98 protein-coding genes, 3 pseudogenes, 3 CRISPR repeat arrays and 2 riboswitches (1 of these 106 running past the window's edge) are annotated in these 115,343 nt (G+C 49.3%); of the genes and pseudogenes, 66 read left to right on the top strand and 35 right to left on the bottom strand.

Features of this window, described 5'->3' with window-relative positions:
- Positions 1-355 precede the first annotated feature (355 nt).
- Positions 356-1,147, top strand: a complete 792-nt coding sequence (locus BZJ19_RS04270; RefSeq protein ID WP_077674713.1) for a DUF3800 domain-containing protein — start codon at positions 356-358, stop codon at positions 1,145-1,147.
- 481 nt (positions 1,148-1,628) lie between these two features.
- A complete protein-coding gene (locus BZJ19_RS04275; RefSeq protein WP_077674714.1) occupies positions 1,629-2,684 on the top strand; it encodes a lipase family protein in 1,056 nt (351 codons plus the stop codon).
- Between the two features lie 245 nt (positions 2,685-2,929).
- Here the strand turns inward: BZJ19_RS04275 and BZJ19_RS17245 are convergent.
- A pseudogene (locus BZJ19_RS17245) lies at positions 2,930-3,037 on the bottom strand (IS110 family transposase); the annotation flags it as partial.
- Positions 3,038-3,659: 622 nt separating this feature from the next.
- Between BZJ19_RS17245 and BZJ19_RS04285 the strand changes: the two are divergent.
- From BZJ19_RS04285 to BZJ19_RS04315, 6 genes are all read left to right on the top strand, one after another.
- Positions 3,660-4,151 carry a hypothetical protein gene (locus BZJ19_RS04285; RefSeq protein WP_077674716.1) on the top strand — a complete coding sequence of 164 codons (492 nt, stop codon included), beginning with the start codon at positions 3,660-3,662 and terminating at the stop codon, positions 4,149-4,151.
- A gap of 448 nt (positions 4,152-4,599) precedes the next feature.
- On the top strand, positions 4,600-5,064 hold the full coding sequence (locus BZJ19_RS04295; protein ID WP_077674717.1) for a GNAT family N-acetyltransferase: 465 nt from the start codon (positions 4,600-4,602) through the stop codon (positions 5,062-5,064).
- 27 nt (positions 5,065-5,091) lie between these two features.
- Complete coding sequence (locus BZJ19_RS04300) at positions 5,092-5,733, top strand: LysE family translocator (protein ID WP_077674718.1); 642 nt, start codon at positions 5,092-5,094, stop codon at positions 5,731-5,733.
- A 60-nt stretch (positions 5,734-5,793) separates the two neighbouring features.
- Positions 5,794-6,609 carry an arylamine N-acetyltransferase family protein gene (locus BZJ19_RS04305; protein ID WP_077674719.1) on the top strand — a complete coding sequence of 272 codons (816 nt, stop codon included), beginning with the start codon at positions 5,794-5,796 and terminating at the stop codon, positions 6,607-6,609.
- 247 nt (positions 6,610-6,856) lie between these two features.
- On the top strand, positions 6,857-7,471 hold the full coding sequence (locus BZJ19_RS04310) for a hypothetical protein (protein WP_131826381.1): 615 nt from the start codon (positions 6,857-6,859) through the stop codon (positions 7,469-7,471).
- 131 nt (positions 7,472-7,602) lie between these two features.
- Positions 7,603-8,130, top strand: coding sequence for a hypothetical protein (locus tag BZJ19_RS04315; RefSeq protein WP_077674721.1), 528 nt, complete (start codon positions 7,603-7,605; stop codon positions 8,128-8,130).
- Positions 8,131-8,272: 142 nt separating this feature from the next.
- On the opposite strand, the gene BZJ19_RS04320 is transcribed toward BZJ19_RS04315, so the two are convergent.
- Entirely contained in the window at positions 8,273-9,085 is an 813-nt protein-coding gene (locus tag BZJ19_RS04320) for a sulfite exporter TauE/SafE family protein (RefSeq protein ID WP_077674722.1), read from the bottom strand.
- Between the two features lie 253 nt (positions 9,086-9,338).
- On the opposite strand from BZJ19_RS04320, the gene BZJ19_RS04325 reads away from it, so the two are divergent.
- Both BZJ19_RS04325 and BZJ19_RS04330 read left to right on the top strand, forming a co-directional pair.
- Positions 9,339-10,001: an AraC family transcriptional regulator gene (locus tag BZJ19_RS04325; protein WP_235608140.1), complete on the top strand. Its 663-nt coding sequence runs from the start codon at positions 9,339-9,341 to the stop codon at positions 9,999-10,001.
- On the top strand, positions 9,998-11,020 hold the full coding sequence (locus tag BZJ19_RS04330) for an alpha/beta hydrolase family protein (protein ID WP_077674724.1): 1,023 nt from the start codon (positions 9,998-10,000) through the stop codon (positions 11,018-11,020). Before BZJ19_RS04325 ends, BZJ19_RS04330 begins: the two co-directional genes overlap by 4 nt.
- 96 nt (positions 11,021-11,116) lie before the next feature.
- On the opposite strand, the gene BZJ19_RS04335 is transcribed toward BZJ19_RS04330, so the two are convergent.
- Positions 11,117-11,383, bottom strand: a complete 267-nt coding sequence (locus BZJ19_RS04335; protein WP_077674725.1) for a GrxA family glutaredoxin — start codon at positions 11,381-11,383, stop codon at positions 11,117-11,119.
- 240 nt (positions 11,384-11,623) lie between these two features.
- On the opposite strand from BZJ19_RS04335, the gene nfsA reads away from it, so the two are divergent.
- Together nfsA and BZJ19_RS04345 are read left to right on the top strand one after the other, a co-directional pair.
- Positions 11,624-12,346 carry an oxygen-insensitive NADPH nitroreductase gene (nfsA, locus tag BZJ19_RS04340; RefSeq protein WP_077674726.1) on the top strand — a complete coding sequence of 241 codons (723 nt, stop codon included), beginning with the start codon at positions 11,624-11,626 and terminating at the stop codon, positions 12,344-12,346.
- A gap of 264 nt (positions 12,347-12,610) precedes the next feature.
- Positions 12,611-13,204, top strand: a complete 594-nt coding sequence (locus BZJ19_RS04345) for an acetate uptake transporter (RefSeq protein ID WP_069587264.1) — start codon at positions 12,611-12,613, stop codon at positions 13,202-13,204.
- 94 nt (positions 13,205-13,298) lie between these two features.
- Here the strand turns inward: BZJ19_RS04345 and BZJ19_RS04350 are convergent, their stop codons facing one another.
- The 4 genes from BZJ19_RS04350 to pabB all read right to left on the bottom strand — a co-directional run bounded on the left by BZJ19_RS04350 (position 13,299) and on the right by pabB (position 18,710).
- Complete coding sequence (locus BZJ19_RS04350; protein ID WP_077481776.1) at positions 13,299-14,660, bottom strand: L-serine ammonia-lyase; 1,362 nt, start codon at positions 14,658-14,660, stop codon at positions 13,299-13,301.
- A gap of 224 nt (positions 14,661-14,884) precedes the next feature.
- Positions 14,885-16,156, bottom strand: coding sequence for a serine/threonine transporter (locus tag BZJ19_RS04355; RefSeq protein WP_077674727.1), 1,272 nt, complete (start codon positions 16,154-16,156; stop codon positions 14,885-14,887).
- Between the two features lie 246 nt (positions 16,157-16,402).
- The gene (locus tag BZJ19_RS04360; protein ID WP_077674728.1) at positions 16,403-17,302 is read right to left on the bottom strand and encodes an NUDIX hydrolase; all 900 of its coding nucleotides are present in this window, start codon (positions 17,300-17,302) and stop codon (positions 16,403-16,405) included.
- A 25-nt stretch (positions 17,303-17,327) separates the two neighbouring features.
- Positions 17,328-18,710 carry an aminodeoxychorismate synthase component 1 gene (pabB, locus tag BZJ19_RS04365; RefSeq protein ID WP_077674729.1) on the bottom strand — a complete coding sequence of 461 codons (1,383 nt, stop codon included), beginning with the start codon at positions 18,708-18,710 and terminating at the stop codon, positions 17,328-17,330.
- A 238-nt stretch (positions 18,711-18,948) separates the two neighbouring features.
- On the opposite strand from pabB, the gene BZJ19_RS04370 reads away from it, so the two are divergent.
- Positions 18,949-20,466: a fumarate hydratase gene (locus BZJ19_RS04370; protein WP_077674906.1), complete on the top strand. Its 1,518-nt coding sequence runs from the start codon at positions 18,949-18,951 to the stop codon at positions 20,464-20,466.
- An 80-nt stretch (positions 20,467-20,546) separates the two neighbouring features.
- On the opposite strand, the gene BZJ19_RS04375 is transcribed toward BZJ19_RS04370, so the two are convergent.
- Together BZJ19_RS04375 and BZJ19_RS04380 are read right to left on the bottom strand one after the other, a co-directional pair.
- Positions 20,547-22,178 carry an ABC transporter ATP-binding protein gene (locus BZJ19_RS04375; protein WP_077674730.1) on the bottom strand — a complete coding sequence of 544 codons (1,632 nt, stop codon included), beginning with the start codon at positions 22,176-22,178 and terminating at the stop codon, positions 20,547-20,549.
- A 619-nt stretch (positions 22,179-22,797) separates the two neighbouring features.
- Entirely contained in the window at positions 22,798-24,153 is a 1,356-nt protein-coding gene (locus BZJ19_RS04380; RefSeq protein ID WP_077674731.1) for a dihydroorotase, read from the bottom strand.
- A gap of 204 nt (positions 24,154-24,357) precedes the next feature.
- Between BZJ19_RS04380 and hinT the strand changes: the two genes are divergently transcribed.
- From hinT to BZJ19_RS04425, 9 genes are all read left to right on the top strand, one after another.
- A complete protein-coding gene (gene hinT, locus BZJ19_RS04385) occupies positions 24,358-24,708 on the top strand; it encodes a purine nucleoside phosphoramidase (RefSeq protein WP_069587271.1) in 351 nt (116 codons plus the stop codon).
- A 26-nt stretch (positions 24,709-24,734) separates the two neighbouring features.
- Positions 24,735-25,133, top strand: coding sequence for a YcfL family putative periplasmic lipoprotein (locus BZJ19_RS04390; protein WP_077674732.1), 399 nt, complete (start codon positions 24,735-24,737; stop codon positions 25,131-25,133).
- A gap of 69 nt (positions 25,134-25,202) precedes the next feature.
- Positions 25,203-25,781 carry a hypothetical protein gene (locus BZJ19_RS04395; protein WP_077674733.1) on the top strand — a complete coding sequence of 193 codons (579 nt, stop codon included), beginning with the start codon at positions 25,203-25,205 and terminating at the stop codon, positions 25,779-25,781.
- Entirely contained in the window at positions 25,768-26,652 is an 885-nt protein-coding gene (locus tag BZJ19_RS04400; RefSeq protein ID WP_157891157.1) for a phosphotransferase, read from the top strand. Before BZJ19_RS04395 ends, BZJ19_RS04400 begins: the two co-directional genes overlap by 14 nt.
- Positions 26,645-27,490 carry a DUF6279 family lipoprotein gene (locus tag BZJ19_RS04405; RefSeq protein ID WP_069587278.1) on the top strand — a complete coding sequence of 282 codons (846 nt, stop codon included), beginning with the start codon at positions 26,645-26,647 and terminating at the stop codon, positions 27,488-27,490. The genes BZJ19_RS04400 and BZJ19_RS04405 overlap by 8 nt, the downstream gene beginning before the upstream one ends.
- Positions 27,491-27,670: 180 nt before the next feature.
- Complete coding sequence (gene ycfP / locus BZJ19_RS04410) at positions 27,671-28,225, top strand: alpha/beta hydrolase YcfP (RefSeq protein WP_077674735.1); 555 nt, start codon at positions 27,671-27,673, stop codon at positions 28,223-28,225.
- A 177-nt stretch (positions 28,226-28,402) separates the two neighbouring features.
- Positions 28,403-29,737, top strand: coding sequence for a heme anaerobic degradation radical SAM methyltransferase ChuW/HutW (gene hutW, locus BZJ19_RS04415; RefSeq protein WP_420876431.1), 1,335 nt, complete (start codon positions 28,403-28,405; stop codon positions 29,735-29,737).
- 323 nt (positions 29,738-30,060) lie between these two features.
- Positions 30,061-31,350 (top strand): NAD(P)/FAD-dependent oxidoreductase, encoded by a 1,290-nt coding sequence (locus BZJ19_RS04420; RefSeq protein ID WP_069587283.1) that lies wholly within the window; start codon positions 30,061-30,063, stop codon positions 31,348-31,350.
- A gap of 266 nt (positions 31,351-31,616) precedes the next feature.
- A complete protein-coding gene (locus tag BZJ19_RS04425; RefSeq protein WP_077674737.1) occupies positions 31,617-33,011 on the top strand; it encodes a DEAD/DEAH box helicase in 1,395 nt (464 codons plus the stop codon).
- Positions 33,012-33,064: 53 nt separating this feature from the next.
- Here the strand turns inward: BZJ19_RS04425 and BZJ19_RS04430 are convergent, their stop codons facing one another.
- The 5 genes from BZJ19_RS04430 to BZJ19_RS04450 all read right to left on the bottom strand — a co-directional run bounded on the left by BZJ19_RS04430 (position 33,065) and on the right by BZJ19_RS04450 (position 39,535).
- Positions 33,065-33,394 (bottom strand): hypothetical protein, encoded by a 330-nt coding sequence (locus tag BZJ19_RS04430; protein WP_077674738.1) that lies wholly within the window; start codon positions 33,392-33,394, stop codon positions 33,065-33,067.
- 3 nt (positions 33,395-33,397) lie between these two features.
- Entirely contained in the window at positions 33,398-34,333 is a 936-nt protein-coding gene (locus BZJ19_RS04435) for a hypothetical protein (RefSeq protein WP_131826382.1), read from the bottom strand.
- A 228-nt stretch (positions 34,334-34,561) separates the two neighbouring features.
- Positions 34,562-35,431: a peptidoglycan binding protein CsiV gene (locus BZJ19_RS04440; RefSeq protein WP_235608142.1), complete on the bottom strand. Its 870-nt coding sequence runs from the start codon at positions 35,429-35,431 to the stop codon at positions 34,562-34,564.
- Between the two features lie 41 nt (positions 35,432-35,472).
- Positions 35,473-38,937, bottom strand: a complete 3,465-nt coding sequence (gene mfd, locus BZJ19_RS04445; RefSeq protein ID WP_077674740.1) for a transcription-repair coupling factor — start codon at positions 38,935-38,937, stop codon at positions 35,473-35,475.
- A gap of 4 nt (positions 38,938-38,941) precedes the next feature.
- Positions 38,942-39,535 (bottom strand): hypothetical protein, encoded by a 594-nt coding sequence (locus BZJ19_RS04450; protein ID WP_069587294.1) that lies wholly within the window; start codon positions 39,533-39,535, stop codon positions 38,942-38,944.
- Positions 39,536-39,737: 202 nt separating this feature from the next.
- Here BZJ19_RS04450 and lolC point away from each other — a divergent pair, with 202 nt between their 5' ends.
- From lolC to lolE, 3 genes are read left to right on the top strand one after another with little or no spacing between them, the layout of a single operon-like run.
- Positions 39,738-40,925, top strand: a complete 1,188-nt coding sequence (gene lolC / locus BZJ19_RS04455) for a lipoprotein-releasing ABC transporter permease subunit LolC (protein WP_069587296.1) — start codon at positions 39,738-39,740, stop codon at positions 40,923-40,925.
- The gene (gene lolD, locus BZJ19_RS04460; protein WP_069587298.1) at positions 40,918-41,619 is read left to right on the top strand and encodes a lipoprotein-releasing ABC transporter ATP-binding protein LolD; all 702 of its coding nucleotides are present in this window, start codon (positions 40,918-40,920) and stop codon (positions 41,617-41,619) included. Before lolC ends, lolD begins: the two co-directional genes overlap by 8 nt.
- Positions 41,616-42,854: a lipoprotein-releasing ABC transporter permease subunit LolE gene (lolE, locus tag BZJ19_RS04465; protein WP_077674741.1), complete on the top strand. Its 1,239-nt coding sequence runs from the start codon at positions 41,616-41,618 to the stop codon at positions 42,852-42,854. The genes lolD and lolE overlap by 4 nt, the downstream gene beginning before the upstream one ends.
- 190 nt (positions 42,855-43,044) lie before the next feature.
- Here the strand turns inward: lolE and BZJ19_RS04470 are convergent, their stop codons facing one another.
- Positions 43,045-43,602: a DUF2062 domain-containing protein gene (locus BZJ19_RS04470; protein ID WP_069587302.1), complete on the bottom strand. Its 558-nt coding sequence runs from the start codon at positions 43,600-43,602 to the stop codon at positions 43,045-43,047.
- 29 nt (positions 43,603-43,631) lie between these two features.
- Here BZJ19_RS04470 and BZJ19_RS04475 point away from each other — a divergent pair, with 29 nt between their 5' ends.
- The 5 genes from BZJ19_RS04475 to kdsB are packed head-to-tail and all read left to right on the top strand — an operon-like array spanning position 43,632 to position 49,666.
- Complete coding sequence (locus tag BZJ19_RS04475) at positions 43,632-45,932, top strand: DNA internalization-related competence protein ComEC/Rec2 (RefSeq protein WP_157891158.1); 2,301 nt, start codon at positions 43,632-43,634, stop codon at positions 45,930-45,932.
- Positions 45,933-45,975: 43 nt separating this feature from the next.
- Positions 45,976-47,730, top strand: coding sequence for a lipid A ABC transporter ATP-binding protein/permease MsbA (gene msbA / locus BZJ19_RS04480; RefSeq protein WP_077674743.1), 1,755 nt, complete (start codon positions 45,976-45,978; stop codon positions 47,728-47,730).
- A gap of 2 nt (positions 47,731-47,732) precedes the next feature.
- On the top strand, positions 47,733-48,722 hold the full coding sequence (gene lpxK / locus BZJ19_RS04485; RefSeq protein WP_077674744.1) for a tetraacyldisaccharide 4'-kinase: 990 nt from the start codon (positions 47,733-47,735) through the stop codon (positions 48,720-48,722).
- 9 nt (positions 48,723-48,731) lie between these two features.
- Positions 48,732-48,914, top strand: a complete 183-nt coding sequence (locus tag BZJ19_RS04490) for a Trm112 family protein (RefSeq protein WP_069587307.1) — start codon at positions 48,732-48,734, stop codon at positions 48,912-48,914.
- A complete protein-coding gene (kdsB, locus tag BZJ19_RS04495) occupies positions 48,911-49,666 on the top strand; it encodes a 3-deoxy-manno-octulosonate cytidylyltransferase (protein ID WP_077674745.1) in 756 nt (251 codons plus the stop codon). The genes BZJ19_RS04490 and kdsB overlap by 4 nt, the downstream gene beginning before the upstream one ends.
- Positions 49,667-49,727: 61 nt before the next feature.
- On the opposite strand, the gene elyC is transcribed toward kdsB, so the two are convergent.
- Complete coding sequence (gene elyC / locus BZJ19_RS04500; RefSeq protein WP_069587311.1) at positions 49,728-50,501, bottom strand: envelope biogenesis factor ElyC; 774 nt, start codon at positions 50,499-50,501, stop codon at positions 49,728-49,730.
- Between the two features lie 116 nt (positions 50,502-50,617).
- On the opposite strand from elyC, the gene cmoM reads away from it, so the two are divergent.
- From cmoM to mukB, 4 genes are read left to right on the top strand one after another with little or no spacing between them, the layout of a single operon-like run.
- The gene (gene cmoM / locus BZJ19_RS04505; protein WP_077674908.1) at positions 50,618-51,397 is read left to right on the top strand and encodes a tRNA uridine 5-oxyacetic acid(34) methyltransferase CmoM; all 780 of its coding nucleotides are present in this window, start codon (positions 50,618-50,620) and stop codon (positions 51,395-51,397) included.
- A 33-nt stretch (positions 51,398-51,430) separates the two neighbouring features.
- A complete protein-coding gene (gene mukF / locus BZJ19_RS04510) occupies positions 51,431-52,795 on the top strand; it encodes a chromosome partition protein MukF (RefSeq protein WP_077674746.1) in 1,365 nt (454 codons plus the stop codon).
- The gene (gene mukE / locus BZJ19_RS04515) at positions 52,776-53,507 is read left to right on the top strand and encodes a chromosome partition protein MukE (protein WP_069587314.1); all 732 of its coding nucleotides are present in this window, start codon (positions 52,776-52,778) and stop codon (positions 53,505-53,507) included. The genes mukF and mukE overlap by 20 nt, the downstream gene beginning before the upstream one ends.
- A complete protein-coding gene (mukB, locus tag BZJ19_RS04520; protein ID WP_077674747.1) occupies positions 53,504-57,955 on the top strand; it encodes a chromosome partition protein MukB in 4,452 nt (1,483 codons plus the stop codon). Before mukE ends, mukB begins: the two co-directional genes overlap by 4 nt.
- Before the next feature lie 57 nt (positions 57,956-58,012).
- Here the strand turns inward: mukB and BZJ19_RS04525 are convergent, their stop codons facing one another.
- From BZJ19_RS04525 to BZJ19_RS04535, 4 genes are all read right to left on the bottom strand, one after another.
- Entirely contained in the window at positions 58,013-59,716 is a 1,704-nt protein-coding gene (locus BZJ19_RS04525; RefSeq protein ID WP_201249170.1) for a methyl-accepting chemotaxis protein, read from the bottom strand.
- Positions 59,717-60,009: 293 nt separating this feature from the next.
- Positions 60,010-60,327 carry a hypothetical protein gene (locus tag BZJ19_RS17205; protein ID WP_201249171.1) on the bottom strand — a complete coding sequence of 106 codons (318 nt, stop codon included), beginning with the start codon at positions 60,325-60,327 and terminating at the stop codon, positions 60,010-60,012.
- A 168-nt stretch (positions 60,328-60,495) separates the two neighbouring features.
- A complete protein-coding gene (locus BZJ19_RS04530; RefSeq protein WP_077674748.1) occupies positions 60,496-62,820 on the bottom strand; it encodes a methyl-accepting chemotaxis protein in 2,325 nt (774 codons plus the stop codon).
- A 91-nt stretch (positions 62,821-62,911) separates the two neighbouring features.
- The gene (locus tag BZJ19_RS04535) at positions 62,912-63,409 is read right to left on the bottom strand and encodes a GNAT family N-acetyltransferase (RefSeq protein WP_077674749.1); all 498 of its coding nucleotides are present in this window, start codon (positions 63,407-63,409) and stop codon (positions 62,912-62,914) included.
- A gap of 214 nt (positions 63,410-63,623) precedes the next feature.
- Between BZJ19_RS04535 and BZJ19_RS04540 the strand changes: the two genes are divergently transcribed.
- Positions 63,624-64,535: an aldo/keto reductase gene (locus BZJ19_RS04540; protein WP_077674750.1), complete on the top strand. Its 912-nt coding sequence runs from the start codon at positions 63,624-63,626 to the stop codon at positions 64,533-64,535.
- A gap of 195 nt (positions 64,536-64,730) precedes the next feature.
- Here BZJ19_RS04540 and BZJ19_RS04545 read toward each other — a convergent pair whose 3' ends face one another.
- Positions 64,731-65,228 carry a MarR family winged helix-turn-helix transcriptional regulator gene (locus BZJ19_RS04545; RefSeq protein ID WP_069587048.1) on the bottom strand — a complete coding sequence of 166 codons (498 nt, stop codon included), beginning with the start codon at positions 65,226-65,228 and terminating at the stop codon, positions 64,731-64,733.
- Between the two features lie 416 nt (positions 65,229-65,644).
- On the opposite strand from BZJ19_RS04545, the gene BZJ19_RS04550 reads away from it, so the two are divergent.
- The 5 genes from BZJ19_RS04550 (at position 65,645) to BZJ19_RS04570 (ending at position 72,385) form a co-directional block, all read left to right on the top strand.
- Positions 65,645-66,901 carry an imelysin family protein gene (locus BZJ19_RS04550; RefSeq protein WP_069587047.1) on the top strand — a complete coding sequence of 419 codons (1,257 nt, stop codon included), beginning with the start codon at positions 65,645-65,647 and terminating at the stop codon, positions 66,899-66,901.
- A 58-nt stretch (positions 66,902-66,959) separates the two neighbouring features.
- Positions 66,960-68,357 carry a di-heme oxidoreductase family protein gene (locus BZJ19_RS04555; protein ID WP_077674751.1) on the top strand — a complete coding sequence of 466 codons (1,398 nt, stop codon included), beginning with the start codon at positions 66,960-66,962 and terminating at the stop codon, positions 68,355-68,357.
- Positions 68,358-68,393: 36 nt separating this feature from the next.
- Complete coding sequence (locus tag BZJ19_RS04560) at positions 68,394-69,407, top strand: imelysin family protein (RefSeq protein ID WP_077674752.1); 1,014 nt, start codon at positions 68,394-68,396, stop codon at positions 69,405-69,407.
- Complete coding sequence (locus tag BZJ19_RS04565) at positions 69,397-70,494, top strand: DUF1513 domain-containing protein (protein ID WP_077674753.1); 1,098 nt, start codon at positions 69,397-69,399, stop codon at positions 70,492-70,494. Before BZJ19_RS04560 ends, BZJ19_RS04565 begins: the two co-directional genes overlap by 11 nt.
- 151 nt (positions 70,495-70,645) lie before the next feature.
- Positions 70,646-72,385 carry a L,D-transpeptidase family protein gene (locus BZJ19_RS04570; protein WP_077674754.1) on the top strand — a complete coding sequence of 580 codons (1,740 nt, stop codon included), beginning with the start codon at positions 70,646-70,648 and terminating at the stop codon, positions 72,383-72,385.
- Positions 72,386-72,467: 82 nt separating this feature from the next.
- Here the strand turns inward: BZJ19_RS04570 and olsF are convergent, their stop codons facing one another.
- Complete coding sequence (gene olsF, locus BZJ19_RS04575) at positions 72,468-74,201, bottom strand: bifunctional ornithine lipid synthase OlsF (protein ID WP_077674755.1); 1,734 nt, start codon at positions 74,199-74,201, stop codon at positions 72,468-72,470.
- Positions 74,202-74,514: 313 nt separating this feature from the next.
- On the opposite strand from olsF, the gene BZJ19_RS04580 reads away from it, so the two are divergent.
- Complete coding sequence (locus BZJ19_RS04580; protein ID WP_077674756.1) at positions 74,515-75,159, top strand: MBL fold metallo-hydrolase; 645 nt, start codon at positions 74,515-74,517, stop codon at positions 75,157-75,159.
- Between the two features lie 32 nt (positions 75,160-75,191).
- Here BZJ19_RS04580 and BZJ19_RS04585 read toward each other — a convergent pair whose 3' ends face one another.
- Complete coding sequence (locus BZJ19_RS04585) at positions 75,192-75,875, bottom strand: DUF2982 domain-containing protein (protein WP_077674757.1); 684 nt, start codon at positions 75,873-75,875, stop codon at positions 75,192-75,194.
- Between the two features lie 316 nt (positions 75,876-76,191).
- Between BZJ19_RS04585 and BZJ19_RS04590 the strand changes: the two genes are divergently transcribed.
- Positions 76,192-76,554 carry a MarR family transcriptional regulator gene (locus BZJ19_RS04590; protein WP_077480595.1) on the top strand — a complete coding sequence of 121 codons (363 nt, stop codon included), beginning with the start codon at positions 76,192-76,194 and terminating at the stop codon, positions 76,552-76,554.
- A 301-nt stretch (positions 76,555-76,855) separates the two neighbouring features.
- Positions 76,856-77,263, top strand: coding sequence for a hypothetical protein (locus BZJ19_RS04595; RefSeq protein WP_069587029.1), 408 nt, complete (start codon positions 76,856-76,858; stop codon positions 77,261-77,263).
- Positions 77,264-77,280: 17 nt separating this feature from the next.
- Here BZJ19_RS04595 and BZJ19_RS04600 read toward each other — a convergent pair whose 3' ends face one another.
- Positions 77,281-77,694, bottom strand: coding sequence for a hypothetical protein (locus BZJ19_RS04600; RefSeq protein ID WP_077674758.1), 414 nt, complete (start codon positions 77,692-77,694; stop codon positions 77,281-77,283).
- Between the two features lie 257 nt (positions 77,695-77,951).
- On the opposite strand from BZJ19_RS04600, the gene BZJ19_RS04605 reads away from it, so the two are divergent.
- The gene (locus BZJ19_RS04605) at positions 77,952-78,572 is read left to right on the top strand and encodes a thiopurine S-methyltransferase (protein ID WP_077674759.1); all 621 of its coding nucleotides are present in this window, start codon (positions 77,952-77,954) and stop codon (positions 78,570-78,572) included.
- Between the two features lie 41 nt (positions 78,573-78,613).
- On the opposite strand, the gene BZJ19_RS04610 is transcribed toward BZJ19_RS04605, so the two are convergent.
- The 6 genes from BZJ19_RS04610 to BZJ19_RS04635 form a co-directional block, all read right to left on the bottom strand.
- Positions 78,614-79,513, bottom strand: a complete 900-nt coding sequence (locus tag BZJ19_RS04610) for a DMT family transporter (protein WP_201249172.1) — start codon at positions 79,511-79,513, stop codon at positions 78,614-78,616.
- Positions 79,514-79,602: 89 nt separating this feature from the next.
- A complete protein-coding gene (gene cdd / locus BZJ19_RS04615; RefSeq protein ID WP_077674760.1) occupies positions 79,603-80,499 on the bottom strand; it encodes a cytidine deaminase in 897 nt (298 codons plus the stop codon).
- A 182-nt stretch (positions 80,500-80,681) separates the two neighbouring features.
- A complete protein-coding gene (locus BZJ19_RS04620; protein WP_077674761.1) occupies positions 80,682-81,440 on the bottom strand; it encodes a type 2 periplasmic-binding domain-containing protein in 759 nt (252 codons plus the stop codon).
- 73 nt (positions 81,441-81,513) lie between these two features.
- Positions 81,514-82,005: a response regulator transcription factor gene (locus tag BZJ19_RS04625; RefSeq protein ID WP_077674762.1), complete on the bottom strand. Its 492-nt coding sequence runs from the start codon at positions 82,003-82,005 to the stop codon at positions 81,514-81,516.
- A gap of 200 nt (positions 82,006-82,205) precedes the next feature.
- Positions 82,206-83,627 carry an exodeoxyribonuclease I gene (gene sbcB / locus BZJ19_RS04630; protein ID WP_077674910.1) on the bottom strand — a complete coding sequence of 474 codons (1,422 nt, stop codon included), beginning with the start codon at positions 83,625-83,627 and terminating at the stop codon, positions 82,206-82,208.
- Positions 83,628-83,789: 162 nt separating this feature from the next.
- Positions 83,790-84,374 carry an FMN-dependent NADH-azoreductase gene (locus BZJ19_RS04635; protein WP_069587020.1) on the bottom strand — a complete coding sequence of 195 codons (585 nt, stop codon included), beginning with the start codon at positions 84,372-84,374 and terminating at the stop codon, positions 83,790-83,792.
- Between the two features lie 306 nt (positions 84,375-84,680).
- Here BZJ19_RS04635 and BZJ19_RS04640 point away from each other — a divergent pair, with 306 nt between their 5' ends.
- Complete coding sequence (locus tag BZJ19_RS04640; protein ID WP_235608144.1) at positions 84,681-85,358, top strand: HAD family hydrolase; 678 nt, start codon at positions 84,681-84,683, stop codon at positions 85,356-85,358.
- A 126-nt stretch (positions 85,359-85,484) separates the two neighbouring features.
- Here BZJ19_RS04640 and BZJ19_RS04645 read toward each other — a convergent pair whose 3' ends face one another.
- Positions 85,485-86,888 (bottom strand): alanine/glycine:cation symporter family protein, encoded by a 1,404-nt coding sequence (locus tag BZJ19_RS04645; RefSeq protein WP_077674763.1) that lies wholly within the window; start codon positions 86,886-86,888, stop codon positions 85,485-85,487.
- Between the two features lie 79 nt (positions 86,889-86,967).
- Positions 86,968-87,047: riboswitch (glycine riboswitch) on the bottom strand.
- Between the two features lie 2 nt (positions 87,048-87,049).
- A riboswitch (glycine riboswitch) is annotated at positions 87,050-87,137 on the bottom strand.
- Positions 87,138-87,391: 254 nt separating this feature from the next.
- Here BZJ19_RS04645 and BZJ19_RS04650 point away from each other — a divergent pair.
- Together BZJ19_RS04650 and BZJ19_RS04655 are read left to right on the top strand one after the other, a co-directional pair.
- On the top strand, positions 87,392-88,558 hold the full coding sequence (locus BZJ19_RS04650) for a J domain-containing protein (protein ID WP_157891159.1): 1,167 nt from the start codon (positions 87,392-87,394) through the stop codon (positions 88,556-88,558).
- Positions 88,559-88,679: 121 nt separating this feature from the next.
- Positions 88,680-89,843 carry an amidase family protein gene (locus BZJ19_RS04655; protein ID WP_077674765.1) on the top strand — a complete coding sequence of 388 codons (1,164 nt, stop codon included), beginning with the start codon at positions 88,680-88,682 and terminating at the stop codon, positions 89,841-89,843.
- A 321-nt stretch (positions 89,844-90,164) separates the two neighbouring features.
- Here the strand turns inward: BZJ19_RS04655 and BZJ19_RS04660 are convergent, their stop codons facing one another.
- Complete coding sequence (locus BZJ19_RS04660; protein ID WP_077674766.1) at positions 90,165-90,446, bottom strand: TIGR03643 family protein; 282 nt, start codon at positions 90,444-90,446, stop codon at positions 90,165-90,167.
- Between the two features lie 215 nt (positions 90,447-90,661).
- Positions 90,662-91,350: direct repeats of the CRISPR family, unit length 28 nt; unit sequence GTTCACTGCCGCACAGGCAGCTTAGAAA.
- Between the two features lie 135 nt (positions 91,351-91,485).
- Here BZJ19_RS04660 and BZJ19_RS04665 point away from each other — a divergent pair.
- The 15 genes and pseudogenes from BZJ19_RS04665 (at position 91,486) to BZJ19_RS04735 (ending at position 108,353) form a co-directional block, all read left to right on the top strand.
- Positions 91,486-91,734 carry a type II toxin-antitoxin system ParD family antitoxin gene (locus tag BZJ19_RS04665; protein ID WP_077674767.1) on the top strand — a complete coding sequence of 83 codons (249 nt, stop codon included), beginning with the start codon at positions 91,486-91,488 and terminating at the stop codon, positions 91,732-91,734.
- Positions 91,731-91,940, top strand: a complete 210-nt coding sequence (locus BZJ19_RS17445; RefSeq protein ID WP_201249173.1) for a type II toxin-antitoxin system RelE/ParE family toxin — start codon at positions 91,731-91,733, stop codon at positions 91,938-91,940. The genes BZJ19_RS04665 and BZJ19_RS17445 overlap by 4 nt, the downstream gene beginning before the upstream one ends.
- Positions 91,941-92,211: 271 nt before the next feature.
- A complete protein-coding gene (gene cas1f, locus BZJ19_RS04675) occupies positions 92,212-93,183 on the top strand; it encodes a type I-F CRISPR-associated endonuclease Cas1f (RefSeq protein WP_077674768.1) in 972 nt (323 codons plus the stop codon).
- Positions 93,180-96,626, top strand: a complete 3,447-nt coding sequence (gene cas3f, locus BZJ19_RS04680; protein WP_077674769.1) for a type I-F CRISPR-associated helicase Cas3f — start codon at positions 93,180-93,182, stop codon at positions 96,624-96,626. Before cas1f ends, cas3f begins: the two co-directional genes overlap by 4 nt.
- Before the next feature lie 37 nt (positions 96,627-96,663).
- Positions 96,664-98,013, top strand: a complete 1,350-nt coding sequence (gene csy1, locus BZJ19_RS04685; RefSeq protein WP_077674770.1) for a type I-F CRISPR-associated protein Csy1 — start codon at positions 96,664-96,666, stop codon at positions 98,011-98,013.
- Complete coding sequence (csy2, locus tag BZJ19_RS04690; RefSeq protein ID WP_077674771.1) at positions 98,013-99,005, top strand: type I-F CRISPR-associated protein Csy2; 993 nt, start codon at positions 98,013-98,015, stop codon at positions 99,003-99,005. Before csy1 ends, csy2 begins: the two co-directional genes overlap by 1 nt.
- 88 nt (positions 99,006-99,093) lie before the next feature.
- A pseudogene (gene csy3 / locus BZJ19_RS04695) lies at positions 99,094-100,001 on the top strand (type I-F CRISPR-associated protein Csy3).
- Between the two features lie 9 nt (positions 100,002-100,010).
- Positions 100,011-100,658, top strand: coding sequence for a type I-F CRISPR-associated endoribonuclease Cas6/Csy4 (gene cas6f, locus BZJ19_RS04700; protein ID WP_077674772.1), 648 nt, complete (start codon positions 100,011-100,013; stop codon positions 100,656-100,658).
- Between the two features lie 150 nt (positions 100,659-100,808).
- Positions 100,809-101,196: a CRISPR direct-repeat array (repeat unit 28 nt; unit sequence GTTCACTGCCGCACAGGCAGCTTAGAAA).
- Positions 101,197-101,331: 135 nt separating this feature from the next.
- Positions 101,332-102,588, top strand: a complete 1,257-nt coding sequence (gene cmr1, locus BZJ19_RS04705) for a type III-B CRISPR module RAMP protein Cmr1 (RefSeq protein WP_077674773.1) — start codon at positions 101,332-101,334, stop codon at positions 102,586-102,588.
- Positions 102,589-102,591: 3 nt separating this feature from the next.
- Positions 102,592-104,439, top strand: a complete 1,848-nt coding sequence (cas10, locus tag BZJ19_RS04710; RefSeq protein ID WP_077674774.1) for a type III-B CRISPR-associated protein Cas10/Cmr2 — start codon at positions 102,592-102,594, stop codon at positions 104,437-104,439.
- A gap of 2 nt (positions 104,440-104,441) precedes the next feature.
- Complete coding sequence (locus BZJ19_RS04715; protein ID WP_077674775.1) at positions 104,442-105,584, top strand: type III-B CRISPR module-associated protein Cmr3; 1,143 nt, start codon at positions 104,442-104,444, stop codon at positions 105,582-105,584.
- Positions 105,585-105,607: 23 nt separating this feature from the next.
- A complete protein-coding gene (gene cmr4 / locus BZJ19_RS04720) occupies positions 105,608-106,477 on the top strand; it encodes a type III-B CRISPR module RAMP protein Cmr4 (protein WP_077674776.1) in 870 nt (289 codons plus the stop codon).
- The gene (gene cmr5, locus BZJ19_RS04725; RefSeq protein ID WP_102136105.1) at positions 106,478-106,900 is read left to right on the top strand and encodes a type III-B CRISPR module-associated protein Cmr5; all 423 of its coding nucleotides are present in this window, start codon (positions 106,478-106,480) and stop codon (positions 106,898-106,900) included.
- Positions 106,901-106,902: 2 nt separating this feature from the next.
- Complete coding sequence (gene cmr6 / locus BZJ19_RS04730; protein WP_077674777.1) at positions 106,903-107,892, top strand: type III-B CRISPR module RAMP protein Cmr6; 990 nt, start codon at positions 106,903-106,905, stop codon at positions 107,890-107,892.
- Between the two features lie 2 nt (positions 107,893-107,894).
- Positions 107,895-108,353, top strand: a complete 459-nt coding sequence (locus tag BZJ19_RS04735) for a hypothetical protein (protein WP_077674778.1) — start codon at positions 107,895-107,897, stop codon at positions 108,351-108,353.
- Between the two features lie 99 nt (positions 108,354-108,452).
- On the opposite strand, the gene BZJ19_RS04740 is transcribed toward BZJ19_RS04735, so the two are convergent.
- Together BZJ19_RS04740 and BZJ19_RS04745 are read right to left on the bottom strand one after the other, a co-directional pair.
- Entirely contained in the window at positions 108,453-108,800 is a 348-nt protein-coding gene (locus BZJ19_RS04740) for a type II toxin-antitoxin system RelE/ParE family toxin (protein ID WP_077674779.1), read from the bottom strand.
- Complete coding sequence (locus BZJ19_RS04745; protein ID WP_021023597.1) at positions 108,769-109,005, bottom strand: TA system antitoxin ParD family protein; 237 nt, start codon at positions 109,003-109,005, stop codon at positions 108,769-108,771. Before BZJ19_RS04745 ends, BZJ19_RS04740 begins: the two co-directional genes overlap by 32 nt.
- Positions 109,006-109,277: 272 nt before the next feature.
- Positions 109,278-110,025: a CRISPR direct-repeat array (repeat unit 28 nt; unit sequence GTTCACTGCCGCACAGGCAGCTTAGAAA).
- Positions 110,026-110,230: 205 nt separating this feature from the next.
- On the opposite strand from BZJ19_RS04745, the gene BZJ19_RS04750 reads away from it, so the two are divergent.
- From BZJ19_RS04750 to BZJ19_RS04765, 4 genes and pseudogenes are all read left to right on the top strand, one after another.
- Positions 110,231-110,539 (top strand): helix-turn-helix domain-containing protein, encoded by a 309-nt coding sequence (locus tag BZJ19_RS04750; protein WP_077455917.1) that lies wholly within the window; start codon positions 110,231-110,233, stop codon positions 110,537-110,539.
- Positions 110,523-111,782 (top strand): type II toxin-antitoxin system HipA family toxin, encoded by a 1,260-nt coding sequence (locus BZJ19_RS04755; RefSeq protein WP_077674780.1) that lies wholly within the window; start codon positions 110,523-110,525, stop codon positions 111,780-111,782. The genes BZJ19_RS04750 and BZJ19_RS04755 overlap by 17 nt, the downstream gene beginning before the upstream one ends.
- Positions 111,783-112,403: 621 nt before the next feature.
- Positions 112,404-113,863: pseudogene (locus tag BZJ19_RS04760) on the top strand (methyl-accepting chemotaxis protein).
- Positions 113,864-114,145: 282 nt separating this feature from the next.
- The gene (locus BZJ19_RS04765; RefSeq protein WP_157891160.1) at positions 114,146-115,015 is read left to right on the top strand and encodes a DUF535 family protein; all 870 of its coding nucleotides are present in this window, start codon (positions 114,146-114,148) and stop codon (positions 115,013-115,015) included.
- A gap of 81 nt (positions 115,016-115,096) precedes the next feature.
- Here the strand turns inward: BZJ19_RS04765 and BZJ19_RS04770 are convergent, their stop codons facing one another.
- Positions 115,097-115,343, bottom strand: the 3' end of a protein-coding gene (locus BZJ19_RS04770) for a DMT family transporter (RefSeq protein WP_077674781.1). 650 nt of this gene lie beyond the right edge of the window; 247 of the gene's 897 nt are visible here — the last part of the coding sequence; its start codon lies off the right edge, out of view; its stop codon occupies positions 115,097-115,099.

Genomic DNA, 115,343 nt, shown 5'->3' on the forward strand with positions numbered 1-115,343 from the left:
GTCATTTCCGCCATTAAGTCATTGCTTACGGCAAACACATATAGAAGGTCTCTTACTGCGGTCTCACCGCTGTCTGCCAATCATGCGACAGGGCCATTTCTCGTTCCCACGCTCCTGCGTGGGAACGAGTTAAAAATGCAGTTGAGTTTCAAAAGCCGGATAGAAGGGAAGATGTCGAACTACATTGGAAGAAATTTTTTGGAATAGAAAAATTTCGTTTAGCTGTGAGGGGCCCAATCGTTCATAAACACGATTACCAAAAAATCTAATAATTCAATATAGTTGAATGTTGTAGTGTTGACTTATTATTTGGATCTTTGAAAGCCTTTCGATTTAGTGTCGGATTGGAGGCGAAATGCAAAATGGTAAATTAATTTGGCACGTGGCGTGTGATGAATCAGGCGTAGACGGTCAAAAGTATTATGGTTTTGGTTCACTTTGGATGAAGTATCAAAGGCGCGGAGACTTTGCTAGGATTATTAGAGAGCTAAGGGAGAAACATAAGTATGTTGATGAAATTAAATGGCAAAAGGCTCATAAAAAACATTATGCTAAATTTTATGAAGATCTAGTAGAGACATTCTTTAAGCATCAATGGTTAGCTTTTCACTGTATTGTTATTCGAAAAGGCATGGTCGATAAAAATTATCATGACGGTGACTATGATCTAGCAATGCGTAAGCATTTCACAAAATTAATTCAGACTAAAATTAGTGCAATTCACAAAGCCCACCCCCAACGTAAATGTGAGTTTCGTATCGAAGTTGACCCGTTACCTTCACGTTACAAAAAGGCAGATGAAGCATTTCACAAAATCGCTAATAGCATGCTTAAAAAACAATTTGGTGGTGAAGTGCCAATTCGCTCGGTTGTAACTAAAGACTCTAAGGAGTCAGAGCAAATCCAAATTGCCGACTTTTTGTTAGGGGCAGTAATGAGTGCATTCCAAGGTAAGGCCAGCTCTCCGGCCAAACTGAAAGTTGCTGATAATATTGCGAGTTATCTAGGTTGGGATACTTTATTACATGATACCAAACCACATGAACGTAAATTTAATATCTGGTATTTCTATGACCCTACTAAAGGTCCTCGTGAGGTTGAAACAAAAGAAGTCACACTAAAATATCCTCTTCCACAACGCAGTTAACGATCGTTAAAAGTAGACTTTGGACTTGTCAATAACTTAAACTCTTTACCATCTCGACTTAATACACAGTCACTCAGCTTACACAAACAAGGGTGCGTTTTGATCACCATTAGAAAAGCTAACCAAAGTGATGCGCAGGATATTTTTTCTCGTTCCCACGCTCCTGCGTGGGAATGCATATCTAGCTCTTGCTATAATTCAAACACAAACAGCAACATAACCAGTGTTATATTATTCTACCTAGGGCATTGAACTGGCTGTTCGCTACAGATATTGACGCTGTCCGCTAGTGTTAGAACAACGTTCAATTGCAGTTCGGTGGTCTTGTGGCTAACCCTGCCTATGATTCAAATCCATATACATTCCCACGCAGGAGCGTGGGAACGAGTTTAAATAATTGCTTGGTGGGTGATAATTTTAAAATAGTGCGTGGTTGTTTGTAGGGGTATTTTTTAATTTTCAGTGCTGACAAGGATTAATTATGTCGAAATTAGTTATAGAAACAAGTGACGATGTTGAACAAGCAAAAGAATTATTGGGAAAAAGCATCCCAATGTATCGAGAGGCATATAGTGATAGAACGGCTTGGTTAATGGCATGTTTTGCTGAGCTTGCTTACTTTAAATTCAATCCTCCTGTTATTACAGAAGATGTCGGTAAAAGAATTGAGAGTATGCTTTTGGCGGGGAAAGGAAATAGCCATATGCTAAAAGCATCAATTCTATTAGCTGTACAGAAGTTTAGTTATGATCACGTAGAAGAAAAGCGGCTTCTTGAAAAGCAACTTCAGACACTTGATGCTAAACTTGTCGCTACTTTCAACGCAAATGGCAGCCAGGCAATACTGATTAAAACTAATGGTTTTCTCGTCTTATCATTTCGTGGTACTGAGCCACTCGAGTTAAAAGATATAAAGTCAGACGCTCGTGCCACTCTAACTAAATGTGTGACTGAGGGGAGAGTTCACTCTGGATTTCATGATGCATACAACTCAATAGAGATAGAAGTCAATCAGGCACTAGAACAGCATCGAGAACTACCATTATTTATCACAGGGCACTCTCTTGGAGGAGCACTGGCAACAATAGCTGCGAAGAGGATAACTCATAGCGGCGGTAATGCAGCATGTTATACATTTGGCGCACCTAGAGTGTCAGACGATCATTGGCTTATGACAATGAAAACACCAATTTACCGAGTAGTGAATTCGTCTGATGGCGTAACTATGGTACCACCACCCAATATGTTCATAGAGCCTCTTTCTTGGATTTTAGGTTTTATACCTGCAGTAGGAGATAAATTAAAGTCTTTTCTTCGAGACAAGCTCGGAGGCTATATTCACGGTGGTGATATGCGTTTTCTCACAAATGTTAAAACTGGTGAGTACGATAAGGCTAGATTACTCACTCATGTTGATATTTGGTATCGGCTTAAAGGATGGATGAGGAAGCAGTTTACCTGGAAAAAGTTTGGAACAGACCATAGCATGTCAGTCTACCGTTCGAAGCTAGCATTTATCGCTTTGCGCAGGAATTGAAACAGTAACAGCTTTGATTTCTCGTTCCCACGCTCCTGCGTGGGAATGCATATCTAGCTCTTGCTATCATTCAAACGCAAACAGCACCATACCCAGTATAACATTATGCTGCCTAGGGCATTGAACTGGCTGTTCGCTACAGATATTGACGCTGTCCGCTAGTGTAAGAACAGAGGTCAAGTACAGTTCGGTGATCTTTTGGCGAACTCTACCTATGATTCAAAATCCATATACATTCCCACGCAGGAACGTAGGATCGTGTTATGGAGAATGACTTTTCCGTGGTCATTCACCGCGTGAAGAGAAAAGTGGTACTTGGAGAGATCAACGCCACAAAAGAATTGAGTAGACATGGTTACCTCCGGTATTAAAGACCGCACCTAAGTGTGTGGCAGATCTTCATGAGGGGGAGTCCATGTCATTCGTTATGCACTACACCGTCGAATATGAGTAGTAAATGAGAGTCCATTTGAGTACAGCAACGGTGACGTCCTATGAAAACAGGCGTCAGTCGATGAATTTGCACTTTAATCCGGTGGTGCTATTCGAGGATAGCCGGCCCTTTCCTATAGATCATTTGAGAAATATAAGTTGGAGCATAGAAGCCGATCCGATAGGGAGGCATGATTTTGAATTAACCACCGGTTACGATTCACCGTTTGAATTGGAGAATGACCGGAATTACATAGAGTTCTTTCTGAGCAGGGAGGGCGTGCCATTTCAATATGACGATTACCCGTGTCAGATACTCTTTTCGGCCATATTGGACTCCCCTCATTCTGGTCCGATAGAGATAGATTGTCGGTTTTTTGGTGTAGTTAAAACAGTGTGGTCCAGAGGGCTACGGTAAAATATATAACCATGCTAGGCACAGCGACGGCTTTTCCGTTGCGGCTTCGGCTTCGGCTCCGGCTCCACTACAGAGTCGCGCGTGCTGGCGGCGTTATGCACCAATGAATACTTTTGGAGTAGGTAATGTCAGAGGTTGATCCAGACTGGGTTTCAGCAGGAGCGACAGTGTTCGCCGGACTGGCTACATTGGCGGCAGCAGTTGCATCATGTTTCGCGTACAAACTTCAACGTGCTATCACTAAAGGTAGGCAACAGCTGCTGAAAGGAGACGATCTACTAAAGAATATGCAGTTATTGATTGCTACCTTTGCGGACGTCCACGCAACAGCAAAACAAGATTGGTCGCCAGAGAGAACAGAAAAGCTCAGGTCCCTTGATGAGAGGCTTCGCTATACCGAAACGGTTATAAAATCGCTTAATCCCCAAATAGGCGAACAGGTCGAACAGTGGCGGATTTCGTCAGATGCCAAAGGTGATAGCGTTACTCGTGTTGTGAGCCTCATCCTTGGTGGGACTGGTGCCATCATTGGAGCTAAGTATGACGATTTTCTTTTTTCAAAGGCGGCACAACTAAGAGAAATTCAGGACAGTATTTTTAACGAGATGAGTACATAACCAGGTAATACACGCGACAAGCGCGTGATTGCGGCTTTATGTTCTCGGAGGTTTATGGAAAATTTCAAAATTAGCAGAATCCATACAAAGTCAGGTATTTTCAGGCTAACTGGAGTCATCAACGATGAAATTGATCTTAAAAGTATTAGATATATTTCTGCCGAATACATGGGAACTGACGGTTGGTGCGAACTCGATTTACAGTCAGAACATACTCAAAGCTTGTTACGAAGCATTCAAATTGAAGTGTTACAGCATCTAAGTTGAGGAAGTTTGTCTCATCTAGTAGACGTAGTTTTTAAACGGTCAGTAGCCTCAATTATCTACAAACATAGCAAAGGTATCAAGATGACACTAGACTTACTCCGCTTAGCCAGACAAGAATACAAACTCTTTATCTTCTTGACTTAATACATAGTCACTCGCCCCACTCAAACAAGGACGCGCTTTGATCACCATTAGAAAAGCTAACCAAAGCGATGCACAGGCTATTTTTGATTTAAAAAGCCGTGCTATTTTGGCTAAGTGTTCGGCACACTATACGGAAGAACAGCTTTCACTTTGGGCGCAGGGTAGCGTGTCTGAGCGTTTTATTGACGACGTGGTCGATACGTTTTACGTCTCTGAAATAGACGGGCAGGTTATCGGTAGCGGTAAGCTCAACACACAAACTGGTCTAGTCGATGCCATCTTCGTAGAGCCAGATTACAGTGGCAGGGGGGCGGCGAAAAAGATGCTCCAGTTTTTAGAGCACCTAGCGAAAGAGCAGGGCTTGCGATTGCTAACGCTCAAGTCCACGCTCAATGCAGCGCCCTTTTATCGCGCATGCGGCTTTGTGGGCGATGAGGTATCAACGTATCACTCCCCAAAAGGGATCCGTTTAGACTGCGTGCCGATGGAAAAACCACTGTAAACACAACATCGATAATAAGGAGCAAGGATGACTGACGCTTTATCACTCGTTTCAATAGGTTTCGCATTTTTTGTTGTCGCGGTCTCTCCGGGGCCGGCGAATATCTCCAATGCAACCATCGCCATGAGTAAGGGCCGAAAAGTCAGCCTTGTTTACGGCGCAGGGTTATCCATTGGGCTACTGTTTTGGGGCATTGTCGCCGCCAGTGGTTTGGGTGTGGTGCTACAAGGGTCGGTATATTTACTCATGCTGCTAAAAATCGCGGGTGGTATTTATCTTCTGTGGCTGGCTTACCTTTCTTTTAAATCTTCCTTTAATGCCGCCGCGACGGTCTCCACAAACGATAACCAAGAAGTGGGATACCAAAAATGGTTTGTTCGTGGAGTGGTTTTAAATTCCTCCAATCCTAAAACCGTGGTGGCATGGATGGCGGCTTTGTCGGTTGGGATGGGCTCAAGCAGTGATGGGCTGTTTCTTGTCGCTGCGGTGCTGACTTGTATGCTGGTCGGCTTTTTGGTGAATGGGATGTACTCCCTGTTGTTTTCAATCAACGGCGTGATGAACGTTTACCAAAAAGTGGCGCATTGGGTTGAGCGCGTCGTGGCTGGGATCTTTGCGCTGGCAGGATTAGGATTGCTGCGCTCCGCCTTTAGCCGCAATCCTGCGTGAGGCTTTACCTCAACCTAACTTGAGGGGTTAATCTGGTGCCATTCACATAAGGAGTCGACGATGACATCAGCACCCATGATTGAAGAGTATTTACACCGCCTCGCGTTGAGTGAGGCGAAGGGCGTGGCACTGGTCACTGAACTCATTGAAAAGCACTTGGCGCGGTATGCGTTTTCTAGCCTTAATGCCTTGGCAGGGCAGTCGCTTTCTTTACAGACGGATGCTTTGTTTGAACGGTTGGTGGTGAACCAACAAGGCGGCTATTGTTTTGAGCACAATAAAATTGCCTATCTTGCCCTGAAACATTTGGGATTTGAGGTGCGCAGTGTGCTGGCGCGGGTGATGCTTAATGGTAAACCCACCAATCCCCGCACCCACCGTATGAATGTGCTTGAGCTCGATGGCGAGACTTATCTAGTGGACGTTGGTTTTGGCAATAAAACCCCGCGCGGGTTACTCAATATCAATCAGCGCACCTGCACTATTGGGCACGATACCTATCAAATCACGCGTAATGGCGATGTGGTGACGGTGGTATTACACGAGCCCGATCAACCGCCACTAACACTGTACGAGGTTGAGCTTTACGACGTAGTAGAAGCCGACTTTGAAGTGGCGCATTTCTATTCTCATCAACACCTAGATGCCATTTTCGTCAATAACCTCGTGGTGTCGTTGATCACTGCTTCACACCGCTATTTGATTCGTAATCAGCAGTTTTTTGTCTGGGATGCGGCGGGGCAACTCATTACCGATAAAAGCATCGATAGTGTCGAGGCATTAACCCAGTTGGTTCACGAGGTGTTTTTATTGCAACCACCCAAAGCGGTGTTGGAAACCGCGTTTGCACAGGTGAAAGCCAACGCGGCGGTATGAAAATATTGCGTCAACTAATCTAGCACGCATTTCATGTACCAATCGTATGGTGATAAAAGTCGAATAGCAACTGCTTGATAAAACTGGTCAGGATATTGATATTTAACATGGTCAAAAGCTCAATGACTGATCAGTTAAATAGCACATTTTTTTAGATGAGAATCACATGTTTCTGCTGAGGGAAGTTGGGGTGTCATGTTTGGGCTGTATTCTATGCCAACGTCGCAAGTATACATTTAGGTATGAGATGACCTCTGAACGTTTAACAAAGCTATTCATTGCCACGATTTCTTACTTGGTTGGTGTAGGTGTATTAGGCCTAGTTTTGCAACAAACGGCTAACCGAAACACATTTATTGAAGTGATGGTTTTTGCTTGCATCGGATTCGTTTTTTTCTTTTTATGGTGTCAACAAAAACTCTTAAAATGGCCACCTGAGCCGGGCGTAGACCCGATAAGCCAAGAGTTAATGCGAGAAAAGCTCTATAGAATTAACGTATTTGATTTTCCATTTGAACTTATTGAGAAAAAAGATCATTATGTTTTGTTTCCTCAGTGTATAGACGCTCACTTCTTACAAGCTTTAGGTGGTCGCGGTATTAGTAATATCTATTTTATGAAAATATGGATAAATCAGCATACACACTCGGTATATTTTTTAGACTATGTAACCAGTACTAGGAAACTTTTCTCCGGCGGCACGATGAATTTTGAGCGTTATATGCAGTCAGGTGTTATGAGAAAGACTATGTATATTGCTGATAGTAAGGGAAATTTTCAGGTGATGGATAATTCTCACTTACATAATGCGCTTATCAATACAGTAACGCAATCAGGATGGACATTCGCAAAGAAACCGTAATTAAGCATTAGTTAACTTTAACTTTGCGCTTCAATTAACATATTTCTGACGTTTTGGATACACCAATTCTAGTAATGCATGTTGTTCTAAGCTCTTCACTTTTTAATCAAAAGTCTTGTTGGAATTTTTAAATGGATAGCAGAAGTGAGTTTTATCTTTCGTGCGCGAACTGTGGTGATACCATCCACTTGACTCATGATCACTTAGCGACATTGAAAAATGGTAGTGCTATTGCGTGTGAGTGCGGGGCCCTTTTACATTCTGATGATGAAAAATTTGGTCGAGCCAAAGCCATATTAAAAGAGCGACAAAAAGCTAAATACCTCATTTGGTCTGGGGCAGCTATCGCGACGTTTTTAGCATTTGCATATCGAGCACCTGCGACGACGATATTGATATCGCTGGGGACAGGCTTTTTGGTCCGAAACTTGGGACATGGTGAGGTCTTTGAGATGAAGACTAAGCTTGCACCACTGAATGAGGCACCTAGTGTAACGTTCTCGACCTTTGAGGAATTTAAAGCAAGTCACCCAAAACTAAAATATGGCTTTAATAAAGCTTTTAATAAATGTTGTATTTGTGAAAGTTTTACCAAGCAAACAATTAACGAGTTTCCTGTTTGTGGCGTTTGCAGTAGTCCCGTTCACGCTCGCTCGTAGCAATCAAAAGTTTCCGTTTTTTCAAAACACCTCCGGCGCTTCGCCAGAGGTGCCGAATTAATCACTAGCGTTTGTTGGATAGCCGATATTCGGGCTACGTCTCTACCAATAATATTATTGGTGAGGTTGTATATATCTTAAACTAGCCGCCCTGCAAAACATGCATGAGCATTTTGATGCTGAGCAAGAGGGATAGCACGCCCAGTGTCTTTTTCAGTTTGTCGGCGGGCAAACGTGCGGCACAGGCTACACCTAGTGGTGCCGAGAAGTAACTGGCGAGCGAGAACAGCACCACCGCGGGCAGATAGATATAGCCAAATGTCAGTTGCTCCGGTGTGGTGTTTTCCCAGCCGTTGAGCAAATACCCCAAGGTGCCTGTGATGGCGAGTGGAAACCCAATCGCTGCCGAGGTGCCAACCGCGTTTTTTACTGCTAAGTTTTGGCCAATTAAATACGGGACGATCATGCCGGCGCCGCTGACTGAGACGAGGGCAGAAATGGTACCAATCAGTGTACCGACCGCGACATTGCCTGCCGGTTTGTGTGGCGTTAAGTTGGCTTGTGGGCGTTTGGGTTGGAACATTTTGTAAGCCACATAAAGCATAAACAGACTAAAAAAGAGAGCGAGTGCCACACCGTTGACGGCCGCAGCTATGGTGGTGGCGATAAAGGTGCCGGCCATCACACCGATCGCCATGTTAGTGGCAAGTGATGTATGGACATGGCCTTTGGCATAATGGGCACGCATACTACTGAAGGTGGTGAACACCATCGCGGCCATTGAGCTCCCGAGCGCCATATGGACGACGTGTTGGTCGCCAATCCCTTGCGCCGCAAACAATAAGGTAAAGGCTGGCACCGTTAACCCACCTCCTCCCACACCCACTAAACCGGCAATAAAGCCAACTCCCATCCCTAATAACGCGTAATAAATGGCGAATGTTACGTCGATCATCGACCGTTCCTTTCTTTTGCTAACCACAGAGCTTCACTGTAGGGTGTTATAGCATTGGCATGTTAATGCGCTTTGGCCTAATAATAATGAAATATGGCCAAGTAGGGAGAGCGGTATGGGCGTTTGGGAGACAAGTGAAAGAGCGTCAGGTGCGGCGCTAATCACCTGTTCGTGGTCACGTGAGGCTGATACTGGTAAAAGAGACACAAAGCGGTATCACTGGCACACGCACCATAGAGGGCAGCTTTTATGTGTGCAATCGGGACTGGTGCAGATAAAAACGGCCGAGGGCACATGGGTGTTGCCACCGTCTCGCGCTGGCTGGATCCCGCCCAACGCGAAACATAGCGTGCTTTTTTGTAATGCGGTGAGCGGCTATTCGGTGTTACTTTTACCTGCCGTATGCCAGTCGTTGCCGAATCGCCCCCAAGTGGTCGGGTTGAATCAAATGCTAGAGTCGATGGTGGTACGAAGCGCGGGATGGGATCAAACGTATCTCACTGCGGAGAACCGACGCATTGCGGATGTGATCATTGATGAAATCCGCACCGCAGAGGCTGAAGCGCTTTATCTACCCATGCCAACTGATCCGCGATTAGTGCGTGTTGCCGAGGCGATTTTACGTCAGCCCGATAGTAAAAATACTGCGGAGCAGTGGGCTGAAGTGGGGGCATTATCAGCCCGAACACTGCGGCGTTTAATGCCGGCCGAAACCGGCCTGACTTTTGTGCAATGGCGAAACCAAGCGCAGTTGAATCACGCATTAGCACTATTGGCGCAAGGTGAACGGGTGGGCGATATAGCCTTTGCGTTAGGCTACGCGACCCCAAGCAATTTTATCGCCATGTTTAAAAAGGCAATGGGGCATCCCCCGGCCTATTATTTTTCTAGCTCACAGCGTAAGGACGTGCGATGAATATAAAACGATGGTTTACGGCAATGGTTGGGCTGGCATTGTCCTTCACTGTGAGTGCCAAGGAGTTTGCAACCAGTGGTTTGGCTTCACAGACGGTGTTTAACCCCGAGCGTGAATCGACGATCGAGGTGGATATTTGGTATCCCACCACATTGAATTCAACCGATTTTGAGTTCGGCAAAAACAAAGTATTTGTAGGGACGAAAACCAACCTAAATGCGCCAGTTGCGTCGGGCATACACCCTGTTGTCCTGTTGGCACATGGCGGCATGCGCGCATCGCCTTTCCACGCGGGGTGGGTGGCGTCCGGTTTGGCTAAAGCGGGATTTATCGTGGTGGTACCGCAGCAAGTTGGATTGTCTGCCGCGAATGTTACGTCGGCACCAAGTGAGTTGTGGTTGCGGCCGAGCGATTTGTCGATCAGCCTGACGCATCTTATGAATACCGCGCCGTTTAAGCAGGCTATCGACACTGACCATGTGTATGGGGTTGGGTTTTTCTTAGGCGGCACGTCCATGCTGTCACTGGCGGGTGCGAGATTTGAGCCGGCGCTTTACAAGCAATCTTGCGCACAGGAAGGGGTGAATATTGATTGCCAATGGCTAGAGAAAAACAAGGTGGATTTGAGCAAGGTGTCTGAGTCCATGCTTAGTCGTACCAATCACGATGATCGTGTTAAAGCCATTGTGGCGATTAATCCTGAACTAACCAAAACATTGAATGCACAGAGTCTTGGTGACATCAAGGTGCCCGTGAAAGTGATGGATATTCGTGGCCGTCAGGCTGCGCTGCCGGAATTGGAGGTGGCTGAATCTATTGCCGCGATTACAAATATGACGCTAATGAAAACGCCGCATACCACTATTTTCAGTGCGTTTAGTCGCTGTACGGAAAAAGGTGTGCAGGTATTAGCATTGGAAGGGGAAAGCCATCTTTGCCAAACATCAGAGCAGCAATCCCGAGAAGAGGCGCATAGGCTGATTATGAATGCGATTACCCGCTTTATTGATCACCAATGACGGGCTGACTGATGCATATGTGCAAGGTCGTTACGAACACAGAACACAAAAAAACCAGCCAATGAGCTGGTTTTTTTAAATCGGTCACTCGGCAGATTAGTCTTGGAAAAGGCCGAGGTTTTCTTTGGCGTAGGCTTCAAATTCGGTAAAGCCGCCAACGTGCTCTTGGTCAACAAAGATTTGTGGCACGGTTTCAACCGGTTTACCGACGGTTTTTTCTAGATCGGCTTTGCTAATACCCTCTGCGTGGATATCCACATAGCGGTAGTTGAAATCTTCGCGGCTTGTTTTCAATTCTTCAGCCAAATCTTTTGCGCGAACACAGAATGGGCAGCCAGGGCGGCCAAAAATTACGACGAACATAGTCATCTCCTTTAGCATCAATGGGTTTACTATGCCCGATCCCCGGGTAAGAAAAAAGACGAAATTACCTTTTGCATTGATAGAAAAAATCGATTGTTCTTTTTCACCGCACGTAAGGCCTTGTGTGACGCGGATGGCTAACAATATGGCGGAATATTAGGCAGAGCAATGGTTTGCGACACCGTAGAGAAAAGTGTATACCCGTATCACCTGATGTTATACCGATTGAAAGGACCCATCATGAATCCAACGATTGAGACACTGCTTTCTCACCGCTCTATTCGTAAATTCACCCAAGACGCGATTTCTCCCGAGCAACTGAACCAGATTATTGATGCGGCGCGTGCGGTATCCAGCTCAAGCTTCTTGCAATGCACCAGTATTATCCGTGTAACCGATAGCGACAAGCGACGCTTATTGGCGGAATACGCGGGCAACCAAGCGTATGTGGCCGACTGTGCGGAGTTTTTAGTGTGGTGTGCCGATTTCCATCGCCATGAGCAAATCAACCCAAATGCCCAACTAGGTTTTACCGAGCAAACCCTCATCGGTGCCATTGATGGTGCGCTGATGGCGCAAAATGCCATGGTCGCGGCTGAATCCATGGGGCTCGGGGGCGTGTATATTGGTGGCTTACGTAACCAGCCGAGCAAAGTGGCTGAGTTGTTGGCATTACCTAAACATGTGTTGCCTTTATTCGGAATGTGTTTGGGTGTGCCCGCTCAAGATCCGGAGCGCAAGCCTAAGTTGCCTGCATCTTTGTTAGTGCATGAGAACAGCTACCAAGCGATTGATGAAACAGCGCTTGGTGAGTACGATCAGCAAGTGCGCGAGTATTATCAAACCCGCACAGGGGGCAACAAAGATATGTCATGGAGCGAGCAAATCTCGGCAACATTGGAAAAAGAGTCGCGACCATTTATGAAGGATTTTGTGAATAAGCAGGGCTTTAGCACCCGCTAAACGCATCAAGTTTCCCTTTAGTGTTCACCGTGTAAAAAAGCAGCATTGCGCTGCTTTTTTTATGTTTTTGGGCGCAATATGCCTAAGTTTTCTCACTGTTTTGTTGGCTTAAAGTTGGATTTTTCCTTAATGCGCTAAAACCTATTTACATCCTTGGTATAACCCGTAATATTGCCGCGTTTTTGTGCTTTATGATCATTTTTCCTTAGGGTTGTGAGCACAGTTTTTGACTTTTGAATCATATTTTTTCGAAGTAGGGTAACTATGGAAAACAAATTGGCTAATCCAGCGCCTTTGGGGTTGATGGGTTTCGGTATGACAACCGTGCTGTTAAACATTCATAACGCAGGATTCTTTCCGATTGATAGCATGATTTTGGCGATGGGCCTGTTCTACGGAGGCCTCGCGCAAGTGATCGTGGGCATCATGGAATTTAAAAAGGGCAACACCTTTGGCACCACAGCGTTTACCTCATACGGCCTGTTTTGGCTGACGCTGGTTGGTTTGATTGTGATGCCAAAGCTTGGCATTGCTGAGGCCAGCCCGGCCGCATTTATGGGATGGTATTTGGTCATGTGGGGTCTGTTTACCGGCTTTATGTTTATCGGCTCACTGCGCTATTGCTTCGCCAAGCAGTTTGTTTTCGGTAGTTTGACGGTACTGTTCTTCCTGCTTGCCGCACGTGATTTCACCGGCAGTGCCTTTATTGGCACCATTGCAGGCTTTGAAGGGATTGTGTGTGGTTTAAGCGCGATCTATTTCGCGATGGCGCAAGTGCTAAACGAAGAATATGGTCGCACTATTTTGCCAGTGGGCGACAAACAGCCACAGGCAGCGGTGGCGCAACACGCCGCTTAATAGGTTAGCGAAAAGCCCAAACAAAAAGCCCGAGTTCATGACGAACTCGGGCTTTTTTATACTGTGTGAACGGTGCTTATCGCGTCAAAGACGGTTAGCACATCACCTTAACCGCAAGGCCACCTTGCGATGTTTCACGGTATTTTGCATTCATGTCTTTACCGGTTTCCATCATGGTTTCGATGACTTTATCCAAAGAAACACGTGGCTCGGAAGAGCGTTGAAGCGCCATACGAGAGGCGTTAATCGCTTTCACTGCGGCAATACCATTGCGCTCGATACAAGGTACTTGCACTTGGCCTGCAACTGGATCACAGGTTAAACCGAGGTTGTGCTCCATAGCGATTTCTGCCGCCATGCACACTTGGTGAGGGCTACCGCCCATCAGCTCTGCCAAGCCAGCTGCGGCCATAGAGCAGGCAACGCCTACTTCGCCTTGGCAGCCGACTTCTGCACCAGAAATCGAGGCGTTTTGCTTGTACAAGCCACCAATTGCACCGGAAGCGGCGAAATAGCGGGTGTAGGTTTGCTTGTCGACCGTTTCGATAAACTTATCGTAGTAGGCCAGCACGGCAGGGATAATGCCACACGCGCCATTGGTTGGTGCGGTTACGACACGGCCACCGGCGGCGTTTTCTTCGTTGACGGCAAAGGCGAACATGTTCACCCAATCCACCACGGCCATCGGATCAATGTTGTATTTTTCGCTGGTTTTTAACTGGTTACGCAGCGCAGCGGCACGGCGTGGCACACGCAGTGGTCCCGGAAGCACCCCTTCGTTTTCCATGCCGCGGTTCATACACGCCTGCATGGTTTTCCAAATGTCAGCAAAGTAGGTATCGATTTCTTCTTGGCTGTGCATGGCACGCATGTTGGCCATTACCAAACCACTGATGGAAAAACCGGTTTCTTGCGTGAGTGCCAACAAGCCGTCTGCGGTATTGAAGTCGTAAGGGACTTCCACCGTTTGCATGGCAGGCTGACCGAACTCGGCTTCTTCGACAATAAAACCGCCGCCGATCGAGTAGTAGGTTTTGCTCAGCACACACTCATCACCTTGCCACGCATGGATCTGCATACCGTTTTCGTGCAAGGAGAGGTTGGAGGTATGGAAGTTCATTCCACCTTCACGCGGGAAAGCGACCACATGCTGCTGTTCGCCCAGCGGCAATTGCTCGGTGTCTTCGACGCGTTTGACGAAGCCAGGAATAGAGTCAATATCAACGGTTTCAGGGCTGTTGCCTGCAAGGCCCATGATGATGGCGATATCGGTGTGGTGGCCTTTACCGGTGAGAGACAAAGAGCCGTAGACATCAACGCTAATCCGATCGACGTCGGTTAAACGTTGATTCGCGACGAGCTCATCAATAAAGCATTTACCGGCTTTCATTGGGCCAACGGTGTGAGAGCTGGAAGGACCTACACCAATCTTAAAAATGTCAAAAACACTGATCATGTGTCTTACCTCAGTCAATGCCCTAAGGGCAATGGATTTAGTGTGTACGCAATCCGTCCGTGGTATTGACTGTGATAACGAGCGATACCGCGCTCGTAATGAGAATCAGGAGCAGGGCAAACCCCACTCCTGATTTTTTGGGAATCACCGCAAACATCGATGGATGCGGTTGACTGAGTCATCCCGATAGCCACCTCTATGACTATCACGCATTTTATTGCGATTTAGAAGAACAAACCGTAAAGAATGGCTGAGATTGCAATCAAACCCATGACCAATACAAAGGCGTTGCTAATTGTACCTGAATACTTCTTCATTGCTGGCACATTTTTCACGGCGTACATTGGCATAATGAATAGGATGGTGGCAATGATTGGGCCGCCAAGTGATTCAATCATACCCAGAATGCTTGGGTTTAGGGTCGCAACCAGCCAAATGGTCAGGATCATGAAGACCACAGTGAACACGTCGATTTTCTTACGGTTGACTGGTTTGTTGTCGGCACCACGCATCACTTTGACGATCAAACCGTTCAGACCTTCACGGGCACCTAAGTAGTGACCGAAGAACGAAGACACGATAGCCACGAACGCGACGATAGGACCTAGGTACGAAATGAATGGGCTTTCGTGCTTGTTAGCGAGGTAAGAAAGAATCGCGATGTTTTCTGATTTCGCCGCTGCCAGATCGGCAGGGGTCAGTGACAGCACGCAAGAGAACACGAACAGCATCACGAAGCCAACTAGCATTCCCGCCGCACGCAGCAAGATTTGCGCAGATTTCTGCTCGGCATCTTTACCGTGGTCACGGCTTTGTGCCATTGAGAACGCTGAAATCGCAGGGCTGTGGTTAAACGCGAAGACCAACACTGGGATAGAAATCCAAAGAGTGATGGTAAAGTCACCAACGGAAGGGACTTGTGATAGCGCCGCCGTGTTCCACTCTGGGATCAGGTACAGCGACATAAACAGTAAGATACCGACCAGTGGGTAAACCAAGAACTGGGTCACGCGTAGCATGATTTTCTCACCCAGCAGCATGATAGCCATCATACCGAGGATCAGAACCAGTGACAGGATCACGCGCGGTGGTGATGCCATACCTAGCTGGTTGACTAAGAAAGAATCAACGGTGTTGGTGATACCGACGCCGTAGATCAACACGATAGGGTAAATGGCAAAAAAGTAGAGCAATGTGATGATCTTACCCGCGGTCGCGCCGAAGTGTTCTTCAACCACTTCGGTGATATCGCTGCCGGGCTTCTTTGAAGATAGGACGAAGCGAGATAGACCACGGTGGGCAAAAAAGGTCATCGGGCCAACAAGCAGAGTCATCACTACTAAAGGCCAGAATCCGTGCATACCGGCGTTAATCGGTAAGAACAGAATACCTGCGCCTACCGCGGTGCCGAAAAGAGAGAGCGCCCAAGTTGTATCTTGTTTGGTCCAGCGCAGGCGCGATGTCGCACTGGTACCTGTGGTTGAGGTCGTTTGCATAACAATACTACTCACGTTGTAGGGGAACAGAAATCAGGGATGGCGAATTCTGGCGATTTCCACGCAGAAAACCAAGAGCTGGATCGCTATATGAAAAAGAGAGACGAGACTATTGCACCAAAGTGTGACGATAATCACCTAACTTGTCAGTAATAGCCAACAATGTCGGCAAAAGTGTCAAGTTTTTTGTTGGATAAATAAGCACCAATATGCACTAAAAGCCATGCTTGTTGCATGGTTTTGCACTTAACGAGGATGGGTAGAGGGTAACGATAATTGCGTGACAAGCGCGCGTAAAAGCTGTGCCGTTGCGCCCCATATTAACCGGTTTTGATGATAAAACGCGGCAACTGGATGCCACTGTCCGTAGAGATAGAAGGATTGCTCGCGGATATGGCCGGGTTGGCAAAGGGTATCAAGAGGTACTTCAAAACATTCGGCTACTTCGTTGTCATCCAGTATGAGTTGGTACTGGGGATCCACCCAAGCCAGCACCGGATGAATGTAGTAACCGGTGACGGTGGGCAGAGGACAAAGCTCGCCAATAATGTGTTCGCGGCCAACCTGAATGCCCGTTTCTTCCCACATCTCGCGGGTAGCAGTAGCGATATTGTCGCAATCGATCGTTTCGCGCTTACCGCCGGGAAAGCTCACTTGGCCCGGATGATGTTTTAAATGATCGGCGCGGCGGGTCAAAATCAGCTGAATGCCGTTGGGGCGCTCGACTAAACCGATCAGTACCGCTGCTGGTTGAAAGTCTAATCCGCGCAGAATGCGGGGAGCGAGTCGAACGCGGTTAAGAATACGATTGTCGTGACGTGCCAGTGGGCTGAGGCTAAAGCGTTGGAGAATGTCATTTGGTTGCAGTGGCGTACGGGCTTTTTTCTCCCCACGCTCCCAATGTGGGGGCACTGTAGGCGACAAGCTCTCTTGGCTGGCGGCAAGATGGCGGCTGTTTATTGTATGATCGCTGAAGTAAGCAGGAGTTGCCGCCATGTGTTGTAAGGGATGGTCGATAAAGAGTGGGTTATGATCGAGCCCATATCGTGGCGCTGCGGTGGGCGCTCCCTCACCTTGGCTTGAGGCACGCATGGATGCCGCGAAGCGGTGTGATGTCCACATTTGTGGGGGAGCAATCTCTGTCATAACAACCTCTCTTTATTCCTGCCGCTTACCCATCATATTGAGCTAATACGGGCAGGATACGACTGATTTTATCGAGTGTTTCTTGGTATTCCGCGTCGGCTTCACTGTCGGCAACCAGCCCACCGCCTGCCCATACATGGAGTTGGCCTTGATGCCCCACCAAGGTGCGGATGGTGATGCTAGAGTCCATTCGGCCACAACGACTGAGGTAGGCGAAACTGCCGCAATACACATGACGTCGGTGCGGCTCAAGCTCTTCGATAATTTCCATGGCACGCACTTTGGGGGCGCCGGTTATCGATCCGCCCGGAAAGGCGGCGCGTAGCAGTTCAAGCGCACTTTTGTCCTCGGGCAGGGTGCCGGTGACCGTGCTGACCAAGTGGTGTACCGCAGGAAAACTCTCTATATCAAAGAGTTTAGGCACAGAAACGCTACCTGGCGAGGCGACACGACCGATATCGTTACGTAACAAGTCAACAATCATCAAGTTTTCCGCCCGATCTTTGCTGGCTGATTTCAACGCGTGGGCACTTTCGGCATCTTGTTCGGGGTCGCTAAAGCGTGGTCGGGTGCCCTTAATGGGCTTGGTTTCGATGTGTTTGTCGTGTACGGATAAAAAGCGCTCCGGCGAGACCGAGAGTACTGCACTGTCTGCTAAGCGGATAAATCCAGAAAACGGCGCGCCATTGCTGGTGGCGAGTTTGCGGTAGGCTTGCCACTCGTCGCCTTGATAGCGTGCGCTAAAGCGTTGGGCCAAGTTGATTTGATAGCAATCGCCAGCATGCAGGTAGTCTTTGACCTTGGCGAACTTGGCGGTGTACTCCGCTTCGCTCATGTTTGCTTGCCAGGTTTCTGTGAGCTCGAATGGCGTGGTTTGCGGCGCCTGCTGGCCGCTAAGCCATGCCCAACGTGTGTCACTATCCGGTGCAATCACCACTGCCGTTTGCTGATGATGGTCCACAATCAGCGCCCAATCATAAATCCCCACGGCCATGTCGGGCACATCGAGCTCATCACGGGCAATGACGGGCAAGGTTTCCACACATCGGCCTAAATCATAGCCGAAATAGCCCAGCGCCCCGCCAATAAAAGGCCAAGGCTCGATAGCGTCGATATTGGGTAGGAGCTGCGCTTGAAGCGAACTTACCCATGTAAATGGATCGTCGATGTGCGTTTGGGTGTCGCCACTGGCGGTGTAATGGGTGGTAACCTGACCGTTTCGTGCCGTTATGGTGGCAAGAGGATCGGCGACCACAATATCAAAACGACTGTCTGGATGAGTACGGGTTGCCGAGTGCAACAGCATGGCCCAAGGCTGGTGGGCAATGTTATTAAACAGGGTGAGGGCCAAGTCTGTTGCGTAAGGAATCGGTGTAGTGGTCAGCATAGTGGCGTTTTGTGGCTGCATTCTTCTTTTTTGTGATCACGATTGATGCGCTGTATGGCGCGAGAATAGCGCTAAGCGTATCATAGCAAGGCCTTTTCCGGCAGACGCACACCGAATAAAGCCGTTGAGGTGATGTAAACCCGCGGCTTCTATAATCACACAGTGTGCGTGCTCAATAGACGTAACGATAATAACGAGGGGAAGGCTCCCCCACACTGGATACCCGCTTTGGGTCCTGCAAATGACACCAGAGGCAATGATGACCACAATTAAACAGCAAGACGTGATCGAAAGTGTTGCAGATGCCCTGCAATATATCTCTTACTACCATCCTCTTGATTTTGTTCAAGCCCTAGAAAAAGCCTACCACAAGGAGCAAAGCCAAGCGGCGAAAGACGCCATTGCACAAATTTTGATTAACTCGCGCATGTCGGCGGAAGGGCAACGTCCGATTTGCCAAGATACCGGCATTGTGACCTGCTTTGTCAAGGTGGGTATGGCGGTGCAGTGGGATCGCCATGATATGACCGTTCAGCAGATGGTCGATGAAGGGGTGCGACGCGCCTACACCAACCCTGATAATCCGCTACGTGCCTCTGTGGTCGCTGATCCTGCCGGTAAGCGCCAAAATACCCGCGATAACAGCCCAGCGGTGGTTCACATTGATATGGTGCCGGGCAATACGGTCGATATTCAAATCGCTGCCAAAGGGGGCGGGTCAGAGAACAAAACCAAGATGGTAATGCTCAATCCGTCGGACGATGTGGCCGAGTGGGTGGAAAAAACCTTGCCTGCAATGGGCGCGGGCTGGTGTCCACCGGGGATGTTAGGCATTGGAATCGGCGGTACGGCGGAAAAAGCGGCGGTGTTGGCGAAAGAGTCGCTGATGGAACACATTGATATCCAAGAGCTTATCGACCGTGGTCCAAGCAATGCCGAAGAAGCGCTACGTCTCGATATTTTCAATCGTGTGAACAAGTTAGGTATCGGTGCACAAGGGCTTGGCGGTTTAACGACTGTGGTTGACGTGAAAGTGAAAACGGCTCCCACSCATGCAGCSTCWAAACCTGTGTGTTTGATCCCTAACTGTGCCGCGACTCGCCATGTGCACTTTACGCTTGATGGGACTGGGCCTGCGAACTTGACCCCACCGAAATTGGAAGAGTGGCCGCAAGTGACTTGGGAAGTGGGCGACAACGTCCGCCGCGTCAATCTTGATACGGTCAGCAAAGAAGATGTGCAGAGCTGGAAAACCGGCGAGACTGTCTTACTCTCGGGCAAAATTCTGACCGGGCGCGATGCGGCGCATAAACGTATTCAAGAAATGCTACGCAATGGCGAAGGGTTGCCTGATGGGGTCGATTTTAACGGCCGCTTTATTTACTACGTTGGGCCTGTGGATGCGGTTCGTGATGAAGTTGTCGGTCCAGCTGGGCCAACCACCTCAACACGTATGGATAAATTTACCGATATGATGCTCGCCGAAACTGGTTTGATGGGCATGATTGGTAAAGCCGAGCGTGGTCCAGCGGCGGTTGAATCGATCAAAAACCACAAAGCCGTTTACTTGATGGCTGTTGGCGGTGCTGCTTATCTGGTATCGAAGGCGATCAAGAAAGCGCGTGTGGTGGCGTTTGAAGATCTGGGTATGGAAGCGATTTATGAGTTTGAAGTCGAAGACATGCCGGTGACCGTCGCGGTTGACTCGCAAGGGCAGAACGCGCACCAAATTGGTCCGGATACATGGAAAGTGAAAATTGCGGAAATGGACAGCTAGTCGCTAGTCTGTCATGAGCAGCAATAAAAAATGCGCCAATTTTGGCGCATTTTTTTTAACCGTATCACCATGCGTATGCGTTAGGCGACTTCCTCTTCGTCGAGATCGAATGAGGCAGCAATCAGGTTACGCGTGTATTCGTGTTGCGGGTTATGGAAGATTTCTTCTGGCGTACCCGCTTCCATCACTTTCCCTTTTTGCATCACCATCACGCGATCAGACAGGGCTCGAACCACACTCAAATCATGGCTGATAAACAGATAGCCGATGTTGTGGCGTTTCTGAATATCTTTCAGCAAGTCGATGACGGTCAACTGGACGGAGCGGTCCAATGCTGACGTTGGTTCATCAAGCAGAATGAATGCTGGGTTGAGGATTAGGGCGCGCGCAATCGCGATACGTTGACGCTGGCCGCCTGAAAACTCATGCGGATAACGGTTAATTGCAGAGCTATCAAGGCGTACTTCATAAAGCGCATCTTTAACGCGATCGAGGCGCTCTTTTTTACTCAGTTCAGGGAAGTGAGTACGAAGGCCTTCGGCGACAATTTCACCCACCGTCATGCGTGGCGATAGCGACCCAAATGGGTCTTGGAACACCATCTGCATATCACGGCACAGCGCTTTGTTTTCGCTGTTTTTAATGTCGTGAATGTCTTGGCCTTTAAAACGCACACTGCCTTCCGCGACGGGGAGCAGACGCATGATGGCACGGCCGAGTGTGGATTTACCGGAGCCAGATTCACCCACGATACCGAGGGTTTCGCCGCGGCGTAGTGACAAACTGATGTTGCTCACCGCTTCAAAATAGCGCTTATTGCCGCCAAAGAAGTCAGCGCCCAAGAAATATTTGATGGTGACGTTATCCACCGACAAGAGATTTTCTGCGTCCTCTTGGGGCGCTTCTTTGCGCCCGCGAGGCACTGCATCAATCAGCATCTTGGTGTAGTCTTCTTGCGGGTCTGCAAACAGTGCTTGGGTTTCGTTAGTCTCTACCACTTCACCTTTACACATCACCACAACACGGTCAGCTAAGTGTTTCACCACGCCTAAATCGTGTGAGATGAACATGATCGCCATGCCCATTTTCTTTTGCAGATCGCCGATCAGGTTCAATACCTCGGCTTGCACGGTGACGTCCAATGCGGTGGTCGGTTCGTCGGCGATCAGCAAATCGGGCTCGTTGACCAGCGCCATTGCGATCATGATCCGCTGTAACTGGCCGCCTGAGAATTCGTGCGGATACTTTTCAAGTGCGCCAGTTGGGTTAGGCAGCTGCACTAATTTCAGCAACTCGATAATGCGCTCTTTGGCTTTCGCAGGTGTGGTGCGGTGGTGGCACTGAATCGCCTCGGTCAGCTGTTCACCGACACGCATGTAGGGGTTCAGTGAGGTCATCGGCTCTTGGAAAATCATGGCAACACGGTTGCCGCGCATCGCTTGCATCTGCTTGGTGGAAAGGCGTAACACATCGGTGTCGTTAAACGAGATTTGCGAGTCTGGTTTGACGATGGCGTTGTTGGGGAGCAAGCCCATTACGGCACTGCTGGATACGGATTTCCCCGAGCCTGACTCACCGACAATGGCGAGTGTTTCGCCGGGCATGATGTCAAAGCTGACGTTTTTTACAGCATCAACGATGCCATCGTTCGTGGTAAATGACACGCTTAGATTATTGACACTAAGCAGTGGCTTAGAAGCAGATGAAGACATCATCACCTCACTGGTTGATTATTCGACGTCACTCGCCAGCCCAAGGTTATTGTGCAAAGCGTTAATGCATTGCACGTATTACTCGATAAAGGGCTAGCGCTCGATTGTTAGAGATTAAGCGAGTGGGGATGCCACTTGCTCTGGTTCAATCATGTTGGGTTGATATTTGCGAGCCAAGCTCAACAACATATCCCCTAGATGCGGATATCAGCCAGCTGGAGCGACTCATTACCCATTCAGGGAAACGAACAGCTTGCGCCAGTGGAAGAGGTAGGATACGAGTGCCGCGATAACCGAAATGCGCTTCAGGTTACCTCTCCTTGCGAACACAGCTTTTCAACATAATCAGATGTTGATACCAAGCAGCGTGAATATCCATATATCACCCACACAATATACGATTCGGATATAAAAGCAAACTGTTATTAACTGCAAGATTTACCATGTCAGACTTTGAACTCACAGACAAAATCACGGCTTTTAGCGTTCGCGATAGTCAATAATCAGGAGGATAAGCAAGGTTTGGGTTGTTTGTTTTGTGGGTAACGTTGGGCAGGTAGGCTCAGACATCGGGCGTATAAAAGGCGTGCGAATCGTGCAATTCGCACGCCATGTCAGCTTAGCTGCGATCGAACTCTAAACGTGTCGCGTAGCGCTCGTCACTATGCTGGCCGTGCTCGAATGCCACTTGACCGTTCACAATCGTCATGTCGATGCTTGAGCCAAAGGTATGGCCTTCGAACGGTGACCACTGGCATTGGTAGAAGAGGTTGCCTTTACCGACCGTTTGCGTCTGGTTGAGGTCTACCAGCACCAAGTCGGCCCAATATCCTTCACGGATAAAGCCACGCTCTTTCACCTGATAACGCACCGCTGGCGCGTGTGAGACTTTTTGCACCACCAAAGGCAAATCGAAAATACCACGATGATAAAACTCAAGTGCCACTTGAAGTGCGTGTTGAACAAGTGGTAAGCCTGCTGGCGCTTTAAAGTAACTGTTTTGCTTTTCTTCAAAGGTGTGAGGGGCGTGGTCGGTGGCAATCACGTCGATCACACCGTCTTTCACCGCTTTGATCAGTGCTTGTTGGTGATAGGCTTCTTTGACGGCTGGGTTACATTTGATCAAGGTGCCCTTGGTCGCATAGTCATCACGGTTAAAGAATAAGTGATGCACACAGGCCTCAGCGGTGATTTGCTTTTGCTGAAGCGCTTCGAGCGTTTTCGCGGGCTCAAACTGATACAGCTCATCTTCGGTGGTCAAGTGCAGCACATGTAGGCGTGTACCGTGTTTTTTAGCGAGATTGACCGCCAACTGGGATGATTTTAGACACGCTTCTTTGGAGCGAATATGCGCGTGGGCATCAATCGGCACGTCCTCACCGTACTTCTCGCGATAAATGTTCTCGAGTTCGGTGATCATCGGGGTGTCTTCGCAATGGGTTGCGATCAAGGTCGGGCAATCGGCGAAGATAGCGTCAAGGGTGTCAGGATCATTGACCAACATATTGCCGGTGGAAGCCCCCATAAAGACTTTAACACCACAGGCACTGTTCGGATCGAGGCGACGAATTTCATCAATGTTGTCGTTGGTCGCGCCCAAAYAGAAGGCATAGTTAGCGTGGCTGGATTGAGACGCACGTTGATACTTTTCTTCTAAAGCGTCGAGTGTGGTGGTAGGGGGGTTAACGTTGGGCATCTCCATATACGTGGTGATACCGCCTGCGACGGCCGCTTTGGACTCGGTCGCGATGGTTCCCTTTTTCGGGAATCCCGGCTCACGGAAATGCACTTGGTCGTCAATCATACCGGGCAACAAATGTTTGCCTGATGCATCAATCACACGGCAGTCCGCCGCGGCAGGGGCACTAATATCGCGGGCAATCTGAGAGATTCGGCCGTTTTCGACCAGCACATCGGTCTCAACAATTTGTCCTTCGTTGACGACAGAAGCGTTTTTAAATAGCAGGGTGGTCATGTTGTCATCCTTACATGTAAAGGCGTCGGCGCTATAGTAGCGCAAACGATTACCTGATTCAGCCCTTGATTTTACAAGGTGATATAAACATCAATTAACACAAGTTTGACTAAATTGTCGCATGCAACTGCGCTGTACATATTGCCCTTGGCAAAGGGGTACCGCATACTTGGCGGGGTTTATATTTATAAAAGGGAGCACACCATGGCGGAAGAAACCATCTTCAGCAAAATTATTCGCAAAGAAATCCCCGCAGATGTTTTGTATCAGGACGATTTAGTCACTGCTTTCCGTGATATTAACCCGCGTGCGCCTGTGCATATTTTGGTGGTGCCAAACAAGCTGATCCCCACCACCAATGATGTCAATATTGAAGATGAATTAGCGCTAGGCCGTATGGTAACGGTGGCGAAAAAACTGGCGGCTGACGAAGGGATCGCTGAAGACGGCTATCGTTTGATCATGAATTGCAACCAACACGGTGGCCAAGAGGTGTACCATATTCACATGCACCTCGTGGGCGGTCGTGCGCTTGGTCCCATGGTAGTGAGTTAACCACGGCTAAGGCGACGATGGTGTGAATGATGTGTAAAAATCAAATCCAAACTTTGATGATTGCACTTGCCTTGGTGTTGGCGGGCTGCGCAGGGAGTCAGTCGACCGACTTGCGCATTGCGCCACACCAAACCGTGGTTTTTGCCGATCCAGAGCTGGCGATGTCGCTATGGGTCAAAGAGACGATGGTTCGTCGTACCCCGAGTGGAAATCAAGCGTGTGTATGGTTAGAAAATACGTCTAATCATCCGCAAACTATGCAGTATCGCTTTAGTTGGTATGATAGCCAAGGACTCCAAATATCGACCTCTGCGGCGTCTTGGCAATCTGTGACCATTCCTCCCCATACACAGCGCGATATTCATGCGCCTTTGCCTGATGTCAACGTTTCGCAGTTTCGTCTAGCCGTCATGCAACCAGAATAATCCCCTTGTTTGTTGGCACTTTTTCACGCTTTTCTGGTCTATTCATTTTTTATTTACGGAGTCATCTCTATGTCCGCACGCTGCGCATTGACGACCGCTTTACGTAAGCCAAATGCATTGGTAAAAGCATTATCGATGGGGTTATTTGTTGTCACAGTTGCAGGCTGTGCACCTCGCACGCAGCCGATTTATCAGCCGTCGGCGCCAAAAGAAACCACCGTGCGGCAAGGGGTGGTGCATGGCAGTTTTAATCAAGCCATGCGCGCCGCGGTGCAGTCCTTAATGGGTAGTGAAAGCCTGCAAGGCGCCCCTGTTACTTTGGTGCAACCGCTACAAAATCTGACTGACGGTTATATTGACACTGTGGGTGTGTCAAAACAGTTAGAACAAGGCCTTGCTGGGCAAGGGCTGATTGGAACGGTCTCAAAGGCGCAAGTCGACGTAGTTCGTCAGTCGTTAGGTTTGGGTGAGGGACAGGTTCTCATTGATCCGACTACAGTGATGCAATATGGGCGCTTACTGGGAGCACAGTATCAGCTTGGTGGCAAGGTCACGGGGCAAGAAGAGAAAACCTTATCACTGCAGCTGATGGATTTGACCACAGGTGTGATTGAATGGCAGGACACTCAACGTTTTGTCAGCCGTTAATCTTTCCCCCGCGTTAAAAACTTTACTGGAACCGGCGCTGTTTGAGCACTATTCAGTGCCCGTTTCAATTCAGCGTGTTACCCCACTCGAAGGGGGCCTGACCAACCGCTGTTTGCGGATTGATGACTCACAAGGGGGACGCTTTGTGTGGCGGCCCCGAAGTCAGGTGAGTGACGCTTTTGCGATTTCTCGGTCGCGCGAGGCGGCTGCGCAATCACTGGCTGCTACCTATCAGCTTGCCTCGGCACCCGTTTGTCAGTTGTCAGAAGGGCTTTTGGTCCCTTGGGTGGAAGGTGAATCCCTTGATCCGCATTCAGTTGAGAGCCGAGCGATCCTGATCGAGCTGTTGGTACGTATCCATTCAATGAAAGGTCGTTTGGATACACAAGATGTCCGCACCCAATGCCAACATTATGAGCAGCAGTTGGCCTTGGCAAAGCAGCAAACACTCAAGCAGCTGCGTGACAGGTGTCAATGGCAATTACCCACAGATCCGCTCGCACCTGTGGTATGTCATATGGACTTGGGTAGCTACAACGTGGTTATTCAGCCAAATGGTACGCCCTGTGTGCTTGATTGGGAATATGCCCGATTAGGCAGTGCGTGTTTGGACATTGCACTTTTTTGTCGGGCAAACGGCTATACACCAGCACAGGTCGTGTCCGATTATTGTGCGTTGCGATGCATCGAGGGCTCGGCACCGGTTCGCCAAGCGGTAGAGGCATGGCTGCCCTTTGCCGACTATCTCGCGCTATGCTGGTATGAAGTGGGCGCATCGTTATATGGGCTCAACACTTACCAAGAGCAAGCACAGCGGTTATATCGCCAACTGGCGGGAATGGATGAAGATAAGGAGAGTTGCAATGGCTAGGTCGCGTTTTCGCTATGGCTTGATAGGGGGCTTATTACTGGTCCTGACGGGTTGCACTACCGAGCTTGCATATAACACCTTGCCGTTTTGGATTCATTACTACATCGATGACATTGTTAACTTACGCCCCGAGCAATCTCGCCAAGTGAAAGCAGACCTTGACAAGATTCAGCAATGGCATCGAACCCATGAGTTACCCGCGATAGCTGAACGCTTAGGACTGATCGCCACCCACAGTACCGAGCGACATACCATGGCGCAATTGCGTGACCATCAAGAGGCGGTAAAAGCGCGAATCCACGCGACGCTACAGGCGTTTGTGCCCGCAACGGCCCGTTTACTTGATAGCTTTGATGACCAGCAAGCGCAGGCGCTCACTCAGTGGATGGAAGACGAGATTCAAGAGGCATCCGAGCGACGTGCAAAGCGTTCTAAAGATGAGCAATTTGCCTATCAGCGTGATGATCTTGAGGAAGATACGGAAGAGTGGATTGGCAGTGCCGCGCGTCATCAACAGCCCTTATTTGTCGAAATGGCAGAGTATCAGCAAGCGGCGATGCCAACGTTTCGTCAGGTGCGAGAGCGCTTAGTTAGCCGCCTTTTTGCGATTATTAAAAATCGACAGTCAATCGACACTGAGGCCGCTTTGTCAGAGTGGGTGGATGATGTGGTGGCATGGCGAGCAGGCCCGGAGACAGAAACCGAAATGGCTATCTATCGTTCACGTCGGTTAGATTGGTTGTTGCGCCTTGATCGTAGCCTTGATGAGGATCAGCGAACTCAACTGGTCGATAACCTTATTGAGTGGCAAACACGCCTGAACGAGATGAGCCGTTAGTCTTTTTAGTCTTCCCTCGGCCCAGTAGGGTTTGGGCGTTGCTGTATGCATCAAATCACCTACCTCATGGTTACGCCAAATACCCTGATTATTTTTAGGGTGATCTTGCTCATTTTTCTGTCTGGATGGCTATGCTATTGATAGGGGTCACAGCTTTGCGATAACCAAGGATGGCTTTCCATGATCTTATATCTCCACGGTTTTGATTCAACCAGTCCAGGCAACCATGAGAAAGTGTTGCAGCTCCAATTCGTTGATGGCGACGTGCGTACCATCAATTACAGCACCATGCATCCGAAACACGATATGCAGCATTTGCTCAAACAAGTGCAGACGCAGCTAGACGCGAGTCAGGATCCCAATCCACTGATCTGCGGCGTTGGCTTAGGCGCGTATTGGTCAGAAAGGGTAGGCTTTTTGTGTGGGATCAAGCAGGTTCTGTTTAATCCGAACTTATATCCGCACGAGAATATGACCGGCAAAATTGATCGGCCGGAAGAGTATGAGGATATTGCCACCAAGTGTGTTACGGACTTTCGTCAACGCAATCAACAACGAGCATTGGTGGTGTTATCGCGAGAGGATGAAGTCCTCGACAGTCGCCGCAGTTATCAAGTGTTGTCACCTTTCTATCCTGTCCGTTGGGATGAAACGCAAACCCACAAGTTTAAAAACCTATCGGCACACCTCAACGCCATTGCGGATTTTAAAAAGCAGCCCGCACTCCACACTTAATCGTTTCCCCAGTCGCAAAGCGGGTCTTTGTGCACTGGGGCGCGTCGAATTGACCGAATAAACATCAACAGCGCCTCAGAGCGATGTGAGATCAATAAAACAACAAATGAGATCGCATATCACTTGTATTTATATTACAGAGCCGGATTCGGCGTATAAATACTTGGAGCCGTTATGTTGGTTGATCTTACACCGTTCGATGAGACGATTTTGGGCACGCATACCCCAGACCCATTGCGTTTTGCCTTCCCACCGAAAAAACACGCCCACGCGGCGACCCATCAAACGCCTTTACCGCTCGAACAAGGAGTGGCAGCTGTTACACAACAGCTTTTATCACTGCCAGCGCAATCTGGACCACGATGCTTATATATCCATGTGCCATTTTGTCGAGTGAGGTGTACTTACTGTCACTTTTTCCAACATGCGGCGAGCCGCACACTGATTGATAGCTACTTCGCGGCTTTACTCAAAGAGCTTGGTATGAAAGCGGCGATGCCATGGACCCAAGCGCAGCCTTTTGAGGCGGTGTATGTCGGTGGGGGAACACCCACTGCGTTGTCAGCAGCGCAATTGCAGCAATTGGGTCAGGAAATTTGTCGCCAATTTTGGCTCACGCCCGACTGCGAAATCACCCTTGAGGGGCGAATCAATGGCTTTGATGATAATGCGTTCGAGCATGCGCTTGATGGAGGATTTAACCGCTTCTCGTTTGGGGTACAGAGCTTTAATACCCAAGTCCGCCGCGCGGCAAAACGTTTAGATGATGGTGACACTGTGCGTGAGCGTATTCACGCATTGAGTGCCAGTCAGGAAGCGACGATTGTGGTGGATTTGTTGTATGGCTTGCCTTATCAAACGGCTGAGATCTTTAGGCAAGATGTGGCCGACTATCTGCAAACCGGCGCCAATGGCATTGATCTCTACCAGCTGGTGGTGGCGCCAAATACGCCGATGCTGCGCATGGTCGAGCAAGGGAAAATGCCACCGCCGGCGACCACGGCAGAAAAAGCTAGCTTATTCGCGCAAGGCGTTAGTTTGATGGACAAACATGATTGTCGACGACTCAGTGTCAATCACTGGGCACGTGATCAACGAGAGCAAAGTAGTTACAACCGGCTCGCCAAGCACGGTGCCGATATTTTACCACTAGGGTGTGGTGCCGGTGGCAGTATTGACGGGGTCGGGATCATGCAGCATCGCGAGCTGGCATCCTATCTCGATGCAATGCAAACCAACACCATGCCGATTGCGCGCGTTGTAGACGCTGTGGAGCATCGTCGAGTGTATGATGCTATCAAAGCAGGATTAGATATGGGTGTGCTTCACGCGGATACATTACCGTCTTGGCAAGGGATGAGCGTGTTTCAGTATCTCTCGCCGTTGTTCGCGGTCTGGCAGCAGCGTGGATTGGTAACATTATGTGAAAATAAATTACAGCTTACTCTTGCCGGTCAGTTTTGGTCCGTAACACTTGCGCAAGCCTGCATTTATGTCTTGCAGTCACTCTAACTATTAGATTTAAAGTTCAATTAGTTATCTGAGGCTACCTTTGTTTCGAAGAAAAGTGTACGAAAAGGGCGAAATTTCACTTGTCTTGGCAACAGATTATGGTGTTTTATTTCATCATGTAAAAGGCGGCTGAAACCGAATCTATGCTCGAAGTAGGCGACGTTTTCCGGCAAAATAGACTAAGCGCTGATGCAACAAACAAAAACAATGAAAGCAGCGCACACGAAACAGATTGTAATTTGATTACTGGCCCAACCCCCATTTTTGTCAGTGACTATATAAGTGGCTGATGTGTAAGTTTTTAATTAGGTAAGGATGTAGAAGTGACCAAAATTATCGTTGTCGGTGGCGGTGCAGGCGGGCTAGAGCTTGCAACCAAACTGGGCCGAACGTTAGGCCGCAAGCGTCGTGCAGAAATCACCTTGGTAGATAAAAATAGTAGCCATCTATGGAAGCCATTGCTTCACGAAGTGGCAACCGGCTCGATGGATGAGGGCGTTGATGCTTTGAGCTATCGTGCTCATGCCAAAAATCACGGGTTTGATTTCCAAATGGGGACTTTGTGGGACATTGATCGTGACCAAAAAGTGATCACCTTGGCGCCCATGTACGATGAAAATAACGAACTGCTGATGCCTGAGCGTGAGCTCGAGTACGACATCTTAGTGATGGCGATTGGCTCGACCTCCAACGATTTCAACACGCCGGGCGTTCGTGACCATTGTATCTTCCTCGATAACCCTAAACAGGCTCACCGCTTCCGCGCGGAAATGAACAACGAATTCTTGCGTTTGCATGCAAAACACGGCCAAGGCAGTGTGGATATTGCGATTGTGGGCGCAGGGGCAACCGGTGTTGAGCTATCAGCAGAGCTACACAATGCCATCAAAGAGCTGCGTAACTACGGTTTCCGTGATTTAGATAGCTCGAAACTGAACGTGACCTTGGTGGAAGCCGGTGAGCGCATTTTGCCAGCGCTGCCTACTCGTATCTCAAGTGCAGCGCACCAAGAGCTGTTGAAGCTGGGTGTCACCGTGAAAACCAATACCTTTGTCACTAAAGCAGACGATCAAGGCTTGGAAACCAAAGAGGGTGAGCGTATTCACGCCGATATTATGGTGTGGGCTGCTGGGATCAAAGCTCCGGACTTCTTGAAAGATATCGCCGGCTTGGAAACTAACCGCATTAATCAATTGGTCGTGAAAAACACACTTCAGACGTCGCGTGATGACGATATCTTTGTGATTGGTGACTGTGCAGCGTGTACGCAAGCCGACGGCAGCATGGTACCGCCACGTGCCCAGTCAGCGCACCAGATGGCAAGCCGCTGCTTTAGCAACATTGTTGCTAAATTAAATGGTCGTGAGCTAAAGCCGTATGTGTTTAAAGATCATGGCTCACTGGTCTCGCTCAGCCGCTTCTCTACGGTAGGTAGCTTGATGGGTAATCTGACCAAAGGCTCAATGATGATCGAAGGGCGGATTGCTCGTGTGGTATACATCTCTTTGTATCGGATGCATCAGATTGCATTACACGGTTATGTGAAAACTGGCTTGATGATGTTGGTAGGACGGATCAACCGCGTGCTACGTCCAAGTTTGAAGCTGCACTAAACACGTGTGAAGCTGCGCTAAAACAGCGTATAAACCCCAAGACCGAGGCTTGCCTCGGTCTTTTTTATTGTTCGAATTGGCGCATTTCTAGTTGCCGCTTGACGTGAAAGTCGTCACAATAGCGCCGTAATCAAGATTATTGATATCACTTCTAGAGCAACCCTCCTGACGCCGAGTTTTTCTCATACCACGATATTGATATTCATGACCCTAAGTGATGGGCCATGCGGCCTGTGACGACATTTTTTATTTATTGAGATCAATTAATGAGTTTCTCCTCTTTAGGACTATCTGCACCACTATTGAAAGCCGTGCAAGAGCAAGGCTACACCACACCTTCACCGATTCAGGAAAAAGCGATCCCTGCGGTGATTGAAGGACACGATGTCATGGCGGCCGCGCAAACTGGTACCGGTAAGACCGCGGGCTTTACCTTACCGATTTTGGAGCGTTTGCAGGCAGGTAAACGTGCTCGCCCCAACCATGTACGTACCTTGATCCTGACGCCAACGCGCGAGCTTGCTGCGCAAGTGCACAAAAACGTGGAGCAATACAGCCAATACACGTCGCTCAGCTCAACCGTGGTATTTGGTGGTGTGAAGATCAACCCGCAGATGATGAAACTTCGTAAAGGCGCTGATGTGCTGGTGGCAACACCGGGACGCTTGCTGGATTTGTACCAGCAAAATGCCGTGCGCTTTTCTCAGCTTGAAGTGCTGGTCTTGGACGAAGCCGACCGTATGCTTGATATGGGCTTTATTCGTGACATTCGTAAGATCTTGGGCTTGCTACCGGCTAAGCGCCAGAATTTGCTGTTCTCCGCCACGTTCTCGGATGAAATTCGCCAACTGGCGAAAGAGTTAGTCAACAATCCGGTTGAGATCTCAGTCAATCCTGCGAACCAAACCGCGACTGGGGTCGAGCAATGCATTTATCCTGCGGATAAGAAGAAAAAAGCGCCGATGCTACTATCACTGATTGCCGATAATAATTGGCAGCAGGTGTTAGTGTTTAGCAAAACCAAACATGGCGCTAACCGTTTGTCGCGCTATTTGGAAGAGTACGGTGTCAGCGCGGCGGCGATTCATGGCAATAAGAGTCAAGGCGCGCGAACGAAAGCGTTAGAGAAATTTAAAACCGGTGAAGTACGGGTGTTGGTTGCCACTGATATTGCCGCACGAGGGATCGATATTGCTCATTTACCGCAAGTGGTGAACTTTGATTTACCCCATGTGGCAGAAGACTATGTTCACCGTATTGGTCGTACTGGTCGCGCAGGCGCTGTGGGCAATGCGGTGTCTTTGGTTTGTGCGGACGAAGCGAAAGATTTATTCGCCATTGAACGCTTAATTAAACAGGTATTGCCTCGTCATACTCTAGCGGACTTTCCCGTCACGAATCCGTTGCCAGAGTCGAAATTGGATACGCGTCCGATAAAGCCAAAGAAACCGAAAAAGAATAAACCGCGTCAAGATGGACAGCGCTCTGGCGATAACGCGCGCGGACACAAACCGGTGGGTAAAAATCGACGTCATACCGATAGCGTAGGCGACGGTAAGTCACGTGGTACCGCCAATCGCCCACCACGCACGCGCAGCGATAGCAACGGCGCGAACAAGCCGCGCCGAGCGCGACCCGCTGCGGCAAAAAACAGCGCATAACCTAGACGCTGTGTACTGAGCATAAAAAAACCGGCCACTTCGCCGGTTTTTTATTACATGATCTTAGCAAGCTGTGCGAGTACTTTATCAATCGCGTCACCGATTTTAGCAACATGCTCAATCGTCTCCTCCGCCTCATCAATCACTGCTTGCGCTTGGCGGGCATGGACGATAAGGCGATCAAACGCATCAACGTCTTGTTCAAATTGCTCACTGTGCGTGGCTATCACGGTGGTGTGGTACAGGTAAAGTTTCTCGCCGAGTTGTTCTCTTTTCCGCTGTAAAGGTGCGAGCTTGGGGCCAATCAGGGTTTGGTTTAAAAAGCGATCGAGGCTGTCGTAATTTGCCTTGAGCTGATGGTAGCTGGCGTCTTTCGGGCTCATGGCTTATTCCTCCAACTGCTGCTGAAAGTCTTTGAGTGCATCAAGATGCTGTTTAGTCGTTTCTATAGCGCGGCGCGCCCCTTGCAAAGAAGCGGTGTTATCGATGGTGAGCGATGTGATGATGGCATCGTGCATGACCAGATAGTCCGATAGCGTCAAGTCTAGCTGTGCAAACTGTGTGTCTAAGTTGAGCAGGACCTGCTTGGTACGGTAAGCCTGTCGGTATGCTTCAAGGCGATCATCATAAGATGTATGCAGTGTGATACAGCGCATTTCCTTGCTTTGCTGGCAGCTATTGGGGTTATTTAAAAGCTGCAAGCGAATCGATAAGGCCTGGTCGAAAGAGACACGTGTGGCCATGTTCCAATTGGGTAAGTCTTGTCGTAAGCGCGTAATGGTTTGTTGTAAGACGGGTTGTCCTGCTTCCATCACGGCGCGTAACTGTTGATGACGAGAGGTCTCCGTCATCGCACGGCCGAGTGCGTTGATTGCGGTCGACACCAACGAAATGTCTGACTCATCAATGGTTTGGTCGTCGCGCAAAAAAGGGTTGTTGGCTAAGTCGGTCAGTGTGTCATGCAATTGCTCGGAGGTCTCGTCAAGGCGTGCGTGATGATCGTCAGAAGCCAAGGCATAAAGAAGGTTGGCGTAGCGGATTAAATCGGCAAGGGCTTGTCGTTGCCCAATGTGTGGGATGGGCGTGATATTTAGTTCGGACGCCGATAATCCATCGCGCACGGCACGAGACAGAATAGCATCCACGCGCGCTTGTTCGGCGGTGACGTAGACAGCGTCAACCGTACGATGAATCTTCACGGATTGTTCCGCATAGTCTTTTACCAGTTGTTTTGATGACTGGGACGTACAGCCTGCCAAGATGATAACAGCCACCCAAAGCATGGCATGGCGACATTGTGTGTGGGATAGAGAAAAGCGCATGGAATAATCACAAAGTTATGAAGCCTAAATAACGAGTGTGGCTGTTGCTCAGTGATTATAAATATATCAGCAATCTTTTTATTGAATGTGGTATCAATAACAACTCGAACTGAAATTGATAAATGTATCTTTTACATTGTGTTCAAACATAAAAAAGCCTTGCCATCCAATAGGAAGACAAGGCCATTTTGTTCAGTACTGATAGGGTTCAGCAGTGACTGGACAGGGTTAGTTTGCCTTTCTTACTTGAATAATCATGCCCATCATGGGGTTATCCAAATAGTGGGTCTCACCACTGCGCATCCGTCGTTTGTGCGTGAATGCATAGGGCTGCAAGAAACGTTGGATGTGATACTGCTTTTTCACCTTTTCCAAGCCTGCAACTTGTACATTGTTGGTACTCGTTGCCGCACCTTGTTGTGCGTCTGAGGTTTGCAACGGCATATCGATAATGTCTTCAACCAGAGCGCGTCTCTCGCTGGGCTCGCGTAGCACCAGATCGGCCTCGACAAACAAGTAATGTTGTACATAGACGCGTAGTGTCCCATCTAGCTCATAGAGCGGTTGGCGAGGTGGTCGGGTATCCAATGATTGCTCGTCCCACTGCGACTCGGTATTAGAAGCGGTTGCGTTTGTTGGTGTAGCAGGTTGGGCCGTGATCGGGGTGCCATCTGCGTTAAACCGGTCGCTATAATCTGGGCCCGCGCTAACCCGCAGTAAGGGAAGTGCTGCACGCCCGCTATCATCTTGACGCCAAGCCACGTGCACCATCGGGGTGAAGCCTGCATGGTTGGCCAGTTTGTTGTATGCGTCCGTTAATTGCCATTGGCTACGCGGTAGCGGGGTCAGGCCTGCGTTTTGCAATGCAGTCGTATTGGTGACTGGAACCGCTCGATTGACCGACTGGATATCGGTTTGGGTGGGCCAGCTTTCTTGGACGCTCGCGGGATCTTGATTGCGTTTAAACACAATCAGCTCGACATCATAAAGTCGTTTAGCCAAAGCCGGCTGACTGATGGCAATAAGCAGTAATGCCCAAATGCTTTGCTTGGCAATGCGCGTTAGCCAGCCTTGTGGTTGACGTTGATGGTTTTTCACAGGTTACTCCGTTCTCTCTGGCAAGCCAGTCTGATCGCCGATTAGGCGACCAGTTGGTGACTTGCAAATTGAGTCAACAGCTCATCAATAAAGTTCATCCGCTCACGTCGGTCAGTGAGGCTTTCGACAAACTTAATTTTGGTTGGCCCATCAAATTTATACTTGTCTGGACGCGATTGTAACAGTCCCACTAAGAATCCGGGATCAATTTGCGCATCCTCATGAAATTCAACCACCCCTCCGCGGTCACTGGCTTCGATTTTCTTCACTCCTAGGTGTGCCGCCCGTAACTTGATTTGTTGGACATGTAACAAGTTTTTGGTGGCATCAGGGAGCAGCCCAAAGCGATCAATTAACTCGACTTGAAGCTCTTGAATATCATCATTCGATTTCGCGCTGGCGATGCGTTTATACATCGACAAACGGGTGTTGATGTCAGGGATATAGTCATCCGGCAGCAGAGCGGGGAGTCGAAGCTCGACGTCGGTTTGCTCTTTTAACAGCGCATCCAAGCTCGGCTCTTTGCCTTCTTTTAGCGCCTCGACGGCTTGCTCAAGCATGTCCATGTAGAGGGTAAAGCCAATCGATTGAATTTGGCCGCTTTGCTCATCCCCCAACAGCTCTCCGGCCCCGCGAATTTCTAAATCATGGGTGGCAAGGGTAAAACCAGCGCCCAGATCTTCRAGTGAGGCAATGGCTTCTAATCGCTTGGCGGCGTCCTTGGTCATCCGCTTGGGATGTGGGGTTAGTAGGTAGGCATAGGCCTGATGGTGCGAGCGACCGACACGTCCACGCAGTTGGTGGAGCTGAGCTAAACCAAAGTGGTCGGCACGGTCAATAATGATGGTGTTCGCGGACGGCACATCGATACCGGTCTCAATGATGGTGGTACACACCAAGACGTTATATTTTTGATGATAAAAATCGCTCATGATCCGCTCGAGTTCCCGCTCACGCATTTGACCATGGGCCACGGTTACGCGCGCTTCGGGGATCATTTCACTGATTTCATTCGCGGTTTTTTCAATTGTTTCGATGTCATTGTGCAAGAAATACACTTGACCACCGCGCATAATTTCGCGCAACAACGCTTCTTTGACCAAGGTGTCTTCGCGCTCGCGGACAAAGGTTTTTACCGCCAAGCGACGTGATGGTGGCGTGGCGATGATCGAGAGATCGCGCATGCCACTCATGGCCATGTTGAGCGTCCGTGGGATCGGGGTCGCCGTGAGGGTGAGAATATCAATGTTGGCGCGCATGGCTTTGATTTTCTCTTTTTGGCGGACGCCAAAACGGTGTTCCTCATCCACGATGAGCAAGCCCAGATCACGTAGCTTCACATCCGCTTGCAGCAGTTTATGGGTGCCAATCAAAATATCGATTTTTCCCTCGGCACAGTCGGCCAAAATGGCTTTTTGTTCTTTCGCTGATTTAAAGCGAGAGAGTACCTCGACGCGGACCGGTAAGTTGGCAWAGCGGTCACGGAAGTTTTCGAAATGCTGCTGGGCAAGCAAGGTTGTCGGCACAAGTACGGCGACTTGTTTGCTGTTATTGACGGCAAGAAACGCAGCCCGCATGGCCACTTCGGTTTTACCAAAACCGACATCACCACACACTAAGCGATCCATGGCAATGGGGCGGCACATATCCGAGAGGACCGCGTTAATGGCTTGGGATTGGTCCGGCGTTTCTTCGAACGGGAAGCTGGATCGAAATACTTGATAGGCTTCTTTGTCATATTTGAAGGCAAAGCCAGGCTTGGTTTCACGCTTGGCATAGACATCCAACAGCTCTGCGGCGACATCGCGCACTTTTTCTGCCGCGCGACGACGCGCTTTCTCCCATGCTTCGCCCCCGAGTTTATGGATAGGCGCTGCATCTTCCGCGCCACCGGAGTAGCGGCTAATCAAGTGTAACGCACTGACCGGCACATAAAGCTTGGCGCCTTGCTGGTATTCAAGGGTCATGTACTCGGTTTTAAGTCCACCGGCTTCAAGTGTTTGCAGCCCTTGATAGCGACCGATGCCATGCTCAAGATGAACCACGGGTTGTCCCGGTTTGAGCTCGGCCAAACTGCGTATCACGGCATCGTTGTTGACGCTTTGCTTCCGCTTATCACGACGACGTTGCTGTACAGCACGCTCGCCAAACATGTCGCTTTCACAAATCAGGGCAAATTGACGAGTGTTATCAATAAAGCCTTGGTCAACCGGCCCAATGATAAGACTGAATCGGCCCGGTTGCGCCAGCGCGTCTGAGAGCGACGACGCGACCATGGGGCGGATTTTGGCTTGGGCCAACAGATCAAGCAGTGCCTCCCGGCGACCTTCCGATTCGACCGAGAATACCAAGTGACCGCTAAATTGTTCACTGAATTGACGCAGTGCGGCTAGCGGTTCTTTGGCTTGATGATTGACCGTTAACGTCGGCAGTGGAGAGATATCGACATTCTCACGGCCTGCTTTTTCTGTGACGCTGTCACTTGATAGGCGCAGTTGCGGATAATCCTTCAAGTGGCTAAACAGCTGGTCTTTATTAAGCCAAATAGCGTGCGGCGGTAATAGCGGACGTAAGGGGTCCACACGGCGCTGGTCGTAGCGGTGTGCCACGTCATCGAGAAAGTGTGTCATCGCCGCTTCGATATCACCCACGGTTAAAATCAGGGTGTTATCGGGCAGGTAGTCGAACAGGGTTTCGGTTTGGTCGAAAAACAGCGGTAGCCAGTATTCAATCCCTGCCGGCCATGTTTTTTTGCTGACTTGTTGGTAGACAGATTCCGGTTCTCGGCGGGCTTCAAAGTGCTCGCGGAAGCGGCCACGGAAAAACTCAACGGCGGCATCATCGGTGGGAAATTCGTGCGCAGGCAGCAATTGAATTTGCGCTAACTCACCAGTCGAACGCTGATTCTCTGGATCGAATTGACGAATCGTGTCCACTTCATCATCGAAAAAGTCGATGCGATAAGGCTCATCACTGCCCATCGGAAATAAATCAAGGATCGAACCGCGGCTGGCAAATTCACCGTGCTCCATGACTTGGTCAACATGGCGATAGCCGGCATCCGTCAGTTGGTCGCGCAGCTTCTCGAGCGACAGAATGTCACCTTTTTTCACCATCAATGCATGCTGATGGAGAAACTGCTTTGGCGTCACACGTTGTAAGGCGGTACTCGCCGGCGCGATCAGTACGCCGTCACCTTGGGTCGGCAGTTGGTACAGGCACGCCAGTCGTGCAGAGATAATATCTTGATGGGGCGAGAAGCTGTCATAAGGTAAGGTTTCCCAGTCGGGAAAAATATCGCATTGCCCCTCGGTAAATTGGCTGATCGCGGGCTGCAAGCGAACTGCGGTTTGGTTATCGGGCACCAACAAAAAAATGGGTCCCTGATGTTGCTGACGAATGTTGGCGACGGCAATCGGTAACGCCGCACCCGTTAAGTTGCCTAGGTGTTTGACGTCACCCGCACCACGGGGAAGGGTAAACGTGTATAGCGGTTGTTGAGTCATGAATTTAACTGCTTGATTTGTTTCGGTTGAGTGCGCGCTTTCGCAAAAGCTTTTGCTGATGATGTAAGGCGGCGCGGATCAGAGTGTCTCGGTCGTCTTCCAATAAGCGTGTGTATTGGATTTGGATCAAATACTGAGGTGGATGGTCATCGTCAGGCGCTTTTTTTTCACAGTGGGTGACCACGCCATAGCAATAAATCGCTGTGGGCGGAAAATCAAGAAACAGCTTCACACGCACATGGTCGCTCTGTTTTAGTGGTGTGGGGCTTAGATAGGCAAAGCTGCTTGCGCCGAATGCATGGGTGGTGAAGCGCTGAGCGGGATCGTCTTCTTGACTGAGCATATAGCCCATCATTAAGGTGATCTTTTCGTTTTGCGCTTGCAAGATACGGTACAGTGCTGAGGCATCGTCCGGCTCAAGAGATTGTAACTCTTTTTCAACCGCGTTATCGACTTGGCCACATTGGCTTGCTACCCGAAAGGGCGCGGGGATTTCCGCCATAAATGCATCCGCATCGGGTTGGGCTTGGCTATCTTGAAGCGGCTCAACATTAATGCGTATTGCGGCTCTTACAGAAAAGTACTCGTCTTGGCTCATCACTGTGCCTTATCTTGCAGTCATTTCATGATTATCACGCACCCGTCGCGTTAGGTAAAGTTTCAAGACCGCCTTATCGGGCGTCAACGTGCGCTTCTGGGCAGTATCCGTCAATATTCAGTCAAATCGGTGTGTAAACTTGGCGACATTCGCTCAGGCAGGTATGCTTTGCAGCGAATCAAAACAATAAGCTAGGTGCACTATGTATCAACCCTTATCGGTGTTTATTGGCTTGCGGTATTTGCGCGGCCGATCGGCCGATCGTTTTGGGCGATTTGTGTCGTCTATGTCTACTGCAGGAATTGCTATTGGTGTGCTCGCTTTGATCACCGTGTCATCAGTGATGAATGGCTTTGAAGCCCAGTTAAAAGGCCGCATTTTAGGCGTACTACCGCATGCGGTCATCGCGGACGGACAAACGGCATCGGTAAAAAACCGCGTTGAACAATGGCCACATGTGGTGGCGACGGCTCCCATTCAAACCACAGAGGCGGTGTTACAAAGCCGAACAGGGCTGAGTGCAGGATTGTTAGAAGGAATTGATCCAACCGCTTATGAGCCGTTGGCAGACCATCTGTTACAAGGAGATATTCAAGCGTTAGCCGAGGGTCGTTATCAAATCATCATTGGCCGTGCGATGGCGAGCAATTTACGTTTACGTATTGGCGATCAGGTGCGCGTGATGGTCACCAGTGCGAGCCAGTTTACCCCGATTGGGCGGATCCCTGCGCAGCGTTTATTCACCGTGGCGGGCATTTTTCACACTGGGACTGATGTCGATAATCAATTGATGCTGGCTAACATCCATGATGTAGCGCGTTTAATGCGTGTTCCGCCGCAGCAAGCGAAAGATTTACGCCTTTTCCTTGACGATCCCTTTGCGATTACCGATCTCAAACCGATGGCAGAGAGTGCAGCGTGGCAAGATTGGCGCGTCTGGCGGGGCGAGCTTTTTCAAGCGGTGAAGATGGAAAAGAACATGATGAGCTTAATGCTCAGTCTGATCATTATTGTCGCTGCATTCAACATTATTGCTGCCTTAATTATGGTGGTGATGGAGAAACAAGCCGAGGTTGCCATTTTGAAGACCTTAGGCATGCAAAATCGCGATATTGTTGCTGTCTTTATGGCTCAAGGCTCACTCAGTGGGTTATTGGGCGCATTGGTCGGGGGCGTATTGGGGGTGCTTGCGTCTCTCTATATTAATGAAATCATGGCCCTGTTTGGGGTGAGTTTGCTAGGCAATGGCCTTGCGCTTCCCGTGGTCGTCAATCCAACTCACGTCGTTATGGTTATGGTGTTGGCTATTTTGCTGAGCACGTTAGCGACCCTTTTCCCTGCTTTTAAAGCGGCATCTGTTCAACCTGCTGAGGCACTGCGTTATGAATGAGTCTTTGTTGTCCTGTCACCAAATCAGTAAAACCTATCAAGAGGGTGGTCAGGCGATTCATGTATTGAATCAGGTGTCTCTGAGCATTGCATCGGGAGAGCTTGTGGCGATTGTCGGCTCGTCTGGCTCAGGCAAAAGTACCTTGTTGCACACCTTGGGGACGCTTGATACACCGAGCGAGGGTGAGGTGTATTTTGAGGGCAAAGCAATTAGCCAAATGTCTGCGAACCAACAAGCGCAGCTAAGAAACCAAGCGCTTGGATTTGTTTATCAGTTTCATCACCTACTGGCTGATTTTACGGCACTCGAAAATGTGATGATGCCACTGCTGATCAATAAAGTTGCACGCAAGACGGCCACAGCAAGAGCAACGGAGATGTTGAATGCGGTCGGCGTGGGCCATCGTTTATCCCATCGTCCCGCTGAGTTATCGGGGGGCGAGCGTCAGCGTGTCGCGATCGCACGTGCGCTAGTCAACGATCCTAAGCTGGTTCTCGCTGACGAACCGACGGGGAATCTTGACCATGCGACAGCCTTGGAGATCTATGATCTGATGCGTTCGTTGAATGCACGACATGGGACGGCGTTTCTAGTGGTGACGCATGACAGTGAGCTGGCAGCCAAATTGGACCGCCAAGTGCGAATGCAAGATGGCCAACTGCTTGCTGTGAGTGCCACTGAGGAGGGGCAATGAAACCACTGTCGTTAGCCATTGGACGCCGCTTTAGTCGTGCCCGCCAGCGTAATCGGCTGGTCTCATTTATCTCGTTGTCATCGGTGATTGGCATTGCCATCGGTGTGATGGTCATTATTGTCGGTCTATCGGCCATGAATGGCTTTGAGCGTGAGCTTAATCAGCGTGTGCTCTCTGTGGTGCCGCATGCACAAGTGTTTGGCGTTAATGGTCCGCTCGAAGACTGGCAGCAAGTAAAGCGCCAAGCCTTGCAGCATCCTCAAGTGGTGGCTGCGGCGCCGTACGTGGAAATGACCGTGTTGATGGAACATGGCAGTGCACTTAAACCTGCCCAGATCCGTGCCGTTTCACCGAGCGACGAATCGGCAGTGAGTCGCATTGGTGCGTTTATTGATGGCGGTTGGGACAGTTTGCCAGCGGCGCAATCAAACATCGTGCTCGGGCAAGGTGTCGCCGATAGCTTAGGCGTGAAGGTAGGCGATTGGTTAACCGTGATGATCCCCGCGGCGGATGCGAGCTTAAAGTTGCGTTCACCTCAGCGAGTGAGAATGCAAGTGGGTGGATTGTTACGGCTGGGCGGACAGATTGATCATGCGTTAGCCTTGATGCGTCTATCTGATGCGCAGCAGTTGATGGCGCTAGATGATGCGGTTACCGGGGTCTCACTCAAAGTCGAACCGGTATTGGAGGCGCGACGCATTGTCCGAGAGGTCGGTCAAACTCTTTCCGCCTATGTGTACATGAAAGACTGGACCAGTGAATTTGGCTATTTGTATCGCGATATCCATTTGGTGCGTTCGATTATGTATCTGGTCATGGTTTTGGTGATTGGTGTGGCCTGCTTTAACGTGGTATCAACGCTGATGATGTCGGTGAAAGACCGTGCGGCTGATATTGCGATTTTGCGTACGATGGGAGCAGGCGATACCTTGATACGACGAATTTTTATTTGGTATGGACTATTCGCCGGTGCGTTGGGGAGCCTGATTGGCAGTGTGCTGGGAGTATTGCTTGCAAGCAATTTAACCCACTTAATCCAATGGGTAGAGCAGGTTGTGGGTCACCGTTTTCTCTCTGGTGATGTGTATTTTATTAACTTCCTACCCAGTGAGTTACGCGTGTCCGATGTGGTGGTGGTGAGTTTAACCGCGATGCTTCTCAGCTTATTGGCCGCTTGGTATCCAGCGCGTCGCGCGTGTCAGTTGCAGCCAGCGGCTGTATTGAGTGCAAAATAGCGGCTAGCTAGCTACTACAACCCATCATCAAAAGGGCCAGCATGAGTGCTGGCCCTTTTTCGATCTGTCTCGATAATTTTGGGTTGGTTTTACGTATTGATAATGCCGGATGATGACTGTGTCGCAATGCGCCCTCAAGCGGCTTGTTTTCTTTTCCTACCGTTTTAGCGTTGCCTGATATCAACGTGAATCAAGAGGGTTTATTCGGCTTCGGCAGCACTTCTTTTAACTTGTTCGGAATACGAAGTTTACGTTTACGCCAGCTTCTTACCACGGAATAGCGCCAAATGCCTCTGACGGCAAAATAGCCAATCACGGCGAGCACCAAACCACTGGTCATACAGCCGAGAAAGAAAGGCGGTCCAATGTGACCCATTTGTTCAACCAAATAGTGCCAAGAGAGCTCAAAATGGAAGGGATAGGGCGGTGTGTTCATCATCCACGCGCCGAGTTTATAGGCGAGATAGAACAGCACAGGCATGGTAATGGGATTACTGATCCAAACCAACGCGACCGACAAAGGCAGGTTGACACCAAACAAGATCGCCAGCCCCGCTGCCATGATCATCTGGCTGGGCAAGGGGACAAATGCCATGAACAAACCGACCGCAAACGCCCCCGATGCAGATCGACGATTCAAGCACCACAGGTTTGGGTCATGCAACAGGCTTCCAAACACGCGCAGTGCTTTGTTATCGCGCAATGCCTCGCGTTTTGGCATGTAGCGTTGAAAAAACTTCTTGGGCATACCTGCTTAATTTACCTGGATGTTACGCGATGAAGCTGACATTCACGCTCGGCTTGGCTGCGTCAATTTTATCGCTGCCGTGGTGGCCCACTTTGCCACCAGTTTGGACGTGTTTCATTGCGTGTATTGTATTTCATTTTGGGTGGAAAAAGCGCCTTTGGTGGCTCGCGGGGAGCGCGTTAGGGCTCACTTGGGCTGTATTATCCGCAACCTTGTACCAAGCAGACGTGATCCAAATCATTTCTAGCACAGAGGATACTACAATATCTGGCTCTGTGGGCAGCCTTTTTAGCCCCAAAGCCGGCCCACAATCGATTATTTTTGACGTTGATAAAATTAATGATAAACCACTGCCGTTTTTTCGTTCAGTTCGAGTGCGTCTTTATTGGCAATCGCCGCCTTTTCCCCAACAAGGTGAGCGTTGGAGGCTCACGGTTAGACTGAAGCCGCCGTATGGACGTTTAAACGAAGCGGGCTTTGATGCGGAGCGTTACTTTGTGGCCCGACGGATTCATAGCAAAGCCAGCCTCAAAAAAGCCGAGCGCCTCACACACACACCATCATGGCGGCAATCAGTCTTAAATGCACTGACTCCTGTGCTTGAGCCTTTGCGTTATGGCCGCTATTTACTGGCGCTAAGCTTGGGAGAGCGGCAATGGTTGACCCACGAAGATTGGCAAATCTTAACGCACAGCGGTCTAGCTCACCTGATGGCTATTTCTGGGCTTCACATTGGGCTGGCGTTTGCGTTGGGGTGGCAAGTCGGGTGGGGGATCCGTTTGCTGCTGCCCGAATGGCGACTCACCCTTTGGTTGCCGCTCTACAGTGCCATGTTGGTTGCTTTAGGGTATGCCGCGTTGGCTGGGTTTTCGTTGCCCACCCAGCGCGCTTTGATTGCCTTATTTGTCTATGCCAGTGCAAAGCGTATGGGAGTGCAGGTATCGCCTAGTACCTTGTTGCAAATGACCGTGCTGGCTGTGCTACTGCGCGATCCCTTCGCTGGCTTTTCATTGAGTTTTTGGCTGTCGTTTGCGGCGGTGTCAGCGCTGTGCCTCGCGCATTATTTGCTGTCTCGTCGGCGTGAGTTCCCGGCAACAACGTATGCCCGTATGGTTTGGCGGGGTAAACAACTGGTATTTATTCAACTCGTTCTCTTGATAGGCATGTTGCCTTTGCAGCTGGGCTTTTTTTCTGGCTTGAGTGCTGCCGCCACGCCATTAAATCTTCTTGCCGTCCCTTGGGTGGGAATATTCACGGTACCCTTGGTCTTTGTCGCCGTTGTTGCGCAGTTCATAGCGGGCAGTACCGTCGCGGCATTTATTTGGCAAGCGGCAGATTGGAGCCTAGCACCAGTGATATGGCTTGCCGACGTTGCCCGCCAAGCTTGGCTGCGGCCTCCACCGTTATCGTGGTTGTGGTCTTTGCTGGTTGCGGGAGGATGCTGGTTAATGGTGAGTTGGCGCTGGCACCGGCAAACGTTGCTTTTACTGCTACTGGTGACGACCTCTTTTGCATGGCGTGCGCCACCATTGCCTGACTGGCAGTTGGATGTGCTCGATGTGGGGCATGGCTTAGCGGTGTTAATTACTAAAAACGGCAGAGCGGTGCTTTATGACACCGGAAACCGATGGCAAGTGGGCGGGATCGCGCAAGCGGTGATTAAGCCGATTCTTGAGCAACGAGGCATCGAACAACTCGATGGCCTACTCTTAAGCCATGGTGATAGTGACCACGATGGTGGAGCCGCGTTTATCACCGAACGCTTTCAACCGATTTGGCAGCGAGCCAGTGAGAAAAGACGTGGTTATTTACCCTGTCAGAGAGGCGCCAAGTGGGATTGGCAAGGGTTAAGATTTCATGTGCTTTGGCCGCCGAGACAGGCGGTTCGTGCGGGTAACAATGATTCTTGTGTGGTTCGGGTCAGTGATGGACGTAACAGTGTCTTGCTGACCGGTGATATTGAATCACAGGGGGAGTCGGCATTACTGGCGCGCCTGGAAAATCGCGAAGCCGTGCAGAGCGATATTATGCTGGTGCCACATCATGGCAGTGCATCGTCATCGTCGTCACCTTGGATAACCGCGGTATCACCGCATTGGGTGGTGGCGTCAACTGGGTTGTTTAATCCGTGGGGATTGCCAGCGCCAGCTGTTCGCGAGCGTTATCAGCAAGCGGGGATCACTTGGTTGGATACCGCGAAAGATGGCCAAGTGCGTTTTCAGCGCCGCCATAGCCGATGGAAAATGACCCGGTGGCGATACGATCACCAAGGGCAATGGTATCGGACGCTGTTTGAACGGCGACCGGTAAATTTGGACGACGGCGGGTAAAAGAGTAGAATGCCGGTCTGTTTTACACAGCTAAACGATTTTAATGAGCGAATATCAAGATAAAACGACCTGGCAGACGTTCAAGCAACTCTGGCCATACATCGCCGACTATAAGATAGGGTTAGTCATCGCGATTATTGCATTGGTTATCAATGCTGCTAGCGACACTCTAATGCTCTCTATGTTGGGTCCGCTTCTCGATCAAGGCTTTAGCTATGATGATGTGGCGGGGGATTTCCTCAAATGGATGCCCGTTTACCTCGTTGGTTTAATGGTAGTTCGCGGGCTGTCTAGTTTTGTCTCCGCTTACTGCCTGTCATGGGTGTCGGGGAATGTGGTAATGACCATGCGCCGACGCATGTTTAACCACTTTATGAAAATGCCCGTCAGCTTTTTCGATCAAGAATCCTCCGGCGCCTTGCTCTCTCGTATCACGTATGACTCCGAACAGGTGGCTTCGGCGACAAGCAGCGCCTTAGTAAGCTTGGTTCGTGAAGGGGCCTACATTATCGGTATGATGGTGTTGATGTTTTGGTCGAGCTGGCAGCTATCGGCGATTTTGTTGGTTATCGCGCCTGTGGTGGCGTTTTCGATTCGTGTGGTGTCGAAACGGTTCCGCCGTATCTCATCGAACATGCAAGATGCCATGGGGTCAGTCACTAGCTCGGCAGAACAAATGCTGAAAGGGCATAAAGTCGTCCTTAGCTACGGTGGCCAAGACGTTGAAAAGGCGCGCTTTGATAAAGTCAGTAATCGCATGCGCCAACAAACGATGAAACTGGTCTCTGCTCAATCCATTGCCAACCCAGTGATCCAGCTGATTGCCTCGATGGCGCTGGTCGTGGTCTTGGTACTGGCAAATACCGAAGCGATTCGCTCTGAGCTAACCGCCGGTACGTTTGCAGTGGTGTTTGGTGCGATGTTTGGTTTGATGCGTCCACTAAAATCTCTCACTAACGTCACGTCGCAGTTCCAACGAGGTATGGCAGCGTGCCACAGCCTGTTCAACCTGATGGAACTCGACACCGAAAAAGATACCGGTGAGTATGAAGCAGATCGCGTGAAAGGCGATATTCAGGTGGACAATGTGGTCTTTACGTATCCATCCAAAGAAGCGCCTGCGCTTCGCAATGTCAGCTTTGAGTTACCCGCGGGGCAAACCTTGGCGCTGGTGGGACGCTCCGGCTCAGGCAAAAGTACCATTGCCAACCTGTTAACGCGCTTTTATGACATCGACAGTGGCACCATCACATTAGATGGCGTGCCCATTGACGAGTATAAGCTTGCCAATCTGCGCCAACATGTGGCGGTAGTCTCGCAAAATGTTCACCTGTTTAACGACACCGTCGCCAACAACATCGCCTACGCAGCCGAGGATCAGTTCACCCGTGAGCAGATCATTGAGGCGGCAAAATTGGCGTATGCAGATGACTTTATTCGTGATTTAGATGAAGGCTATGACACCATTATAGGTGAGAATGGCGTCAGCTTGTCTGGTGGGCAACGTCAACGCCTTGCCATTGCTCGTGCGCTGCTGCGCAACGCACCAGTACTGATTTTGGATGAAGCGACCTCGGCATTGGATACTGAATCTGAGCGCGCCATTCAAGCAGCACTGGACGAGTTGCAAAAAGATCGCACTGTGTTGGTGATAGCGCACCGTTTATCCACGATTGAAGATGCGGATCAAATTCTCGTGGTGGATGAAGGGGAAATTGTTGAGCGTGGCAACCATCAGGCGCTGTTAGAGCAAGACGGTGCGTATGCCCAGTTGCACCGTATTCAATTTGGTGACTGACCATGGTTGAAAAACTTTGGTTTCGTGAAGATGTTCCGGTTTGGGCCGCTCCCTTGTGGCCCATTAGCAAGCTATTTGGCGCGGTGGCACGCTATCGCCGTCAACGCTATCTGAGTGGTAAAGCCCCCAGTTATCGCGCGCCCGTGCCTGTGATTGTGGTGGGTAACATCATGATCGGCGGCAATGGCAAAACGCCGTTTGTGGTTTGGCTTGTGGAGCAACTGAAGGCCCAAGGCTACCGTCCCGGGGTGGTATCACGCGGCTATGGGGGTAAATCGGAACAGTATCCATTGTTGTTGTCGCAAACAACCTCTCCTCGCGTGTCCGGTGATGAGCCGGTCTTGATTGCCCGCCGTACTCAAGTGCCTGTTTGTGTTGACCCGGATCGGAGCGCGGCAGTTAAACGACTCCTCGATGAGGGCGTCAATGTAGTGGTTACGGATGATGGTATGCAGCACTACCGGCTCGATCGCGACCTCGAAATTGTGATTGTGGATGGTCAGCGTCGATTCGGAAACGGGCACTATATTCCATTAGGACCATTGCGCGAGCAGACGTCCCGTCTCGCCACCGTAGATATGGTGGTCAACAATGGAGGTGAGCCGCACCAAGGGGAGTGGCCAATGACATTGGTACCGACCGAAGCGGTGAATTTACGTAGTGGTCAACGTTGTCAGGTTTCGATTCTTCCTGAGGTGGTTGCGATGGCGGGCATAGGTCATCCGCCACGTTTTTTTGCCACCTTACAAAAAATGGGTGTGACCCCGGTACACAGTGAAGCGGTGCAAGATCATCAATCATTGAGTGCCGAAGCGCTAGACAGTTTAGCCGCAAAAGGGCAACATCTATTGATGACCGAAAAAGATGCTGTGAAATATCAAGGCATTGCTCACGACAATTGGTGGTATTTGCCTGTGGCAGCGAAACTCCCTGACACAGCGGCAAACTATGTGCTAGAAAAGCTTCACCACCTGAAAAAGCATAAAAATTAAAGGAAACTTATGGATCACCGTCTGCTTGAAATTGTGGCTTGCCCCTCTTGTCAGGGTAAGCTCTACTTCAATAAAGAAAATAATGAACTCGTGTGTAAGTTCGACCGTGTTGCATATCCGATTGAGGATGGGATCCCGGTGCTGCTCGAATCTGAAGCACGTGATATGTCATTGGAAGAGGTTCAGGGATGACAGACTTTTATGTGGTGATCCCCGCGCGTTATGGCTCAAGCCGATTACCGGGAAAACCACTCGCTGATATCGGCGGAAAGCCTATGATCCAACACGTTTACGAGCGAGCTCAAGCCGCTGGTGCCAAACAAGTCATCGTTGCGACGGATGATGCACGGATTGTTGCTGCCGTCGAGGCTTTCGGTGGTGAAGTCTGCTTGACCCGAGATGATCACCAATCCGGCACTGAACGATTGGCTGAAGTTGTGACAACCTATGGGTTTGCGGATGATGCCATTATCGTCAACGTCCAAGGTGACGAGCCTTTGATCCCGTCGGCAGTGATCCGGCAAGTGGCGGATAACCTGAACACATACCAACAAGCGCCAATGGCGACTCTTGCGGTTGCGATTGACCAACCGGAGCAGGTCTTCAATCCTAATGTGGTCAAAGTTGTCACTGATCATCAAGGCTTTGCGCTGTATTTTAGTCGCGCCACCATCCCTTGGGATCGGGAGCATTTTGGTGAGGACTTGCCGCAGGTCCCTGAGTCATTACTGCGCCATATTGGTATTTATGGCTATCGCGCCGGATTTATCAGCCAGTACATCCATTGGACACCGAGTCCTTTAGAAAAAATCGAGTCACTAGAGCAGTTACGCGTACTCTGGCATGGTGATAAAATTCATGTTGATGTGGCCCGAGAAACACCGCCACACGGTGTGGATACCCAAGCGGATTTAGAGGCGGTACGCGCGCACTTAGAGTCGTAAACGCGTGCGTTTGAGCACCAATAAAAAAGCCGCGATAGCTATCGCGGCTTTTTGTTACCTTTTATGCGCTCGGCTGGGCGATTAGATCGCGTAGCCTTTGCCATGCTTGGCCTAACCGTTCATGCCAATAACGCTCAAATTGTTCCAAGTATTGTGCGCGAGGACTGTACTTAATCCACGGCTGTTTGATTTCTTTTTGCGCCATAAAATTGGTTGGGGCAGGGATAGGGTCAAGCCCGGCGCTTCGAAATTCATACAAGGCACGATCCATGTGAGAGGCAGAGGTGACTAACACGAGGTTACTACTGCCTACGACAGATGCGGCTTGATAGGCTTCTTCCCATGTATCTTTGGCGGTTTCAAGTAACAGAATACTGTTCTTATTAACGCCCAGTGCCATGGCCACTCTCGCCAACATTCTGGCGTGGCTCACTTCATATCCGTGATCATAACCAGATAAAATCAGTTTGGAGGTTGGATACATTCGATGGATGCGTATACCTTCAGCCAAGCGCATCAGCGCGGTGCGTGATAGCTCGGAGGTGGGTGGCAATGCGTCATCAACCACATGACTGTTGCCTAACACCATGACGAAATCCACGGGTTTACCCGTGGGGAGGAAGGCGGGATATTGACGTTCCAGCGGCCGAAGCAGTCCAGAGGCGACGGGTTGGAAAGACGCGAGAAAGATACCTAAAAATGCCCCCAAGATAACAAATGATGCCAGCTTTTTACGCTGAGAGAACCAAAGCAGGCATAGCCCGAAAAGACCCAACAACAACAGCGCGGGCAAGGGCATTACCAAGGTTGAGATCAGTTTTTTTAATTCAAACATGCAATGTCGCCCGAAATATAGTCAAACGAGGCACAAATAGTGCCATAAACCTTTATTAACGTAAGGCTTGTGACAAAATATGCCCTTCTTACTATTCAATGATAACGAATGCCATTGTGACTGAGGACAGAAATTTCGACGACATTGCCCACAAATTTGTTAAAAACATTTATGGATCGGGCAAAGGCGAAATCCGCCAAGCAGTAGTTTGGCAAGACATTGAACAGATTTTGCGCCATTTTGACGATGATAGTCGTCCTCTGCATATTCTAGATGCAGGTGGCGGCGTTGGGCCATTATCGCAGCCATTGGCGGCGCTTGGTCACAGGGTCACTTTATGTGATCTCTCTTCGCAAATGCTCGACTTAGCGCGACAGGAGATTGAACAACAAGGCTTACTCTCGCAGTATCAGCTGGTTCACGCCCCTGTGCAAGCGATCGGCGAACATTTGACCACTGCACCAGATGTGATTTTGTTTCACGCGGTGATGGAGTGGCTAGAGCATCCAGAACAGGTGCTCAAGACGTTATTGACGTTGCTTAAGCCCGGCGGTTTCGCATCGGTGATGTTCTATAACCAGACCGGCTTACTCTTTAAGAATTTAGTGTGCGGCAATTTAAGCCATGTTCAGGCGGGTATGCYGCATCGAAAACGCTTCAAACTGCAGCCGACGAAAGGCTTAATGCCTAACGACGTGTATCAATGGATCACGCAAGCAGGATGCGAGATTAAGGGCAAAACCGGAGTGCGCACGTTTCATGATTACATGCGAGATACGCGTACGGGTGACTTTACGTTTGAACAAGTGGTGGCGCTAGAACAGCAGCTATGCCGCGAAGAACCCTTTGTGTCGCTAGGACGTTACATTCACGTCTGGGCACAGAAGGCAGAATAAGATGAGAAATGATGAAAACAACAAGGACAACGGATGAGTGATCAGGCCCAATCAACCCTGACGCGGGCAGACGACGCTCAGACAGTGCCCGAATTGGTCAACTGGGTGAAGCAAGGTGGCTTTTCACTTAACTTGCCACCAGAGCGATTGGCGTTTTTATTGGCCATTACGGTAATGAGCCAAGAACGTTTCGAAGATGAACTAAGCGAAGGTGAATTGATTGATGCCTTCCGTATCGTGAGTGAACAGTTTGCCGCGTCGGGTGATAGTTCTTCGGGGAATCTAGCCTTTCGCGCCAACAACGCCATTAATGAAATGGTACAAGCCCGTTTGTTGAGCCGGTTTACCAGCGAAATGACTGAGGGCGATAGCATTTATCGATTAACGCCGTTGGCGATGGGCATTGCCGATTATTATGCGCGTCACCGTGAGTATTCAGCTCTGAAGTTGTCGGTGCAATTATCGATGGTGGCGGATGAAATTGAAAAAGCCCGTAGTGCGGCGATGCAAGACGGTGATGCGAAGTTTTGGCGCCACAACGTGTATGGCGTGTTGAAATACTCGGTAGCCGAAATTTTTGATCGCATCGATCTCAACCAACGCGTGATGGACGAACAGCAGCAGCAAGTGAAAGATGATATTGCTGCGCTGCTGACGCAAGATTGGCAGGCTGCGATCGCCAACTGTGAATACTTGCTCAATGAAACTTCGAGCACGCTGCGCGAGTTGCAAGACACCTTGCAAGCCGCGGGAGATAACTTACAAAGCCAATTGCTCGAGATTCAAGAAGTGGTGCGCTCGCGTGATGACCTCGACTTCGTAGATGCGATGGTTTACAGCTTGCAAATGAAACTCGATCGGATCATCAATTGGGGCCAGCAAGCGATTGACTTGTGGATTGGCTACGACCGTCATGTACACAAGTTTATTCGTACCGCCATCGACATGGATAAAAACCGTGCATTCAGCCAGCGGTTACGTCAATCGGTGAGTGACTTTTTCGACGCGCCTTGGTTTTTGACCTATGCCGATGCAGAGCGACTCCGCGATACCCGTGATGAAGCCTTGGTGCTGCGTGACGATGAAGTGACGGGAGAAATGCCTGCTGAGGTTGAGTTTGAAGAGCTGACGGTGGTGGATGATGCGCTATCACGTCAAGTCTCTGAGATGCTGAAGCATCACCGTCAAACCGGCCAAGCCATCAACTTAGGCGACGTCCTGAAATCTTATCTGGCCGAGCACCCGCAAGCCCGCCACTTTGATCTCGCGCGTTTGGTGATTAACCAAGCGGTTCGGATGGGCTATTCCCAGTCCGACTTTAACGCGATCCAGCCTGACTGGCAGGCCATTAATGACTTTGGAGCCAAGGTACAAGCGAATGTCATCGATAAATACTGAAATGCCAATGCCTGAAGGGTTAGCAAAAGCGATCGCTAATCCACTGTTTCCGGCGTTGGATAGCGCTTTGCGTGCTGGCCGCCATATTGCCAGTGAAGATTTGGATAACCATGCGTTGTTGGTTGAGTTTGAGCAAGAGCTGAATCTTTTCTACCAGCGGTACAACGCAGAATTAGTGCGTGCCCCAGAAGGGTTCTTTTACCTGCGCCCTCGCTCAACCAGCCTGATACGCCGCAGTGTTCTGTCTGAGCTGGATATGCTGGTGGGCAAAGTCTTGTGTTTTCTTTATCTCAGCCCAGAGCGACTGGCGCAAGAAGGGATTTTCACCACCCAAGAGCTCTTTGACGAGTTGATGGCACTTGCCGATGAGAAAAAGCTGATGAAGCTGGTCACACATCGCGCTAGCGGCTCTGACTTAGATCGTGACAAACTGTTCGACAAAGTCAAAACCTCACTGCGCCGTCTACGTCGGTTAGGCATGATCATTCCAATTGGTGAGGGGCACAAGTTCCGTGTCAGCGAAGCTACGTTCCGTTTTGGCGCCGATGTGCGCACTGGAGAAGACATGCAGGATGCACAACTGCGCCTGATCCGCGATGGTGAAGCGGTAGTGCATACCCAAGAGCATATCCAATCCAGCTTTTTGGACGACGATCTGCATGAAGAGGATTCGTCTACCCAATCTCAACCAACTGAGGAACAGACAGCATGAGCCAACGCGGTAAATATCAATCACTCACCATGGTGAACTGGAACGGCTTTTTTGCTCGAACCTTTGATATCGATACCTTGGTGACCACGCTTTCTGGTGGTAACGGTGCCGGCAAATCAACCACGATGGCGGCGTTTATCACGTCTTTGATCCCCGACCAAACCTTGCTTCACTTCCGAAATACCACGGAGGCGGGCAGCTCGAGTGCCTCGCGAGACAAAGGGCTGCACGGTAAATTGCAGCCGGGGTCGTGTTATGCCGCGCTAGACGTGGTGAATTCCCGTCAGCAGCGAGTGTTATTTGCGGTACGTTTGCAGCAAGTCGCAGGACGAGACAAAAAAGTTGATATCAAACCTTTCGTCATTCAAGGGTTGCCTTCACACGTGACCCCGACTGAGGTATTGGTAGAAACACTGGCCAATGGGCAAGCTCGTGTTCGTCAATTAAATGAAGTGAAAGAGGCAGCCGGAGGCTATGAGACCGCGCATTTCAAAGCGTTCAACTCGGTCACCGACTATCACGCTCAGATGTTTGAGTTTGGCGTACTGCCGAAAAAGCTGCGCACTCAGCAAGATCGCGGCAAATACTATCGTTTGATTGAAGCGTCCTTATACGGTGGGATTTCAAGTGCTATCACGAAATCGTTACGCGACTATTTGTTGCCGCAAAACGGTGGCGTGAAAAAAGCGTTCCAAGATATGGAAGTCGCTTTAAAAGAAAACCGGATGACGCTGGAAGCGATAAAACTGACCCAACGTGATCGGGATTTATTTAAGCACTTGATCACCGAAGCGACGCACTATGTCGCCTCGGACTACATGCGCCATGCCAACGAGCGACGCAGCAAATTAGAACAAGCTTTGTCGTTGCGTGCCGAGTTGGGCAGTGCACAAGCGGAATTGCAGCAAAAGCAAGCGCAAGCACACGCGATGCAAGAAGAGCTGGACGAGCTGGAAGCGGGTCAAGATCACTTGGAACAAGACCACCAAGCGGCATCTGACCATTTGCAACTAGTGCAATCTGCGTTACGTCAGCAAGAAAAAATCCGACGCTATGAAGAAGACTTACTTGAATTGAGTGAGCGCCTTGAAGAACAGATCATGGTGGTGGAAGAGGCGGCCGAGCATTTAGCTGAGGCCGAACTGCGAGCGGCGCAAAGCGAAGAAGAAGTTGATAGCCTGAAAAGCCAGTTGGCCGATTATCAACAGGCACTGAACACGCAACAGACGCGTTCTTTGCAATATCAGCAAGCGGTGAATGCGCTGGAAAAAGCCCGCGCGCTGACGGGCGATGACGGGTTACAGGCTGATGATGCCAGTGCTCGGTTGCAGACACTTAAAGCCGAAGAAGCGCAGCAAACCGATACCGTGCTGTCCCTGAAGCACAAACGTGATCTTGCTTCTGCCACGGCGAGCCAATTTGATCATGCGTTTACGTTATTACGTCGCATTGAGCCGGATGCGCTGCGCGATAAAGCCGGAACGCAAGCGAAATATTGGGTGGAACAAGGCCGCGAGCGTCGTTATTTGGCCGATAGCCTGAATCAACTGCAGTACGAGCAGCGCGAGCTGTTGCAACGTCAGCAGCACCGTGACCAAGCACAATCACTGGTGAGTCAATATCAGGATGTAACCCACGAAACACTGGCCAACGCGGATGCGGTGGAGCATGCGGTAGCATTGCAGCAAGCGACACGTGATGAGTTGCAGCTGGCCCGCGAGCAACAGGCCGAGCAAGTTCGCGAGCATCAACGCCAAGATGATGCACTGGCTAACGAAATTCGTGTGTTAGAGGGACAAGCACCTGCATGGATAGCCGCCAACGACGCACTGACCAAGCTCATTGAGCAGAGTGGTCAAGCATTGCACGATCGCCAAGCGGTGATGGCGGCGATGCACGAAACACATGAGCAGGTGCGCGAACGTACCCAAGCGCGTGATCAATTAGCAGAGCAAAAAACCAAGGTCGAGCAGGCGATCGAGCATCTTGCCCAGCCAGGTGGCAGTGATGATGCTCAGTTGCAAGCGCTGGCGGACACCTTAGGGGGTACTTTGCTCTCTGAGATTTATGACGACATCACCCTTGATGATGCGCCTTATTTCAGTGCGCTGTATGGTCCGGCTCGTCACGCGATAGTGGTCCCTGACTTAAAAGGTGTGAAAGCAAAGCTGGCTGACTTAGACGATTGCCCAGACGATCTGTATGTCATTGAAGGTGATGCCGACGCGTTTGACGACAGCGTGTTTGATGCCGAGGAACTCTCTGGCGCGGTGTGTGTGCACCTCAATGATCGTCAAATGCGTTATTCGCGCTTCCCTGAAACGCCTTTGTTTGGTCGCGCAGCGCGTGAGTACCGTCTCGAGGCGTTACGCGAGCAACGCGAAGCCTTGGTCGAAGACTACGCCAAAGCATCTTTTGATGTGCAAAAACAACAGCGTTTGTCTCAGGCATTCAGTCACTTTATTGCCGAGCATTTAACGGTTGCTTTTGAGGCGGATCCCGAATTAGCCATCAAGCAGCGCCGTGATAAGCGCGCGACTATTCAGCGTCAATTGGCAGACGCCAAAGCGCAACAGCAACAAACGGACGAGGCAATCAAACGGACTCAGCACGCGTTGCAGATCCTCGACAAGCTCCGTTATTGCGCCGGCGCATTGGCTGATACTGATCTGGACAGTCACATCGATGCGATTCAACAGCGGGTTGAAGCGGCAAAGCAGGCCAGTGCCTTTATCAAGCAGCACGGTGACACCCTCACCGAGTTGGAAGCGCGCCTATCGACGTTGGATGCTGATCCTGAGCAGTTTGATAAGCTTGAACAGGCATACCAAGATGCAGATGCGCAGCTGCAACAGATTAAGCAGCAAGTGTTCGCGGTCGCCGATTTAGCCGAGCGTCGTCCGCACTTTGCCTATCAAGATGCGGCAGATATGCTCACGCAAAGCAGTGAGTTGAACGAGCAACTGAAAAGCAAGCTGAAAACCGCGGAGCAAGTGCGACAGCGTGAGCGCGAGGCACTAAAAACCATTCAGCAACAGACGAACCAATACCATCAGGTGTTGGCGTCACTGAAAAGCTCGCACCAAGCGAAACAAGAAACCGTCGCCGAATTTAAACGTGAGCTCGCCGAGTTGGGCGTTCAGGCCGACGACGATGCGATGGAGCGTGCTCGCGTTCGCCGGGACACTTTACATGAACAGGTGCACCAAGCGCGTCAGCGCCACAGTCAGCTTTCACGCGGTATCACTTCGCTGGACATGGAGGTGAAATCGCTGACTAAAGGCCTGCGTAAATCATTGAAGCAATATCAAGACTTGCGCACGTTTGTGGTGAATGCGAAAGCAGGCTGGTGCACGGTGATGCGTATTGCGCGTGATAACGGCGTGGAGAAACAGCTGCATCGCCGCGAAATGGCCTATATGTCGGCTGATGAATTGCGTTCGCTATCGGATAAATCATTGGGTGCGTTGCGTTTGGCGGTCGCTGATAATGAAACCTTACGTGATGCCCTGCGTGCGTCGGAAGATATCGGTCGCCCTGAACGCAAAGTACTCTTTTACGTCGCGGTCTATCAGCACTTACGCGAGCGTATTCGCCACGATATTATTCGCACCGATGATCCTGTCGAAGCGATTGAAGAGATGGAAGTTGAGCTCGCGCGCTTGACCGAAGAGCTGACGCAACGGGAAAAACGTTTGGCGATTAGCTCAGAGTCGGTGGCGAACATTATTCGTAAAACCATTCAGCGAGAGCAAAACCGTATCCGCATGCTTAACCAAGGCCTGCAAAATATTGGCTTTGGTCAGGTAAAAGGGGTGCGTTTGAATGTGTCGATTCGCGAGACGCATGCACAGCTGTTGGCGGGCTTGGCTGAGAATGCTGAGCAACACCAAGACTTGTTTGGCAATCACAACCTCACCTTCTCGGAGGCGATGGCGAAGCTGTTCCAGCGCCTCAACCCGCATATCGAGTTGGGCCAACGTTCGCCACAGGTGTTGGGAGAGGAGCTCCTTGATTATCGCAATTACCTCGAATTAGGCATTGAGGTTAACCGTGGTACGGATGGCTGGTTGCAGGCCGAGTCGGGCGCGTTATCGACCGGTGAAGCAATCGGTACGGGCCAAGCTATCTTGCTGATGGTGGTGCAAAGCTGGGAAGAAGAATCACGCCGTTTGCGCGGTAAAGATGTGATCCCATGTCGTCTGCTGTTCTTGGACGAGGCAGCGCGTTTAGATGCTAAATCCATTTCGACGCTGTTTGAGCTATGTCACCGCCTTGATATGCAGCTATTGATTGCGGCACCGGAAAACATCAGTCCTGAGCAAGGCACGACGTACAAGCTAGTGCGTAAGATCTTCAATGATCGAGAGCATGTGCATGTGGTTGGATTGCGCGGTTTCGGGGAAGAAAAGCGCCGAGAGTTAGCGCAAGAACCCGTCCTCGGCTAGAGGCAAGACTGAAAAAAAGGGCCAGCGGATGCAGGCCCTTTTTTTGTGGCATTGTGATTAGGTTTTAAAGTGGCTGATGGTGTTTTCCAAGGTAGTCGCTTGGTCACTTAACTGCGTCACCGTGTGTTCGGTATTGCGGGTGCGCTCTGACACGCGGTCGGCGGATTGCGCCATSGTRTTGACRTTTTGRCTGATTTCATCGGTCACTTGAGTCTGTTGATTTGCGGCGGTGGCAATCTGCATGTTCATTTCGTTGATACGTTCAATCATCTCGGTGATTTGGCTGAGCTTGTTATTGTTTTCTGTGCAGTTCTCAACACTTTCGAGCACAGCACCGTTCGCCTGTTCGATGCCTGACGTCGCTTTACGTGTTTCGAGTTGAAGTGCTTCGACTTTTTTACGGATTTCTTCCGTGGAGTCTTGCGTGCGTGTTGCCAGTGAGCGCACTTCATCCGCGACCACCGCAAATCCTCGTCCTTGCTCGCCGGCACGCGCTGCCTCAATCGCTGCATTCAGTGCCAATAAGTTAGTTTGTTCCGCAATCTCCTGGATGACATCGAGAACCGAGCCGATAGATTCACTTTCTTGCGACAGCTGCTTCATAGAGTGCGTGGCACTGGACATATCTTTTTGAAGTTGCTGCATACGCACGACGAGATTGTCTCCGATTTGGCTGCCTTCTTGCGCAGATTGGGTAATGTTATCTGAGGCTTCAGAAGCATTGCTGGCATGTTCAGAGACTTCACTAATCGATGCGGCCATTTGCGTAGCGGCTGTCGCGACTTGGCTTGAGTTACGCGCTTGCTCATCAATTTGACCGCGCATATCGACAATATCGCTGCTGATATCTTTTGAGGACTGCAGCAATAATGAAGACGCACTATGGGTTTGCTGGATAACGTCTCTGAAGCTAGCAAACATACCATTGAGGCTATTGCTCAGTTGTGAAAGCTCGTTTTTACCTTTGAGCTCAAGCTGAATGGTTAAATCCTTATTGGCTGCAATGTGTTGAATTTTATCGGCAAGGGCAAGAATGGGGGCGCCGATACTACGGCCGAGATAATATGCGGCAATCGATGCAACCACGGCCAAGCCCAGTGCGGTAAGTAATGTCGAGTAAAGAATATCGTTGCTAATCTGGGCAATATCACTCAAGGCTTCGGCCTTGTCCTGCTGACTCACGACGGCCCAAGTGATGCCATACACCTCTAGCGGTGAATAGATGGCGATAACCTCATTGCCGCGATAGCCCATCTGGGTCATGAGCCCTTGCTGACCCGTTAATGCTTTTGATGCGGCTTCACTGTCGATGGGCTGGTTACCCGCCGCGCTATTCTGGTAGTTGATTTTATGGATAATTGCTTCGTCTACACCCATCGCTTGCAGTCGGTTGAGATAGGCGTCCTTGTCATCAGCTAACAGTCGTGGCTCAGAACGCAGACGCTTGTCAGGACCCACGAGAAATAGCTCGCCTGTTTTGCCCATGCCTGATTCAGCCCATTTATCATTGTTGCTGATAATTTGGCTGATACGCTCAATCGGCATCTGGAAAATTAAGGCACCGATTTGTTTATCATTTTTATACACAGGGCTGGCGATAAATGAGGCAGGGCTGTCGTAAGACGGGTAGTAGGCGGCAAAGTCGACAAATCCCAATTCACCTTTTGGCGCTTGGCGCACTTTTTTATACGCTTGTGCGATGCCACTCGATGCGTAGGGACCATTGAGTAAATTGGTGGCGTAATCAAGTTCTTTATACACGCTATAAACAATATTGCCTTGATTATCAATCAGAAATATATCGTAATAACCAAAGGTTTTTAAATAGTGCTGAAAGTTAGGATGAAATACGGCATGAATTTCGCTGTAGACTGACCCATCATTTGCGTTTACTAATGAATCTTTACTCCCCAGTGGGTTTGTGTTTTCACTAATATAACTTTGTTGAAGGCGCTTTGCGGTTTCAGTCAGTTGATTATATTTTTCTAGTGCACTGGTTCTTTCGTCATTAATATTTTGATATTGATTAGAAAACTGCTCTGTGTAGTATCGCTTCAGCGTTGCTTCTTTTTGAGGTGATGTGGAGATTTCATCGTTAATGCTTGAAATGAATAAGAAAACTGTGCTAATGCATCTTCCGTCATCGTGGAATTAGCCAGAGTTTTTATTTGATTGCCAATCAGTTGGAAATAGTTACTGATCTCCGATTTTTTGGCTTCTTTGATCGCGGTGAGTTGATCACTCACTTTTGCAGTGAGTGATTGAGAAGACAGTGAAATCGTTCTTGTCGCAAGAATGGTGGCGACAATAATGACACAACTTAAAGAGGCAACCACAATTGCGAGGGTTATTTTATTACTAACTTTCATCATGACACTCCACATTGCTTTAAGCAAAAGATAGATGCCAGAATGCTGATATGCACAGAAATAGACGTTTTTTAAGCGGTATTTTTATATCGCATCTACTAAATTAGACAAACTCTATTCTATTCAGACAAAAAGTGACGGCCTATGTCACTTTTTGTCCATGGGTTGTGATCAGTAGGTCGCTTCCGTCGTGAAGTGATCAATGGTGTTTGCTAAGCGCTGAGACCGCTGGCCTAAGCTCACCACGGTTTCTACCGTATCTTGGGTTTTTTGTGACACCGATTCGGCTGACTGGGCGATATCAGTAATGCTCTCGCTAATTTCCTGTGTTACCTGAGTTTGTTGTTGCGTTGCGGTGGCAATATGTGACGTCATCTCATTAATTTCAGTCACCATATTAGCGATATCAATCAGCGCAGCATTGTTTTGCTGACAGTAATTCACACATTGTTCGACGGTTTGATTTGTCGCATCCATGTCGCTCACCGCAGATTGCGTTTCTTGACGCAATGCGGCAATTTTTTCACGAATGCTTTCCGTGGATTCTTGGGTGCGATTGGCGAGCGTACGCACTTCTTCAGCCACGACACTGAAACCGCGTCCCTGTTCGCCAGCGCGTGCCGCTTCAATAGCTGCATTAAGTGCGAGTAAATTAGTTTGTTCTGCGACTGCTTGGATCACATCCAACACGGTGCCGATTTCTTCACTCTGTTGCGATAGTCGTCCCATGGTCGCGGTGGCTGCACTCATGCTGGCAGACAGGTTGCGGATTTGGGTAACTAAGTCATCACCAATTTGGGTACCGTGATGTACGGCTTGCGTTATATCATCGGAAGCCGCTGAGGCTTTATCGGCATACTGAGCCACATTGGTCACGGAACTGGCCATCTCTGTTGCCGCGGAGGCCACTTGGTGCGTGTGTCTGACCTGTCCATTCACACTGTCGCGCATCGATACCATGTCGTGGTCAATATCATCGGAGGCTTTACCCAATAGGTTTGAAGCTTGGCTGGCTTCTTGAATCACCTGTTGGAAACTGGCAAACATGGCGTTGAGTGATTGCCCGAGTCGCGCAGTTTCGTCGTTGCCTTCGTCAGGTAGCCGTTGAGTGAGATCTTTGTTTTCAGCAATGGTTTTGATGCGTGCGGTAATCGCCATCAGTGGCTTGGCAATACTTCCGCCGAGCACATAGCCGACAACGATAGTCATCACAATCAATAAAGATGATGTGACCACCGTGGCCGTCAATATCGTCGTCTCCATGGTACTGACTTGCGCCAACGCTTCATCTTGATTGATTTGATTGACCAACGCCCAGCGCGTACCAAACACTTCTATCGGGGCGTAGGCGGTGTATACGCTATCGCCGGTATAACTGGTTTCTTGGAGAGAGCCTGATTGACCGTTCAGTGCTCGTGTCACGCTCCGACTTTCAATGGGTTGTTGACCGGCTGCTGTCCCGGTGAATGCAATGCGCCGAAGCAGCTCAGGTTTTACGCCATTTTGGGTAAGTTGCTGAAGGTATTGATCCTTATTTGCGTGTAAGTAACGAGATTCAGTGCGCAGCACATTATCTGGGCCGACTAAGAACATTTCTCCCGTTTGACCAAAGCCTGCGGATTGCCAATGGCCTTGTGCGCTAATGACACCACTGAGACGTTGAATGGGTAGCTTAAAAATCAGCACACCGACGATTTCGTCCTTTGCAATAACCGGGGTGGCGATAAAAGACGCGGGCTCGTCATAGCTCGGAAAATAAGGGCGATAGTCGATGAAGCTAATCTGGCCTGCATTCGCATCAATGGCAGCTAAAAATGCATCACCCATTCCACTTGTTGCATAGGGACCGGCAAAAAGACTGGTTCCAAAATCAATTTCTTTGGCGACCGAGTACACAATGCGTCCGTTTGCATCAACGAGTAAAATATCTTGATACCCAAATGTCTCGGCATAGCGTTGATAGTTGGGGTGATAGTGTTGATGAACTTGGTCGTAGGTTGAACCGTCGTTGGTCGCGACCAGTTTATCTTTCTCACCGAGAGGATGCGGACTGCCGCTGATATAGGCTTGTTGTAACGAGCGAGTTGCCGGCGCCAGCGCTGCAAGATTTGAGCGAGCATTAGCATTGGTATCATTGTGTGCTTTGTAGACCTGACCAAAGGTTTCGGTGTAGTAGTCTTGTAAGGCACGGCGAGAGGCGCGGTCGGTACGCACTTCACGATCATACAGCCGGTATGCTTGGCTAAATGCGTCGACGGCTTCTTCGGTCATTGTAGAGTCGGCCAGTGCGGTGAGTTGTTGGCCGATAAAATCAAAATAGCTGGCTAACTCTGACTGTTTGGCCTCTCGCACGGCTTTGAGCTGATTGGTGGCTTGCGTGCGCATTTCATTACCGAAAAGCAGGGTAGTGCGGTGTGCCAATACCGCAGCGGTGGCGAGAATGCAGAGTATACAAGCAGCGATGATGGCTGCAGATACCTTGGTACGAACTTTCATACTACTGGACTCCTGAGACGTCGTTATCCCGGCGTAAAAAGACACCTTGCTGCGACAAGGTGGGATAGACTTATGCGATGAAGAAAATCACTTAACGGGTGAGATCACATTCCAGCATGGCGACACTGTGCAGTTTTCCAAACTTTTCACCCACATCACTGAGCTGACCGACTTGTTGAAAGCCATAGCGGCGATGTAGCGCCAACGACGCAGGGTTAGGCAAAGTGATCAGGGAGTAGGCGCGGCTCAGGCCTTGTTGACGCATGCCATTGAGTAGCGTTTGCATCAGTTGCGAACCAATGCCTTGGCCACCTGCATCGTGAGCGACATAAATCGTGATTTCTGAGGAAATAAGATAGGCTTGTTTGGGATTAAAGGCGGTGTTGTATGCAAAACCGACAAGTTTGTTGTTTTGCTCCGCGACCCATGCCTGGTAGCGAGATGACGCGTCAAACTGAGCAAACCAACGTTCACGCTCGACCGTTTGCCAAGGCACCAGATCAAAAGTAATCGCGGTTTGCGAAATGTAATAGTTATAAATGGTGTTGATCGCGTCACAATCACGCAACTCCATGCGTCGAATAAGCATTTTCGCTTCCTTTTTGCGTTTTTTGCGCGAAATAAGATACCGACCTTCTTTCCGTTTGCCAAGTGTTGATGATAATTTGCTCACCGTTTGGGGGAGGAGTGAACACTGTCAAGCACCAAGGTGACTGCGTCGGGGAATAAGACGAGAAAAGATTGTAGATTTGTCCGGTTCGGATTAGCATGAAATTCTCACTCCTCGACATTAAGGACGTGTTTTGTCTGAGTTAACTGCAACTTCTATTTCTCCCGTCGGTCCGTATTTTTCGCCTTTGGTTCAGGGCTATTGGCGCCTTGATGACTGGAAAATGACGCCACAACAACGCCTTAGCTTTCTTAAAGCGCATATCGACCTTGGCATCACTACGGTGGATCACGCGGACATTTACGGTGATTATCGCTGTGAGTCCTTATTTGGTCAGGCACTCAAGCTCGATCCGAGTGTCCGTCAGAAAATTCAAGTGGTCTCGAAGTGTGATATTAAGCTGGTYAGTGAAGCGGCGCCAACGCGCAAGATTAATCACTACGACACCAGTTATCGTCATATTATTCAGTCTGTTGATAACTCATTATCGCGTTTAGGCGTTGAGCGTTTAGATGTACTCTTGCTGCATCGTCCTGATGCCTTGATGGATGCAGATGAAGTGGCAGAAGCATTCACCACACTGCGTCATCATGGCAAAGTGAAACACTTAGGGGTGTCGAACTTTTCTCCATCGCAGTTTGAGCTTCTACAATCGCGACTCGACGAATCGTTAGTGACCAACCAAGTCGAAATCAACCCACTGCGTTTTGACGTGATTCATGACGGTACGCTCGATCAGTTGCAACGTTTGCGGATTAAGCCGATGGCGTGGTCGTGCCTTGCCGGCGGTGAGCTATTTAATGGTGATAGTGCGCAGGCTCAGCGGGTAAGAGAAACCTTACAAGTGATTGCGGATGAGTTAGGTGCAACCATTGACCAAGTGATTTACGCGTGGGTTATGCGTTTGCCGTCAGCACCGCTCCCCATTATTGGCTCAGGGAATATTGAACGCGTGAAGTCAGCGATTAATGCGCGCTCATTAACCTTAAGTCGTGAACAATGGTACCGTATTTGGGTCGCCTCAAAAGGGCATAATGTGCCTTAGGCACAGCGGCGAGTAGCCGAATAGATTAGCAAAATAGGGCGGCCATGGTGCCGTCTTTTTTATCACCGTAATGGGTGAAATCAGCGATAGTGTGGGGAAGCATGAATGGCGACGAGAGCGATGATCCTTTGCCTTCGTAACGCCATAACTGGCAGGTTGCCCGGTGGAGACGTCCTGTTACCTGCCGGGTCGCGACTATTTTTTAGCTTGAAGTTGCGCGTTGTGTGACGTGAGCGCAGATACCTCAAGCAGTGGGGCGGCGTCAATATCATCAGCATTCATCATTGATGACACACGCTGGACCGACGAGAGCAACAACGACTGTTCCCATTCTTCCAAGTTTTGGAAGCGAGAAATAAAGCTTTCTTGCAGCGGTTTCGGCGCTTGCTCGAGTGCCGCTTCACCTTGCTCGGTTAAATGCGCGTGGACTTTACGCTTATCCAGCTCACTGCGCACCCGCACAATCAATCCGCGCTTTTCTAAGCGATCAAGGATCGTGGTTGCAGTGGCTTGGCTCATGTTGGTGTGCGTGGACAGTTTTCGAATGGTCACTTGACCTAATTCTTTGATAGCACGCATTAAAACCAGCTGTGGACCCGTAATGCCAGAGACTTTGTTGAGTTTGCGTGAGTGCAGGTCAATCGCTCGGATGATTTGCCGCAGCGCGACCAGGACTTCTTCGTGTTTTTCCATTCATTAACCTCCACCAGTAAAACAGCGAGCGAAACTTACAATACAAGCAGATGTAGTGCAAAGATATTTAGAGAAAAAACGATGATTTACGGTTTTTTTCTCTGCGAAATAACTCGCCGTCTTTCAGTATATTATAATCGTTAGAGTTCAAATTAAATCTAATTTATTGTTATTTTTAGCTCTTTCAGTGACACAGTGCAAAAAGCACTACTTTGTCACAAACTTTCCTGCCAAACAGGTCCGATCAGCGTTGCAACTGGTTGTATTCAACACTAAGCATAATGGGTCGATCACATAAAGAGAAATAACGCAAATTGATTGTTGCATTCAGTTACACATTGCTTAAAATCGCTTGCCAATAAAAGAGAATGGTTCTCATAACCATTTGAATCTCACTAGCGAAGGATAAAGGTATTATGGAACTGACCCCTTTTAAGCGTAATCTTATCGCGCTTTCCCTTTTTGCGGCACCTTTAGGTGCACAGGCAGCGACCCAGCAGGATGTTGTTGAGCATTACGCTGACGTTGCTCATGCGGTATTTGCTGATTCACACACAACAGCTATCGCGTTAGAGCAGGCCATCGATGCGTTTGTTGCTAAACCTTCTGAACAAACTCTTCAAGCAGCAAAAAAAGCATGGCTCGATGCGCGTGTACCTTACCAACAATCGGAAGTTTTCCGTTTTGGTAACGCTATTGTCGACGATTGGGAAGGGCAACTCAATGCTTGGCCACTCGATGAAGGCCTGATTGATTATGTTGCTGATGGATATCAAGCGGAATTAGGTAATGCGGGCGCGACGGCCAATATTATTGCTAACCAGTCCATTCAAATTGGTGCCACTAAGCTCGACGTTGCTGAGATAACACCTGACTTGCTGGCAAGTTTGAATGAAGTGGGTGGGTCAGAAGCCAATGTGGCGTCTGGATATCACGCGATTGAGTTTTTGCTGTGGGGACAAGATTTACATGGCACCCAAGCAGGCGCCGGTGAGCGTCCTTACACCGACTTTGCTTATGGTGAAGCATGTACGCACGGAAACTGCGACCGTCGTCGTGACTATCTGAAAGCGGCAGCCGATCTGTTGGTCGATGATTTAGCGTGGATGCGCGACCAATGGGCGGAAGGAAACAAAGATAACTATCGAGCGACTTTGCTGGCGGACTCAAGCGAAAATGGCTTGCGTAAAATGCTGTTTGGTATGGGATCACTGTCTTTGGGTGAGCTTGCCGGTGAGCGTATGAAAGTGGCACTGGAAGCGAACTCAACTGAAGATGAACATGATTGCTTCTCAGACAACACACACAACTCGCACTTTTACAACGAGCAAGGTATTTACAACGTTCTGACAGGCTCCTATCAGCGTGTGGATGGTAGTGAACTGACTGGCCCTTCGATTTTGGATCTGGTTGCTGAAAAAGACCCACAAGCGGCAAAAGAGATCAAAGCGAGCTTTGATAAAGCGCACCAACAAGTCAAAACCTTGGTTGTGTCGGCTGAGCAAAACAACGTGCATTTTGATCAGTTGATTGCCGCGGGCAACACAGAGGGTAACGCGCTAGTTAACCAATCGATTTTTGCACTGGTTGATCAAACCAAGCACATTGAACGTGCCGCCAAACTGATTGGTATTGATAACCTCAACCCAGATACCGCGGACCACCAATTCTAATTTAGCCGCGAAAGACAAGCCCCGTTTAGCGGGGCTTTTTGCTTTGTCAGGATACACTATGAAGCCCTATGTCATTGCTTACCTCAGTGCAGCGTGTATAAGCGCGTTGTACCTTCCTTCCAGCCTTGCATTTGAACGCACCTCGGGTGGCAGTACCACTGTTATCAAAGAAGGACAGAATGCCTTTTCACAGCCAGCCGCTAACCTTCCGATGAGTGAGCGCATCGATTTTAGCGTCGGCAACAGTTTTTTTCGTAACCCCTGGGTAAGTTCGCCAGCATCGACGGATGCGCGCGATGGGCTGGGACCTTTATTCAATACCAATGGTTGCCAAAACTGCCACATTAAAGATGGCCGTGGTCATCCGCCAGAAGCGGGGGATATTAACGCGGTTTCGATGTTAGTGAGGCTAAGCGTACCGGCGTTGAGTGACGCGGAAAAACAAAGGCTGATCCAGTACGGCAATATTCCCGAGCCAAATTACGGTGGCCAGTTGCAAGACTTCGCACTACCGGGCGCCAAACCAGAAGGAAAAGTGACACTCTCTTACCAGCCAGTAACGGTCACATTCGAAGACGGTGAATCGGTGACACTGCGCAAACCTAACATTGCGATCACCGATTTAAACTACGGGCCTATGGCTGAGAATGTGCAGATGTCTGCACGCATTGCGCCGCCCATGATTGGACTGGGACTGCTTGAGTCGATTGCCGCTGAGGATATCTACGCGCTAGCCGACCCCAGTGATGATAATGGTGATGGGATTTCGGGACGGGCAAACCAAGTCTGGGACGTCCAACAAGGGCGTACCGCATTGGGTCGTTTTGGCTGGAAAGCCGGTTTGCCAACCGTTAAACAACAAAATGCAGCGGCCTTTAACGGTGATGTCGGCCTCACGACTTCCATGTTCCCGCATCACAATTGCATGCCTTCGCAATCCGTTTGTGAAGATATGCCAAATGGAGGAACGCCGGAGGTAAGTGACAATATTCTCTCGTTTGTTACCTTTTATGCCCGCCATCTTGCCGTGCCAGCGCGCCGTAATATGCAAGATCCTAGTGTAAAACAAGGACAGGCGCTGTTCGTTGAAGCGGGCTGCCATGCATGTCATGTCCCGACTTTTACCACCCAAAAGCGGCCTGACTTACCGGCATTGAGCGAGCAGACCATTCATCCGTATACGGATTTGCTGTTGCATGACATGGGAGAGGGGCTTGCCGACCACCGCGGCGAGTTTATTGCCAACGGCCGAGAGTGGCGTACTGCCCCGCTTTGGGGAATTGGCTACACCAAAGAAATTAGCCCAGAAGCAACATACCTTCACGATGGACGCGCGCGTACCCTGATGGAAGCGATTTTATGGCATGATGGTGAAGCCGCGACAGCCAAACAGGCGGTACTAGGCATGTCTAAAACCGAGCGTGATGCCTTGGTTGCTTTCTTACGCTCATTATAACGGTATTAACTAACACGATTATTGGAGTCATATCGCATGCGTTTTCGACTCAATGCTGTGGCGGTGCTCTCTGTGAGCGCCACGCTATGGCTAACGGGGTGTTTATCCCAAACTGAGACAGGGCCTAATCATGGCTTGTGGCAGCTGCAAAAACAACGTAGTGAGCATTTTAAACAAACGGCAGCGCAACTTGCCTCAACCACAGCAGCGGTATGTGATGATCGCGCGACTGTGGCAGAGGCTCGTGCGGCGTGGCAAACCACAATGGCGGCATGGATGCCGCTACAAGGGGTAGAAAAGGGATCGGAGCAAGCGCTCGCACAAAGTTGGCGCATCCAATTCTATCCGGACAAGAAAAACACCACCGGACGCAAAATCAATGCGTTGCTTGCTACCGATAAAACATGGCAAGCGAATGATTTGGCCGAGCAAAGCGTCGCGGTCCAAGGTGTTGGTGCAATGGAATGGCTGCTTTATGACGCCCAAGCGGACATGCGTGATGCCAAACAATGTCAGCTCGCGAAAGCGGTGAGTGGCCGATTATCGCAAACTGCCAGTGCCTTGAATGAGGCTTGGCAGCAAAATCCGTGGCAGGGCATGCCCCCATCGATGGCGATGGCGGAAAAACTTGGTGCATTGAACCACCAGTTAGATTACGTCATGAAGAAGCTTTCAAACCCATTGGGTAAGCCGGGTTTTCCCAACCCGTACCAAGGCGAAGCATGGCGTTCTCGCCATTCGTTAGCGCTATTGGGAGAGAGTATTAAAGCGATGCAGGCGATGTATCATGCTGATGGTGGCATTGAGCAGGCACTTCGCGAGCGTGGTTTTGAAAAGGTCGCGGATCGGGTTAGCGAGCATTGGCAGCTTGCCTATGACAGTGTGCCGACGGATGGGGTGCCACTGTTTGAGCGCCTTAATAGCGTGGGTGGGTATCGCGATATGCTCACGGTTTACAATAACTTGGAATACCTCAAGCTAGTACTGAATGGGCAGGTCGCGCAAGATTTGGGTATCGTTGTAGGGTTTAATGCCACCGATGGAGACTAGTCTTAAACGTCGCCGTTTGCTTAAAGCGGCCCTAATGGGTGCGGCGCTTCCTTCCGTCGTGAACTTAGTGGCAGGCTGCAGCGAAAAAAAATCGCAAAAGGCCTGCACCTTGTTGGGCTGTGCCTTAAGCACAGATGGCTCTTATGCGGTGGTGGGCGCTGATGATACCGGCCAGCCACTGTTTCGTCTGCCGTTACCAGATCGTGGCCATGGCATCGCAGCCCAGCGTCGCCATGTAGGCAGTTTGGCCGTGGCCTTCGCGCGCCGTCCCGGTGATTTCATGCAGGTTTTTGATTATCAACGTGGGGTGACGTTGTCACAAGTTGATGCCGAGCCGGATCGTTATTTCTATGGCCACGGTGCTATTTCTGACGATGGCCAATGGTTGTATACCACAGAAGGAAAACGCCAAACCAGTGAAGGCGTGATCGGTGTGTATCGCTTGTCACCCGACGGTCAAGTGAGCAAGGTGCGTGAGATCAGTGGTTTTGGTATTGGGCCCCATGAAATCGCTTTGTACGATGCGCAAACGCTGGTGGTGGGTGTGGGCGGTATGCACACAGATGGCCGTACGGTATTGAACATCAATGAAATGCAGCCCGCGTTAGTCTATCTCGACATTGCCAGTGGTGAAGTCGTTGAGCGTGCCGAGTTGGCGAATAAAAAGCTCAGTATTCGCCATCTTATGGTGTCTCATGATGGTTATGTGGCCACCGGCCAACAGTATCACGGCGATGATAATGCGCCTTTGGTCGCGATTCATCGTCGCGGCGAGCCCATGCGACAGCTCACTGCAGAACCAGAGCAGTGGGCGCGATTTAACAATTATGTTGCCAGTATTGCGACCTTAAATGGTTGGATTGTGGCGACCTCTCCGCGAGGAAATTGTTATGGGATCTGGTCACTCGACAGTGGCGAGATGATCGGTCTTCACCCGTTGGTCGATGCGTCCGGGGCGAGTCGCGATGGCGATGTGATCAACCTCAGCTCTGGAGGAGGAAAAATGGTCACGCTGAATACCGCACACACGCCGGATTATCATATGACACCGGTTCGTTGGGATAACCACTGGATAACACTGGTGTAATCTTTCTCGGGTAAAATCAAATACCGGCAGTATCGTTTTGCTGCCGGTTTTTGTGCCATATTCCTGCCGCAAAGCGATCAAAATCAGACTATCATTTTGCTTCTGTCAGGCGAAATTTTGCCATAATTAAAGCATGGAGTAGGAGGTGTGTATGAAAATAAGGCCGGACGCCTATTTGGCTAACCTTCTGATTGTATTCAGCTTAATCTTATCGCCTGTCCATGCGGCATCGCCTAACAGCAGTGGCAGTGTGCGGTTTTTGACCGAATCAGCCGGACAGTCTTTGTCTGCCGATGAGCATCATCAACGCGCCTATCAGCATGCCCGAGATTGGCTGCAAGCGGCCGCGCCGGATGCCACTGTGCTTGCCTATCCTGACCTACTCACGCGTGACTATCTGGAACATGGATTCGTTTTGCTGTGGGAGCGAGACGATGCGCGCTATGAACTCGAAACACAAGTTAACGTCATTTCACTTGCTGGGATCAGCCCCGAGTTTGAATGGCGAGCATGGCAATTACGCCAGCTTCGCGAGCAAGGCCAAGATTTGGCTTACGATGTGTTTGCGACTGATACCCTCTAWGCCTTACTCAGCTATCAGGCCGCTATTCCCCAGAAAGGAAAACAATGGTTTTTTGGCGCTCAACATCGCGCGCCACTTCCAGCGCCTGCTTTGCCCATGCGGGAACAGGTATTTCAGGCTGGGTTAGACTATACGCTGTACGCCTTTTTATACCATCGCCGCCCGGCTAATCAGCAATATCGCGCGTTAGTGACCGAAATTATCCGGCTACAACAAGATGCGAACCAACTGTGGCCAACGGTGGCATTGAACGGATTAGTCAGACCCAATGAGGCGGTTGCGACAACCTTTGCGTTGAATTTGGTAGAAAATCTGCGGCGACAAGGGTTTTGGGGGGAAGATCAACGGCTACAAGCGATTGATGGGCACAGTGTTCGTTATGGCGGAGATTTGTTGGCAGCTGTGCGCGAATTCCAAGGGCAACATGGACTGACGGTGGATGGCATCATTGGTCCATCGACAGCACGATGGCTAAATCGTGATGCGCAAGACCGCATTCGATTGCTTGCGCTCAACGCTGAGCGGCTTCGCCTATGGCCGGATAATCAGCCGAATCGTATTGTGGTCAATATTCCCGATTATCGGATGACATTATGGTTTGATGACCAAAGTGTGTTTGAAAGTAAGGTCGTTGTCGGACGCACATCGCGACGTACACCGTTATTTTCTTCTCGGCTTGATTCGGTGGTGCTTAACCCCAGCTGGAACGTGCCACAAAGCATCGTGCGACGGGACATTTTGCCAAAACTAGCGCGTGATGAGTCTTACCTCAGCCAAAATCATTATCGAATTCTGCCTGATTGGCACAGCGATCAAAGCATCGATCCGACCACCATTGACTGGCAGCAAGTGCGGGTTGATGGTTTTCCTTACCGCCTGCAGCAAGCGCCGGGCAAGCTAAACGCGTTAGGACGATTTAAATTTAACACCCCTAATCGCAATGCGATTTATCTACACGATACACCGGCACGTAGCTTGTTCCGTAAATCACGCCGCGCGTTTAGCTCCGGCTGTATTCGGGTGGAATATGCCGAGGAGCTGGCCAATGTACTGCTCGATTTGTCAGGACAACGTTTGACCGACTATCAAACCTATCTGGATGCGACGCAAACTAAGTGGATCAGTTTGCGTCGCCCACTCTCCGTACAAACCATATATCAAACGGCGTGGGTGACGGAAGACGGACGCATTGCGTTTAGAGATGATGTTTACGCCTATGACACCAAACCTAATCGTGATGTCACGACGCGGGAGCCGAGTTATTTAACCCAGCAGCGACCGCTGCAACAAAACGAACATACTCAGTAGACCCAATAAACATCCAGAAGCGCGCGGTTTCTGCATAGACGAATGAGGTTCAGCGGCACGAGAGTATCGCGCCGCTTCATGACTATTTAGGTTGGTGGATAAGGTGAGGGGCGATATAGCGCTGATAGCGTTTAGCTTTAAGCTTGGTTAAATCAACGAGGACCAAACCATCAATACAGTCGGCAAAGTCCGGATCGACGCCGAAATCTAAAAACTGTACGCCGCCAGGCTCGCATAACTCACTGTACTGCTTGTACAAAGTCGGGATCCCGACGCCAAGGTGATCCAATAGCATTTTGAGCTGTTTGAGATCACGCTGATAATCATCGCCACTAAAATGGGCAAGTAATTCACTCTCTTTCGCGGCCGCCAAACGGTAGGGGCGTTTAGAGCGTGCGTAATCACTGTCACCGGCAAAATAGGTACGGTAGAAAAAGATCAGCAACTCTTTGGCTGCTTGTGGCATAGCGTTGCTGATAGTCACTGGGCCAAATAAATACCGATACTGAGGATGCTGGGCCAACAGGGCACCAATACCAAGCCATAGATAGTCGAGGCTGCGCTTGCCCCAATACTTGGGCTGTACAAAGCTGCGGCCGAGTTCCAATCCTTGAGCAATAAAGGGCTGCATACCTTGTTCAAAGTCGAACAAACTAGCACTGTAGATGCCCTCTATTCCCTGAGCCGCCACGGCTTTTTGGGTATCACACAGCCGATATGCACCGACAATATCCAGCTCGACCGGATCCCAGAGTACAAGGTGCCAATAATGCTGATCGAATTTATCAAGATCGCGTCGAGCTCCCGTCCCTTCTCCAACCGCGCGAAAGGCGACTTCGCGTAAACGCCCAATTTCTCGCATGATGGGTGAGTCGGCTTGATAGTCTATGAGAAAGATCAGCTTACCGTCGGGGGTTTCACCTAGTTTTTCACTGGTTTCTAGCGCACGCTTGAGATCTAAACGCGGTTCAGGAGCGGCAATTGCAGCTTCGGTGGGGAATAAACCGGGCTTACCTTTTCCCAATCGGTAGAGGTGTTTGTGAAATAGCTTAACTCTCGTTCTCACCGGGAGATTAGCACTAGCACTGTAGCTATGGTGTGGGATCATTTCACCAATAGTAAAGACGATGGTTTTATTCTCTTGGCGGAACATTTCCTCTACCAAGAGTAAGGTCGACAAGGGTTTATACACCATGGACGCGCCATAAAAGGTGGCAGAGTTTCGTCCATCAACATGAATAGGAAGAATTGGAGCCTTGGCTTTGGTCGCCATCCGTAAAAAGCCTTGTTGCCATGGACCATCTTTAATGCCAGAAGGCGCGACGCGTGACACTTCTCCGGCAGGGAAGATAATTAGCGCGCCGTCGTGATCGAGCCATTGGTTGATGTTTTGGAGATTTTCTTTGGGGGTGCGTCCGCCCATGTTGTTGACGGGGAGCAGACACGAATGCAAAGGAGTAATTTGCATAAGAAGCTCGTTCGCGATCACTTTCACATCAGGACGTACCGAACGCACCATTTTTAGCAGTGCTAAGCCGTCTAACGACCCAATCGGATGGTTGGCGATAATGACTACGCGTCCAGATTCAGGAATGCGCTCTTTTTCGCGATCACTGACGCGATAGCTGAAATTAAAGTAATCCAGTACCTGCTCGACAAACTCAAACCCTTGTAGGTGAGGATAACGCTGGGCGAATTCGTGGAATTCCTGCTCGTGTAACAGCCGTCGCAACGTTTTAATCATGGGGCGTTTAAGCCATGCGCGTTGCTCAAGTTTGGGGTAATTCGAAGCTAATACCTTATCAACATCAAACATAGTCAACCTTGCGTCCAAAACCGTGCTTATGCACTGTTTGGTTAGACGTTAAAAACGACATTTGCTTACATCCTCACAGTCTTTAGTGCGAACTCATCGCACATAACGCGGTAAAGATCACAAAATAGCTGCTATCTATGGTTGGTGGGGGTCACCATAACCGTATAGGCATCAATGCTAGGTAGGAAAGGTGACAACGGCTTGGCAGCACAGTTGCAAACTCATGACAGCGTGGCATAGTGAGGCCCATATTCATTAGCGTAGACAGAGACGGTTGTGTGTGACACGGCCTCGCGAATAAAAGGGATCTCTCATGGCGTTGCATTACGAGATTGTGCCTGTTACGGCATTTCAACAAAATTGCTCCATCATTTGGTGTGATAAAACCAAGCAAGCCGCCGTTGTCGATCCGGGTGGTGATATTGCGAAAGTGCGCCAAATGATTCATGCACTTGACGTTACAGTAACGAAAATTTTGCTAACCCACGGTCACCTTGATCATGTGGGTGGAACGGTTGAGCTTGCCAAAGCGTTAGATATTCCAGTGATTGGGCCGCATAAGGAAGATGCTTTTTGGTTGCAAGCCCTGCCAGCACAGGCGCAGATGTTTGGCTTTGCGCACGCCGCGCCGTTTGAGCCTGACCAATGGCTGGAACAAGGCGATACGGTGACGGTTGGAGAAGGACAATTATCGGTATTATTTACCCCGGGTCACACCCCTGGCCACATCGTTTTTGTTGACGAGCAAGGCCGTACAGCGTGGGTTGGTGATGTGCTATTCAATGGCGGGATTGGTCGTACTGATTTTCCAAAAGGGGATCATGCAACCTTGATCAATGCCATCAAAAACACCTTATTGCCGATGGGAGACGATGTGACTTTCATTCCAGGTCATGGCCCGACGTCCACCTTAGGGCATGAGCGACAAACCAACCCCTTCCTGACCGGTGCGTTTTAGTGCCGTTCGATAGGTAGTTGCGCTCGTCGCTGTCACTCTTGGGCAGCGGCGAGATAGCGTCGCGTCACGCCCACAAAATCCTCCACCGGCCTATCCAATAAATCTTCACTGACAAAAATGTCATAGCCAAGAAGCTCGCGAGTATAGCGCATGCGATTGGCGAGCATCGCCATCAGTCCTTTGTATAGGACACCGTTTTCGCCGCGATATGGCGTATCGTCAAACATCATATCTTCAAGTGGTTTACTGGGCTTACTGGGGGCGCGGCGATAGGCGGTAATTAACAGGGCGCGCTGAGTCATAATAATATGTGTGACCATGCGCAGGCTGATCCCCTCGAGAAGAGCGTCATAGTGCTTGATTTTAATCCCCACCCAAGGGAGCGGCTCACTGATCCCTTCTTGCCGATAAACCTGAGGAATACCGATGGCTGCGATATTTTTCCACTTCAATGCCCAACCACCACGAAAACTATGATGCTGCAGGTGCATAAAAGAGAGGGAAAAGGAGAGTTGCACGCGCTGTAACAACTTATTGATGGTGAAAAAAATGGCGATGATAGCGATTAATCCCAGTACGCCTTGGCCAAATGATAAGGTGGGTTGGATCAGAAAAAAACACACTAACCCGAATGCAACCGCCATGGCTGCGAGCATGCTCCATCGTGCGGCTTCAAATTGTGGGGGATAAATTTTAACCGTTTTTAGCGCGTCCATGATCCTACGTGCAACCTGTGGGTAAAAAACCAAGTCTGTCGGCGATCCACTTTATAGGTGGGTTCGCCAACTAGCGACACTAAGTCTCGAGTCGAAAACGTCTCTTCTTTTAACCAGTATACGTGGAAAGTGTCTGATTAGTTTGCCTAAAAAACACTGGATTGGTAAACATTTGTCGCGGAATATCACGATCTTTACGCGTACTCGGGCACACTTACCTACAAAAGAGCGTCAAAATTTGGTATAAAACGCGCTTTGTTTTTCACCCGCTGCATTCAGAGGCTCTGAACGTAGTGCATCGGAGTAGGATGATTGAATGAAAATCTCTCACAAGCGTAAGGTACAATTCAAACTGAACAAGCGTGTAAAGGCAGCGTCGCCAGCGCGTCAGCGTCCAGTTAAAACTCAGCCAGTTGCCGCAGCGAAGCCTGCACCTGCTGTCGCGCCAGCAGCTGCTGCAAGCGTGTCAGTGTCACTCACGCCAAAGCAACAGCAAGTGCTTGATATTGTACAAGCCAACCCAGAAGGGATTAACCCGAAGGGCATCGGTTTAGCTGCCGGTCAAGAAGATAGCAAAGCCGCCTCTTGGGCGACAGGCGCGCTGAAAAAACTCACCGAAGAGGGTGTTGTGGAGCGTGTGCAAGTGGCATCTAACAAGGTTATCTACAAAGCCTGTTAATCGCATTTGCTGGCCCGCTTAAGCTGCTGATGGCGTCGATACCATTAGCGTTTAAGCGGGTTACTCACCCCACCGACCTTCCTTATACGCTTTTCTTATTTTCATGTGGCAATAACGTGAATAATGCAGTGATTTTTCATTGAGTTGTTCTTTTATTGTTAAAAAATCTTGTCATTATTACGCATTCGCGTGATTAAAGCTTGATCAGACGCAAAATACTGTATGATCTTCCAGACATCTGTTTAAAACTGCATATAGTAGAGGGACGTCAGTTTTCTTTCTCTGTCTGGAGGTAAAAGCCATGGAAGCGCTGTCTACCCAGCTGAAAACACCGACTGAAGTCGTTTTCGACTACACCCATTTTTTATGTGAAGAACAGCAGCCCAACTGGACGTTCGTTGACATATTTCGTAGTTTGTTACCCGCATTTAATACGGTGCTTGAGCATCACGCTCAACAGGCATTGACCGCCCAAGATCGTCTGCACCAGCAAGCGGCGCAGGTACTCTCATTTCGCAATACAGATACGGTTAACTTGGTGCGCCTGGCCAAATTGGCTCAGCAACAAAGTATTCGCGAGCTAACCATTTTGATGCCTTATGCGCTGGACTACCGTCAAATGGAAGCGATTAGCGACCAAACGGGGGCACTGTTGGAGTACAGCAACGAAAATCGTGAGTGGGTACGCCTCACTTTTCCCTCTGTTTAACGTCTCGACGAATCGCTTCAATGGCAGTGCAACACGGCTGGATTTACAAATGCCACCCACTGTGTCCCTGCTTCATAGTGAGTGATTTGCTCGGCTCGTGGTGAAAAAGCCAACACAGCGCAAGAGGTATTGGCTTTCACGGCACCTTCTACGAGTGCGCAGTCATCGTAACCGTTGCGGCTGCGGATCACTCTCACCTGATCAGGATGAATTCCCCATTGCTGAAGATGTTTGGCCGTAAATGTACGCGGTGGATTGATGACAGTGATCCATTTGGGCTGTCGTGCCTTGAGCGCTAATGCTCGCATCATCGCTTGCCAATGAGTTTGTCGTGCATCTTGCATCGCATACGTGGCGGTGTGTGTTAACGGCGCGGTATTGGTTGCGTGATGTACGGGCGTAATATTGGTATGTGATGATGTCGTGTACATGCTAATACCTGTATATATGATCAATACTGTATAAAAGAACAGTATTATTAAATCTGACCGTTGGCAAGTTGCCTGATGATTAATTTGTGATCAGGATCGTTATCTCTATCGTGTTGTGATCGGAAAGGCGATAGCCGAACAAGGAGCGTTCGTGAACAAAACGACACTGTTTTGTAGGGGCGAGGGACCGGCCACCTCTCTGCATCGTCAGGGAATTCAGATATAATCAAGGACTTTTGAATAGAGTCGGAGAGAGCATGGAGCAAGAGTTTTGGCATCAACGTTGGGCCGAAAATCAAATTGGCTTTCATCGCGATAGCGTACACCCTATGTTGATGACGTATTGGTCTGCACTGAACCCGCGTTTGGACGAGGAAGTGCTGGTTCCGTTGTGTGGTAAATCTATCGATCTGAACTGGCTAGCCGAGCGTCACGAGCGTGTGGTTGGGGTAGAGCTTAGTGATATCGCCGTGCGCGCTTTTTTCTCTGAAAACCTTTACACACCGCAAGTGTATACGGCGCCCTCTGGACATACGCACTATTGCTTTGATGAGTTAGAGTTGATCAGTGGTGACTTTTTCACTGCGCGTTTGCAGCCGGCACCGTTAATTTATGATCGGGCGGCGCTAGTGGCAATGCCACCATCGATGCGTCAGCAGTATGTGGATCGCGTCACTTCCTTACTGGCCCCAGGCGGTCGCATGTTGCTTATCACTCTGTTTTATCCGCAAAGTGATGATCATCCGCCATTCTCCATGGATGAACAGTTGGTTAGGCAGGCCTATCAAGGGATGGAAGTGACCTTGCTCGATACCTGTACCGAACCCTGTGGTGATCGAGGGGAGCAAGTCTGGCTGATTCAAGCCGCTAAATCATGATAAAGAAAAAGGGCCTGATGGCCCTTTTTCTATCGAGTGCGCTACGCCGGTTTGGCTTTAGTGGCGTGATACTGGCGGGATTCCCAGTGCGTGATAAAGAATACGGCGGCAATAATAATGCCGGCTCCCAACCACAATCGGCCGGGTGGAATCCAGCTAAAGACTAACCAGCCAAATAACACATTTAACGGCAATTTGGCGTGATCAAAAGGCTGAACAAATGAGGCATCTGCAACGGCATAAGCCTTGGCGATGGCCCATTGGGCTAAGGCGGTGAGCAGGCCAGCACCGATCAGCATCCACCACGCTGTCGCACTCGCTGGTAGCGTCCAATCCGGTACGGCAAGCACCAAATTAAAAGGTGTGATCAACAGCAACAGGTAAACCACCATGGTTGTTGGCGGATCATAGGCGGATAAACGTTTGACCATCAGCGAATAGGTGGCCCAAAAAAACGCAGCGCCGACAGGCAATAAGGTGGCCCACGTAAATCCTTCTGACCAAGGCTCTAAGATAATCATCGCACCACAGAAACCCGCGAGGGTTGCTAGGCTGCGAGCGATACCGACACGCTCTCTTAAAAATAAACCAGAGCCGATGGTGGCAAATAAGGGGGACGTCATCAGTAGAGCAATGCCTTGCCAAATCGGTACAGGGTAGGCGAGGGCCCACAGCCACAGTTGAATGCCAATCACCGAGATAAACACGCGCAGACAGTGTTTTCCTAAATGTTGTGTTTTTAATGCGTGGCGAACACCCAGCTGTTTCAGCCACGGGATCATCGCAATCAGTGCGATCGCATATTGAATAAAGGCAACGGTGGTAGACGGTAAGCCGAGTTTAAAACTGACGTATTGTGAGAGGCTATTAACCAGCGCAAAACAGAGGCCGGCGATCAACATCCAAACAGCACCTTGGATGGGATTATGAATTTGTTTCATCGCTGTGGTTATCCGAAAAAATATGCTCGGATAGTAGCGCAAAACAGGCCGCAGGGCGACTAGAAATCAATGCGGCCTGATGTTTTGTATTAAGCTCTTAACCCTGCATATAACAAGGGAATATCGGGATTAATGGCATCCAAGCTCGCTTGGGTGTCGGCCAAATGGCTCACGGTGCTGTTCACTACTTCGGCTAAAGCCACAGAGGCAATCTGATCCCACGAGTAACCCGCCATATTGGCGGCAATTAAAGCAACTTGCAGTGGAGGCAAACTCGGATTAAAGGCCGCATTTTCAGCATACATTCCTTTAAATACACGACCGTCATTTGTTTCAATCGCGACACCGCTGTAGTTGCCAGAATAAGGTGCATGGCTAATGTTCGCCGCTTCAACGGCTTGTTGAAGCAGGGAATCGTCAATATCGTCTGCCGTTAAGCCTTGCGTTTGGTCGGCAAGCAGTCGCGCTTCAACACCTAGGTCGCTAGGGCCAAATGCTTCGGGAAGATAAGTGTGTAGTGATTTCGCGTCCGATTTAGGCAGTTGAATCACTAAGTCTTCAGCACCATTTAACTCGTTCATAAACTGACGACAGTGGCCGCAAGGACTGTAATTAATGGTGATGTCGGTTAAACGCGTCGCCCCTTTGGTCCATGCGTGACTAATCGCAGATTGTTCTGCATGCACGGTTTGTCCGAGTTGAACGCCAGTCAGTTCGATATTTGCACCTAGGTATAAGGTGCCATCTTCTCCTCTGACAATCGCCCCAACATTAAAACGGGAAATGGGTGTCACCGCATAGGCTGCGGCCAGTGGGAGTAAAGCAAGGCGCAATGCTGCGCCAGACAGGCCACTTGCGGCTTCCATGTCTGCCACTTGCGCGGGCGTAAAGGTCGCATCAAACGCCGATGCGTGAAGCCATTCAGAGACAGTGCTCTGTAGTGAGTCTGGCAATTGTGTCAGTGCGTCAATGAGTGCGGTTCGCATAGCATCACTTCTAAATGGTTAACGGCCTATCAGTGTAGAGAAGCGATCTTGATAAATGTGTGAGTAATATCACGCATACAATGCAAATACGATCTTGTTGCTCAAACTTAGAGTGACGTCAACATTTTTAAGCCTGTAAATACAGTCACTATGATGGCTTTTAAATACAAGTGTGCAGGTTGCTATTCTGGCTGCCAGTCCACGTAAGGGCGATGGACTTTATAATACTCACGCGCTAACGCGCCACTGTCACGCAGGCGTGTGATCAATGCGGTGAGGTAGGCATCAATGGCCTCACCTTTCTCTCCTTTGGGGATCACAAATACATCTTGAAAATCAGCAAAATGTGCGCGGCGGATATTGGTTAGCCCTAACTGCTTGAGCATCATATCGGCCTCTTCTTGCGCCCAAACAAACCCATCAATACGGCCAGCGGCGAGGCGGCGCAACGATTGTTCAATGCCGTGAGAACGTTCGACTTTAAAGGGCATGTAGTAGGGCACCGCTTCAATCGTATAAGGTTTCGGATTAGTCCATAGGACATCAACGGGGAGGGGATTATTCTTATGGGTATATAAAACATGGGTGACATCGCCAAACGACTCACTGCTAAATGCAAAGGGCAAGTCGGTGACTGTTTTCGTTGGGCGCACGGCGGGCAGCATTAAATCGGCACTGCCTTGTACGATGCCATTAATCGCGCGATGAATGGGAAATACGGTGATTTCGATTTGCGTGTTCGGATCTTGGTCATCGAGAAAGCGTACAAAATCCACGAAAGGCCCTGACCCGTCAAGGTTTATCAGTCCCGGCAGTTCCCCCATGTGGATTACTAGCTTTTTAGGGGCATTATTTTTAAAACTATTGTCGCTTTGAGCCCATGCGTCGGAGAGAATCAGTAAAGGAATGTAGAGTAGCAATAGCAATAAATGTTTTGCCATGTCGCCTCCATTCAACCAATAAAAAGCTCGCAACGAGATGCTGTGGGCTCTATAGCCCACAAAAGTAAATGTTTTAGGTGAGTAGTGCTGTTATTCCAATAATAACGGTTGCAGCGCTAAGTAATACAATCAGTGGTTTGGTGATACTAAAGTCTGCCGCTTGTAAATCATCTGGCTTCGCGAGCGATGGTGGCTCATCGGCTTGTGGTTGTGCTCTCGGTGCGGGTCGGTGCGACAGGGTTTGTTGGGGTAGGGCAACGCGGTAGCCAAACTCGCCCACCACTTCGAATGGCAAGCATTTTTTGCCGTTGCGATAGGATTTTGCCATTAAAGACGTCACCACACTTTGGTGCTGCGCAAACGAGCTATCCGGTAATGCGACTTGCTTAAACAGCGTGCGGCTGGATAACACTTCTCCCGCGTAGTAACAAAGCATTTCTAGCATGCGTGACTCTTCGTAGGACAGTACCGTGATGGTTTGGTCGGTCCAATATAAGGTTCTGCTTTCTGGTTCGAAATCAACATCTGCAAATCGAWAACAGCGCGTATTCACTTTGGTTGTCATGATTGAGCCCACTCCACACGATACTCTTTTTAAAAGTGTGGACTCAAATCACGGATCTGCAACTAGAATATGGACGTTTTTTTTGGTATGCGAAGTTGGGCAGCGTGTGAGGAAATATTTAAAAATGATTATCTATCAATAGTATAGGAGGTGACTCCCTTGCCAGCGGCTCAGATGGCACCACGGCAAGGGAAGCAAAATTAACTGACCAAGGATTCCACATAGTGGTACACCGCTTTAAGGATCTTCAGCTGGTGTTCGTCATCTTGATGGGCGTCGACCAATTGCTGTAAGTTTTCCATGTATGCGGGCAGGTGGGTCTCGAAATAGTCGCGACGGTGCATAAACCACTTTTGCTGCTCAGCGTCAGTCAGTGTCCACGGATAATTACGCGCGCGATAGCGGAACAGCAGCGGCTTTATACGCCAGTCATCGACGCTCAAATCGAGCGCGGCAAGGTTTTCAGGATCGCGCGCACGAATAATTTCCATTGCACTTTGATCGCTTTTCGAGAAAAAACCTGCATATAGGGCACTATCGACGTCTTGATCGTCAAAAGGTTTTGATTCGGCAAAGACGGCAACCAGTTTTTCTCTTAGCTCTGGTGCGGCTTTTAGCGCTTTTAGATGACGCAAGCAGGCTTCGCGATCTACCCCTAAGCGCGCAGCATCTTCCGGACGTAGCGTTTTGGCATCGGCTAAGATCGGGCATTTATTGATGTGAACCAGTTTCAGTGGTGCAGGTAATTCATCCTCCGCAAGTGCGTGATGAGGCGTATACAAACGCTCGCGCAGCGCATCGGCATCCAGCTCAAAAAGAGGTGCTGGGTCTCGCGCCAAATCAATGGTGATCACTGCATTGGGATTTTCAGGATGCCAAGCAACCGGCACGATCCAACTGGTGTTGCTTCGCTCGGTGCCAAACATACCTGAGACATGAACCAGTGGGGTCATATTCACCACATCAATTAAGGTTTTGATTTTGTTTTTATGGCGATGGGTCAGCAAATAATTAAATAAACGCGGTTGCGCAGCTTTTACTTTTTTGGCCAGCTCAATGGTGGCGTATACATCCGCCATAGCATCATGCGCATTGCTATGCTCAATGCCGTTGGCAACAGACAGTTTTTCTAGCTTAAAGCTTGGCTTACCATTTTCATCGAGCGGCCACTCAATACCCTCGGGGCGCAACGCATAGCAAGCGCGCATCACATCGAGTAAATCCCACCGTGAATTTCCGTTTTGCCAACTCCAACCGTACGGGTCATAAAAGTTACGGTACAACGTGTAGCGGGTTACTTCATCATCAAAGCGTACATTGTTATATCCGAAGACACAGGTATTTGGCTGAGAGAGCGCCTCATGGATACGGGCGATAAATTCGGGCTCAGGTAAGCCTTTTTTCACCGCTAACTGTGGTGTGATCCCGGTGATTAAGCAGGCTTCTGGTGCGGGCAAATAATCATTCGGTGGCTGACAAAACAGCACTAAGGGCTCGCCAATAACGTTGAAGTCGCTATCAGTGCGCACGCCGGCAAACTGACAAGGGCGGTCTTTACCCGGGTGGGTGCCAAAGGTCTCAAAGTCGTAGATAAAAAACGTTGGCTGGGCGGTGTCGGTCACAATCGCATCCAATCTGATCAAAGAAAAGAAAGCAGGCTCAACCACCTGCGTTAGAACACACATGGTAACATTGGCGTCGCGGATCACCAATCCTCGCGCGCTTGCTAACCTAAACGCCTGCACATTGGCAGGCGTTTACACCAAACAGTGGGTCTTTTGCGATTAAGAAGCCAGTTTTTTGAGCTGCTGTTTTGCATCGTCAATGGCTTTGCTGGCCAAGTCTTCACCCATGGCGAGGCCTTCGGCGTACACAAACTCAACGTCTGTAATACCGATAAAACCAAGTACGGTTTGCATATAACCTGTCACGTGATCGGTGTTACCGCCTTTGTGCATCCCGCCTCGCGTGGTGACAACGATAGCGCGCTTACCTGTCACCAAGCCTTCAGGACCATTTTCGGTGTAGCGAAATGTCACGCCAGCACGGGCAATAAGATCAATCCACGCTTTCAGCTGTACGGGCACCGTGAAGTTATACATAGGGGCGGCGATGATCAGCGTATCGCTTTGTTGGATCTCGTTAATCAGTTGGTCAGAAAGCGCCAGAGTTTGCTGCTGACGTTCATTCAGATCACTGCCGCCACGAAGGCCACCGGCAAGCTCGCCGTCAAGGATCGGCAATGGGTTGGCTGCCAAGTCACGCTCAACCAAAGAATCAGGGGATAGGTTGTTCACCACGCCATCGATCACGGCGTTCGAGCTAGAATGGGGACCAAGAATACTTGATTTGATGACAAGCGCTTTCATTACGTTCTCCTTTAAATTAACGGTCTGCATGTTGCGACCTTGGTTAGTGTAGAGTTTGGGCGTAAAAACACCACGTCAAGGATTCGTCAAACTTGTTCAAAAATTTCGTTGATGTAACAACTTTTCGAGTGAGCATTGGCAGTTAGCAAGCAGGGGCGTATGATTGCGCTCGGCTGTCGTCCAAAATGTAAAAATAATGTTATAATGGCCGTTGTGTCGGATAGACAGCTTGCATTGGGGAAGCGCCACAATCAAATCAACAAGCCGTGTGCTTGTGTGGACGCAACGGGATTTGAGGAATAGCGCGTGAAAAATCTATTTATGTTAGACGTGGATGGTACGCTGGTAGATAGCTGCCACATGGACCACGAGTGTTTTAGTGAAGCCATTTTTGCTGTGACGGGACTAACGGTACCTGATGATTGGGGGGGATACACTAACATCACCGACGCAGGTATCATCGAAGAACTCATCGATAAAAACGACCTGAAAAAAGAAAAGATCACCATTTTCCGAGAAGTGAAACGTGTGTTTATGCAAAAGCTCGCGCACGCCATTGCGGAAAAAGGCATGACACCTATTCCGGGCGCGGTCGAGTTTATCAATGAGATGCGTCAAGTACCTTCTGTCGCCCTTGCCATTGCGACGGGAGGCTGGGAAGAAACCGCACGGATGAAGTTAAAGGCCGCCGGTTTTAATGTCGATGGTATTGTCTTCTCATCATGCTCTGATGCGATGAGCCGCAGTGAAGTGATGGCACTCGCGGCGTTCCGCGCCAAGCAAGATTATGGCGTGCAGTTTGATCGCCGAATTTATTTTGGTGACGGGGTATGGGACAAACAGGCGACTCAATCACTGGATTATGAGTTCGTCGCGGTAGGGGATAAAGTGGAACACCACACCCGAATCAACGATTTTGTTAATCCACGCGCTATTTTGGGGCGTTTAGGGATAGAAGAAACCGACGCGGTAAAGTTTGCGTAAGCCATTCCTGCCTTGTTGAGTAATACGTAGTAAAAAAAGCCGGTGAGGTGTACTCACCGGCTTTTTTACGTTTGCTGTTGAGCGTTGCCAAGAGGTTAACGAGCTTCCTATGTACTTAGCAGCAAATTAATGCATTTGGCTGCAAGTGGTATGCTCGGCACGAGCTGGGCTCGCCGCCTCTTGATTGAAGTAGGCGCGCGTTTCGTTGATCACCACATGGCGAAGTAGCAACAAGCCAATCAGGTTCGGGATCGCCATTAAGCCATTAACGATATCAGCAAGGATCCAAATGGTGTTTAGATGAATAAAGGAACCTGATGCAATCAATCCAATAAAGATGATTTTATACAAATAGATCGCACGCTTTCCGAACAAGTAAGCGACACAGCGCTCGCCGTAGTAATGCCAGCCTAGAATGGTGGTGAAAGCAAAGAATAACAGGCCAATATTCACCAGCATCGGCCCAATGCTGCTCTCCATACCGACTGCAAAGGCATGGGAGGTCATCGCGGCCCCTGCCAGTTCCCCTGACCATGATTGGGTCAGAATTAAGGTCAGGCCCGTCATGGTACAAATCACCAGTGTATCGATAAAAGTACCGGTCATGGAAACAAGGCCTTGCTCAACGCAAGAATCGGTTTTGGCTGCAGCCGCGGCGATAGGGGCGCTGCCCAGTCCCGACTCATTAGAAAATACGCCGCGTGCAATACCGGCTTGAATCGCAAGCATCATTCCCGCACCGGCAAAACCACCGGTTGCTGCCATTCCCGTAAACGCGGACTCAAAGACCAGCGCGACGGCGTGTGGGAGTTGTTCAATGTTCGCCCCGAGCACCCATAAACACGCGACCACATAGAATACCGCCWTCACGGGAACGATTTTGGCCGCTACGGCTGAAATCGACTTCACCCCGCCAATGGTTACGAGGGCGACCAGTACGGTTAAGATCCCTGCGACCGCCACGGTGGGAATATTAAACAGGTGAGTGGCGGCACTGCTGATGGCGTTAACTTGCGGGAAGGTGCCAATACCAAAGCAGGCGACGCCTAATCCAAACAGCGCGAACAGCTTTGCCAACAGCGGTTGTCCAGCCCCTTTAGAAAGGTACATCATCGGCCCGCCCAGCATATTGCCTTTGTGGTCGGTTTCGCGATACTTCACTGCCAGTAAGCATTCTGCGTATTTGGTTGCCATGCCTAAAAACGCGGCTAGCCACATCCAGAATAGGGCGCCTGGACCACCCAACGCGATAGCGGTGGCGACACCAATAATATTTCCTGTCCCTATGGTGGCGGACAATGCGGTGCACAATGCCGCAAAGCCAGAAACATCGCCTTTGGTTGAAGCATCTGCCGGTTTAAAAATTTGTTTTAGTGCAAAAGGTAAACGGCGTAGCTGGATCAACCCTAACCGTACGGTAAAGAACAGACCGGTTCCGGTGAGCAGTAGTAATAGCGGTGGGCCCCATATCCAGTCATCAATGGTGGCGAGAAGTGATGGTATATCCGGTAGTTGAGTTAGAAGTTGCATTTATCCCCCTTTAAACATCAAAGGAGGAGATAAGCCACACTAATATTAACAAAAGTGCTACATATTGGGGTGGGTATCTCCTCTGTCCTTTTGCCTGAGAGTTTCACTTGAAAACAAGCTTGCTCCTTCGGCGCCCGACTTAACGGGTCTCTCCAGAGGCTCCTCCAACAGCAGTCCATACATTTAAGTGCCTGAAAGATTTACTTCTTCGGCGGATGGCGAATGCCACCTCTCTCCTGCTGTCTTCATCGGAACGTCATATTGCGGTAAGTATGATAGATCACAGAAATATGAATGCAATGCAAAAATGAATAAACAGTTCTATCAACTAAAGAAGTGCGCAAAATTTGCACTCTTTAAACTTTTATCTCTGAACGGTGCGGTGCTGGCTATACTGAAATTTCGACCGATGAATGCTCAATAAATGTGATCGTGTGCCGATAACACGGATCAACACCTTGTGATTGAGTTTGCAAGACGAAGCCGTAACGATGGGCCCTGATATGACCACTTGGAACGAACTTTTAGGCGTTGGCGCCAGTGAAAGCGCTGAGCAAATTAAACAACGCTATCGTCAACTTTCGATTCGCGTGCATCCAGATAAAGGCGGAAGCACAGGGTTGATGCAGCTTGTCAGTGAAGCGTATCAAGCGGTTAAAAATGGCAAGGGCGATCACAGCCCGCTCGACAGTCAACAATCTGCTGGTGGCACGGCAGCATTGCGTAGCCAAGTAGCACGGTTACAAAAAGAACTCGCCGCATTGCAGCAAGAGAATCGAACCTTACGAGCCCGCCAAGCGAACAACCAAATCCCTGCGCATCTGACCGCGAAAATTGCCAAGCTGGAGTTTGATAATCGCCAATGGCGGGAGCACTATCAGAAGCTGGAAAAGCAACATCATGTCTTAGAAGAGCAGCATCAGCGATTATCAAAGCAACATGACAGTGACAAGAAAGAGAGCAAACAGCTCAATCGAGAATTAAAACAGGCATTATCTCAGGTTGAACAACTGGAAACTGAGCTCAAACACAAAGCGACACCAGTGACGCTCAAAGCCGCAAAGCCCGGTTTGGCATGGCGTTGGGTATTGGCCTCTTGGGGCGTGATTGCAGTGCTGATGCTGCCGACAAGCCACTGGCAAAGCATGATGAGGACGTTGTTAGGCCAATCAGCACCAGAGGTGGCGCAACGTGTCAGAATTGTCGAACCGTTGGAGAACAATCAAACCAAGGCGCCTGTATCAACACCAACACCGCAGGTAAGCGACTCGCGTGCGTCCATGCCGACAGCACCGATGATCCAGCTAACTGCAACAGCGAATCAATGGCATGTAAGCCAGTTTGATAAAGTGCCACAACCTTATCTCGCGTTACGCAGTGAGCAAGGCTCGTATGTGGTGGCCAATTGCCAAGGAGAGTTTTACGTCTACCTTAATACCACCTATCAACCTTTACGCGTACCGCCAAATCTTGACTACATTACTCAGCGTCAACACTTTCATGTGTATGCAATTCCCTACGGACAAGGCGCGTCGATTGATAGTTGGCAGCTCGCCCGCAAAGTGAAAATATTTGACGATACCTTTGTGAGTGAGGATCTTGCCCCTCAACTCAGTGCGTTTGAACAATCGTGTCAACGAGCACCGGGGCTGACAGCGGCAAACTTTTAAAAACACAGTAACACTTTCATTTGCATCGACATGGTTTACCGCCCAACTCAGGCGTCTGATTTGTCGCGCCTGTATTACACTGATCAATAAGGCTCAATTGATCTTGTGATAAGGAACGCCAATGTTAGACCAAGCCATGTTTGCACATCGGTATGATCCACCTCGTCAGGATAGCGGCAGCGGGGTATTCAGGCGTTATCACATTGCCGTTTCTCACTCTGTAGCGGTAGAAGGTTTGGTGTCGGGGATCGGTATTCCTGCATGGTCGGAAGGGCGCACTGAATCGGCCAAAGATGCGGCGGTGCTGAACACCATGATGACCCAAGGCGCCAATTTAATTGGCCAACTGCAAGTGGATCCGCTCGCCTTTAGTATTACCGGCCTCAATCCTTTCTATGCTGAGCTTCGCAATCCAAACTACCGCAAGTATCGCGTCGGCGGCAGTAATGCAGGGATTGCCGTCGCAGTCGCAAAAAAACTGGCTCACTTAGGCATTGGTAATGATGCTTTTGGCGGTGTACGCATCCCGGCGGCACATTGTGGCTTATTTGGCTATAGGCCCACGCCAGGACTCATCGACGCGAGTGGTTTGTTACCTGCGGCAGAAACGTTTGATAACCCGGGCGTCTGTAGTGCTGCATTAGCGCCAATTAGCCAGTTCCAAGAGCTGGTGGCGAAACCTTCAACGGCGATCAAAAACATTGTCGGCGTTGTGTTGGCGGAACCTATCTTCGCACTTTACTACAGTGATGAAGCCATGGATTGTTTCTACAAAAAATTGGATGCGTTACCTTTACCGCATGAAACCACACTGGCGATGAACAAACTGGTCTTAACACGGATTGAAAACGCACAAGTTGCCATTGCCAGTCATGAGTTTTTGCTGGTCTATCAAGAATGGCTGGAAAAGCAAAAGCTGGACTTACCGTCTTCCACACAAAGCTACTTAGCCCGCCTTCAAGCGATTAATTACAAAGACCATTTCCAAGCGAAAAAAACGCGCAAGCAACTCAGAGATACCGTGTGTGCGATGTGGCCAGGTGATAAAGTGTTAATTTTACCGTCCACACCGGGTGAGATTTTGCCAAGAGACGCAGGCCAAGAGCAAAGTGACACCTTTAATTTGGCGCAAAGACGCCTTATGGCGCTGGCCGATGTTTGTGGGCTACCGCAGTTAACCTTGCCATTATTTAGCCACCAAGACTCCCCTTACGGTGTCACATTGCTGGCACACCCCAACAAAGATAAGTTATTGATGGAAGTAGCACACCGTTGGGTCGGTTAAGCTTGACTCTAGAATCTTTAGCCACGCTGTCGTCAAGAAATTTCTATAAAATTGTATTTTATGCCGTTAAGCTGCTGATAATTATAAATTAAATAAGTTAACGGCTATCGATTTACTATCAACAGAAACTGTGGATAACTAGTTGGATTAGTATTGTTTTTAATGTGTAACTGATTGAAAAATAACGTTGTGAGTTAGATTGGCTTTGGGGTTGAAGCACGGATTAAGCGCCAGCAGAAAGTGACAATTTGGCTGTCACGTTTCCATAACGTGACAGAGACGATCAATTAACCACTCAGACGCTTCGTCGTGACATCATTTTTATCTACGATTAGCCTTACCGTTAGACGATTTTACTTTATATTGGCTTTTACAATGACTGCGGCCCACAGACGCTGAACGAAGCGCTTTATGCTTGGTTTTACGCCCGTTTGTACGTTCTCGCCATACTTTAAAGCTGCGCGGCTTTAACTCACGGCGCATTAGTGCAATAACATCGTCTTGCCGCAGACCATATAGTGTTGCAATCGCCTCAAAAGGAGTTCGATCTTCCCACGCCATTTCAATAATCCGGTCTAAGTCATCCGGCTCGGTCAGTTGCATTCGCTCCTCCTCGCAGTAGAGCGATAGATACGGATAAGTCGAGCCACGTGGATCAATAAGTGGGGGTGCCTAAACCCCTTGTAACCCTTATTTTTGGGCTATTTAAAAATAAACAATAAATACAGCTAGTTACGAAAGGCTCTTTTAAACAAGGGTAAAAGGCCATTTTTATCCCAACGGCCTGTTGTACCTGATGATTGTTACGTTATTCTATAGTTCACTGCCGCACAGGCAGCTTAGAAATTCATCCCGTCCCCCTTACTTTTTCTGGTAGAGTTCACTGCCGCACAGGCAGCTTAGAAATCAACTTCTTACGATAAAGGTCTAGGCTTGAGGTTCACTGCCGCACAGGCAGCTTAGAAATACCGAGATTATTGACGTTCGCATTTCTACCGGTTCACTGCCGCACAGGCAGCTTAGAAAACGCATCCATGCGTGGCTTATTTCGGTACTGCGGTTCACTGCCGCACAGGCAGCTTAGAAATCCAAGTTTAGAGAACATGTTAGCGATTGCCTGTTCACTGCCGCACAGGCAGCTTAGAAACAGCAGTCCCACAAGGACGAATGCGACATCAAGTTCACTGCCGCACAGGCAGCTTAGAAAAGCGGTTAACGGCACATGGCCAGCGCTGATTAGTTCACTGCCGCACAGGCAGCTTAGAAAGTCGAGTCACCGGGATTATCTTGCTCGCCATTGTTCACTGCCGCACAGGCAGCTTAGAAAAACATCAAGAAAGAGCCGGTCAAAATGGGCGAGTTCACTGCCGCACAGGCAGCTTAGAAATTCAATCAGCACATTGATAGGGCCGATTTTTTGTTCACTGCCGCACAGGCAGCTTAGAAATCCCTCAACAAGTACAGCGAATGACTTTTCAGGTTCACTGCCGCACAGGCAGCTTAGAAAGGATTGAATGWGAACTCTTGTGTGCTGCTATATACCTAACGTTGTTCGGCTGAATCAATATGAGTGAAAAAGTTGGGAGTCACTTACAAAAAGCGCTATATTCATTATTCACATTTATGAATAAGTGCGATAGTTATGGCAACAACAAGTTTAAGTTTAGGGGAGCACTGGGAAGTGTTTATTAAAAACGAGGTAGCAAGTGGCCGTTACGGCTCTGCTAGCGAGGTTGTTCGTGATGCATTACGCACGCTTGAGGAACGCAAAACCAAACTGGATGTGTTGCGCTCACATCTYGATGAGGGGGCTCGACAGGCAGCAAGTGACACGTTTGTCGATGATTTTTCAATGGATGAACTGATTAACGACTTGGACGCAGAATCTTGACGGCGAGCCAAACAAAAAAGCAGGTTCGTATTACGCCCAGATCGCGTGATGATCTTAAAAATATTGGTCGTTATACTGAGCGGAAATGGGGAAAGGCGCAGCGTAACACTTATCTAAAGCGTCTAGCTGCGCGGTTTAACTGGCTGGCAGAGAACCCGCAATTAGGCCAGAATAGACATCGAAGACGGGTACTATTGCTTTCCTGAAGGACAACATCTTGTCTTTTATCTTATCCGACGCCATGCGATTGATATCATTGGTGTTCCCCATAAAGAAATGGACATTATTAACCATTTCACTATTGGTTAGTGCGCTTATTGTGACTGTTCATTACTGACATCCGCATTAATAAAGCGATCTTCCTTCAAACCCTAAACTGTGCCTTGTTTCACGGGCATGCATTGCTATTTTTGTTACCTTTCTTGCGCTTGTAAGTGATCTGTTTTGTCACTCGGGACAACCACGAAAGGGACACGCATGGACGATCTCTCGCCCTCGGATCTTAAAACCATCCTTCATTCTAAACGCGCAAATATGTACTACCTCGAGCATTGCCGTGTGATGCAAAAAGATGGGCGTGTGTTGTACTTGGCGGAGGCGAAACGCGAAAACCTTTACTTTAATATCCCCATTGCCAATACCACGGTGTTGTTGCTCGGGACTGGCACATCAATCACTCAAGCGGCGATGCGTATGCTCTCGCAAGCGGGCGTGCTGGTTGGCTTCTGCGGAGGTGGCGGTACACCACTGCATATGGCAACTGAGGTTGAGTGGTTTACACCGCAAAGCGAGTATCGACCTACTGAATATCTGCAAGGGTGGTTGTCATTTTGGTTTGATGATCAAAAGCGATTGGACGCTGCGCGAACTTTTCAGCTGGCACGCCTGAGTTACTTAAAGCAGGTCTGGCAAGCGAGCCGTGAGCTCAAGCTTGAAGGGTTTGATGTGGCCGAATTGGCCGGCGCACTCGATACCTTTGTGGAGCGAACTGACAAAGCCAGCAAGCCGGTGGATTTATTGCTTACCGAAGCGCAGCTCACCAAAGCGCTCTACAAACACGCGGCGAACCGTACTCAAAAAAACGGTTTTAAACGTCAGCATGAGGCGGACGATCTCGCCAACCGCTTTTTAAATCATGGCAACTACCTAGCTTATGGCTTGGCGGCGAGTTGTCTATGGGTGCTTGGGATCCCGCACGGATTTGCGGTGATGCATGGCAAAACCCGTCGCGGCGCGCTGGTGTTTGATGCCGCGGACTTAATCAAAGATGCCATCGTGCTGCCTTGGGCGTTTATATGCGCTAAAGAAAACGCTACCGAACAAGAATTTCGCCAGCAAGTTCTACAAGCCTTTATTGAACACAAAGCGATGGACTTTATGTTCAACACCATCAAAGCCATTGCGCTGCAAGATGATTCCGACGATGAGATGACGGAGCCGCAACGATGATGGTGACCTTTATTTCTCAGTGCGAGAAAAAGGCACTGAAGAAAACCCGCCGCGTGCTTGATGCCTTTGCCAACCGAATTGGTGACAACACCTGGCAAACACTGATCACCGAAGATGGCTTAAATACGGTGCGAAAAATGCTGAGCAAAACCGCCAGCCGCAGCACCGCGGTCAGTTGTCATTGGATTCGTTCGAGAACTCATAGCCAACTCGTGTGGATTGTGGGTAATCGCCGCAAATTTAACTTAGAAGGCAATGTGCCGGTTAATCGTACTGAACTGGACCTTAGCCACAAAGAATGGGAGCAGGGCTGGCAGCTTAATGAGGTGATTGTGCTGGCAACGGCCATGGCGGGATTGTTTCATGATTTTGGGAAAGCCAATGCGTTGTTTCAGCAAAAGCTTCGCGGCCAAACAGTACACCAAGGTGAACCGTATCGCCATGAGTGGGTGTCGTTGCGTTTATTCGAGGCGTTTGTCAAAGGCAAGGCGGATCAGCAATGGCTTGATGAACTTAGCGAGCTTACGCCTGAAACCTCCGTCGAGCATGAAGCTGCGCTACTGGCGCGACTGTTTACTGAAACGGACGGCTATCAACCTGTCTTTGATGACTTATCGCCATTTGCACGTATCGTGGCTTGGCTTATTGTCTCGCATCATCGGTTGCCCGTGAACTATGATGCCGACAAGGCGCCAGTTGAGCTCTCGCAAATCGACCAATGGCTTCGCCGTTGCTTTGGTAGTCACTGGAATGCGCCCAACGCGCTTAACCTCGCTAAATATGATCCGGAGGCGCTTGCCGATAACTGGCGGTTTCCTGATGGCACCCCGTTTTTAAGCCAGCCTTGGCAACACAAAGCGCGTCAATTGGCCAAGCGTGCCCGCCAATATCCGTGGAGCGCTCATGGACAAGTTGATTGGTTATCGCAGCGGTTTGTCAGCCATATGGCACGTTTATCATTAATGCTAGCGGATCATTATTACTCGTCGCTGCCACTGGAGAAATCCAAGCCCAAATGGCGCGATCGCCATTACGTGCCGATTGCTAATACAGACCAGTCTCAAGGCAAACGCAAAAACGCGCCGCCTAAACAACAGTTAGATGAGCACAACATCGGTGTGGCCATTAATGTGAGACGCTTTGCAGAGAATTTACCCTCACTTAAATGGACAATGCCGGCGATTGCTCAGCACCGCCGTTTTAGCCAAGGCGCCGAACAAGAAAAGTATCGCTGGCAAGATATCGCTTATCGGAAAACCAAAACTATCGCTACTCAGTCGGAAACACAGGGATTTTTCGGCATTAATATGGCGTCCACAGGCTGCGGGAAAACCATCGCCAACGCGCGCATTATGTATGCGTTATCGGACCCTTGGCAGGGATGCCGTTTCTCGGTGGCGCTGGGGCTGAGAACACTTACCTTGCAAACCGGCGACGCGTATCGCGACTTGCTAAAACTTGGCGATGACGAGTTGGGCGTGCTCGTTGGCTCGCAAGCGATCCAGCGTTTACACGAGGCGCAAAATACGTCACATCAGTCTTCCGGCGGCAGTGAGTCTACCGAAGATTTTCTCGAGCAACTGTTTATTAGCTACGAAGGGCAAATATACGATGGCCGGTTGAAACACTGGCTAAGTAGTCAGCCTAAGCTGGAGAAATTGGTCAGTGCGCCAGTGTTGGTGAGCACGATTGATCATCTGATGCCCGCCACTGAAAGCCTGCGCGGCGGCCATCAAATTGCGCCCATGTTGCGTTTGCTCAGTACCGACTTAGTGCTTGATGAGCCCGATGATTTTGGTCTTGAAGACTTACCGGCGCTGTGCCGCTTGGTGAACTGGGCAGGCATGTTAGGGTCACGGGTGTTGCTCTCATCGGCGACCTTGCCGCCTTCGTTAGTAAAAAGCTTGTTTGATGCCTATCGTGCGGGCAGGGCGCAGTTTAATCATGCCCAGTTTGGCGACAACGCTTCGACGCATGAGGCTGACGATGCGCCTGTGATATGCGGCTGGTTTGATGAATTTACCAGCGAGATCCAAACGGTGACGAGCAAAACCGATTACGTGACTTACCACCGCGACTTTGTCGCAAAACGTGTTAAGCGATTAGAGGGCGCCCAAAAGGTGCTGCGCAAAGGAAAAACCGTGGATACCTCCGCGATTACCTCTTTGGCTGTTCCCCCAACACCCAGCGAACCCAACCTCGATTTTGGGCCGCTAGCGCAACTTATCCATACCCATATTCATCAGTTGCACCACGCGCATCATCAACCCCATGCATCCGGCAAAACAGTGTCGGTAGGCGTGGTGCGCATGGCCAATATAAACCCTATGGTCGCGCTGACTCGTACGCTGGTACAAATCTCACCGGAGCCGGATCATGCGCTCTTTATTTATCCGTACCATTCCCAGTTTCCGCTGGCATTACGTTCTTATCGAGAAAGTCGTCTCGATGCGGCGTTAAATCGCCATGATGAAGCGGCGATTTTCGAACAGCCGGAGATTCGCGATGCCATTGAACGCTGTGATGCCAACCATTTAATGTTTGTGGTGGTGGGCACGGCGGTGGTGGAAGTTGGGCGAGATCACGATTACGACTGGGCCATTGCTGAGCCGAGTTCAATGCGTGCCTTAATTCAGTTGGCGGGGCGGGTACAACGTCACCGTCAGCAAGCGCCGACAAGCGCCAATATTTATGTGCTCGATCAGAATGTCCGTGGGTTAAAAGGCAAGCATCCCGCTTATTGTAAGCCAGGCTTTGAAAGCGCTGCTATCCCGCTGGAAAAAGGTTACAAGGTCATGTTTGATGAAGGGCTGACTGCCATTTCCGCCACGCCGCGTATTCAGGAAATTCCCAGGCTGGAAAAATCTGACTTTATATTTGCTTCGTCGGCAAAAAGAGCGGCTAAGCCGGTGAGCCACTGGGGCGTACAGGAACACCGTGCGTTGCGCTTTACGCTAGAACTCACGGGCGGGGAAAAGTACCAACCTAAGTTTTATCGAACCGGTAAGGAAGCCGAGCTTTGGTGGAATGAAACACTGATCAATCAAGCCGCTGGACTACGTTACCCCGGTAAACATGCCAGCTGGAGCGGCGAACTGATCCGGCGTACTCCGTTTCGTCACAGCCAGCCCCAAGAAAGCTTTGTGTTGGCTTATAACGACGATGACACACTGGCTTGGCAGCAGTTAGATACCTCACGTTATCCCTACCAATACGCCGATCACTCATATCGCTTTAAACCCGTCGAGATATCGCTAGCAGCCGGTTGCCATTGGTGGTTTGACGTTGATCCTGAAGCGGTTTATCAGCACTTTGCTGACCAACTGGGATGGCCAGTTAAAAAAGCGAGCCAGCACTTGGGCGAAATACGCCTCACGGCTGAGCGAGAAGGTCAAAACATCACTTGGTGTTGGCATCCACAACTGGGTGCTTATCGGGAATAAAAAATTTAATGGAACAAATAGGATAAAGGAAGCGCTTATGGAACACAGCCTATACGATGCGCTGCTGGCATATATTGAACAGCGCAAACAGGCGAAGCTTGAGCCTTTGCAAAAGGCGCGTGATAAGGCCTTAAAAGCCGCCGCCAGCCAAGAGCAAGAGGCGATCGCCAATGCCGATTATGCGGAACAAGCGGCGCCGATCGAAGCGAAGTTTGAGCCAATTCACTGGGTCACAGACGCCGCAACGCGAGCCAAGCAAATCAGTCTCGCCACGCATAGCCCCAAATTTGTTCACAGTGATGCTAGAGCGAGCAGCATGCTGGTGACTGAGATCGATAAGAGTGAATCTCACTACCTTACTAGCTATTCGCTGACCGATAAAGCCATTGATGCGGTTGGCAATGCGGCTGCGTTGGATGTGGCGCGTTTTTTAAAAATAACTGTGGAAAGTGAGTCACTCATCTCTCAGTTACAAGCCGGCCATATCAACGCGCTTAAGCCACTCACTGATGACGCTACCTTGTTAGAAACGTGGCGCGCGGGCTTTTCACTGGCACTCGGCGATCAGGTGTTATCGGCTCATAATTTGATTAAGCAAACCTACTTTCCGGTGAATGAAGGTGAGTATCACCTGCTGTGTCCGCTATATTCATCCAGCCTCGCGCACACCCTGTACACCAAGGTGCGTGCGACACGGTTTGGTGAAAAAATAAAAGCGATTCGTGAGGCAAAGAACAAACAGCATTATCACCCAGAGCGGTTAGAAGCCTTTCCGCGTACTGTTAAACAAACCTTTGGCGGCTCTAAACCGCAAAACGTGTCACAGCTTAATAGTGAGCGTCATGGCGAGGGTTTTTTACTCAATGCCACCCCGCCAAGCTATCAGCAGCAGCCGGAGGATCCAAGCAAGCAAACCAGCATCTTTAATCGCCGTTTAGCCTACCAAGCCAGTCATTTGCTTCACGATTTTCGCGCCTTTCTGGCAAGCCTTACCGAACGGGATCGTAACTTTGCCACCCGTTATCGGCGCGATCATGACTTTATTCTGCCACTCACTGACTTGGTGTTTGACCATGCCGCGCGGGTTCAGCAGCAAGTTCCAGCCGGTTGGAGTCAAGGCACTGATGATCAAGCATGCCGACTAAAACGTGAACATGCACTTTGGCTGGATGTGTACAACCCCGACGATCAATTTCAGCGAGAGCGTGACGCACAAGCGTGGCTGGACACTGTTGCCTCTGATTTTGCTGCTTGGTTACTGCGCCAGCTCGAGGACAAACAACACTATCTGCTTGGTGATACGGAGTTCAATTACATCCGCAAAGTATTCCTAACCCAACTCAAAGCGTTTGAGCGCGACACGCCTCAGTTTGAGGAGAACCGATAATGGCACAGTATTTATTGCTTAAGCACATTGAGGTGCAAAACGCGAATGCGATCGCAGGGCTGACTTATGGTTTTCCAGCGATCACGCACTTTCTTGGCTTTGCCCATGCGCTATCACGTCAACTCCCTGATGCCTTGGGATTGCGTTTGGGTGGCGTGACCGTGGTTAGCCATAAAAACAACGTTCATGTGCGGCAGCCCACAGGGTGGGGCGACTATGTTTTTGCCTTAACCCGCAATCCGGTCACCGCCAAAGGCGAGACAGCATCGATCAATGAAGAAGGACGCATGAACATGCAAGCCTCTTTGCTGATCGAGGTTGAGGGACTGATTGCTGGTGATAAAGCCGCGGCAGCACAGTTGATCGCGGAAGTGAAAGATTTGGCGCCTCAGCGACGGCTCGCGGGTGGGCAAATCTTGACCATTGGCGAGGTTGAATTGCTCGCGGATGCAAGCATGCAGAAAAAAGCGTTGCGCCGCCTCATGCCGGGCTTTGTCCTTTGCGACCGACATGATTATCTCGCCCAATATCATCAACAGCTATTGCAACATAATGCGCAAGCCAGCTTATTTGATGCTTGGTGTGAGTTTGCCATGCTGACGTACCAAGCTGTCGGCGATGATGAACACGTGCCTGACGACGATAACCAACCGATTCCGGCGCAATGGCAACGCGTTCCCAAACCTAAGCCAGGATATTTGGTGCCGATCATGACGGGATACCGCGCTATTTCCCCTTGTTATGCCGCAGGTGAGGTCGCCAATGTCCGCGATCCGGAGGTACCGGTAAGTTTTGTGGAAGCGGCATACAGCGTAGGTGAGTGGCGCAGCGTCCACCGCCTTAAGGATATCGACGACGCATGCTGGCGTTATCACGGTGATTACCCTTGGTACCTTGCCCGTGTGATGGCAGCAACACATGACGAACTCATTGAACCTGACGTTGTGCCCACAACCGAAGATAACACTGACTTTGACCCTGACTTTTTGTAATTAAGGAGATTTCATCATGGCTGATAAAAAACTGACTACCCCCTCCGTCCTTGCCTTTGAAGCGAAACTGGTGCCTTCGGATGCACTAATGTATGCGGGCAACTGGGAAAAAGGCGATTGGCAACCCATTCAAGTGGGCGAAAAATCAGTGCGAGGCACGATTTCGAACCGCTTAAAAGCGGCCACCGCTAATGATCCCGCCAAGCTAGATGCGGAAGTATCTAAAGCGAATCTACAAACGGTCGATGTTGCGGCACTACCGCATGATGCCGATACGCTTAAAGTGTGCGCGTGCTCAGCGGACTACATGTACCGTCAACCTGTAACAATCCGGACTATCAGCAAGCGTTGGCCGATAAAGTGCGTGACTATCAATCAGAAACCGGTTTTATAGAGCTGGCGCAGCGTTACGCACACAACATTGCCAATGGGCGTTTTTTGTGGCGCAACCGTGTCGGTGCCGAGCAAGTTAAGGTGGTGGTCACCGCAGGCGAGAAGCAATTTAGCTTTGATAGCTACGAATTTAGCTTGCATGATTTTGACGCGCACCCAGATGTCACTGCACTAGCAGAGGTGATCCAATATGGCTTAACAGAAGCGCATGCGCTTATTCATGTTGAAGCCTACTGCCAACTGGGCGAAGGGCAAGCGGTCTACCCCTCTCAAGAGCTGGTGATGGGCGGCGGTAAAGGCGATAAAAGCAAGTTCTTATATCAATTAGATGGCCAAGCCGCGATGCACTCACAAAAAATCGGCAACGCGCTGCGCACCATTGACACCTGGCACCCAGCCTATGACGAAGTGGGTGCAATTGCCATTGCCATTGAACCTTATGGCTCAGTAACTAACCGCGGAGCGGCGTATCGTCAGCCAAAAGAAAAGAACGACTTTTACAACTTGCTCGATGGATGGATGTTAAAAGACAAAACCCCAACGCTCGAGCAGCAGCATTACATTATGGCGATGCTGATCCGCGGCGGCGTGTTTGGCGCGTAAGGAGGCACAATGCAGTATTACATTGATATCACCTTGTTGCCTGACACCGATATTTCGGCAGATTTTCTCTGGCACAAGGTGTTTCAGCAAGTGCACATTGCCTTAGCGGAAAACAAAATCGGACCGAATCAATCGGCCATTGCGGTGGGGTTTCCGGATTACCGCCAAGGTGATTTTCCACTCGGCCATCGGTTGCGTCTGTTTGCGCAAACTGAGGCGGCATTTGAGCAGCTTAATATTCAGCGCTGGCTGTCACGCCTGACCGATTACGTGCATATCAAAGCCGTTAAGCCGGTGCCAGACGGGGTGAAAGACTATGCCTACTTTAAACGCTGGAACTACAAATCGCCGCAGCGACTGTATAAAAACCTCGATCGGCGTGCGGCCGCGATTGCCAGCAAAAATGGTTACGATGAGGAGGAAGTAAAGCGTCGTTTGTTGGAAAACATTAAAACGAACGACAAACGCTGGTCACTGCCTTTTATTCAAGTGACCAGCCTGTCGAGCCAAAAACGAGCGGGGCAGCCAAATACCGAGTTCGCCCTGTATATCGAGCGGGAACTCACCAAACAGCCGCCCAATAATGACCAACCATTCACCTGTTATGGGTTAAGCAGACGAGAGCCCGACCAGCAATCTGCGGTGCCGTGTTTTTGAGGGGGCAACCCCTCTTTACCCCTTCTTTTTTAGCTCTTTAAAAATAAATAGAAAATACAGTCAGTTACAGCAGGTGCTTTTTAACAAGGGTAAAAGACGATTTTTATCCTAACAGCCTGTTGTACCTGACGATTGTTACGTTATTCTATAGTTCACTGCCGCACAGGCAGCTTAGAAATGCCAGTGATTCACCAGGGCGACGCTTAATCGGTTCACTGCCGCACAGGCAGCTTAGAAAATATCAAGATTAAACGTATCACCGGGCAAGGCGTTCACTGCCGCACAGGCAGCTTAGAAATAACAGCGTATGAAAACAAACCTTCTCATTATGTTCACTGCCGCACAGGCAGCTTAGAAATTGGTAATCAGGTAAACCTGTACATCTTGGAAGTTCACTGCCGCACAGGCAGCTTAGAAAAATAAGCCGGAATCGGCACAACCCGAAAGGACGTTCACTGCCGCACAGGCAGCTTAGAAATCTACAAAAGTGTAAATCTTTGAGCCATGTGTGTTCACTGCCGTACAGGCAGCTTAGGTGTGTCAATACGGAACCCCCTTAAATGGTTGACCTATATTCATTTTTTAACCATGTAAACCGTGTTAAATTACTGAGTTGTACGAAGGAGTAGCCATACTTTGCCTAGCTTGTCGCCTGACAAAATGGAGTGTTGGAATGCGAAGAAAAACGAAGCGCAAAGACTTTGCAGCGCTTAATGAAGAGTTAGTCTCTCTGAAGCAGAAAGCGCAAAAGAGTGGTGATAATCGCTGGGAAAGCTACGAGTGCCRGCTTGTCACTCCCCTGTATGGCGGAGGTGTGCTCGCTGGAGAGATTGATCAAACCATGCCTATTCGCGCAAGTGCGATTCGTGGTCATTTGCGCTTTTGGTGGCGTATCGCATGTGGTCCGGACAATCCTAAAGAACTGCGCAGTGCAGAAGAGGCCATTTGGGGTGGTATTGGTGACCATGGAGCAAAGGCGAGCAAGGTGAGTATTTATGTTGACTGCCCAAAAAGTCGGTTAGAGACAATACCAACAAAATATCTCAGTGCTAAAGGCGTGAAGTATCTTCTTGGAGCAGCCGAACAAACATCCTGTTTAAAAAGTGGTTTTAGGTTCACCCTGTCTATTCGTTGTCCCGAAGCAATTAAGGAAGATGTCGAGACAGCGTTACGCTGGTGGGCCTCTTTTGGCGGTATTGGTGGCAGGACGCGCCGAGGGTTCGGCGCGATAAAGATAGCGGGCATCGACAGCATATCAACGCAAGACATGCCCGATAGCATGGCGTTAGTTTTTGCCTCGAATGCCAGTGGCAACAAATCTTTCGATTCAGCGGAAAAGGCGTGGGAAGCGGCAGCGTTTTTGCTCTATGAGTTTCGACAAGGAGAAGGTGTAGGCCGGAATCAGGGTAATCAAGACAAACGCCCCGGACGTAGCTTTTGGCCGGAGCCAGATCAGCTTCGGAGAATGACTAAAAAACATAAAATTAATCATGAACCGGAACACCCTGCGGGAAATGCGTTTCCGAGAGCGGCATTTGGCATGCCAATTATCTTTGATTTTAACGATAACACCAAAACAGAGCCGCCAGCGATGACGCTGACACCAAAAAATAAAGAACGAATGGCCAGTCCTCTTATTATTCGACCATACACGGATGGTGACCGATGGTGTGCGATAGCGCTACTTCTACCGAGCTGGCAACGTGCCTTATCAGCCGACTTGGACTTATCGCTTACATCACAACAAGATAAAAAGGGTCACCCAAAAAAATCATCGCCTGCATCAGCAAAAGAGCCTCCAAAGCGCTGGCCATCTTCTGAGCATGAGCGGGATGAATTGGCAAAGCGCATTCCGCCCATGAACGATAATGGTCGCTTAAGTGCTAACGATCCACTCCACGCATTTCTAGATTTTTTCGAAAAGGGATAATTGATGACGGACTATTTAGTTGCGATCAGCGTTGGCCCAGTCCAAAGCTTGATTGAAGCAGGGAGACGCTCACAAGATTTGTGGTGTGGCTCGTGGCTGTTGTCGCAAGTCGCGAGTGCAATAGCCGCTGAGCTAGATGGAAAACCGCATTGCTCGCGTATTTTTCCAAGCCCTCACCTTAACGTCAGTGAGCAGGCTGAGGGCGGGGAGCCTGAAGCCAACATCGCAAATGTTGTGCGTGCGGTTGTCAGCGCGAACAATGAAGAAGCATTAAAGCAACAGATTGCACGAGCGAAGCAGGCAGCAACCTCAAAACTCGGGGCCATTTTTTCTGACGTATTAGACAGAGAAAACTTACGTGAAGTGGGTATCGAACCCGAATATTGGGCGCAACAACAAAAAGATATTCTAGAAATGTTTGCTGCATGGGTGGCATTTAAACCTGATGAATACCAATCTGCATCCCAGCGTCTTGGGGAACTGTTGCACGCGCGTAAGCGAACACGTGATTTTTTGCCCATGCAAGATAACCGTTCAGGGCTGCACAAATCGACGCTGGATGGCGCGAATAACGCGCTCACGCATGCGTTAACCAATAAAACCGTGGCGAAAAAGCTGAACCTCAGCCCCGATGAGGTTGAGAAAAAGAAACGTATATTAGGCCTGACAGATGAAGAGTCACTAGATGCGCTCGGGATCGTTAAGCGCCTTGCTGGTAAACATGAGCAATTCACGCCGTTTAGTCGTGTAGTCGTCGACCCTTGGTTACAAAGCTTATCTGATGACTATTTGCAAAGGCTTAATGATCTTTATAAGCCTTTTTATGAAGCGAAGCGCGTTACCGCAGTGAAAGGTAACCAAGGCTATTATCAAAAATTTCCTTATGACGGTGAATACCTCTTTGCGAGCCGGCTCGAGGCATCGTCGTTTGACGATGAAAACGCGTATCAAGCACTACGCGACTTTTTAACCAAAGATGTTTTGGATCAGTATGGAGAGCCAGTCCCTTACGGCGTGCTACTTAAAGCCGATGGCGACCGAATGGGGGAGTTATTTGCGCAAGCGGACAATACAACCCAATCCATTAATATTTCAAATGCTTTGCATCGGTTTGCGAGTGTTGTGCGCGCGATAATTCGAGAGTTCGGTGGCCATGCGATTTATACCGGCGGCGATGATATTTTAGCGTTCTTGCCACTACATCGAGCAATACCGTGCGCTCAGAAACTGGCTAGTCATTTTACCGCTGCTATGGATGCCGTTATCCAGCAAAACTTTAACAACCCACAAACGGTCGCGCCGACACTGTCGGTTGGCTTAGCGATTGGGCATTTTGTTCAGCCTATGCGCCAGCTACGTCAGCGTGCAATAGCAGCAGAAAAACACGCAAAAGGGAATGACGAGCAAGCGCCAAGAAATGCACTCGCCGTGCATTTAGGGATCCGTTCAGGTCATGAAGTTACATGGCGCTGTCGCTGGGACGATTCAACGACACTTGATGCATTTTCAGCCTTTGTTGAGGCTTTTTCGCAAGACCTTATGCCTACGCGAATTATGCAAGATATACGTAATATGGCCCACCAACTAAAATGGCTCGAGAACGAAAACGGGCCTGATGTGAGTGATATTCGTCGCAGTGAACTCGAACGTATGTTGGTGCGTGCAGCGCTTGCGCACAATCATACAATGAAAGAGCGAGAAAGCGGCGAGATGCAAGGGCGTATCCACACACTAAAAGAGCATCTTAGAACGCAGGCATCGCGTTATTCGTTGGATGAACTCGCGAATCAATTGATATTGGCTCGGTGGATAAGTGCGAAAACAGCCAAGGATATTGGAGGGGAAGATTAAATATGCAGTATTATCTTATCAAACCACGAGATCCTTTGATTATTCGCTCAAGTCGGCCATTTGAGGAAATATCCGATGCGCAGGCGGCACGATTTCCGCCTCCTTCAACGGTCGCCGGCGCATTACGCAACATTCATGCACGCAGTACGGGAAAACCGCTGAATGAAGACTTGTTGATGCTTTCGGTGACAGGGCCGTTAGCCGTAAAGATGCCCATCAATGATAACGCGCCCAGTGAAGAAAACATAATGGTGCCAAAGCCTGCGGATGTGCAGTACGTGCATGATCGTAAAGCGGATACGGTCGTGTTGGCGCGATCAAAACCGGCAAAGCCCAATAGTGGAGAGGGATGTGATCTACCCAATGGACTTTGGCCGTTATTGAGTGACACCGCACTCCAAGGCAAACCTGTATCCGGACCAAATTGGTGGTCGTTACATGATTTATTAGCGTGGCGAAGAGGGGACGCGTTAAGCGTTCAACAGATTCATCAAAATGGCTGGACCCCTGCTGATCCCGATATTCGTACACATATTTCGGTGAATAATAAAAGTCGTCAGGCGGAGTCAGGAAAGATTTTTCAAACCACAGGGTTAACAATGTGGCAAAGGCCGAGCAAAACACAACGGTTTCCTGACGAAAGGATTGGCCTTTTGGCGGGGATTGATGGCGACATCAGTTTGCCTCTGTTGAACCTTGGCGGTGAGCGTCGTTTAGCAAATATCGTGTCCACGCCTATTTGGCCCGCGAGGCCAGTTGATTTAGTTGGCTCCATTATCAACAGTGGCGCATTTACCCTCACGCTTTTAACGCCAGCGCTATTTAATGGTGGTTGGCTTCCACATTGGCTGGACCAAGAAACACTAATGGGCACGCCTCCGTGCTGTCAAACGCTGCAAGTACGTTTGCGCGCGGCTGCGCTTGAGCGTTGGTTGCCGCAATCTGGTTGGGATTTGGCGAATCGACGTCCACGGGCGGCACAGAAAATGATCCCAGCCGGAGCGACCTATTGGTTTGACATTGTTGGTGAGGCACCTGAATCGGATATTGAAGCATTGTGGCTTGCCCATGTGTGCGATGAAACACAGCATAATCGTAATGGCTTCGGTTTAGCGCTTCCTGCCGCTGATTCGGTCAATTCTTAACATCATTTCAAGGGACGAAATTTATGTCTTTTCACGTCTATCACTTGTTTAGCCATACCATTTTACATTGTGGCGCAGGCCAGTCTGTCGGCATTGTCGATCAACCCATTGCGCGTGAACGTGCGTCTTATCTCCCGATCGTGCCAGGGTCGACGGTGCGAGGTGTATTAAAAGCTCACGTAAGCGATACAGAATCGGTTGCCGAAACAAGTGCCTTACAAGATCTAATCGAATTACTCTTTGGCACCAGCACCTCGAACGGCCGAGCAGGTGCGCTATCGATTACTGATGCGCATTTGCTAGTGCTGCCTGTTCGAACGGTTTATGGGATTTTGGCGTATGCGACCTGTCCATTTATTTTACAGCGATACAAACAGGATCGAGAACTTGATTTCTCACTCCCGATGCCGTCAGAAAAACAAGCACTGTGTCCAAATGATAACCCCAACCATCAAGATAATGTGATGGTGTTGGAGGACTTAGATTTAGACGCTCAAACCAGTGAGGATGTAGAACCTTGGGCGAAAGACATTGCGAAGTGTATATATCCCGATAACGAAGAGCGCAGGGAGAGCATGCGAAAACGGATCGTCGTATTGCCCGATACCGTCTTTTCGTTTTTGGCTGAAACGGCCACTGAAATTCGCACGCGTATTCGCATTAACGAAACCACGGGAGTGGTTGATAATGGCGCACTTTGGTCGGAAGAAAGTTTGCCTGCTGAAAGCATCCTTTGGGGCGTATATTCGGTAGATCATAACCGCTGTCATGAGCAATATGTGCGTGAATTGAACCATATCCTGAAAGAAAAGCCGCTGCTACAAATGGGCGGAAATATGGGAACTGGCAGTGGTTTAGTGCAGTTCATCTCCCTAGAAGATAAGGGAGAGTAAATGATGGAATCACGCAGCCAAAAGATCGCTATCGAAGCCTTTGCGCGAATCAAAGACAAAGAACATCAGTCGTATACGGAAGAAGCGAAGAAAAAATACGCAACATTAGTGCATAAACTGCCTGCAATGTTGCTGCAAAATGGTTTAACCCAAACCACTGGATTTTTACTCGCCAAAAATGAGGCTCACCACAGCGATTTGCTCACAGATTTAAGGCTTGTTATTGAAGCGTTAGCGACTCATCAATACCAAGATAATGTGACTTTTCATGAGGCGATCATTCACTTAGAGCTCCCTCAAACGCTCGCGATGACGCGTAATGCACTCGCGATTGCTGGTTGGCTTCGACGTTATGTGCAAGGGGTGTGGAACATCGGCCCCGATGGTGAAGATGTCAACCAAACGGCACTCGAGGAGAAATAACGATGACAGCACTCGTCCGCAAAAACGTAGAAGCGCCGTTTAGAAGTAGCAAAAGCATCAATCCTAGTTTATTGCTTGAAAAGGGCTTGCTATCGCTTGACGGAGAGAATTCCAAAAAGGAACACCTGCAAAAGCTAGTCGCCTTACCAGCCTCCGCTGAATACAAAACGGCATTTAATCGTTGGTTCGACCTGACCGGAGATGACAGCCGATTTCAACAAGCTGCGTTCACGGTAAAAAATCGCCTATTGATAGGCATGAATGGCAATGCCGGCCTCGAAACAGGGTGCTGTCTCAGTCGTAACTATGGTATGCCGTACATTCCCGGTTCGAGCGTAAAAGGCGTGGTACGTAACTGGGCAAACAGTAACCTAAAAGCGTTTTCTGACGATATTGAGGAATTACTGGGCACCGACGACAGTGAACAGCCAAGCCGTATGTCGGGCACGGTGACGTTTCATGACGCCTGGTGGATCCCCAAAGACGGCGGCAAGCCGTTTGTGCTTGATGTGGTTACGACGCACCACCAAGCCTATTACAATGGCAGTCAAGACAAGCCATCAGATACAGATAGCCCGATCCCTAACCATTTATTAGCGGTGCAGGGTAGCTTCCTCTTTGTATTGGAAGGTGAGCCTGAAGCCGTACAAACATGCCAACGGATGCTAGAAGAAGCACTTGAACATAATGGCATCGGCGCAAAAACCGCTGTTGGGTATGGGTATATGAAGGCTGACCTAGAATGGTCGAAAAACAATCTCATGACCGCAGAAGAAGTGCTGAAATATGATGTCTTACAGTTAACAGAAAAAAGGCTCATTGAGCTTTTCAGCAAAGATTTAGCTAAAACCAAGGAGCGTAATGACTTGGATGATTTTGTGAAGAAAGTCATAGAAATTCACCACGACCTAATTTCTAGTTGGCAACGAGAAACGAAAAAAAGTGCTAAAAATCGTTATAAGGCTTATCAGTTTTTATCTCCTAGGTTGTAACCATGAAAATAAAAGGAAGCATATCGAATCTCGTATTTTTTAGTTTCATTATACCTATTTGCTATCTTTTTGGTCTGGTGGCTTTTCCGAGCGAACCAGGCCCAACGTTAAGCGCTATAATCATGTCTATAGCGTCAAGCCTATTGGCCGCGGGTACGTTTGCTGTGTTAGTTGATAATCGATTGAAGGAGTTAATAGGGCTGGACGAGGAAATTACAGTCATATTAGTGTCTGAGAGCGGAAGAGAAGTAAAGTGTCCACTAATCAGCCGAAAAGACTTTAATCGATCTGAAGTGCTAGGCTACATTGGGATGCTTGGTGGCCCTGAGAGGTTTGAAATCAAATATATAAAAACACCAGAATTTGGCAACCAGATACGGAAAGTGCAGAAAAGTAAGGGGAACCAAGAGCTTCGGGTGAAGTGTACTGATAAGGAACTTGATCAGTTTGTCCCTCAGTGAGGGATAGGAGCAAATATACTCTGCTGCATTTCTTGGAGTAATGAAAGCGACTTAATGTAGTTGCAGTGGGGCATATCCATGAGCTGTCATGTCGTTAGTCTAACGTCGATTCGGCGGTTCACCAATGATCGTTAAATCCGCTTTTCTGCGCTTTTTCATCGTCGCGTAGAAATTCTCGTGTGAGCTGATATTAAGCAGATAGAGCTCGAGTTTGTTTTCAACCCACGTGTAGCCAAGTAACACCTCTTGTCTATCGAGCTTGAACTTGTGCACCCAAAGATAAGACAGATCGCCTTTTTTCTGGGTGCCAAGCGTGGGATCTTCAATGATTCTGTCTATCTCGTCCTCGACCACTTCACACTGCGCCTCGGACAACTTGTTCATCTGCTTTTCAAAAACACGAGAGACGAAAACATCAATCGGATTGTCTTGGGGTTCGTCGCTCATAACGTTTTACCTTACCAAGTTTAACTTCTTCAGATGCAATCAGCGCCTCTTGCACAAAGCTGTAGGGTAAATCAGGGTTCTCAGTCATGATTTTCCCGATTTTTGCCCAGTACTCAATTTGCTTGGGCACAGAGCGCATTTCAGCCTCTGCATGCACTTTTACATCTGACACAAACTCATCATCTAACCGTACACTGGTTGGCATGATTCACTACCTCGTTTATAAATCTTCACTGGTTAATATGCGACAAAATGTCGCGCCTTGCAACATGTTTAGAACTGGCACATTTGGCGTGACTTAAGACGGCTCTGCTTCAACATATGTGATAAGTTGATACCCTTGCGACCCTTCTTTTTTGGACGTTCAAAAATAAACAATAAATACAAAGTGTTACGGAAAGCGATTTTTAACAAGGGTAAAAGGCCATTTTTATCCTAACGGCCTGTTGTAACAGATGATTGTTAAGTTATTCTATAGTTCACTGCCGCACAGGCAGCTTAGAAAGACACGAAAGCTATTGCTCAAAACATCAAAAAGTTCACTGCCGCACAGGCAGCTTAGAAAGAAAGAGATAAGCAATACATTCATTTCGATTCGTTCACTGCCGCACAGGCAGCTTAGAAAATTTGTTCATGACCCCAAGGTTCAGCAAAACTGTTCACTGCCGCACAGGCAGCTTAGAAATTCATGGATTGGCATAGTGTTTTCCTCTGTTAGTTCACTGCCGCACAGGCAGCTTAGAAAGTGCTCATCAGGTTATGGCCAGTGCGCTGCTGGTTCACTGCCGCACAGGCAGCTTAGAAATGCAACAGAAGTTAGCGTGTCGCTGTGACCATGTTCACTGCCGCACAGGCAGCTTAGAAATGAACTTGAGGAGGCAGCTGAGCAGTAAGCTGGTTCACTGCCGCACAGGCAGCTTAGAAAGAGCGATGAAGTTTCGTCAGTGCTTGAGGTCTGTTCACTGCCGCACAGGCAGCTTAGAAATTGAGCGTAAATTTCCTTGWTAAGTACAGCTTGTTCACTGCCGCACAGGCAGCTTAGAAAACTTTGCAACACACCAAGCAACACCTGATTATGTTCACTGCCGCACAGGCAGCTTAGAAAAGTCCTCGCCATGCTCGGCTTTGGCGCGTTCCGTTCACTGCCGCACAGGCAGCTTAGAAAGATTTGAGCGATATCACCGAACTGAGTAAGACGTTCACTGCCGCACAGGCAGCTTAGGTGATACAAGCGCCGCTACGGTGTTGGACATATAAAAACTGTCAATGGGCGCCTGTCACGATTAGCGCTTATATCAACCGATGTAAATGCACCATGCTAGTCTTGATGTTGTGACTTATTTAACAATGAATACGTTGTAATTTCTTAAAGAACAACTAATATGTTGTATTCGAGCCATAATACAATATTAAAGTTGTTTGGGGGTGTGATGGTGTCACTAAAAGATATAGCGCGCGCATTGCAAGCCCGTCGCAAATCACTTGGGCTAGAGCAGTCTGACATGTACATGCGTATTGGCATGAAACAACAGCAGTATCAGCGAGTAGAGGCAGGGAGTGATGTTCGGTTATCGACTTTGCTGCGCGTGCTTGAAGGGCTCGACCTGACATTAACGCTCGAGCCCAAAGCATCTCAGATGGTTGATGAGTCGGTAAACCTCGATCGTTATAAAGATGATGATAACGACGATCTCGACTTTTGGTTAGGGACGGAGCATAGCGATGACCAAAACCAGTGAAGACGTTGAGGGGCTGAACATTCAACTGCATGGCGTTGATGTAGCTGTTGTTACGCACTACGCGGGCGGGAAGAATATTCTCACGTTCAATCCGGCGTTTATCGCCACCTCTCAGCATGAGCGTTTGACTTTTTCGTTAAGGCAACGTCGCGATCCGCAATACTTACATACACCACAAATTCGCACGGACAAACTGCCGCCAGTGCTCTCCAACTTGCTTCCAGAAGGCGCATTACGAGATGTCGTGTCAAAGGCATTACAGTGTCACACAAACAATGAATTCGCGATACTGGCATACATGGGTAAAAACCTGCCCGGTGCTATTGTGGCGACGCCAATTAAAGCTGGAGAGTTACCGCGTTGGGCATTGGCGCAAAGGCTTTCAACCGCGCCGCAGCAGATTGATGTTAAGCATGCTGATAGCAAATTCTCATTAGCCGGCGTACAAATGAAGTTTTCTTCATCGCACCGTGATGGGCGGTACCATATTGATCACGACGCCAATGAAGACTCATGGATCATAAAAACGCCCTCAACCGTACATAAAGGGGTGCCTCTCAACGAGTTTACATGTATGACGCTCGCTGCGCAGGCCGGCGCCGTGGTTCCCGAAAGACGTTTGATCAATGTGGCTGAGTTAGAGGGGTTACCCAATATTCAGCTGCCAAACGAGCCTCTTGCGTATGGCATACAACGCTTTGATCGCGGACCCGACGGCCGAATACATGCGGAGGATTTTGCACAGGTATTTGGCTTATATCCTTCAGATAAATATCAAAAAGTGAACTATGAGCAGTTGGGAAAAGTGTTATATCGCGAGAGCGCTAATGGGCGAGAAGACATACAGCAAATGGCACGCAGGCTGCTGATTAATATCTTGCTCGGGAACGGCGATGCGCACTTAAAAAATTGGACGATCTGTTACCCCGATCGCATGTTGCCGCGTCTAGCACCGCTTTATGATGTGGTCTTTACGCAGCCTTATATTGAATATGACAACATTGCATTGAAAATGGCGAAAAGCAAGCGTTGGTATGATATTGGTTTGAGCCATTTCGAACGCTGGTCGCAAGATGTGGGTGTGCCGTGGCAAATGATCAAACCGCACCTATTGGATACGATCAACCTGGCGCGAAATATGTGGCCAAATCAACTTAAGCAATTACCGATGTTAACGGAGCACAAAGCGATGCTACGTGATCATTGGAAAGCCCTGCACGAGGACTTCACCATCGGTTCATGAGCCAATCTAACGGAGAGCTAATCGGCACCTTCTTCCCCTTTTTTTTTAGCCACTTAAAAATAAACAATAAATACAGCTAGTTACGGAATCCCTTTTTTAACAAGGGTAAAAGGCCATTTTTATCCTAACAGCCTGTTGTCACTGACGATTATTACGTTATTCTATTGTTCACTGCCGCACAGGCAGCTTAGAAAGCACCAATCAGGCTCCATCGGATAGGTTTTTTGTTCACTGCCGCATAGGCAGCTTAGAAAATCATCGAGTCGCGGCGTTTCGGATTGCTGCTGTTCACTGCCGCATAGGCAGCTTAGAAAAGAAGGGAATGAGTTGTTTGCTGAACCATCTGGTTCACTGCCGCATTGGTAGTGGAGCGAGTATTGTGAATGGTTCGTTCATTAGTGAGGGTGTCTTGCTTTTCTATAAAATGACCAACTAACTAWACTTTTTCGTGGCTGGGTATGTAGCTCGACGTTTATCGTTAGATTTATTTCTATTGAGTAATCAAAAAGTAACTCGTGGCGTGATTGTCRTTGCCCAGATTCTTTCAATTGATGCAGAGATTCTCTTCTACGCTAACACAGTAAAGATGTTTTTACGGATGTTGAGTGCTAGGAGTGGGGTATGAACATCAATAACACCATGAAGTTAGTGTTCTTTATTATTGGTGCAGGAATTGTCGTTAGTTTTGTCACGATCATCCAACTAAATGGGCTGATGAATAAAGTTGATGAAATGGCACAAGTTCGATATGCCTCTTATCAAACAGCTGATGAATTAAGGCAAAGCTCTGATGATTTAACCCGTCTAGGTCGAACGTATGTTGTGACAGGTGACGATAAGTACGAAAAGATGTATGTGGTGAGCCCGACAAACAAATGGCGATTGAGCTATTGCATAGCTCTCAGTATCACCAAGAAAAAGCAAAAATCATGAAACCCATCGAAAGCTTTTTTATTGCGTTAGAAGAGCGCACAAATGCGCAATTTAATGCAGCCGCCACCAGTGTGAAGAAAACGGTACTAATCGGGAATATTTCGTTAGCCGTTGTGGTTGTTATTGCGGTATTAGGTTATGTCATTACTAAACGGAATGTCGTTAACCCAATTGATAGAATGGCGTCAACACTCAAACAAGTAGACGATAACTCTGACTTAACACTACGCGTGGATGACACTAAGAACAATGAAATAGGTACGATTGGTAGTACTGTTAATAAAGTCATTGTTAGTTATTCTTCAACGATTGAAAAAATTAATAATGTGAATCATATGATTTCACAGATTACAGAGAGTCTGGTTAACATTACCGACAAAAATGCCAAAGTATCTAACCAACAAAACCAAGAATTAGAAATGGCAGCAACAGCAATGGAAGAGATGACATCAGCATTGGCGACAGTGGCTGAAAATACATCCATGGCTGAAAAATACGCAGGGAGCACAGAAAAAGAGACGAGCACCAGTAAGGAAGTCTTTGATAAAACGACACTTGAGTTTGGGAGTTTGGAAACAGAGTTCACCAAAACATCTGAAGTCATTCAAGAATTGGCGGATGAATCGACCAACGTCGGTAATGTGTTGGACGTAATCAAAGACATTGCTGAGCAAACTAATTTATTGGCGCTCAATGCGGCTATCGAGGCGGCACGTGCAGGTGACCAAGGCCGCGGTTTTGCGGTGGTGGCGGATGAAGTGCGCTCGCTGGCGCAACGCACGCAAAAATCGGCAGGTGAAATTGAAGACATGATTGGAAGTCTGCAGGGTAAAGCCGAGCAATCTACCCAAACCATTCGTGTTAACGCTGAAAAAATCGCATCAACGCGTGACAATATGACAACGGCTAATGAGGCGCTAGGGACCATAAAAGAATCCGCGGTTGAGATTCACCGCCTTAACTCTTCTATTGCTTCTGCTACCGAAGAGCAACTGTCGGTCAGTGACGAGATCTCTAGCAATCTCGCGAATATCAAGACGCTTTCAGGTGATATGAATGAAGCGATTGATCAATTGGGTCCGATCGTCTCCGACCTAAAAGATAATGTTGATTCACTCAGCAGTGCCATCAAACATATCCGCACTTAATTAGAGAGCTGTTAGCGGATTGTCGAGCTTGGCAATCCGCTCTTTCATTGCCACAGCAAAAAATGTCCACGCAATACTGATAGACACCGACAAACTCTGACACTCTCGTACATTCTTACGACAGCCTTTTTATGACTTGCTGATTATAGTCAGCCTTCTTTAACGCGTTTTATGCGACACACTGAAGTGGGTTTGGCTGTGATGAATATCAGTAAACAACATCGAATGAGCCTTGTGGAGTGGGCTGAAAGAATTTATCCGAACAGCAAAGGATGGCGTGTAGTGAGCAAAAACTGGCGTTTTTGCGCGTTGGGTTCGGCATTTCCAACCATTATGGAACGCATGATTGAGGTCTTTAACGAACCGTATTTGGCGCCGGTATTGGCTGACTATCCAGAAGTGATCACTAAACCGCTCAAACCGTACCTCAATGTCTCACTGAGCATGCCTGAGCGGGTTGCAATGCTGCATGACCATTATCGTTTTATGGCGAATACCTTTGGCCGTCATTGCAGCACCATTTTCTCAGTCGCGGGTCTGCCTCTTGTCAGCTTTACTGCCAATAATGGCCGTCAATATGGCGTGCGCTTTTATCGTGGTGCAATTCGCGAAGGGGCGCTGGGTTTGTCCTTGTATGACGTGGAGAGCAAGCAAGGCGTGTACAGTATTTCGTTCCACTTTAACCGTGAGGGGCGAGAACTCTATATCGGTGCCTTGCAAGGTCCGAGTGATAGCGTACCTGACCGTCATCAGATCATTAAAATGTTGACGAAAACGGCGCATGGATTGCGAACCAAAGCTTTGATGTTAGAGCTCGTGCTGATGCTGGGCCGTATCATGGGTGCCGAGCGCTGCTACGCGGTGTCTAATAAAGGCCATATTTATAAAGCGATTCGTTACATCACTTCTAAGCGGAATGTGGTGACGTTTGATTATGATGAGCTTTGGCGCGAATATGATGGCATGCCACTGAATCGATATATGTATACCTTGCCGATGCTGCCAATACGTAAAGATGTTACCCAGCTTAGTGGCAGTAAACGACGTTTATACACCAAGAGATATACTTGGTTGCATACCCTAGAGCAAGATCTGAACTTGGCGATAAACGCGTTGACGGAAACGCGTGCAGAAATGCATCAAGTTGCCTGAACAGCAAAAGTAATAAGAACAGAAAAATGGCCTCATAAGAGGCCATTTTGCGCGTCACTCACAAAACTCGCGACGCGCGAACTACACCAAACGTCGCCGGAAGAGTCGGTGTCCCAAGGCATTGAACAATGCGCCCGCCACAATCAGCCCGCCACCGAGATACGTCCACATGGACGGCAGTTCTTGAAAGACCGCTATCCCAATTAAAGTAGAAAACACGATTTGTACATACGCATAGGCCGACGCTTCGCCAGCTTGCTGTGTTTGCATGGCTTTGGTGAGTCCATACTGGCCGATCTGAGTAAACACACCCACTAACACCAATAAG

It is taken from the genome of Salinivibrio proteolyticus (assembly GCF_001996165.1).
Classification (GTDB): Bacteria; Pseudomonadota; Gammaproteobacteria; order Enterobacterales; family Vibrionaceae; genus Salinivibrio; species Salinivibrio proteolyticus.

Excerpts from the sequence above, each read along its gene's own strand:
- BZJ19_RS04620 (WP_077674761.1), bottom strand. The coding sequence starts at position 81,440 with ATGGCAAAACATTTATTGCTATTGCTACTCTACATTCCTTTACTGATT.
- cmr5 (WP_102136105.1), top strand. The coding sequence starts at position 106,478 with ATGATGGAATCACGCAGCCAAAAGATCGCTATCGAAGCCTTTGCGCGA.
- BZJ19_RS17205 (WP_201249171.1), bottom strand. The coding sequence starts at position 60,327 with ATGATGAAAGTTAGTAATAAAATAACCCTCGCAATTGTGGTTGCCTCT.
- BZJ19_RS04560 (WP_077674752.1), top strand. The coding sequence starts at position 68,394 with ATGCGTTTTCGACTCAATGCTGTGGCGGTGCTCTCTGTGAGCGCCACG.
- lpxK (WP_077674744.1), top strand. The coding sequence starts at position 47,733 with ATGGTTGAAAAACTTTGGTTTCGTGAAGATGTTCCGGTTTGGGCCGCT.
- BZJ19_RS04395 (WP_077674733.1), top strand. The coding sequence starts at position 25,203 with ATGTCCGCACGCTGCGCATTGACGACCGCTTTACGTAAGCCAAATGCA.
- cas10 (WP_077674774.1), top strand. The coding sequence starts at position 102,592 with ATGACGGACTATTTAGTTGCGATCAGCGTTGGCCCAGTCCAAAGCTTG.
- BZJ19_RS04355 (WP_077674727.1), bottom strand. The coding sequence starts at position 16,156 with ATGCAAACGACCTCAACCACAGGTACCAGTGCGACATCGCGCCTGCGC.
- BZJ19_RS04425 (WP_077674737.1), top strand. The coding sequence starts at position 31,617 with ATGAGTTTCTCCTCTTTAGGACTATCTGCACCACTATTGAAAGCCGTG.
- nfsA (WP_077674726.1), top strand. The coding sequence starts at position 11,624 with ATGAATCCAACGATTGAGACACTGCTTTCTCACCGCTCTATTCGTAAA.
- BZJ19_RS04745 (WP_021023597.1), bottom strand. The coding sequence starts at position 109,005 with ATGCCAACCAGTGTACGGTTAGATGATGAGTTTGTGTCAGATGTAAAA.
- BZJ19_RS04655 (WP_077674765.1), top strand. The coding sequence starts at position 88,680 with ATGTTAGACCAAGCCATGTTTGCACATCGGTATGATCCACCTCGTCAG.
- cmr4 (WP_077674776.1), top strand. The coding sequence starts at position 105,608 with ATGTCTTTTCACGTCTATCACTTGTTTAGCCATACCATTTTACATTGT.
- cas6f (WP_077674772.1), top strand. The coding sequence starts at position 100,011 with ATGCAGTATTACATTGATATCACCTTGTTGCCTGACACCGATATTTCG.
- BZJ19_RS04735 (WP_077674778.1), top strand. The coding sequence starts at position 107,895 with ATGAAAATAAAAGGAAGCATATCGAATCTCGTATTTTTTAGTTTCATT.
- BZJ19_RS04310 (WP_131826381.1), top strand. The coding sequence starts at position 6,857 with ATGACCTCTGAACGTTTAACAAAGCTATTCATTGCCACGATTTCTTAC.
- BZJ19_RS04405 (WP_069587278.1), top strand. The coding sequence starts at position 26,645 with ATGGCTAGGTCGCGTTTTCGCTATGGCTTGATAGGGGGCTTATTACTG.
- BZJ19_RS04285 (WP_077674716.1), top strand. The coding sequence starts at position 3,660 with ATGTCAGAGGTTGATCCAGACTGGGTTTCAGCAGGAGCGACAGTGTTC.
- mukE (WP_069587314.1), top strand. The coding sequence starts at position 52,776 with ATGTCATCGATAAATACTGAAATGCCAATGCCTGAAGGGTTAGCAAAA.
- BZJ19_RS04660 (WP_077674766.1), bottom strand. The coding sequence starts at position 90,446 with ATGCAACTGACCGAGCCGGATGACTTAGACCGGATTATTGAAATGGCG.
- BZJ19_RS04350 (WP_077481776.1), bottom strand. The coding sequence starts at position 14,660 with ATGATCAGTGTTTTTGACATTTTTAAGATTGGTGTAGGTCCTTCCAGC.
- cas1f (WP_077674768.1), top strand. The coding sequence starts at position 92,212 with ATGGACGATCTCTCGCCCTCGGATCTTAAAACCATCCTTCATTCTAAA.
- BZJ19_RS04475 (WP_157891158.1), top strand. The coding sequence starts at position 43,632 with ATGAAGCTGACATTCACGCTCGGCTTGGCTGCGTCAATTTTATCGCTG.
- olsF (WP_077674755.1), bottom strand. The coding sequence starts at position 74,201 with ATGTTTGATGTTGATAAGGTATTAGCTTCGAATTACCCCAAACTTGAG.
- kdsB (WP_077674745.1), top strand. The coding sequence starts at position 48,911 with ATGACAGACTTTTATGTGGTGATCCCCGCGCGTTATGGCTCAAGCCGA.
- lolD (WP_069587298.1), top strand. The coding sequence starts at position 40,918 with ATGAATGAGTCTTTGTTGTCCTGTCACCAAATCAGTAAAACCTATCAA.
- lolC (WP_069587296.1), top strand. The coding sequence starts at position 39,738 with ATGTATCAACCCTTATCGGTGTTTATTGGCTTGCGGTATTTGCGCGGC.
- BZJ19_RS04650 (WP_157891159.1), top strand. The coding sequence starts at position 87,392 with ATGACCACTTGGAACGAACTTTTAGGCGTTGGCGCCAGTGAAAGCGCT.
- cdd (WP_077674760.1), bottom strand. The coding sequence starts at position 80,499 with ATGCGAACCGCACTCATTGACGCACTGACACAATTGCCAGACTCACTA.
- csy2 (WP_077674771.1), top strand. The coding sequence starts at position 98,013 with ATGGCACAGTATTTATTGCTTAAGCACATTGAGGTGCAAAACGCGAAT.
- BZJ19_RS04320 (WP_077674722.1), bottom strand. The coding sequence starts at position 9,085 with ATGATCGACGTAACATTCGCCATTTATTACGCGTTATTAGGGATGGGA.
- BZJ19_RS04305 (WP_077674719.1), top strand. The coding sequence starts at position 5,794 with ATGACATCAGCACCCATGATTGAAGAGTATTTACACCGCCTCGCGTTG.
- BZJ19_RS04435 (WP_131826382.1), bottom strand. The coding sequence starts at position 34,333 with ATGCGCTTTTCTCTATCCCACACACAATGTCGCCATGCCATGCTTTGG.
- BZJ19_RS04555 (WP_077674751.1), top strand. The coding sequence starts at position 66,960 with ATGAAGCCCTATGTCATTGCTTACCTCAGTGCAGCGTGTATAAGCGCG.
- BZJ19_RS04360 (WP_077674728.1), bottom strand. The coding sequence starts at position 17,302 with ATGACAGAGATTGCTCCCCCACAAATGTGGACATCACACCGCTTCGCG.
- BZJ19_RS04530 (WP_077674748.1), bottom strand. The coding sequence starts at position 62,820 with ATGAAAGTTCGTACCAAGGTATCTGCAGCCATCATCGCTGCTTGTATA.
- cmr6 (WP_077674777.1), top strand. The coding sequence starts at position 106,903 with ATGACAGCACTCGTCCGCAAAAACGTAGAAGCGCCGTTTAGAAGTAGC.
- BZJ19_RS04565 (WP_077674753.1), top strand. The coding sequence starts at position 69,397 with ATGGAGACTAGTCTTAAACGTCGCCGTTTGCTTAAAGCGGCCCTAATG.
- BZJ19_RS04335 (WP_077674725.1), bottom strand. The coding sequence starts at position 11,383 with ATGTTCGTCGTAATTTTTGGCCGCCCTGGCTGCCCATTCTGTGTTCGC.
- BZJ19_RS04610 (WP_201249172.1), bottom strand. The coding sequence starts at position 79,513 with ATGAAACAAATTCATAATCCCATCCAAGGTGCTGTTTGGATGTTGATC.
- mukF (WP_077674746.1), top strand. The coding sequence starts at position 51,431 with ATGAGTGATCAGGCCCAATCAACCCTGACGCGGGCAGACGACGCTCAG.
- pabB (WP_077674729.1), bottom strand. The coding sequence starts at position 18,710 with ATGCAGCCACAAAACGCCACTATGCTGACCACTACACCGATTCCTTAC.
- BZJ19_RS04430 (WP_077674738.1), bottom strand. The coding sequence starts at position 33,394 with ATGAGCCCGAAAGACGCCAGCTACCATCAGCTCAAGGCAAATTACGAC.
- BZJ19_RS04580 (WP_077674756.1), top strand. The coding sequence starts at position 74,515 with ATGGCGTTGCATTACGAGATTGTGCCTGTTACGGCATTTCAACAAAAT.
- BZJ19_RS04330 (WP_077674724.1), top strand. The coding sequence starts at position 9,998 with ATGAATATAAAACGATGGTTTACGGCAATGGTTGGGCTGGCATTGTCC.
- mukB (WP_077674747.1), top strand. The coding sequence starts at position 53,504 with ATGAGCCAACGCGGTAAATATCAATCACTCACCATGGTGAACTGGAAC.
- BZJ19_RS04740 (WP_077674779.1), bottom strand. The coding sequence starts at position 108,800 with ATGAGCGACGAACCCCAAGACAATCCGATTGATGTTTTCGTCTCTCGT.
- BZJ19_RS04535 (WP_077674749.1), bottom strand. The coding sequence starts at position 63,409 with ATGCTTATTCGACGCATGGAGTTGCGTGATTGTGACGCGATCAACACC.
- BZJ19_RS04375 (WP_077674730.1), bottom strand. The coding sequence starts at position 22,178 with ATGTCTTCATCTGCTTCTAAGCCACTGCTTAGTGTCAATAATCTAAGC.
- csy1 (WP_077674770.1), top strand. The coding sequence starts at position 96,664 with ATGGAACACAGCCTATACGATGCGCTGCTGGCATATATTGAACAGCGC.
- cas3f (WP_077674769.1), top strand. The coding sequence starts at position 93,180 with ATGATGGTGACCTTTATTTCTCAGTGCGAGAAAAAGGCACTGAAGAAA.
- BZJ19_RS04315 (WP_077674721.1), top strand. The coding sequence starts at position 7,603 with ATGGATAGCAGAAGTGAGTTTTATCTTTCGTGCGCGAACTGTGGTGAT.
- hinT (WP_069587271.1), top strand. The coding sequence starts at position 24,358 with ATGGCGGAAGAAACCATCTTCAGCAAAATTATTCGCAAAGAAATCCCC.
- BZJ19_RS04275 (WP_077674714.1), top strand. The coding sequence starts at position 1,629 with ATGTCGAAATTAGTTATAGAAACAAGTGACGATGTTGAACAAGCAAAA.
- BZJ19_RS04270 (WP_077674713.1), top strand. The coding sequence starts at position 356 with ATGCAAAATGGTAAATTAATTTGGCACGTGGCGTGTGATGAATCAGGC.
- elyC (WP_069587311.1), bottom strand. The coding sequence starts at position 50,501 with ATGTTTGAATTAAAAAAACTGATCTCAACCTTGGTAATGCCCTTGCCC.
- lolE (WP_077674741.1), top strand. The coding sequence starts at position 41,616 with ATGAAACCACTGTCGTTAGCCATTGGACGCCGCTTTAGTCGTGCCCGC.
- msbA (WP_077674743.1), top strand. The coding sequence starts at position 45,976 with ATGAGCGAATATCAAGATAAAACGACCTGGCAGACGTTCAAGCAACTC.
- BZJ19_RS04300 (WP_077674718.1), top strand. The coding sequence starts at position 5,092 with ATGACTGACGCTTTATCACTCGTTTCAATAGGTTTCGCATTTTTTGTT.
- BZJ19_RS04550 (WP_069587047.1), top strand. The coding sequence starts at position 65,645 with ATGGAACTGACCCCTTTTAAGCGTAATCTTATCGCGCTTTCCCTTTTT.
- BZJ19_RS04595 (WP_069587029.1), top strand. The coding sequence starts at position 76,856 with ATGGAAGCGCTGTCTACCCAGCTGAAAACACCGACTGAAGTCGTTTTC.
- BZJ19_RS04545 (WP_069587048.1), bottom strand. The coding sequence starts at position 65,228 with ATGGAAAAACACGAAGAAGTCCTGGTCGCGCTGCGGCAAATCATCCGA.
- BZJ19_RS04605 (WP_077674759.1), top strand. The coding sequence starts at position 77,952 with ATGGAGCAAGAGTTTTGGCATCAACGTTGGGCCGAAAATCAAATTGGC.
- BZJ19_RS04635 (WP_069587020.1), bottom strand. The coding sequence starts at position 84,374 with ATGAAAGCGCTTGTCATCAAATCAAGTATTCTTGGTCCCCATTCTAGC.
- BZJ19_RS04600 (WP_077674758.1), bottom strand. The coding sequence starts at position 77,694 with ATGTACACGACATCATCACATACCAATATTACGCCCGTACATCACGCA.
- BZJ19_RS04450 (WP_069587294.1), bottom strand. The coding sequence starts at position 39,535 with ATGAGCCAAGACGAGTACTTTTCTGTAAGAGCCGCAATACGCATTAAT.
- BZJ19_RS04715 (WP_077674775.1), top strand. The coding sequence starts at position 104,442 with ATGCAGTATTATCTTATCAAACCACGAGATCCTTTGATTATTCGCTCA.
- BZJ19_RS04750 (WP_077455917.1), top strand. The coding sequence starts at position 110,231 with ATGGTGTCACTAAAAGATATAGCGCGCGCATTGCAAGCCCGTCGCAAA.
- BZJ19_RS04585 (WP_077674757.1), bottom strand. The coding sequence starts at position 75,875 with ATGGACGCGCTAAAAACGGTTAAAATTTATCCCCCACAATTTGAAGCC.
- ycfP (WP_077674735.1), top strand. The coding sequence starts at position 27,671 with ATGATCTTATATCTCCACGGTTTTGATTCAACCAGTCCAGGCAACCAT.
- BZJ19_RS04755 (WP_077674780.1), top strand. The coding sequence starts at position 110,523 with ATGACCAAAACCAGTGAAGACGTTGAGGGGCTGAACATTCAACTGCAT.
- BZJ19_RS04470 (WP_069587302.1), bottom strand. The coding sequence starts at position 43,602 with ATGCCCAAGAAGTTTTTTCAACGCTACATGCCAAAACGCGAGGCATTG.
- BZJ19_RS04345 (WP_069587264.1), top strand. The coding sequence starts at position 12,611 with ATGGAAAACAAATTGGCTAATCCAGCGCCTTTGGGGTTGATGGGTTTC.
- BZJ19_RS04490 (WP_069587307.1), top strand. The coding sequence starts at position 48,732 with ATGGATCACCGTCTGCTTGAAATTGTGGCTTGCCCCTCTTGTCAGGGT.
- BZJ19_RS04590 (WP_077480595.1), top strand. The coding sequence starts at position 76,192 with ATGAAAATCTCTCACAAGCGTAAGGTACAATTCAAACTGAACAAGCGT.
- BZJ19_RS04390 (WP_077674732.1), top strand. The coding sequence starts at position 24,735 with ATGATGTGTAAAAATCAAATCCAAACTTTGATGATTGCACTTGCCTTG.